This is a genomic window from Enterobacter cloacae complex sp. S2, from assembly GCF_015159675.1.
Taxonomy (GTDB): Bacteria; Pseudomonadota; Gammaproteobacteria; order Enterobacterales; family Enterobacteriaceae; genus Enterobacter; species Enterobacter intestinihominis.
Map to the genome: position 1 here is coordinate 1 of NZ_JADDTS010000019.1, position 95440 is coordinate 95440.

Sequence of the window (95440 nt, forward strand, 5' to 3'; positions counted from 1 at the left end):
ACCATATATAATTCGCCTATAATTATCAACTGCATCACTAGGGTCTATTGAAAGTGAGAATACAGCGCCATCACCTATGCCATCATAGTCATTGGTCATGCGCCCTGAAAATCTAAATGCAGATCCAGCAGTAACTCCTGTAGTATATCTGAGGGTTTCTGTATACCCTCCATCTGAGGTTGAATATACTTCAAAAGAGGCTGGCTTTAGTAATGGATTACCGTAATTCTCGAAGACAGCGAATCCAGTGAAAAACTTCAATAAACTCTTAGTTGTGACCAATCTACTAAATGTTTTATTAAAGCCTATCCCAGAAATGTCGACCCCTGCTGATGTCGTTCTCAAGGGGGTTTCTGAAGGCCCGGTCAATAATCTTACAGGAGCTGCGCCACCGCCAAGCCAATTATCAATCGTATTTAGGGGGTCCTTATAGGTCTGTATGGCATTTAGGCAACCTAAAGGATATTGAACCCTACCAGATACGCCTCCTACGCCTCCAAACAGGATCGGTTCAGTTCTTAATATCTCACCTTTATCGGCGTGATTTACAAGCTCTTTCACCAAGCCTTGGTACTTTACTTCTTTTGCAAGTGTGGTTGTGAATCCATTATCCCAGCAGAATGCTGCGAAATCTCCATTGCCTGTTTTCCCGAATATCCTGGCGGCAGCTACAATCTGATCAACATCAAAACAATATGACCCATGAATACCTTCCACCGGATTTGTTTCGAATTGAGAGAAAGTTTGCACAACAGGAATGATACGCGCAGAACCCGTTACCATCATGCAGCCGCCTAAATCAGTCCTCATTTTTCCAAGGTCTTTATCAACCCTTTCTTGAAGAGACCCTGAGGCATAGTACATGCTGTAACTATCTACAAGAAAAACATCATAGTTTCTTGAGAATTTATATTCCCAAGGCGTATTGACCCACATGTAATTTACTGAAAATAGCTTCTTGTTCGTTAGTCCTCTCAAGGTTGAAATCATTTGGTCCTGGTCGGCAACGCTGATTCCTCTACTGGCTGGTTCGTCAACTACGCTATATCCAATGCAGTTTGAAAAACTGTCACACCTCCCAACAATCTCTGATACTGTTCCCTGTCCATGGCTAGATTCAATATTCGTGTTGATAACCACATTCAATCCAGCGGATAGGCAGTTATTCAGTAGCTTAGGCATAGTTCCGTCTATGTCGACAGTGCCATTATTATCAAAATAGCAGTAATGAATGACGGTGTTAAATCCCAAGGATTTTATTCTCAACATTTCGCAAAAGTCGTATGCTGTACCTACGTATATACCACGGAAAAATGCATTATTAGGCATAGCATAAGTTGAGGTAACAACAGCATTTGGTATGCTTGTTCTTTGCAGATTGAGGGTTAGTTCTCCAACATACCTTTGACCTTTAGTGTTTATTATTTTAGTGACTTTATACTGCTTGCCCTTGATACCTTTTACTTCTTTTCCAGTATCAAATGCAGCCTGGATAGCGTCTGACCAGTCATCAGCAACTACAAGGTTGGCGAAATCTTCGATGTAAGCATATACGTCAGTTCGCTTGTTAAGCTTGTCTACATCGGTCTGTTTCGCAGCCCCATTTACTAAATCAACACCGCCTGGAGCAGCTAGAGCAGTGCGCAACGAGGCATCACCAACACCGACCCATGCACCTGGAGAAACGCCACCAGAGCTATCAGGGGTTGAGTTAGCAGGTACGGTTTTTGGAAGTACGCCATCCCAGCGATAATACTCACCATCTCCATCTGGTAACATCCAGCGAAGTGCCTGATCAGCTCGAGTTATGCTTTCTCCAGACTGAAAGGAATCCATCAACTCCCAGCCCATGGAGGATAACTTTTCCTGATAGCGCTTCTCCATTCCATGCCATGTTAATCGCTCAACACCGAATCGGTCTTTCCACTGCTCATTGTCCTGATCGTTAGAAAGATGATCAAAGTTTTCAGCGTTATCGTATAAATCTTTTGCAGCAGCAGACCCCAGCGGATTGCCGGTGTTATAAGTCGTCATATGGGCCTCATAAACGAAAAATCCGCCGAAGCGGGTTGTTTTGATATGGATTAAGCTACATTGCCGGGGTAGGAGGCATTGTCATACTGATAGAATGAGTCGCGATATTCTTTGGCTGTGACCTGGCACGTTCCGTCAGATTGCGGCGCAATCTCTGAGATTAACGCGCTATACCCAACGCGTGATGACTCGCAGAAAATAAGGCGTGGAGGTTCAATTGCCGGGTCATTAAGGATAATACCGCTGAACTCAGGCTGTTCAGGAACTGTTAATTCATAATCGCTGACCTTTGTAACAACCAACAAACCAGAAGCTGAACCATCCTGATATCGTATCAGTGCCCGAGGATTGCTGAAATCCCAGTTAATCTTTTCAGAAACGGAGATTGTTGTCACTCCTCCAGAACTGGATATGTCTTCTATCAGCGTGCTGATAGTCTTGCTTCCAGGTATATCGTCAGTGAACACGATGCGGTCACCGACGTTGTAGCAAAGAGCGTCAAGCTCTGTGGTAGTGGTATGTGTAAGTCTCTGCTGCCTGTATTTCATCAGGCGACGCATACCTATCTGATAAGCACGGTCCTGATCCAAAACTCCGTCTAAGGTATAGTCCTCAATTTTTACAGGAGTTGGATTACCAGGAGTCCTGCACTGCACAGTCTCCTCAGCCCATGTTGTGCCGTTGATGTAAGTCACATCAACACCATCATAATCATCTGCTGATGGTGCAACAAAGGCCGTCTGTAGAGGTTCTGTCATCTCCTGTGGGCTGATTATTCCTGTCCACGTTTTAACGCCCTCCCTTGCTACAGATGCAAGCCCATCTGTAAGGAGAAAATAGCTTTTCCCTGCATTAGTAACCTTCTGAAGCATTTCCAGTGCAGAGACAGAATCCGTAGTGGCATAGTCGAAGAACTCGCTGTCAGGAGTCCAATATGTCGCTTCTAGCGAGTCAATGGCCTCATGGTCCATTGCCAGTCCAAGCTCGTCACCAATGTGATAGAGGGCACCAGATATGGTCCTAGTTCCTCCGGAATCATAAATACGTGTAGCAACAATGTTTACCCGGCGATCAGACTGCGCAGCTAGCTTACCTCCAGTTTCCACTGTCACCGCCATTGTCGTAACGCCAGAATACGATGATGGGCGTGACAACAAACGTCCTCGCAATGACTGCCAGTACATGTTATCTCGGGAGTTACCTTCACCCTGCTCATTCGTCCTTCTGCAACGCACTTCAACCAGCCCAGGTGATCCCAGCGTTACCCGCTCAGTAAATCCAAGCCCGTTAATATTTTTCATGTTGTACGAGCCTGTTTTGCTTGTCCATCCAGAACCAGAGCCATAGACTCGGTACTGAATTTCCCACGTTACAGTTCTGTTCTTTTTGCTTCCACTGTCCTTGTAACCGCAGATTCCGTTTGGGAAGAAGAAATTAACCTCGAACATATCGACGGTTTCATTCTCTGGACAAGCAAGAAACGGACCCATCCATGAGTCATTTTCATTCAGACTGTTTGCATCAAAATCAAGAACAGTACGAGGAGAGAATCCAGGCCATGACGGGTCTTCCTCTCCATCTACCATACGCTCTAACGTCACTGTCCCAGCATCGACATCGAGTATTTTGTATTCACTTCCAGCATGCGAAAGGGAAAGACGTACGTATCCCTCAGGAATACCAGTAAATGCTGTTCCTGTTGCGCTATCGTAAGCCAGAGTGATTGATGCCGTAATGACATCCTCTCCTGGTGGCTCAGAATGAGGTATGTATTCAGAGATGAAAAGTTGATAGTCGACACTGTTGTACCAGAGCGTTACAGGCATGCCTACGTAGGGTGCAATCTCTTCAAGAGCATCACTGGTAATTCTGCTGTAAGGACCATCATTCGTTACGACATATGAATCTGGAACTATTACTTCAACAATTGCACCAACAACCCACGAATCAGGTAGAGTGTCGGTTGTGGTTCCCTCTTCATTGCTAAGTCCATTAAAAGTAATAGTTGTTCCAGAAACAGTCTTCCACCAGCAACGCATGAATCAACAGCCAGCGCTCCCGCTGGCTGTTTTCTTTCAGCCCTCTCCCTCCCGTGCTAATGTAGCAAGCTACGTATTGGCTAATCACAGGTGAAATCGTTATGTCTGATGACGTGACCGGGACGACAACCCATCAGCAGCTAATCAGCTTATTAACCGAGCAGGAGGCGCACTTTCGTGTGGTGGCGCATGAGGCCGTAGGGAAATGCGAAGCGGTCAGTGAAATTCGCGGGACCGATCTCCGCCAGGGTGCAAAAGCGCTGGTCTGTAAGGTAAAAGGCAACGGCGTTAAGAAACATATTCTGGCAATCCTCGCCGCCGATCGGCAGGCCGATCTGAGCCTGCTGGCCAGCCATTTCGGAGGGCTTAAGGCATCTCTCGCCAGTCCGGCCGAAGTGGATGCGCTTACCGGCTGCGTTTTCGGCGCCATTCCCCCCTTCAGCTTTCACCCGGATCTGACGCTGGTCGCCGATCCGTTGCTGTTTGAGCGCTTTGACGAGATCGCCTTTAACGCTGGTCTGCTGGAAAAATCGGTGATTATGGATACCCAGGACTATCTGCGTATCGCCCGTCCTGAACTGGTGTCGTTCCGTAAACAATAAATACAGAGGCTGGCTAACGGTCAGCCGTTTTCCAGCAGCAGCACGGAAGCAATCAAAATAATCGCGATGATAAAAAACGATGAGGAGATAATCAGCGTTTCGACAAACATAGGATCGTTCATGATGCCCTCTGCTTTGCCCATTTCCTTTTTTTTTACTCCCGCAAAATGACAGTTAAATGACAATGACGCGTCCGCGAAATGACAATTTTTCGCTGAAACGATTCGCTGTTAACTCCCCTCCCCTGTATAAAGTCACTGTTTAAATACTTTATTTGTTACCGGTATCACGAAAAGAAATTTACGTAACCCCGATGCCAGATCTCGCAATTGTTAACCTTTTCATGATGGTTAACCTTGTTTACGGAGCACCTCATAAATAAACCTTACACTGGCAAGGTGAATACAATGACCGAGATAATTACCCGTAAAGAAAAAATCAGTTATGGGTTAGGCGATATGGCGAGCCATATTGGGCTGGATAACGTCATTATTTTTCTGACGTTTTACTATACGGACGTGGTGGGGTTACCTGCCGCATTCGTGGGCACTATGTTTCTTCTGGCGAGAACCGCCGATGCCATAATTGATCCGGCGATGGGCTATATCGCAGACAGGACGCGTACCCGCTGGGGAAAATTCCGCCCCTGGATGCTGTGGCTGGCGCTGCCCTTTGGCGCAAGCTGTCTGCTGACCTACGCCGTGCCGGCGTCGCTCGACCTGCACGGTAAAATGATTTTCGCCACCGTCAGCTATACCCTGATGATGCTGATGTATACCGCAATCAATATTCCCTATTGCTCCATGGGCGCGGTAATTACGCCCGACAACGATGCGCGAATTTCCCTTCAGTCTTATCGCTTTTTCCTTGCCACGCTGGGTGGCGCGTTGTCGACATTCTTTATGATGCCGCTGGCAGAGTTTTTAGGCGGCGACGATAAATTACTGGGCTACCGCTGGGCGATGGCCATTATGGCGACCGTCGCGGTCATCATGTTCTGGATCTGCTTCGCGAATACACGTGAACGTATTAAGGCTCCCGCCACCCACAATAATTATCTTGCGGAACTACGGGATTTATTACGAAACGACCAATGGCGAGTTGTCGCCGTCCTGGTATTAACCAATATTGGTTTTGGCGTTATTCGCCTTGGTGCAATGATGTATTTCGTCACTTATTATCTCGGTAGCGCAAGCTATTTTATGTGGATGCTCGGCGCGCATATTCTCGGGAAAGCCGCAGGCAGCGCGCTGGCCAAACGTCTGACGCAGAACGTCAGCAAAGTGCAGATGTTTGGATATTGTTCCGTACTGGCGGGGGTACTCAGCATCGCCCTGTTCTTTGCGCCTAAGTCGGTGCTTATTCTGGTGCCCATGACGTTTATCGTCTCCACCCTTTACCAGGCCACCACCACGCTAATGTGGGTGATGATGGCGGATGTCGCCGATTACGGCGAATGGAAACAGGGCAAACGCATGGACGGCGTGATCTTCTCCACCTTCCTCGCCGTACTCAAGCTGGGGATGGCGATCAGCGGCGCGATTGTTGGCTGGACGCTGGGCTTAAGCGGCTATGTTGCCAATGCCCCGGAACAAACTACCACGGCCATGTACTGCATCATCGCCCTCTTCACCGTCGTACCTGGCATCTTGTCGCTCTGCGCGTTTGCCACGCTGCGCTGGTACAAGCTCGACGACAGCACAATGCAATCCATCCATCTCGCCAAACACCCTGTTTAGAAGGACGCTTTATCCATGAGTGAGCTGATTCAACATTCCAACTGTATCGAATGGCGTTTTGAACGCCAGATCCTGCGCATCGAACCCTGGGGAGAAAACAGTCTTCGCGTCAGGGCCACCTGCTCCCCGGCATTTGATGACGCCTTACAGGCACTGTTACCCGCCGCCCCTTGCCAGGCCGAGATTGTCGCCGAAGCGGAAAGCCTGACGCTGCGCAACGGCAATATTACCGCGACCCTGAACCTTAAAGGTCAGTTGGCCTTCTACAATCAGCGCGGCGAACTGCTGCTGGAGGAGATGTGGCGCCAGCGTTCAACGGTGGGTATCGGTGCTAGCGAGAAGAGTCAGGATAAATATGTCAGCGCCCTGAAGCTGGATGGCCGCGAATTTAAACCGCTGATGGGCGGCAAATATCAGCTCACCGTCCGGTTTGAATCGCGTCCGGATGAACGCATCTATGGCATGGGTCAGTATCAACAGCCGTGGCTGGATCTGAAAGGCTGTACGCTGGAGCTGGCTCAGCGCAACTCCCAGGCCAGCGTGCCCTTTATGCAGTCCAGCCTTGGCTATGGCCTGCTGTGGAACAACCCGGCGATTGGTGAAGCCAGCTTTGCAAAAAATCAGACGGAATGGCGCGCCCGCGTCACAGGAGAGATGGACTACTGGATCACCGCCGCTGACACGGTGGCGGATATCACCCGCCAGTATGTGAAAGCCACCGGTACTCCGCCCCCCGCCCCGGCGTTTATCAGTGGACTGTGGCAGTGCAAATTGCGATACCGCACCCAGCAGGAGGTGCTTGAGGTTGCGCGGGAGTATCGCCGCCGTAATCTGCCGCTGTCGGTGATGGTCATCGACTTTTTCCACTGGCCGAATCAGGGCACCTGGTGCTTCGACCCCGTAGACTGGCCCGATCCTGAAGGCATGGTCGACGAGCTGCGCGAAATGGGTATTGCGCTGATGGTGTCGGTGTGGCCAACGGTAGAGGCGCGCAGCCCCCTCTACCCGCTGATGAAAGCCAAAGGCTGGCTAGTCAGCAGTGAGCGCGGCGTGCAGGTCAACCTCGATTTTATGGGCAATACCACCTTCTTTGATGCGACCCATCCAGAGGCGCGGAAATTCGTCTGGGATACGGTGAAGAAAAATTACTACGACATGGGCATTAAGCTGTTCTGGCTGGACGAAGCGGAGCCGGAATACCGCGCCTATGATTTTGACAACTATCGCTACCACGCCGGTCCGGTACTGGAAGTGGGCAATCGCTACCCGCGTGACTTTGCGCAGGGCTTTTACGATGGGCTCCAGGCAAACGCCGAAACCGACATTGTTAACCTGGTACGCTGCGCCTGGGCTGGCAGCCAACGCTTCGGCGTGCTGGCGTGGTCGGGTGATGTCCACTCCTCGTTCCATGCTTTTCGCAATCAACTCGCCGCAGGACTGAATATGGGGCTGGCGGGGATCCCATGGTGGACGACCGATATCGGCGGCTTCCAGGGAGGGAACGTTAACGACCCGGCATTCCATGAATTGCTGATCCGTTGGTTCCAGTGGGCGGTGTTTACACCGGTACTGCGCATGCACGGCTATCGCGAACCGCAGATCCAACCTCCGGAGCGCTACCGTGACGGTATTCCTCAGTGTAACAGCGGTTCGCCTAATGAGCTGTGGAGTTACGGAGAAGAGAATTACGCCATCATGCAGCACTGGCTTACCGTGCGCGAAACCCTGCGCCCATATATTGACGCGCTGTACCAGCAGGCGCATCTGCACGGAGACCCGCTCATGCGTCCGCTGTTCTGGCACTATCCGAAGGATAAGCAGAGCTGGGCGTGTGAAGATCAGTATCTGTTTGGTGAAGATCTTCTGGTGGCGCCGGTTATGCAGGCCGGTCAGCGTGAGCGCGATGTCTGGCTGCCGACGGGCAATAGCTGGATCGCCCTCAACGGTGAGCGCTACGCCGGTGGGGAGCATATCCGGGTGCCTGCGGCGCTGGAAACCATCCCGGTGTTTATCCGCGAAGGGAGTCCGCTTATCCAGCAACTGGTGGACTGACGTCAGGCAAGTGCCCAAAAATAGACAATTTTTTCAGTAAAGCCTGCCTGCCGTCGCGTTTGCGCGTAAAGTAAGCAGGCTTACTATTTTTGGCAAGGATCCCGTCATGTTCGACCCTACACTACTCATACTTCTGGCCCTGGCTGCTCTGGGTTTTGTCAGCCACAATACCACCGTCGCGATTTCCATTCTGGTCCTGATCATCGTTCGCGTCACACCGTTGAACACCTTCTTCCCGTGGATAGAAAAACAGGGGCTTACCATCGGGATCATTATTTTGACCATCGGTGTGATGGCCCCGATTGCCAGCGGAACGCTACCGGCCTCAACGCTGCTGCACTCCTTTGTGAACTGGAAATCGCTGGTGGCGATTGCAGTGGGCGTTTTTGTCTCATGGCTTGGCGGGCGCGGCGTGACGCTGATGAGCAGCCAGCCTTCTCTGGTGGCCGGGCTGCTGGTGGGCACCGTGTTAGGCGTGGCGCTGTTTCGTGGCGTGCCGGTTGGCCCGCTGATTGCTGCCGGACTGGTTTCGCTGTTTATCGGGAAGTCGTAGTCAGGCTGGCGATATAGCGGGCGGGCGTCTGTCCCAGTCCTTTCTTGAACATGGTGATAAAGGCGGTGGTGGAGTCATACCCCAGCGCCTGCGCCGCCTGCTGGACCGACTTTCCGCCGATCAAAAACTGCAATGCGACAATCAGCTGGAGCTGGTGTCGCCAGCGGCGAAAGCTTAAGCCGGTCTCTTTCACCACCAGCCGCGCCAGATTGCGCTCGCTCATGGCAAAGTGGCTGGCCCACTGCGCCAGCGTCTGCCAGGCGGCAGGTTCGTTTGCCATGGTCTCACTCATCAGACGAATTTTCGGATGCGGAGATACCGGCAGCTGGAGATGCTCCTGCGGTTGCAGGGGCAGTTCATCAAACAGGACGTCAACCAGCCTTCCGGTAGCGGGAAGAGGCAGTTCCTCCTGTGACCTGTCCGCGAGCGCCAGCACCAGCTCCCGCACCAGGGGCGATATTTTCAACCTACAGGTACGCGTCGGCAATTCGAGCGCGCCGGGTTCAATAAACAGCAGGCAGAGCTGCGCGCCGGGCGTCGCCTTGTTGCTGTGCGGCGTTTGACCCGGTATCCACACCGCATACTGGGGCGGCACCATCAGCATCGCGTTCTCTACTTCACAGGTGATCGCTCCTCCCAGCGCCATAATCAGCTGCCCTTTGCGGTGCTGATGCAGCGGAATGTACTGTTCTTGTGCCACCACGCGGATGCGAAAGGCCACCGCCGCGTCGTGCTGGCTATCGGGATCGTAGCCGTCGAGTCCCAGTCCATACATAAAGTTGTCCGATATTAGCGATAAACTGTCATTTTAGCCTGATTTCAACCACGACTTAAATCGGTATGGTATGCGCTCGCCTGAACGTAAGAGACAATAATGACTACTGCTATTCAACCTTCCGGGAAACAGGGCGCGCTGCTGGTTGCAGGCATCCTGATGATCGCCACGACGCTGCGCGTCACCTTTACCGGGGTCGCCCCCCTGCTCGACACCATCCGACAGGACTATGGCTTAAGCACGGCGCAAACCGGCCTGCTCACAACGCTGCCTCTGCTGGCCTTCGCCTTTATCTCTCCCCTTGCCGCAGGCGTCGCCCGGCGCCTGGGCATGGAGCGCAGCCTTTTTATCGCTCTGCTGCTGATTTGCATCGGGATTGGCGTACGTTCGCTGCCGTCGGCCTCGCTGCTGTTTATCGGTACGGCGATCGTGGGCTGTGGGATTGCGCTGGGCAATGTCCTGTTACCCGGATTAATCAAACGTGATTTTCCGGGCCAGGTCGCAAAACTGACGGGGGCTTATTCGCTGACGATGGGGGCCGCCGCTGCCGCAGGGTCGGCGCTGATCGTCCCGCTGTCGCTGGGGAATGCTGGCTGGCACGGGGCGCTGTTGATGCTGATGTTCTTCCCGCTGGTGGCGCTGCTGCTGTGGTTACCGCAATGGCGCCAGAGGCCGGCCGCCACCCTGACCGGCGCGGGCGCGTTGCACAATCGGGCAATCTGGCGCTCGGCACTCGCCTGGCAGGTGACGCTTTTTCTGGGCATTAACTCGCTGATTTACTACGTCATTATCGGCTGGTTACCCGCGATTTTACTTAGCCACGGCTACAGCGAAACGCAGGCTGGCTCCATGCACGGACTTCTCCAGCTGGCAACCGCTGTTCCCGGTCTCGCCATTCCGCTGATCCTGCACCGTCTTAACGATCAGCGTGGCATAGCCGGGCTTGTCGCTCTGATGTGCGCCGTCAGTGCGGCCGGGTTCTGGTTCGCGCCGGGGCTGGCCGTCGTCTGGACGCTGGTGTTTGGCTTTGGATCCGGCGCCACCATGATCCTCGGCCTGACGTTTATCGGACTGCGGGCCAGCTCGGCTCATCAGGCCGCCGCGCTCTCCGGCATGGCACAGTCGATTGGCTATCTTCTGGCGGCCTGTGGCCCACCGCTGATGGGGAAAATTCACGATACCGCCGGAGACTGGCGCATTCCGCTGCTGGCCTGCGCGCTGGCTGCGGTAGTGATGGCCCTGTGCGGCATGCTGGCCGGGCGTGACCGGGAGATCACACCCCGCTGACATTCAAGGCAGACCTGACGGTCTGCTTTTTTTATCCCTGCGCCGCCCGCAGCATGGCCTGTACCAGCACCACCGGGCGCCCTTGAAGCGCAGCCCGCTCATGCTGGAACAGGGTGATGACAAAGAAAGGATGGGTCATCAGCTCTGCCGCGCGGATCTCGCCCTGCTCGTCCCAGCCCGTTACGCGCATGTCGCCCCGCTCAAGCTGGCTGGCAAACTCAGACGAGACGCCGTAATTGCAGTGATAACCTTCATGAATTTCCGGCTTGCCGTACGCTTTGGCAATCAGCGTGTTGTTCCGCAGCTCAATCGCGTCGGTTTTTTCCACCAGCGAGCAGGCCAGCGGCGCAATCACCATCCTCCCCTCGGTATCGGTTTCGGCATGGCCTGCATCGTGCCAGCCCAGCACATTACGGGCATACTCAATCAGCGCATGCTGGAACCCGCCGCAGGTGCCGAGAAAAGGGATGCTGTTATCACGCGCGTAACGCGCGGCAATAAACGCCGCCTCGGTGTTTTTATACGGGCTTGCCGGTACCAGCCAGATGGCATCGTACCCGACCAGGTCTTCGGGGTTGGTCAGCTCAGGCGTGGCGAGCCAGTCATAATCAGCGGTGAGATCCAGAACCGCAGCGGCGTCGTCAATCGCCAGCGGGATCGCCTGGTGCGCAATAACATCGGGATTGTAATCACCAACCAGCGCAATGCGCAGCGTCGTTTTAACCGGGGAGAGTTCCATGAGAGATTCCTTATGCCGGAGGATTTTCAGATAACATAAGGAACCTCAGACTACCGATCTTTTGCAATTATCACAATACCTTAAATTGGGTGGTTAAACGCCGGGTGCTATAGTGTTCTTGCCGAACGTCGCACGGTAGGAGGAAAACGGATGATTCAATGTAAGCGCGTATATGAACAGGCAACGTCAGACGATGGTTACCGGGTGCTGGTAGACAGACTCTGGCCGCGAGGGATAAAAAAGACCGACCTCGCCTGTGATGAGTGGTGTAAAGCGCTAACGCCGTCCAGCGAGCTGCGGAAAGCCTTTCACAGTGAAACGATAGATTTCACCGCGTTCAGTGAAGCCTATCGTAAAGAGCTGGCGCAGCATCAGGATGAAGGCAAACGCCTGGCGGCCCTCGCCCGACAGCAGACCGTGACGCTACTCTATGGGGCGAAAAATACGGAGCAGAATCACGCGCGGGTACTGGCGGACTGGCTGCGTAAACTGTGATTAACCGATTGCCAGCTCATCCACGTTGTGTGGCATCTCGTCGGGAGTAAGCGGCATCAAATGTTCCGGGCGAACAAACGCAAAACCGTGCTGATTATCAAAGGCGTAAACATCACCGGTGACCAGCCACAGCGCACGCGCTGATGTATCAGGTAAATGCGTCATGACGCCGTTAACCGGGTTCACAAAACGCTGGCCCGGCTGACAAAGGCCAAACAGCTCTACGGATTTACCGATATTTCGACGGCCCGCCGTCGTACGCGCACCCACAATTATCGCCATGCTGCCCGGTTTTAACTGAAACATACTTCTTCTCGCAAACGTACCGCCAGAAACTGGCTAAGAATAATCCTAAAGAGAAGTGTATCGCAGTTTTATTGCCGTTGTCATCTGGTCGGTTGCGGGTGATCGCGGCGATAGAGATCCCATTCATCGATCACTTCCCCGCCTGGCAATTTGCACTCGGTACGTACGCCCTGCGGGCTTTGTACAGGGATTTGCTCTCCCCCTTTCTCCAGACAGTACACTGACGCCGGATTTGCCATACCAATAGCGTGCGGCGGTTGAGGCGCATCAGGAGGGGTGGTCTTTGTTGAGCATGCGGCCAGCGGTAAAACCAGCGCCAGGAGAAGATATTTCATTATCATGATCCTTCAGGGTGTTGAAAACGTCAGAGTAACGGGTCATCGCCGTTTTCTCCATGATTTCTCCATTAAACCTGCACGATTCATCCCTATAGTGGTGTCTGTTCTCACTCTGACCAGAGAACATCATTCCGTAATCAAGATGTTTTGCCCCGATCTCAACATCGGGGCTTTTTTTTAGCCTCTCCTTCATCCGCTTCCAGAAGAATCTATAAAATTAATCCAGTTCATGTTTTACTATGACCGGAGTCTATATTTTCAGCATAACATGCAGATACAGAGGTCTTCTGCATGGGAGTCAACCTGCCTCATGTCAGATATCATTCTTGCCCGTGTTTCAGAAACCCTCTCCACCGAGCAATCTCTCGACAGTCTGGTGCGTCAGCTACTGGAAATGCTGGAAATTGTGACGGATATGGAATCAACCTACCTGACCAAAATCGATATCAACGCGCGTTTGCAGCACATTTTATATGCCCGTAACAGCAAGCAAATGCAGATCCCGGAAGGGTTCAGCGTGCCCTGGGACGAAACGCTCTGTAAGCGCGCCATGGATAGCGACACCTTGTTCAGTAACGAGGTGCCCGACCGCTGGCCGGAGTGTGAAGCGGCAAAAGCACTGGGTATTACAACCTATATGAGCGTGCCGGTTCACCTGGCTGACGGTTCTCTGTACGGCACGCTTTGCGCTGCCAGCACCGCACAGAAACAGTTCAGCGAACGTGGCGAGCAGGTGATCAGGCTCTTTGCCGGGTTAATTGGTCAGTACATTCAGAAAGAGTCGCTTGTGCTTCAGCTTCGTGAAGCAAATGCGGCGCTCATTGCCCACTCTTACACCGACGCCCTTACCGGCCTGCCGAACCGTCGCGCCATTTTTGAAAACCTTACCACCCTGTTCTCACTGGCGCGCCATCTTAACCGCAACGTCATGATTGCCTTTATTGATCTCGATGATTTCAAGCGAATCAATGATCAGTACGGTCATGAAGCGGGCGATCGGTTCCTCGTTCAGGTCGGCAATCGACTGACTCACCAGCAAACGCAGGACGAAATTATCGGCCGGCTCGGCGGCGATGAATTTCTGGTTGCCAGCCTGAGTCACAGCGATGATGGCGACGCCAGCACAGAGGTCAACGCTATCAAAACCCGCCTCAACGGCCGTATCGCGGGTGAATATGGGTTAGGTAATGTCACTATTCTCTATCCCGGTGCAAGCTATGGCATCGTTATTGTTGATCCTCACTGCACAGATGAAGATAGTGCCCTGCGCACCGCAGACCTCGCGATGTATCAGGATAAAAAAGGAAAAAACAAAACAGGCTTTGTCGCGTTAGATTAAAACCGTACACTCTACGGCCTTATACAAACTCAAACAGGTGATGGCATGAGAATAGGGATCCTCTTTCCGGTGGTTATTTTTATCACGGCAGTAGTGTTTTTAGGCTGGTTTTTCCTTGGCGGTTACGCCGCGCCGGGGGCATAAATGAGAAAAACGACCCTCATCATGCTGATTGTCGCCATCGTGGCCGTCGCCGGTACGCAGTTTGGCTGGTGGTAACGCCCAAAGTAAAAAGGCCGCCCTCAGGCAGCCTTTTTTAACACAGGTCAGATTTAGCTTTTGATTTTTCTGTAGATAAACAGAACAACCAGCGCGCCAATCACCGCGACGACAAAGCTGCCGAAGTTGAAGCCATCAACTCTGCCAAAGCCGAACAGGGTACTGATCCAGCCACCGACGACTGCACCTACAATCCCCAGAACGATCGTGACGATGAAACCGCCGCCATCTTTGCCCGGCATAATCCACTTCGCCAGGATCCCCGCAATCAGCCCAAAGATAATCCAGGATAAAATTCCCATAGCTTTCCTCTCTGTATGGTTTTTGTCATTAAATCAACGACACAGAAAAGGATAGCACAGGATCTGAGAAAGGAAATTTGTGATAAGAATCACACGGTTCGTTTGAGTAAAATCTGAGCAATAAAAATTGCCGTTCCACACTCATCGTGGGGTTGCATCTTTTACTGAGAAAGATTATCTTTCTCATTACTGAATAGTTGAGCAAATCACTCAGGTATTCAGTACGACATTGCTCACATTGCTTCCAGTATTTCTTGCCCACTTTTTAGTGGGCTTTTTTTTGCCTCACCCCACCAAAATCTGGCGTTTTTTCCCAGGAGGTGAACCGCTATTCTCTGTGGCTACTGAACAGCAAAGTGAATCTGATAACATGAACGTATCGAGCAAGTTCGTCATCTGCCTTAATCTTGTTTCTGCCAGTACGCTACTGTTACTGCTCTCGACACGGTTTGAGTGGTTCTGAGATGTAATGAGTCGGCATGGTGGCTTTCCTTTCAATCACGTGCGGGCTCAACGCGCATACTTGTAGCTTTAATGACCTGTGTTAAGATCCCTGCACCTCAGGACGTGGCGGGACAGCAGGAAAATGAACAAGGCCATTGCCGTTGCTATCATCTCAACCTTTATGGTCGTCCTGTCGCTGTATGCGGTTAACGCCATAATCGTTGAGCAGCAAAAGGACCGGCAGAGGGAGATCTCCCACACGCTCTTACGCTATTCCGAAGACTTGACGCAAAATATCGCCAGTACGCTTAAAAATACCTCCGCGAAGGGATGCGATAGCGCCAGCCTGAACGTCTACCGTACTTTAAAGATGCAGAGTCTCTATTTCGCCGATGTGGGGTTTATTGAAAATGGGAAAATCACCTGCACCGCATTTTGGGGCAAGCTGGCAAATCCCATCGCCCTTCCCTCTGAGCTTCACAACACCCTGAACGGATTCAGTCTGGCGCAATTTTCACAGAAAGATTTTTTTGTAGGCAATGCGACAATTTATAACCATCTTATTATCTTCACATCACGTTCAGCCTACGATAAATTCTCTCCGGTCACCGCCAACTATTCACTTCGTTCTACCACGAAAGATTTCGACCGAACCTTTTTTACCGTTACGTCACCTACAGAAAACCTTAGCCGCTTGTCGTCACTGTTATTCACGCAGACCGTGACGCAGTGCAGCACGCGCTGGGATTTGTGCGTTACCGTCACCCACCACAATGCCGGACTGGCATCGCTCTCCCGCGTAGTGATGGTGCTCCTGTGCCTGTTTTTATACTTTATCTGGGTATCCCTGACGCTGTTTTCTCTTCGACTTTATGAAGATCGACTTTCTCTTGAGCGAACGCTGGTCAAGGCGGTGATAGCGAATACTATCAGCGTTCATTTTCAGCCCATAATTCGGGTTGCTGATAAGAAAATCGTCGGGGTTGAAGTGTTATCAAGATGGCAGGATAACAATCACAAAGAGGTTTCTCCTGAGCTGTTTATCCCGTTAATTAAAAAAATTGGTCTGTATAACGTTTATTATCAGAACATGATAAAGAAATCCCTGGCGGAAATTGCCGCTCTGGCGGCCGAACATCAGTTAATGATTTCACTGAACGTTGGCCGGACGGAAATTGAAGACGGCAAATTTCTGGCGGTATTACGTCATGCATGCTTAGAGAACGCTATTCCCTTATCGTTAATCAAAGTTGAGTTATCCGAGAATGGCGTTTCCACCTCGGCCATCCTCGAAGAGTTTTGTGAGGATCTTAAATCGGCAGGCGTCAAAATTTCAATAGACGATTTTGGCGTGCAAAACTCTAATCTGGCAAGGCTGTCCAATCTCAAATATGACGAAATCAAAGTGGATAAGTCGTTAGTGGATGGCATCAACGAGCATTATAAACAGGATATCCTGGTGATCTTTAGCGACGCGCTCGCTAAACTGCACAAAACCCTGGTGTTTGAGGGAGTCGAAAGCGAAACGCAATATCAGTTCATCGCGCAGAGATACCCCGATGCCCTCGTGCAAGGCTGGTACTTTTCAAAATCACTAACCCGGCACGACCTCGCCAGCCTGCTGGCTTGCTCAGCGCGATGAAGCGTTATTCATTGCCCCATTGATTCAGGAAGTTCGCAATATCGTCAATGCGCGCTTCATCTATCTCCGCCTGGACAGCCATCTCCCGCTGCGCCTCTTCACTGATTTCCTCATTGTTGTATAAGCGAGTGAGCAGCAGCTGAAAATAGTGTGCCAGTGGCGTACGCTCCGCCTCTTCTGGCGGTTTTGCCGTTTCAGTCGCATACTCGTCGACGATGTCATAATACTTGAGCGGGATATCATGGGTCATAGCGTTGTTTTCCGTCTTGTGTGCATAAAAAACGGGAACCCTCAGGCTCCCGTTGTTATTTAACCCAGCGAGTGGATTACATGTTCGCGATAATCGCGTCGCCAAACTCTGAGCATTTCAGCAGTTTAGCGCCTTCCATCAGACGTTCAAAGTCATAGGTGACGGTTTTCGCGTTAATCGCGCCTTCCATACCCTTAACAATCAGGTCTGCGGCTTCGAACCATTCCATATGACGCAGCATCATCTCTGCGGACAGAATGATAGAGCCTGGGTTGACTTTGTCCTGGCCTGCATATTTCGGTGCAGTACCGTGAGTTGCTTCGAACAGGGCGCACTCGTCACCGATGTTCGCGCCCGGGGCGATACCGATACCACCGACCTGCGCTGCCAGCGCATCGGAGATGTAGTCACCGTTCAGGTTCATACAGGCGATCACGTCATATTCAGCAGGACGCAGCAGGATCTGTTGCAGGAACGCATCGGCGATCACATCTTTAATGATGATCTCTTTACCGGTGTTCGGGTTTTTAATTTTCTGCCATGGGCCGCCGTCGATCAGTTCACCGCCGAACTCTTCGGTCGCCAGCTGGTAGCCCCAGTCTTTGAACGCGCCTTCGGTGAACTTCATGATATTGCCTTTGTGAACCAGGGTCACAGAGTCACGATCATTGGTGATAGCGTATTCGATGGCGGCACGCACCAGACGCTTGGTCCCTTCTTCGGAGCACGGCTTGATGCCGATGCCGCAATGCTCAGGGAAGCGAATTTTCTTCACGCCCATCTCTTCGCGCAGGAATTTAATCACTTTTTCTGCATCAGCAGAATCCGCTTTCCATTCGATACCGGCGTAGATGTCTTCAGAGTTTTCACGGAAGATGACCATGTCGGTCAGTTCCGGGTGCTTAACCGGGCTTGGAGTGCCCTGGTAGTAACGCACCGGACGCAGACACACATACAGATCCAGTTCCTGACGCAGCGCCACGTTCAGGGAGCGAATGCCGCCGCCAACTGGCGTGGTCAGAGGACCTTTGATAGCAACGCGATAGTCGCGGATCAGGTCCAGCGTTTCGGCTGGCAGCCAGACGTCCTGGCCATAAACTTGAGTCGATTTTTCACCGGTGTAAATTTCCATCCAGGAAATTTTACGCTCGCCTTTGTAGGCTTTCTCAACAGCGGCATCAACCACTTTCAGCATTGCCGGGGTAACGTCTACGCCGATACCGTCACCTTCGATGAACGGGATAATCGGGTTGTGAGGAACGTTAATCTTGCCGTTTTGCAGGGTGATCTTTTTACCTTCCGCCGGAACAACTACTTTGCTTTCCATTAACCTCTCCTTCGAGCGCTTCTGGTTGTTACTGATCTTATGTTAATAAATTGTAATGAGCCTTCCGATAGTACCTGATTGTCCGACGCCATGAAAGGTCTTCGTTATTAGGCTATAATGCGGCAATTGATAACGCCTGAAAATACCATGACGAAAACTTCTTTTAGAAAACACCGGGTTGAGCGATTCAGCTCACGACAAGCCACCAGAAGAACGCCAGAACCCCAGCCAACGCGGGTCATACTGTTCAATAAACCCTATGATGTATTGCCGCAGTTTACCGACGAGGCCGGGCGCAGCACGCTGAAGGATTTTATCCCCGTTCAGGGGGTCTACGCGGCCGGGCGTCTGGATCGCGACAGCGAGGGGCTGCTGGTGCTTACCAATGACGGCGTGCTCCAGGCCAGGCTTACTCAGCCGGGCAAACGTACCGGAAAAATTTACTATGTGCAGGTTGAAGGCGAGCCGGACGACGCGTCGCTGGCAAAGCTGCGCAACGGCGTAACGCTGAACGATGGTCCTACCCTGCCAGCTGGTATTGAGCGCGTGAATGAACCCGAGTGGCTGTGGCCGCGCAACCCGCCGATTCGTGAGCGCAAATCGATTCCCACCAGCTGGCTTAAAATCACCCTTTATGAAGGCCGCAACCGACAGGTCAGGCGCATGACTGCGCATGTGGGCTTCCCTACCCTGCGACTCATTCGCTACGCCATGGGCAGCTACACGCTGGACTCGCTGGCTAACGGGGAATGGCGGGATGTTACCCCTAAGGAGAACTGATGTTTAAACCCCATGTTACGGTCGCCTGCGTGGTCCACGCGCAGGGGAAATTCCTGGTGGTGGAAGAGACCATCAACGGCAAAGCGCTTTGGAATCAGCCAGCCGGGCATCTTGAAGCCAACGAAACCTTATTGCAGGCAGCGAAACGCGAGCTCTGGGAAGAGACGGGTATCCGCGCCGAACCGCAGCACTTTATCCGTATGCATCAGTGGATAGCGCCTGACCAGACACCTTTCCTGCGCTTTTTATTCGCCGTTGAGCTTAACGAAACGTGCGCCACTGAACCGCACGACGACGATATCGATCGCTGCCTGTGGATGACCGCAGACGAGATCCTGAACGCGCCAAACCTGCGCTCGCCGCTGGTTGCGGAAAGCATCCGCTGCTGGCAGTCTGCGGCTCGCCTGCCGCTGGATGTCATTGCAGAATTTAACTGGCCGTTTACAGAGGGTGTCAATGGTGGGGGGGCGTGATAGAATACGCCGCCTTGAAGTTCAATGTCGTGAGTATTCCATGTCAGATAACAGCCAGAAAAAAGTGATCGTCGGCATGTCCGGCGGTGTCGATTCCTCCGTTTCCGCCTACCTGTTGCAGCAACAGGGCTATAAGGTTGAGGGCCTGTTCATGAAGAACTGGGAGGAAGACGATGGCGAGGAATACTGCACTGCCGCTGCGGATCTCGCCGATGCGCAGGCCGTGTGCGATAAGCTCGGCATCGAACTGCACACCGTTAACTTTGCCGCAGAATACTGGGACAACGTTTTTGAACTCTTCCTCGAAGAGTACAAAGCGGGCCGCACGCCAAACCCGGATATCCTGTGTAACAAAGAGATCAAATTCAAAGCCTTCCTGGAATTCGCCGCGGAAGATCTGGGCGCAGACTACATTGCGACCGGCCACTACGTGCGTCGCGCGGATGTGAATGGTAAAAGCCAGCTGCTGCGCGGTCTGGATGGCAATAAAGATCAGAGCTACTTCCTCTACACGCTGAGCCATGAACAGATTGCCCAAAGTCTGTTCCCGGTCGGCGAGCTGGAAAAGCCGGAAGTGCGTAAGATTGCTGAAGATCTGGATCTGATCACCGCGAAGAAAAAAGACTCCACCGGTATCTGTTTTATCGGCGAGCGTAAATTCCGCGAGTTCCTGGGGCGCTACCTGCCTGCACAGCCGGGCAATATCGTCACCGTTGACGGTGATGAGATTGGTCAGCACCAGGGGCTGATGTACCACACTCTCGGCCAGCGTAAAGGTCTGGGTATCGGCGGCACCAAAGAGGGCAGCGAAGATCCGTGGTACGTGGTCGACAAAGATGTCGAAAACAATATTCTGGTGGTGGCTCAGGGTCACGACCATCCGCGCCTGATGTCCGTTGGACTTATCGCGCAACAGCTGCACTGGGTCGATCGCGAGCCGCTGAAAGGCACGCTGCGCTGCACTGTGAAAACGCGCTACCGCCAGACGGACATCCCTTGCACCGTCACCGCACTGGATGACGATCGCATTGACGTGCGTTTCGACGAACCGGTTTCCGCCGTTACCCCTGGCCAGTCAGCTGTTTTCTACAGCGGCGAAATTTGCCTCGGCGGTGGGATCATTGAACAGCGCCTGCCGCTGCCTGCTGTTTAAACCGTTTGCACACATAAAGGAGACCGTGTGGCGAAGAACTATTACGACATCACCCTGGCGCTGGCGGGAATTTGCCAGTCAGCCCGTCTGGTGCAACAGCTGGCGCATCAGGGTCATTGCGATGCTGATGCCCTGCACGTTTCACTCAACAGCGTTATCGATCTTAACCCAGGTTCCACGCTGGGCGTCTTTGGCGGCAGTGAAACCAATCTTCGTCTCGGTCTTGAAACCCTGCTCGGCGTGCTCAACGCCAGCAACCGTCAGGGGTTGAACGCGGAACTGACCCGCTACACCTTAAGCCTGATGGTGCTGGAACGTAAGCTGAACGCGGCGAAAGGCGCAATGAATACCCTGGGCGATCGCATCGCCGGGCTACAGCGCCAGCTCGACCACTTTGACCTCCAGTCTGAGACCCTGCTGAGCGCGATGGCCGGTATCTACGTCGACGTAATTAGCCCGCTCGGCCCGCGTATTCAGGTCACCGGTTCGCCTGCCGTATTGCAAAGCCCACAGGTACAGGCGAAGGTACGCGCTTCGCTGCTGGCAGGCATCCGTGCCGCCGTGCTGTGGCAACAGGTCGGCGGTGGCCGCCTACAGCTCATGTTTTCTCGTCATCGCCTGACGACTCAGGCAAAACAAATTCTTGCTCATTGTTAACCTCCCGGAGTTGCGAATTATGGAATTATCCTCACTGACCGCCGTATCCCCTGTCGATGGACGCTACGGCGATAAAGTCAGCGCGCTGCGCGGGATCTTCAGCGAATATGGCCTGCTGAAGTTCCGTGTTCAGGTTGAAGTGCGCTGGCTGCAAAAGCTGGCCGCCCAGACAGCAATCAAGGAAGTTCCTGCTTTTGACGCAAAGGCAAACGATTACCTTGATAAAATCGTTGCTGAGTTCAGCGAAGAAGATGCCGCGCGTATTAAAACCATCGAACGCACCACCAACCACGACGTGAAAGCGGTTGAATACTTCCTGAAAGAGAAAGTGGCAAGCGTCCCTGCCCTGCACGCGGTATCTGAATTTATTCACTTCGCCTGTACCTCTGAAGATATTAACAACCTGTCTCACGCGCTGATGCTCTCTACCGCACGCAAAGAGGTGGTACTCCCTTACTGGCGTAAAATCATCGATGCGGTGAAAGCGCTGTCCGTGGAATACCGCGATATTCCGCTGTTGTCCCGTACTCACGGCCAGCCAGCAACCCCATCCACCATGGGTAAAGAGATGGCGAACGTGGCGTACCGCATGGAACGCCAGTATCGTCAGCTGGAGCAGGTTGAGATCCTCGGCAAAATCAACGGCGCGGTGGGTAACTACAACGCCCACATTGCGGCGTACCCGGAAGTGGACTGGCACCAGTTCAGTGAAGAGTTCGTGACGTCTCTGGGGATCCAGTGGAACCCGTACACCACCCAGATTGAGCCGCACGACTACATCGCTGAGCTGTTTGACTGCATTGCGCGCTTCAACACCATCCTGATCGACTTCGATCGTGACGTCTGGGGCTACATCGCCCTGAACCACTTCAAGCAGAAGACCATCGCCGGGGAAATCGGTTCGTCCACCATGCCGCACAAAGTGAACCCAATCGACTTCGAAAATTCCGAAGGTAACCTGGGCCTGGCGAATGCCGTGTTGCAGCATATGGCGAGTAAGCTGCCGGTCTCCCGCTGGCAGCGCGACCTGACTGACTCCACGGTGCTGCGTAACCTGGGCGTGGGTATTGGCTACGCGCTGATCGCCTACCAGTCCACCCTGAAGGGTGTGAGCAAGCTGGAGGTGAACCGCGACCGTCTGCTGGACGAGCTGGATCACAACTGGGAAGTGCTGGCGGAGCCGATTCAGACGGTGATGCGTCGTTATGGCATCGAAAAACCGTACGAGAAACTCAAAGAGCTGACCCGCGGTAAACGCGTTGATGCTGAGGGTATGAAACAGTTTATCGATGGTCTGGCGCTGCCCGAAGAAGAAAAAGCGCGCCTGAAAGAGATGACCCCGGCAAACTATATTGGCCGCGCCATTACTATGGTTGACGAGCTGAAGTAATCACCCTCCCCCTTTCCACCCGGAAAGGGGGCTGCTTTTCATCATCGTGTCGACGTTCACACCCCGTTACAGGCTCTGCCGGGATTACAACCTGTTGTCAGGCTGGTTGTTATTTTTCGCCGTGGAATAACTTTCCGGAATATATCGTTTTAAGCCGAACGGGCATAGCCTGAACTGGCACGGGGTCTCAACCGTGCATGGCCGATCCATCTCCTGCCGGTTACCTGGACACGCGTTTTTCTGTTTGAACCCCATCCAGCCTATTGATGTATAGGGCATTGCCTGCGCTATCCATACCCTACGCCGCCGATCGTTAATCAGGATACCCTGGTTTGAGGTGGTGATGATTTCACCGGCACGAACGTAATAATCCCCTTTTAGCCAAAGGATATAATTCAGGCCATATTGTGTTTCAACTTTGCAAAAGATGGTTCCACTTTCCGGGCTCGCAATAGTCTCAACAACCTTCCATTCCATAGAATCCTCTTTACTCGCTATATTGCTGTTTTGTTGTGTAAAAATGCTGATTTTCTGGCACATCTTATGCAAATCTAATTTCGCACCATAAAATAAGCGTAGACAAAGACAGACATAGTGAGAACATCCTTACAAAAAAAAGGGCAATCTTTACAAAACTGGCGTGCCCGTTCTGTCAAAAAAGCGACTCGCCTTCAACCGTTCATAAACGGATGGATGTTTTATCCGGATTGCGGAAGCGTGCGAAAACAAGTCAGTTTATATTACCCGCGCCTTCTGGGGGCGTATAAGGCTTATGTGAGGTGGGTGGGCGATATGAAACAGGATCAGGTCAACATACTTAATAATCAGATGCCTGGGGTATTACCACCTGTCTTTGGAAGCATGAAAAAAATCATTTAATTTCATAACGCTGGTGTCAACCTGGATAATCAGCGTTAAACTATTCATACCATTTATAAAGGGAGAAATGATGATGCGCGTACTGGTTGTTGAGGATAACGCATTGCTACGTCATCACCTGAAAGTTCAACTTCAGGAGATGGGTCATCAGGTGGACGATGCTGAAGACGCAAAAGAGGCCGATTATTATCTCAATGAACACCTGCCGGACATCGCCATTGTCGATTTAGGGCTGCCGGATGAAGACGGATTATCTCTTATCCGCCGCTGGCGTAGCCATGACGTTTCCCTGCCGGTACTGGTGCTGACTGCTCGCGAGGGCTGGCAGGACAAGGTTGAAGTGTTGAGCGCAGGCGCAGATGACTACGTGACCAAACCCTTCCATATTGAAGAAGTCGCCGCGCGTATGCAGGCGCTGCTGCGCCGCAACAGCGGGCTGGCGTCACAGGTGATCTCTCTGCCGCCGTTCCAGGTGGATCTCTCCCGCCGCGAATTTTCAATAAATGATGAAGTAATCAAGCTGACCGCATTCGAATACACCATCATGGAAACGCTGATCCGTAACAACGGTAAAGTGGTGAGCAAAGATTCCCTGATGCTTCAGCTTTATCCGGATGCCGAACTGCGCGAAAGCCACACCATTGACGTGCTGATGGGCCGCCTGCGCAAAAAAATTCAGGCACAGTACCCGCACGACGTGATTACCACCGTGCGTGGTCAGGGCTACCTGTTCGAATTACGCTAAATGAAAGGGATTTTGCGCCATATTTTACCCCTTTCACTGCGGGTTCGCTTTCTGCTGGCAACCGCCGCCGTCGTGCTCGTGCTGTCCCTCTCTTACGGAATGGTGGCGTTGGTCGGGTACAGCGTAAGCTTCGATAAAACCACCTTCCGCCTGCTTCGCGGCGAAAGTAATCTGTTCTATACCCTGGCGAAATGGGAGAACAACCAAATCACCGTCGAGATGCCGGAAAACCTGAACCAGCAGAGCCCGACGCTGGCGCTGATCTACGATGAAAAAGGAAAACTGCTGTGGGCGCAGCGTGATGTTCCTTGGCTGAAAAAACGCATCCGTCCGGAATGGCTGAAAACCAACGGATTTCACGAAATAGAAGCCGACCTCAACTCGACCAGCTTCCTGCTGCGAGACGATCTGGCGTTACAGAACAAGCTCAATGAAATCCGTGCCGAAGATGACGACACGGAGATGACCCACTCGGTGGCCATCAACCTTTATCCCGCTACCCTGAACATGCCGCAGCTGACCATTGTGGTGATCGATACCATACCGGTTGAGCTAAAACGCTCGTATATGGTCTGGAACTGGTTCGTGTACGTTCTGGCTGCCAACCTGCTGCTGGTGATCCCTCTCCTGTGGGTTGCTGCGTGGTGGAGCCTCCGCCCGATTGAATCCCTTGCCAAAGAGGTGCGCGAGCTGGAGGAACATCACCGCGAGAAGCTTAACCCTGAAACTACGCGCGAACTGACCAGCCTGGTGCGCAACCTCAACCGCCTGCTGAAAAGCGAACGTGAACGTTACGACAAGTATCGCACGACGCTCACCGATCTTACGCACAGCCTGAAAACCCCGCTGGCAGTGATGCAAAGTACACTGCGTTCAATGCGCAGTTCGAAAATGAGCGTGGATGACGCCGAGCCGGTAATGCTGGAGCAAATCAGCCGTATTTCACAGCAGATTGGTTATTACCTGCACCGCGCGAGCATGCGTTCCGAAAGCGCCTTATTGAGCCGTGAACTGCACCCGGTAGCCCCGCTGCTGGATAACCTCACCTCTGCGCTGAACAAGGTTTACCAGCGTAAAGGGGTAAACATCAGTCTGGATATCTCACCGGAAATAAGCTTTGTTGGCGAGAAGAATGACTTTATGGAAGTGATGGGAAATCTGCTCGATAACGCCTGCAAATATTGTCTGGAGTTTGTCGAGGTGTCCGCGCGCGTAACGGATAACGAACTGCATATTATCGTTGAGGATGATGGTCCTGGCATTCCCCATAATAAACGCGAAGTGGTATTCGATCGCGGTCAGCGCGCCGATACGCTGCGCCCGGGCCAGGGTGTCGGATTATCCGTCGCCCGGGAAATTGTCGATCAGTACGAGGGCAAGATTGAAACCGGCGAAAGCCTGCTGGGCGGTGCCCGTATGGAAGCCATTTTTGGCCGCCAACAGCCCGTATTGAACGATAGTTAACCCGAAATGTGAAAAATACGCGGATCTCGCAGTCAGGGGTCGGTGCTTCCGTTATAATCCGTCTCAGTAAGAGCCTGCGGAATACAAAAATATGGATTATCAATTAACGCTTAACTGGCCCGAATTTATTGAACGTTACTGGCAAAAACGCCCGGTCGTTCTTAAACGCGGGATCAGCAATTTTATCGACCCTATATCTCCTGACGAACTCGCTGGTCTGGCGATGGAAAACGAGGTAGACAGCCGTCTGGTGAGCCATCAGGACGGGAAATGGCAGGTCAGCCACGGTCCCTTTGAAAGCTACGATCACCTGGGCGAAAGCAACTGGTCTTTACTGGTGCAGGCGGTCAACAACTGGCACGAACCCACCGCAGCCTTGATGCGTCCCTTCCGCGCCCTCCCAGACTGGCGAATGGACGATCTGATGATCTCCTTCTCTGTTCCCGGTGGCGGCGTGGGTCCGCATCTTGATCAGTACGACGTGTTTATCATTCAGGGTACCGGTCGCCGTCGCTGGCGAGTGGGCGAAAAAGTGCCAATGAAGCAGCACTGCCCGCACCCGGATCTGCTTCAGGTTGATCCGTTTGAAGGGATCATTGATGAAGAGCTGGAGCCAGGCGACATTCTGTATATCCCGCCAGGCTTCCCGCATGAAGGTTATTCCCTGGAAAACTCGCTAAACTATTCGGTTGGTTTCCGCGCGCCAAGCGGCCGCGAGATGATCAGCGGATTCGCTGACTATGTTTTACAGCGCGAGCTGGGCAGCCATCGTTACAGCGATCCGGATGTTCCGGCGCGTGAGCACCCGGCCGATATTCTGCCAGAGGAGCTGGATAAGCTGCGCGGTATGATGCTGGATCTGATCAACGAACCGGAGCACTTCAGACAGTGGTTTGGCGAGTTTATCAGCCAGTCGCGTCACGAACTGGACGTCGCACCGCCAGAGCCGCCGTATCAGGCAGATGAAATTTATGATGCCCTCCAGCAGGGCGATAAGCTGGTTCGTTTGGGCGGATTACGTGTATTGCGCATTGGCGAAGAGGTATTCGTCAACGGCGAGCGCCTGGACTCTCCACACCGTCCGGCACTGGAAGCGATTGCCAGCCATATGGTGCTGTCTGCGGATACCTTTGGCGACGCGCTGGACGATCCCTCCTTCCTCGCCATGCTGGCCGCGCTGGTTAACAGCGGGTACTGGTTTTTTGAGGACTGAGCCGCTTTAATGCCCGGTGGCGCTGCGCTTACCGGGCCTACGATCGAAATGTAGGCCGGGTAAGGCGTAGCCGCCACCCGGCTTTGTTTTACTTCCGCTCCCCCGCCGCAAAATCCTCAATCTCACCCGCCCAGTCTGCCGGATATAACCCTTCCCGCACGTCCCGATGAAACGTTGAATAGGGCCAGTCGACGACCTTCCCGACATAGCCATGCTTCAGCGGATTGATGTAGACGTAATCCATATGCCGCCGATAATCCTGCTCATTGCGAATGGTGTGCTCCCAGAAACGCGGTTGCCAGACGTGGCGCATCTCAATGTTGCGGCTAAACATTTTTTTGATGTCGCGCCAGCGCGCTGAAAAGTCACTGTCCCCTTCCGGTAAGGTCCAGATACAGTGCATATGTTCAGGCAGGATAACCCAGGCGTTAATGGTGAAGGGCTTCGCATGCTTAACCGTGGCGGTAGCGGAACGCAGGCTGTCGATGTAGCGGGTAAGTAAATCGCTCTGGCGGTTTTGCAGATTGACGGTGAAAAACCAAGTCCCACCGGGGATGTAGTGGCGGCGGTAGTTTGACATTTGAACTCCCTGTTCATGTGCCGGGTGGCGGCTACGCCTTACCCGGCCTACAAAAGCCGTTCCTGTAGGCCCGGTAAGCGAAGCGCCACCGGGCAGTTTCTTACCGCTTCGCGGTTAACTCCGCTATCCGCACGATCACCTGCACCGCTTTCTCCATCCCTTCCAGCGTCACGAACTCATGCTTGCCGTGGTAGTTATATCCGCCGGTAAACAGGTTCGGGCACGGCAGGCCCATAAACGACAGCTGTGAACCATCGGTACCGCCACGGATCGGTTTCATCACCGGCTCGATGTAACAATCGCGCATCGCCTGCTGGGCGATATCAAGAATGTGCGGATGCTCCATCACCTTCTCGCGCATATTGTAATAGCTGTCTTCGATGATGAGTTCAATATAGCAATCCGGATGTAGCCCCTTGCCGACCTTTTTCGCGATCTCCATCATCTTACGCTTGCGCGCTTCAAAGGCTTTGCGGTCAAAATCGCGGACGATATAGTGCATCTGCGCGCTGTCCACGTTCCCCTTGATGCTGGTCAGATGATAAAAACCCTCATACCCTTCCGTCATCTCCGGGCTCTCTTCGGCAGGAACTTCCGCATGAATACGCGCAGCCAGCGACAGCGCATTCACCATCACCCCTTTCGCAGAGCCCGGGTGCACGTTATTCCCGACGATTTTGATCGTCACCGATGCCGCGTTAAAGTTTTCATACTCAAGTTCACCCACGCCGCCACCGTCGACGGTGTAGGCCCACTGAGCGTTAAACGCCTCGACGTCAAAATGTTTCGCGCCTTTTCCTACCTCTTCATCCGGCGTGAAGGCCACGCGGATATCGCCATGTGGGATATTTTTGCCCTTCAGCACCGCCAGCGCCGTCATGATCTCGGCGATACCCGCTTTGTCATCGGCCCCCAGCAAGGTTTTGCCGTCGGTGGTGATTAACGTCTGCCCCAGCAGCTGATGCAGTACCGGGAACATCACCGGCGACAGCACTTCGTCGCCAATGCCCAGCGCAATATCTCCGCCGCGGTAGTTTTCAACAATCTGCGGATTAACGTGTTTACCGCTAAAATCAGGTGAGGTATCGACATGAGAAATAAAGCCAATCGCCGGGATATCTCCCTCAACGTTGGCCGGCAGCGTTCCCATCACGGTCCCCTTTTCACTGAGCGTGACATCAACCAGCCCCATGGCCTCCAGCTGCTCTTTCAGCAGATTTAGCAGCTTCCACTGGCCTTCGGTGCTTGGCACCTGTCGGACCCCCGGCTTAGATTGGGTATCCAGCGAAACGTAATGTAAGAAACGCTCAAGTAGTTTATCCATGCAGTCACCCTCACTTTTTGTGACAACATTATCATTAAGCAGCAAAACGCAAATATTGCGTCAGGTCACTTTTATCCCGCAAACGAGAACTTTTTACGTTTATATCGTTCTGCGTTAATAAATGTAGCTTATGAATAAGTGAGAAGGATTGGCGATTCAATGGGTTTGCCGTAGAATGTCCGCCCTCATTACGAGTCACCAAGGTGGTTACACACAAACCCCGCTTCAGTCTGCTGCCTGAGGCGTCTATATGGGACAGCGCGAAAATTGAATACACAACCCCGTTCCCTTTCACCGCTGGTGCAACTGGAACGAATTCGTAAAAGTTTCGATGGCAAAGATGTCATTTCCGATCTTAATCTGACCATCAATGACGGTGAGTTTCTCACGCTGCTTGGCCCCTCCGGCTGCGGCAAAACCACCGTCCTGCGCCTTATTGCCGGGCTGGAAAGCGTCGATAACGGCCATATCCATCTTGAGAACCAGGACATTACCCAGGTCCCTGCCGAAGATCGCCACGTCAATACCGTCTTTCAGAGCTATGCCCTGTTCCCGCACATGACCGTGTTTGAGAACGTGGCGTTTGGCCTGCGGATGCAAAAAACACCCGCCAGCGAGATCCCGCCGCGCGTTACCGAAGCCCTGCGCATGGTGCAGCTGGAGGCATTCGCCCAGCGCAAGCCGCATCAACTTTCTGGTGGTCAGCAGCAGCGTGTGGCTATTGCCCGCGCCGTGGTCAACAAACCACGCCTGCTCCTGCTGGATGAATCCCTCTCCGCGCTGGACTACAAGCTGCGCAAGCAGATGCAGAACGAGCTGAAAGCGCTTCAGCGTAAGCTCGGCATCACGTTCGTGTTTGTCACTCACGATCAGGAAGAAGCCCTGACTATGTCAGACCGTATCGTGGTGATGCGTGAGGGCAAGATTGAGCAGGACGGCACGCCGCGTGAAATTTATGAGGAGCCGAAAAACCTGTTCGTCGCCAGCTTCATTGGCGAAATCAATATTTTCAACGCCACGGTGATTGAGCGGCTGGACGAGCAGCGCGTGCGCGCCAACGTGGAAGGCCGCGAATGCAACATCACGGTGAACTTTGCCGTGGAAAAGGGACAAAGGCTCAACGTTCTGCTCCGCCCGGAAGATCTTCGCGTCGATGAGATCCACGACACGGCTGATGCCGAAGGTCTGATCGGTTACGTTCGCGAACGCAACTACAAAGGGATGACCCTCGAATCCGTTGTGGAACTGGAAAACGGCAAAATGGTGATGGTTAGTGAGTTCTTCAACGAGGACGATCCGGACTTCGACCACTCGCTGGATCAGAAGATGGTCATCAACTGGGTAGAAAGCTGGGAGGTTGTACTGGCTGATGAAGAACACAAGTAAGTTCCAGAATGTGGTGATTGCCACGATCGTCGGTTGGCTTGTGTTGTTTGTCTTTCTTCCCAACCTGATGATCATCGTAACCAGCTTCCTGACCCGCGACGACGCGAACTTCGTCGCGATGGTCTTTACGCTGGACAACTACGCACGCCTGCTCGATCCGCTCTACTTTGACGTGCTGCTGCACTCGCTCAATATGGCGCTGATTGCCACCGTTGCCTGTCTGGTGCTGGGGTATCCGTTCGCGTGGTTCCTGGCTCGCCTGCCGCAAAAAGTGCGTCCGCTGCTGCTGTTTTTACTGATTGTGCCATTCTGGACCAACTCGTTAATCCGCATATATGGGCTGAAAATCTTCCTCAGCACCAAAGGTTATCTTAACGAGTTTCTGCTGTGGCTTGGGGTTATTGATACGCCGATCCGCATTATGTTCACTCCGAGCGCGGTGATCGTCGGCCTGGTCTATATCCTGCTGCCGTTTATGGTGATGCCGCTTTACTCAAGCATTGAAAAGCTTGATAAACCACTTCTGGAAGCCGCGAGAGACCTGGGGGCCAGCAAGCTGCAAACCTTTATCCGCATCATTATCCCGCTGACCATGCCGGGCATTATTGCCGGATGTCTGCTGGTCATGCTGCCTGCGATGGGCCTGTTCTACGTGTCGGACCTGATGGGCGGGGCGAAAAACCTGCTGATCGGCAACGTGATCAAGAGCCAGTTCCTGAACATCCGCGACTGGCCGTTCGGCTCGGCCACCAGCATTACGCTGACGGTGGTAATGGGGCTGATGCTGCTGGTTTACTGGCGTGCCTCACGCCTGCTGAATAAGAAGGTGGAGCTGGAATGATCGGTCGACTGCTTCGCGGCGGTTTTATGACCGCCATTTATGCGTATCTTTATATTCCGATAATCATTTTGATCGTGAACTCCTTTAACAGTTCACGCTTCGGGATCAACTGGCAAGGGTTTACCACCAAATGGTATGGCCTGCTGATGAACAATGACAGCCTGCTACAGGCCGCTCAGCACTCGCTGACGATGGCGGTATTCTCTGCCACCTTCGCGACGCTGATTGGCTCGCTGACCGCCGTGGCGCTGTACCGCTACCGTTTTCGCGGTAAGCCGTTCGTCAGCGGTATGCTGTTTGTGGTGATGATGTCCCCGGACATCATGATGGCCATTTCACTGCTGGTGCTGTTTATGCTGCTGGGCGTCCAGCTCGGTTTCTGGTCGCTGCTGTTTTCGCATATCACCTTCTGCCTGCCGTTTGTGGTGGTAACCGTCTACGCGCGACTGAAAGGATTCGACGTACGCATGCTGGAAGCGGCGAGGGATCTGGGAGCCAGCGAGATGACCATTCTGCGCAAAATCATCCTGCCGCTGGCGATGCCTGCCGTGGCGGCCGGATGGCTGCTCAGCTTTACCCTGTCGATGGACGACGTGGTCGTGTCCTCCTTCGTCACCGGGCCGAGCTACGAAATTCTGCCGTTGAAGATCTACTCAATGGTGAAAGTCGGTGTTTCACCCGAAGTGAACGCGCTGGCGACTATTCTGTTGGTGTTATCGCTGGTTCTGGTGATTGCCAGCCAGGTTATTGCTCGTGATAAAACAAAATCTCAGGGGACACAGAAATGAAAAAAATGCTTGCCGCTGCGGCACTGGTGCTCGGAATGGGTGCCGCGCATGCTGATGACAGCAAAACGCTCTATTTCTACAACTGGACCGAGTATGTGCCGCCGGGCCTGCTGGAGCAGTTCACCAAAGAGACGGGCATCAAGGTGATCTATTCGACCTACGAGTCGAATGAAACCATGTACGCCAAGCTCAAAACCTATAAAGATGGCGCGTATGACCTGGTGGTGCCCTCGACCTATTTCGTCGACAAGATGCGCAAAGAAGGCATGATCCAGAAGATCGATAAAACGAAGCTAACCAATTTTTCAAACCTCGATCCTGAGATGCTAAACAAGCCATTCGACCCGAACAACGATTATTCCATTCCGTACATCTGGGGCGCGACGGCAATTGGCGTCAACAGCGATGCCGTTGATCCAAAAACGGTTTCATCCTGGGCTGACCTGTGGAAGCCGGAATACAAAAGCAGCCTGCTGTTAACCGATGATGCGCGCGAAGTGTTCCAGATTGCGCTGCGTAAACTCGGCTACTCCGGCAACACCACCGATCCGAAAGAGATCGAAGCGGCGTATAACGAACTGAAAAAGCTGATGCCAAACGTGGCAGCGTTCAACTCGGATAACCCGGCTAACCCGTATATGGAAGGTGAAGTGAATCTGGGGATGGTCTGGAACGGCTCTGCGTTTGTGGCGCGTCAGGCCGGTACGCCGCTGGAGGTGGTCTGGCCGAAAGAGGGCGGCATCTTCTGGATGGACAGCCTCGCGATCCCGGCTAATGCGAAAAACGTCGATGGCGCCCTGAAGCTGATTAACTTCCTGCTGCGCCCGGATGTGGCAAAACAGGTGGCGGAAACTATTGGTTACCCGACACCAAACCTGGCCGCGCGGAAGCTGTTAAGTCCTGAAGTGGCGAATGATAAATCGCTTTATCCGGACGCTGAAACCATCAGCAAAGGGGAATGGCAGAACGACGTCGGTGACGCGAGCCGCCTGTATGAAGAGTATTATCAGAAGCTAAAAGCAGGCCGTTAATGCACAACGGGCGACGCAAGGTCGCCCGTTACCCTTACAGCCCCTTCAGGAGTTTATCAACAAAGGCTGGCACCACCTCGCTGGCCAGACCGTAATGCTTCTCTTCAAACTCACTCCCGACCTGGCTTGGCTCAAGATTAAGCTCCACCGTATGGGCACCTTGCAGTCGCGCTTCGTGAACAAACCCCGCCGCCGGATAGACATGTCCTGAGGTACCAATGGCGATAAAGACGTCCGCCATGGCCAGGGCGCTGTAGATCTCATCCATTCCCAGCGGCATTTCGCCAAACCAGACCACATGGGGACGCAGACGCGAAGGGAACTGACAGCAGTGGCAGCGGTCTTCGTCCAGCACGTCCTCTTTCCACTCCAGCACCTGCCCACTCCATGCGCACCGCACCTTGAGCAGTTCGCCGTGCATGTGAATGATGTTGTGGTTTCCGGCTCTTTCATGAAGATTGTCGATGTTTTGCGTCACCAGCAGAAAACGATCCCCCAGCGCCTCCTCCAGCTTTGCCAGCGCCAGGTGCGCCGCGTTTGGCGCAATCTCCGGCTGCTGAAGCTGGCGACGACGGGCGTTGTAAAACGCCTGAACCAGCGCCGGATCGCGGGCGAAACCTTCCGGCGTCGCCACATCTTCTACTCGGTGTTCTTCCCACAGCCCGTCCGCCGCGCGGAAGGTCTGAATACCGGATTCGGCGGAGATCCCCGCCCCGGTCAACACCACCACTCTGGGTTTATCCATCGCTTCTGGCATCATCCTGTCTCTGAAAAAGATCCGCTGACGCAGGCGTTCACGTAAGCGGCGTTTATTTTTGCGAAAACGGCTGAGTCGACCCTGGCGACGCGACAGCATAGTAACCTCGTAAACTAATCGGTGAGATGAAGGAATGCGGCTCCGCGCATGCCTCCTGCGTCCCCGTGTCGCGCACGCTCAATGCGCGGCACGCGGGCGACCGGCAATAAATGTCGGGGCAAACGCCCGGACAGTTGTTCCGTAATCGCAGTGAAATTTGACAGCCCTCCCCCGATCACCAGCAGATCCGGGTCGACGATGGTCAGGATATTCCCCAGACACACCGCCAGCAAATCAAGATAGCGCTCAACGTGCTCACGCGCCTGCGCGTCTCCCTGCTCCCACAGCGTAATGATTTGAGGGGCCTCAAGTTTCTGATGATAGAAGTGTTCATAAAGCCATGCAAACCCGCGCCCTGAAAGGTAACTCTCAATGCAGCCGTGCTGACCACAGCCGCAGCGGGTAAGCGGGAAATCACGACCAACGACGTCCAGCGCATCCACCGGCAGACGGATATGACCAAATTCTCCGGTAATGTAGCTGCGCCCGGTTATGGGCTTACCGTTAATGACAATCCCGCCACCGACGCCCGTTCCGAGGATCAGCCCCATCACCAACGGATAGCGACGAAACTCGTCGTCCCAGGCCTCTGAGAGAGCAAAACAGTTGGCATCGTTGTCTAAGCGCACGTCGCGCTCAAGGAGAGCAGAAAGATCGGCACGCAGGGGTTTGCCGCTGGCAGCAGGAACGTTGGCGGCATACAGCGTGCCGTCGTCGGTTTCGGGCATACCCGGTATACCAATGCCGATGCTGCCTTTTACGCCAAAGCGTTCATCCGCCTGCGCCACCAGCGCGGCAATGGCGGTTAAAAATTCATCGTAGCTATCGCGCGGCGTAGGCACGCGGGTTTCCCATTGTAGCTTAAGGTCTTTATCGAACACGCCGAGCGCAATCTTGGTGCCGCCAATATCAAATCCGTAATACATGATGCATTCCTCTGTTTGATTCAGCGGCCAAAAGACCGCTAAACCATGACGAAATTACTGGCCACTTAATACCCTCGCCGGATCAATTCGGCTTGCGCGACGCGCCGGATACCAGCTTGCCAGCAGACTCAGTAAAAGTGCTGTAACCAGCACATAAATGACGTCCAGCCAGTGCAGTTCAGACGGCAGGAAGTCAATAAAATAGATATCGCCTGACAGGAATTGATGGCCGATAAGCGCCTCAATCCCGTTGATAATCGGCGTCAGCTGAAGAGACACCACCACGCCGATGACCACGCCGCAGAGGCTACCAAACAGCCCCGCCAGCAAACCGTACCAGACGAAGATGGCGCGAATAAGACCGTCTTTCGCCCCTAAGGTACGCAGCACGGCAATGTCGCCGCTCTTGTCCTTAACGGCCATGACCAGCGTAGAGACGATATTAAAGCACGCCACGCCAATCACCAGCACCATCGCCAGATACATAATCGCGCGGATCATCTGGATATCACGGTACATATACCCGTAAGTGCCGATCCAGCTTTTGATGTAGACATAGTTATTGGTCACGCTGCCAGCGTCACGCACCAGTGTATTGGCGTTGAAAACGTCGTTAACCTTAATGGCAATGCCCGTCACGCTGTCGCTCATATCCAGATACTGGCGCGCATCTTCCAGCGGCACCATCGCGAAGCTGTGATCGAGCTGGCCGCTCAGCTGCAAAATACCGGTGACGTGCAGACGCACGCGCTTAGGCTGCTGCAATTTGTGATCAGCGCTGGCGTTCGGGATCATGATCGAGACCCAGTCGCCCTGCTTCACCTTCAGTGCATCGGCAACGCCTTTGCCCATGATGATCTGCTGTTCGCCAGCCTTAAAGTTTGCCCATGCACCATTTTGCACATAGCGAGGCAGCGCGCTCAGACGCTCCTCCTGACGTGGATTCACCCCTTTCACCTGAATGGCGCGCAGGTTTACCCCGCTCTCTACCAGCCCGGTAAAGTTGATGTAAGGTGCAGCCGCCGCAATGCCGGGTACCTTTTCCACTTTGTTCAGGGCATCACGCCAGCTGGACCACGGCTGGTTAACCGGCTCGATTTCACCGTGGGGTACAACGGCCAGAATGCGGTTATTCAGTTCGCGCTCAAAGCCATTCATGGCGCTTAAGCCCACGATTAGAACCGCCACGCCCAGGGCGATACCGATGGTGGAGATCACGGAGATAAGGGAAACCATCCCGCTCCGGCGACGACCGCGGCTAAAGCGTAACCCAATGAGTAACGATAACGGTAAAGCCATTACTCCGCTCCCATCAGCGTCAGTTCTGCATTCAGACGACCGTCGCGCATTTCCAGCTGACGGCCCATCCGCTTAGCCAGCTGCAAATCGTGCGTGACCACCAGAAACGCGGTTCCCTGCGCGGCGTTCAGTTCGCCGAGAAGCTGGAAAATGCTGTCTGCGTTACGCGCATCGAGATTACCTGTCGGCTCATCCGCCAGCACCAGGCGCGGGTTGTTGACCAGCGCACGGGCGATGGCCACACGCTGACGCTCGCCGCCGGAAAGCTCAGAAGGACGGTGATTCCCGCGATGACCCAGCCCTACCGCGTTTAGCATGTCGCTGGCGCGGGCATTAATTTCCGCGGGTTTCTTTTTACCAATCAGCAGCGGCATTGCGACGTTTTCCAGCGCCGTAAAGTCCGGCAGCAGATGGTGGAACTGATAGATAAAACCCAGCTCACGGTTACGCAGCTCGGCTTTCGCCGTAGACGACATTTTACTCAGCGGCTGCCCGGAAAAGATCACATCGCCTTCGGTTGGCGTGTCCAGCCCGCCCAGCAGGTGCAGCAGCGTACTTTTGCCGGAGCCGGAGCTGCCGACAATCGCCATCATCTCGCCTTCGCCCACGCTAAAACTCACATTGTGCAACACGTCGGTCTGCACAGTGCCTTCCTGATAGCGTTTGGACAGGTTGTCGCACTGCAACAGGATCTTATTCATAACGTAAAGCCTCAGCGGGTTGAGTGGCGGCAGCCCGCCAGGAAGGATAAAGCGTAGAGAGCAGCGCAATAGCCATCGCGGCCAGCGCAATACCGACCACCTGGAGCGGCTCGATAGCCACCGGCAGCGCCGCACCATCAAGCAGCGCGCCGATAATCGGCATGAGATTGTTGAGCTGGCTGGCGAGCAGCGCACCCAGCGCCGCGCCGAGCAGCGCGCCGATGATGCCAGCGCTGGCGCCCTGAACCATAAATACCGCCATGATCTGGCGCGGCGTCAGCCCCTGGGTTTGCAGAATGGCGACTTCGCCTTGCTTCTCCATCACCATCAGCCCGAGCGAGGTGATGATATTAAACGCGGCAACGGCCACGATCAGGCTCAGCAGCAGCCCCATCATGTTTTTCTCCATGCGCACGGCCTGGAACAGTTCGCCTTTGCGGTCGCGCCAGTCCTGCCATTTCGTTCCTTCCGGTAGCGTCTGCTGGCTAAGGGTATCCACCTTCAGCGGCGCATCAAGCCACAGACGCCAGCCGGTGATATTTCCCGCCGGGTAGCGCATCAGACGCGAGGCGTCCTGAATGTTAACCAGCATCTGGTAACCATCGACTTCGCTGTTCGCCGCAAACGTGCCAATCACGTTGAACAGGCGCTGGCTTGGCAGACGCCCCATCGGCGTAAACTGACTGGCTGAGGGCACCATCACGCGCAGTTGATCGCCACGGTTGACCCCGAGCTGCCCGGCAAGCTGCTCACCGAGGATGACGTTGTATTTACCCGCTTCCAGGTCGGTTTGTTTCACATTGACCAGGAACGGCGTCAGCGGATCTTTTTGCGCCGGATCGATACCCAGCATCACCCCGACCGCCACGCTGCGGGCGCTTTGCAGCACCACATCGCCCGTCGTGAGGGGCGCAACGCGCGTGACACCCTGTAACTTCACCGCGCTTTCCGGCAGCTGTTGCGGGTTAACGGAGCCCTGAGTGGAAGAGAGAACGGCCTGCGGCATCAGCCCCAGGATATTGTTTTGCAGCTCGCGCTCGAAGCCGTTCATGACGGAAAGCACCGTCACCAGAGCCATCACGCCAAGCGTAATGCCAATAGTCGAAAGCCAGGAGACAAAGCGACCGAAGCGGTCCGCGGCGCGCCCACGCATGTAACGTAAGCCTATGAAGAGTGCGACAGGTTGATACATGAAATCCGTCTGTTTGCTGATAGCAGACCCACGAGTATATAAGCGAATCCGCTAAGCGTAAATGACTGAAACCGTAAGATTCGGTAATCATTTTTCCGAAAAATTCAGATAAATCATCATGCTACTGACTGAACTTCCGCCATACAGCCTCCACCTTTTCCGAAAATCGTCCTGATACAGACTGTTACCCGTTACATCGGGGTTTCATTTTACAACAATCGACCTTTCGTTTATGGCAACAAGGTCGTCACGCACAATGAAACAAAAAGCATTATGGATTAACCAGATAAAAGGGCTGTGCATCTGCCTGGTGGTGATTTACCACTCGGTGATCACCTTTTATCCTCACCTGGACGGGCTACAGCATCCGTTATCGGGCCTGCTCGCCAAATGCTGGGTCTACTTTAATCTTTACCTCGCCCCGTTCCGTATGCCGGTGTTTTTCTTCATCTCCGGCTATTTGATTCGTCGATATATTGACGAGGTGAACTGGCGCACCAGTCTCGACAAGCGGATCTGGAGCATTGTCTGGGTGCTGGCCCTGTGGGGCGTCCTGCAATGGCAGGCGCTGACCCATCTTAATGCCTGGCTCGCCCCCGAACGTGAACTGGCGACAGCATCCAATGCGGCCTACGCCGATTCCGTTTCAGGGTTTGTACTGGGAATGCTCACGGCCAGCACCAGCCTGTGGTACTTGTACGCCTTAGTGGTCTACTTCACGCTCTGTAAACTGCTGAGCCGCTGGAAACTGCCGATGCTGGGGCTTCTGGCGCTGGCAAGCATCGCCATTAACTTCCTGCCTTTACCATGGTGGGGAATGAACAGCGTGGTGCGCAACATGATCTACTACAGCCTCGGCGCATGGTACGGCGCGCAGTTGATGACGTGGATGAAAGGGATGAATTTACGCCGCAGCTGGCTGGTACTTATCGCCTCTGGCGCGGTGTCGGTAGTGCTGTGGTTCGCTAATGTTCCTCTGCCGCTCTCACTGCTGTCGATCGTGGTCATCATGAAGCTCTTTTACAGCTTCGAGCAGCGTTATGCCGTTCATCCCAATAATCTGCTGAACGTCATCGGTTCAAACACCATCGCGATTTATACCACCCACCGCATTTTAATTGAGGCGTTTAGCCTGCTCCTGATTCGCGAAATGAATGCGGCGTACTGGCCGATCTGGGCGGAGTTAACGCTGATTCTGGTCTATCCGTTCGTCAGCCTGCTCGTCTGCACGCTGGTTGGACTGGGCGCACGTAAGCTCTCGACCGCCCTCTTTGGCGACCTTTTCTTCTCCCCTCCCGCACGGCTTACGCCACAGCTCGCCAGCCGCTAACCTACCCTGCCCCCATCCGGGGGCACTTTTCCTCTTGTGCGGTTACGATTTGCTTATGCAAAACGATCGAGGATAATAAAGACATTGCGTATCAGTGATATGCCCCAATACTGTTGGTATATCCCCAAGAGACCCTGACATAGCCATGCCTGAACACTATCGTTTTTCCTTGCCTGTTAAAGCAGGTGACCAACGCCAGCTGGGCGAACTGACAGGCGCGGCCTGCGCCACGCTGGTGGCGGAAATTGCCGAGCGCCATCCGGGGCCGGTGGTGCTGGTTGCCCCGGACATGCAAAACGCCCTGCGCCTGCACGACGAAATTCGTCAGTTCACCGACAGTCTGGTATTCAGCCTGGCCGACTGGGAAACGCTTCCCTACGACAGTTTCTCTCCGCACCAGGAGATCATCTCCTCACGCCTGTCGACGCTGTATCAGCTCCCCACCATGCAGCGCGGCGTGCTGATTGTGCCGGTGAATACCCTGATGCAGCGCGTCTGTCCGCACAGCTATTTGCACGGCCATGCGCTGGTGATGAAAAAAGGCCAGCGCCTGTCGCGCGATGCACTGCGCGTGCAGCTTGATGGAGCCGGTTACCGTCATGTCGATCAGGTGATGGAGCACGGCGAATACGCGACGCGCGGTGCGCTGCTGGATCTCTATCCAATGGGCAGCGACCAGCCGTATCGTCTGGATTTCTTCGATGATGAGATCGACAGCCTGCGCGTGTTCGACGCCGACACCCAGCGCACGCTGGAGGAAGTGGACTCCATTAATCTGCTGCCCGCCCATGAGTTCCCGACGGATAAAACCGCCATCGAACTGTTCCGCAGCCAGTGGCGCGACAGGTTCGACGTGAAACGTGATGCCGAACATATCTACCAGCAGGTCAGCAAAGGCACCCTTCCGGCCGGGATCGAGTACTGGCAGCCCCTGTTCTTTAACGAACCGCTGCCGGCGCTGTTCAGCTACTTCCCGGCCAATACGCTGATTGTTAACACCGGGGATATCGACGCCAGCGCCAGCCGCTTTGAAAGCGAAACGCGCGCCCGCTTTGAAAACCGGGGCGTTGACCCGATGCGTCCGCTGCTGCCGCCGGAAATGCTGTGGCTGCGTACCGACGAGCTCAACGCCGAGCTAAAACGCTGGCCGCGTATGCAGCTCAAAACCGATTCGCTTGCCGATAAGGCGGCGAACACCAATCTCGCGTTCCGGACGCTGCCCGATCTGGCCGTCCAGGCGCAGCAGAAATCCCCGCTCGATAACCTGCGCAAGTTTCTTGATTCCTTCACCGGGCCAGTGGTGTTCTCCGTTGAGAGTGAGGGTCGTCGTGAAGCGCTGGGCGAACTACTAGGACGGATCAAAGTTGCGCCGAAGCGCATTCATCGCCTGAGCGAAGCGACCGGAAATGGTCGTTACCTGATGATCGGCTCCGCCGAACACGGATTTATTGATACGCTCAATAACCTGGCCTTGATTTGTGAAAGCGACCTGCTGGGCGAGCGCGTGGCGCGCCGTCGTCAGGACAGCCGTCGCACCATCAACCCGGACACCCTGATCCGCAACCTGGCCGAACTGCACCCCGGTCAGCCGATCGTTCACCTGGAACACGGTGTGGGTCGCTATCAGGGAATGACCACCCTCGAAGCAGGCGGCATCAAAGGTGAATACCTGATGCTGACCTACGCGAACGACGCCAAACTGTACGTGCCAGTGTCGTCCCTGCACCTTATCAGCCGCTACGCCGGTGGCGCGGAAGATAACGCGCCGCTGCATAAGCTGGGCGGCGACGCCTGGTCACGCGCGCGGCAGAAGGCGGCGGAAAAAGTGCGCGACGTGGCCGCCGAGCTGCTGGACATTTACGCCCAGCGTGCGGCCAAAGAGGGTTATGCGTTTAAGCATGATAAAGAGCAGTACCAGCTGTTCTGCGACAGCTTCCCGTTTGAAACTACGCCGGATCAGGCTCAGGCCATAAATGCCGTGCTGAGCGACATGTGCCAGCCGCTGGCGATGGATCGCTTAGTCTGCGGCGACGTGGGCTTCGGTAAAACCGAGGTAGCAATGCGTGCCGCTTTCCTGGCGGTGGAAAACAACAAGCAGGTGGCGGTGCTGGTGCCGACTACCCTCCTCGCCCAGCAGCACTTCGACAACTTCCGCGACCGCTTCGCCAACTGGCCGGTACGCATTGAGATGCTGTCGCGTTTCCGCAGCGCCAAAGAGCAGACGCAAATCCTGGAACAGGCAAGCGAAGGCAAAATTGACATTCTGATCGGCACCCACAAGCTGCTGCAAAGCGACGTGAAGTGGAAAGATCTGGGGCTGCTGATCGTCGATGAAGAGCACCGCTTTGGGGTGCGCCACAAAGAGCGCATCAAAGCGATGCGCGCCGACGTCGACATTCTGACCCTGACCGCCACGCCGATCCCGCGCACCCTGAATATGGCGATGAGCGGCATGCGCGATCTGTCGATTATTGCCACCCCGCCGGCGCGCCGTCTGGCGGTGAAAACCTTTGTTCGCGAGTACGACAATCTGGTGGTTCGCGAGGCGATCCTGCGTGAAGTGCTGCGCGGCGGCCAGGTATATTACCTGTATAACGACGTTGAAAACATTCAGAAAGCCGCCGACAGGCTGGCAGAGCTGGTGCCGGAAGCGCGCATCGCCATTGGTCACGGCCAGATGCGCGAGCGCGAGCTGGAGCGGGTGATGAACGACTTCCACCATCAGCGTTTCAACGTGCTGGTATGTACCACCATCATTGAGACCGGGATCGACATTCCGACGGCGAACACCATCATCATCGAACGCGCGGATCACTTCGGCCTGGCCCAACTGCATCAGCTGCGCGGGCGCGTCGGGCGTTCGCACCATCAGGCCTACGCGTGGCTGCTGACGCCGCATCCGAAGGCGATGACCACCGACGCGCAAAAGCGTCTGGAAGCTATCGCCTCGCTGGAAGATCTGGGTGCTGGTTTTGCGCTGGCGACGCACGACCTGGAGATCCGCGGCGCCGGTGAGTTGTTGGGTGAAGACCAGAGCGGCTCCATGGAAACCATCGGTTTCTCTCTGTATATGGAGCTGCTGGAAAATGCCGTCGACGCGCTTAAAGCCGGACGTGAACCGTCTCTGGAAGATCTCACCAGCCAGCAGACCGAAGTGGAACTGCGCATGCCTTCCCTGTTGCCGGATGATTTTATTCCTGACGTGAATACCCGTCTGTCGTTCTACAAACGCATTGCCAGCGCGAAACGTGAAGGCGAGCTGGAAGAGATTAAAGTCGAACTGATTGACCGTTTTGGGATATTGCCCGATGCGGCGCGCAACCTGCTGGATATTGCCCGCCTGCGTCAGCAGGCGCAAAAGCTGGGCATTCGTAAGCTTGAAGGCAACGAGAAAGGCGGCGTAATTGAGTTTGCCGAGAAGAACCACGTCGATCCGATGTGGCTGATTGGCCTTCTGCAAAAACAGCCGCAGCATTTCCGTCTTGATGGCCCGACGCGTCTGAAATTTACTCAGGATCTGACGGAACGTAAAATCCGCATGGACTGGGTGCGTAACTTTATGCGTCAGTTGGAAGAGAACGCCATCGCATAACGGTTTCCCCCGCCAGCGCCCGGCTGGTGGGGGACAATTTACAAACTCTTTGCACTTCGCCCGATCTTCCCGACCATACATTCGCCATAATTATCATTAACGCCTTATAAAACAATAACCTTATCATTTGTATGGATTATGATAATGATGATTTCTTCGCGTTTTACCCGCTGGTTAACTCTGGTTGCGCTGGCCGCGACGGTTGCCGTCGCGCTCCCTGCTCGCGCCAATACCTGGCCTCTTCCGCCCGCCGGCAGCAACGTCGTAGGTGAAAACCGCTTTCACGTGGTTGAAAACGATGGCGGTTCGCTGGAAGCGATTGCTAAAAAATATAACGTCGGGTTCCTGGCGCTGTTGCAGGCCAACCCGGGCCTAGATCCCTATGTGCCCCGGGCGGGCAGCGTACTGACGATTCCGCTGCAAACCATCCTGCCGGACGCGCCGCGTCAGGGCATTGTAATTAACCTCGCCGAACTGCGTCTGTATTACTACCCGCCGGGCAAGAACGAAGTGACCGTTTACCCTATCGGTATTGGTCAACTGGGGGGCGATACGCTGACCCCTACCATGGTCACCACCGTCTCTGATAAGCGCGCTAATCCAACCTGGACCCCGACGGCAAACATTCGCGCCCGTTATAAAGCTCAAGGTATCGACCTGCCTGCCGTGGTGCCTGCTGGCCCGGATAACCCGATGGGGCACCATGCCATTCGCCTGGCGGCCTACGGTGGGGTTTATCTTCTGCACGGAACGAATGCGGATTTTGGGATCGGGATGCGCGTCAGCTCCGGCTGCATTCGCCTGCGCGATGACGACATCAAAACGCTCTACCGCGTGATCGCCCCTGGCACGAAAGTGAATATCATCAATACGCCGATTAAAGTGTCTGAAGAGCCGGGTGGCGTCCGTCTGGTTGAGATCCACCAGCCGCTATCGAAAAACATTAATGACGATCCGCAGACGCTGCCGATTAATCTGAATGCCTCGATGGTGAGCTTTAAAACGAATGCAAACACCGATGGCGCAGTGATGGAGCGGGCGATGGAAGCGCGCTCCGGGATGCCAACCGATGTCACGCGGCATCATGAGGTTGCTCAGCAGTCAATGTAAACGGTAATAACGACAAACGCCCTGCATTAGCAGGGCGTTTTTTTTTGCAGTGGCATAACGGAGGGTTGCGTTACGCTTATTTGTAGATAACTGCGGTACCGTGCAGGGTGTTAGGACCGGTCACAGAGGTGATGCGGAATGATTTCGCACCCATTTCGTCAGCTTTTTGTGCCAGCTGATCTTCCAGAGAGCCGAGGTTAGTCCCGGCAGTGGCAGAGATGGTACCGACTTTCTGCTGGTCTGCTGGAGTGGATTGCACTTCAACAGCAGCGAAGCTTGCGAAAGAGAGTGAACTCAGAACGGCGGCAGCGATGAGGGTTTTAACGTTTTTCATGATTTTATACCTTTGGGCAGATGATGTAGTGGTCGTTAGTTATTTAGTTAACGATCGATAGGTAAATGATAGATGTGATCCAGGTCACACGTCAACCCATTTTTATAATGGTCGTTAAATTAATTTCATTTTCCTTATATTTCATAAATATAAAATTAAATTATTTTTAAGAAATCACCGCTGGTCGTCGCAGACGTTTATTTTTATAATGACTATTCAACAAAACAACAGAGGACCAACGGCACATGACAACCGATGTCACGCGTTGTGCAAAGAAAAGCCGTGGCCGACCAAAAGTGTTCGACAGGGATGCGGCGCTCGATAAGGCCATGACGCTCTTCTGGCAGCATGGGTATGAAGCCACGTCGCTCTCCGACCTGGTGGAAGCAACGGGCGCGAAAGCCCCTACCCTGTACGCAGAGTTCACCAACAAAGAAGGCTTATTCCGGGCCGTTCTGGACAGATACATCTCGCGCTTCGCGGCAAAACACGAAGCCCAGCTATTCTGTGAAGAAAAAACGGTTGAGCAGGCATTGCAGGATTATTTCTGCGCAGTCGCAACCTGCTTTACCAGTAAAGACACGCCCGCGGGCTGTTTTATGATCAACACCTCCGCGACCCTCGCGGCATCGTCGAAAGAGATTGCCAACACGGTCAAATCGCGCCATGCGATGCAGGAGGAGACGCTCAGCACGTTTCTGGCTCAACGCCAGCAGCGCGGTGAAATTCCGGCGCATTGCCGTCCGCAGGAGCTGGCCCAGTATCTGAGCTGTATTCTACAGGGGATGTCCATCAGCGCCCGTGAAGGCGCGACGCTGGAAAAACTGCAGGGGATTACGCAAACAACGCTGCGCCTGTGGCCTGAACTTCTTAAACTCTGACGCAAAAAAAAGCTCCTCAGCCTGAGCGCATGAGGAGCTAAGTTCAGAGAACATCTTTTTTACACTTTGTTATTCAGTATCAGCTGACCATTGCTGTCGAGAGGGATCTGCGTACCAGGATCTTTATCCATGCGGATTTTGCCCTGCTGATCGCCAATTTTGTAGGTTACGTCGTAGCCCAACATTTTTTCAGACTTGTCATACACGGTTTTACAGCGCTGCTGCGTTGTGGTGTAGGTATCATTTTCCTGCATCGCGCCCTGCACCTGGTTACCGGCATAACCGCCACCCAGCGCACCAACTACCGTCGCGACATCCTTACCACGGCCACCACCAAACTGATGACCAATCACCCCACCAGCAACCGCGCCCAGCACGGAGCCAGCGATACGGTTTTCATCCTGAACCGGACGACGATGGGTGACAGAAACATTACGGCACTCCTGACGAGGCGTCTTGACCGTCTCTTTAATCGGTGTAGCGGAAACCACCTGCGCATACTGCGGGCCACGATCAAGTACGTTCAGACTGGCAACGGCAGCCACACCTAACGCAGCTGCGACGCCAATCCCTATACCCGCCAACATTGATTTATTCACGGGACTTCCTCCTTTGTTGCAATTGGTAGCAATTTTGCAGCGCAATAAACACTTCGCCAATAAGATAAAGGATCAAAAAACCGCGGGATGAGCTGGGATAGCGTCTGTTTAAGAGAACTCTTAAGCATCAGGAGCGAAATGCACAGCATGATGTGCTAAGAATTCCCTCCGGAGAGCCCGGAGGGAGGGAGAAATTAGTGCAGCTTCAGGCGTGGGCGGATAACGCGGTTGATGCGGCCGACCAGCATCATCAGGCCGGTTTTGAAGTAGCCGTGCAGCGCAATCTGGTGCATACGGTACAGAGAAATGTACACGAAGCGGGCGATGCGCCCTTCCACCATCATGGAGCCGCGCATCAGGTTGCCCATCAGGCTGCCCACGGTGGAAAAGTTTGAGAGCGATACCAGAGAGCCGTGGTCTTTGTAGACATAGGCTTTCATCGGTTTGCCTTTCATCTGCGCCAGGATGTTATGCAGCACGAGGCTTGCCATCTGGTGCGCGGCCTGAGCGCGAGGAGGCACAAACCCGCCTTCCGGACGCGCGCAGGAGGCACAGTCGCCGATAGCGAAGATGTCCGGATCGCGCGTGGTTTGCAGCGTCGGCTCTGTCACCAGCTGGTTAATACGGTTTGTCTCCAGCCCACCGATATCTTTCATGAAATCAGGCGCTTTGATCCCCGCAGCCCAGACCATCAGGTCGGCCTGGATGTATTCGCCGTCTTTGGTATGCAGTCCGCCCTCATCCGCGCTGGTCACCATGGTCTGGGTCAGCACGCGCACGCCCAGTTTGGTCAGCTCGTTGTGCGCCGCGCCAGAAATACGCGGCGGCAGCGCAGGCAGAATACGTTCACCTGCTTCCACCAGCGTCACATTCAGCGCTTCATTAGTCAGCCCTTTGTAGCCATAGCTGTGCAGCTGTTTGACCGCATTGTGCAACTCCGCCGATAATTCAACGCCCGTTGCGCCGCCGCCCACGATAGCAATGTTAACCTTGCCGTTAGCACCCATGTTGTTGGTGTACTTCAGGAACAGGTTAAGCATCTCCTGATGGAAACGACGCGCCTGATGCGGGTTATCCAGGAAGATACAGTGCTCTTTTACGCCTGGGGTGTTGAAATCATTGGACGTACTGCCCAGGGCCATCACCAGCGTGTCATAGGCCAGCTTGCGCTCAGGAACCAGCAGCTCGCCTTTATCATCACGCAGCTCAGCCAGCGTGATGGTTTTATTTTCACGGTTGATGTCCACCACCGAACCCAGCTGGAACTGGAAGTGGTGGTTACGCGCATGCGCCAGATAGCTGAGCGCATCCACGCCCTCATCCAGCGACCCGGTCGCCACTTCGTGCAGTAACGGCTTCCACAGATGGCTGTGGTTACGATCCACCAGCGTGATTTTGGCTTTCTTACCGCGACCCAGTTTCTTACCCAGCTGCGTCGCCAGCTCCAGCCCGCCAGCTCCACCGCCGACAATCACTATCTTTTTCAATGGCGTAGTCAACGTGACCCCCTCAAATTATTAACCAATTGTTAATTAAAAGTTATATAAATAACCCTTAATTAACAACAGGTTACTGCGCTGAAACCATTCAGATTCATTGAGAATAGCACGTCAGGCGCATTGGTCATACCAAAATTGATATGTATCAAGTTTTGATGGTTTAAAAGTAGACAACTCTGACAAAAAAGAGGCCCGGCACGCTTTCACGTACCGGGCCTTTGTCAGGTTCAGGGAGTTCAGCCCAGCGTTTTAAAGGCCTTAATACGCTGCAAGTGCGGGGAAATATTTTTGAACTTGTGGGTCTGCTCTTCGTCCCAGACAATTTCGTAGTAATGATGCAGAAGTTCGGCAGCGCGGGAGCTGTCCAGCGCTTCATCGTTGCGGGAGAGGATCGCCAGACACCGGTCGCGGTTCTTTTCGCGGAAATTGCTCACGCATTTTGTTGCGATATCGGCGTACTCTTCCGGACGGTCAATCTTGCCTTCCATGTTTTCGTTTGGAAACAGGTTAGGATTAAAAATGACCTGACGGATATCGCACAAAAAACCGATGCGCTCTGCCCAGTATCCCCCCAACCCCACGCCGCAAATCAGCGGGCGATCGTCGATATTGAGCTGCAACATTTTGTCCACTTCTTTAAGCAGATGCTGCATGTCATGTTTCGGATGACGCGTGCTGTAACTGATCAGCCGGACATCCGGATCGATAAACTGCAATTGCAGCACTTTCTCATGGTTACCAGGACTGTTTGAGTCAAAACCGTGTAAATAAATGATCATCGTCTCACCACGCTACGCCTTCCGGGATGAATTAAAGGGCTGCTTTATGTGCCTGCCAGCGCTCGTTCAGGGCTTCAAGCCGGGCGTTTACCGATTTCCAGCGCGCCGAGTCCATCAGCTCCTGACGACTAAATGAACCTTTATGATACAATTGTGTAACACGTTCAGCATTGATCGGCGACAGGTTATCCAGCACGCTCACCGCCCCTTTACGATTATTGCAGACGAGGATCATATCGCAACCTGCATCCAGCGAAGCCTGCCCACGTTCGGCATAGCTTCCCATGATCGCCGCCCCTTCCATGGATAAATCGTCAGAGAAAATAACGCCATTGAAGCCCAACTCCTGACGCAGCACGGTTTTAAGCCAGTGCGGAGAGCCGCTGGCCGGACGCGGATCAACGTCACTGTAGATGACGTGCGCAGGCATAATAGCGTCCAGCTTGTTATCGGTAATCAGCGAGCGGAAAACAGACATATCTTTAGCGCGAATGTCTGCTTCCGGGCGCGGATCGCGCGGGGTTTCTTTATGGGAATCCGCCGTCACCGCCCCGTGGCCCGGGAAATGCTTGCCGGTGGTTTTCATGCCCGCATCGTGCATACCGTCAATGAAGCGCGTCGCCATTGCCAGCGCGATACGTGGATCGTCATGATACGAACGCTCACCAATTGCCGCGCTAATGTGTCCTACGTCCAGCACCGGGGCGAAGCTGATATCGATATCCATGGCGATCATCTCGCTGGCCATCAGCCAGCCTGCGTCCTGCGCCAGTTGACCGCCCTCTTCAGCACCCAGCAGCGCAGCAAAAGATTGTGCGGCGGGTAAACGGGTAAACCCTTCGCGGAAACGCTGCACGCGTCCACCTTCCTGGTCGACGGCCACCACCAGGCGATTGCGTGACGCCGCGCGGATCTGGCGAACCAGCTCGCGCAACTGCGCCGGATCGTGATAATTGCGGGTGAAAAGAATCAGCCCCCCTACCAGCGGGTGCGCCAGAATTTCGCGCTCTTCCGCATCAAGCTCAAACCCTTCAACATCCAACATTACTGGACCCACACCAACCTCTCTTATCCTTTCGTTTGTAACTGACGCCAGGCATCATTTGCCAGCGCAATAAATTGTTCGTCATCTGTCTGCTGAAGGCGCATTTCAAACCATCCCGCCATCAGCATCAGCACCCACGGACGCCAGCGCGCGACCTGCCGCGCAAGGGTGAGTACATTTATGTTGGCGTTTCGGGCATAGGCGGTTATCAGCTGCACGCGCGAAGCCTCATCAGGCATCCAGACCGCAGCGAGTTCAAGCGCCACGTCACCGTCCCCGGCATATTCCCAGTCGATAAGTTTCTCGCCCGCCGTGGTATGAACGATATTCCCCGCATGGACATCCATATGCAGCGGCGCCAGACGTAACGCCTTCGGCTCTCCCGCTTTACGCAGCCGCTTAAGCTGCGCCAGCCAGAAGGGCGTGCGTCGTCCAGGCGCAGCCTGCTGCCAATAGCTATCCAGTAATGGAAGTAACGTCACCCGCCAGCCCAGACGCGGCTGTCGATGCAGATGATACAGCATGGCTGCCAGCGTGGGCGTATCGGGAAGCTCGCTTTTGATCTCACCCGCAATAAACGCCACCGTCATCCAGTCCCTGATAAAGAGATGAGGTTTCGGGGCAAGGTCGGCGGGAAGGCGCTTCAGGGCGCGGAACTGGCGACGAAAATGGGCGGCAGGCGCGGCGGCATCGTGATGCTGACGTAAAACCAGCCGATGGTCGCCACGCTCAATAATGCAACTCGCGCCGCCAAGCCCGACGGGGGCTTGCGGCGCGATAACACGGTACTGGGGGAAATAACGCGTCAGGACATCATGACGCGTGCGCTTATTGTTGCGTAACGGCACCTTTACCTGACCAGATAATTTCGCCGGTTTGAACCAGCATTAACTGCATCTGCAACGACGGCGTGTTCACGTTGCCTGTCGCGTTAGAATAAAGGACATACTGCGCGCCAACGTTGCGGGCGATACCAATCGCTTTACTGCGCGAACCCAGGCTGTCCTGAGGCGACAGACCAAGCTGTTGCTTGGCGACCGCGAGCTGCTGGGCTGAGACCAGCGTAAATTTACCGTTGTTTGCCAGCGCGTTGCGCAGAGTTTCCGTCGCTTCTCCCGCATTCAAGGAACCGTTTGTACGGTTGTTCACGCTGTCCACCAGCAGCACACTGCCAGGCGTAACGCCCTGTGCCTGCAACATTTTGCCCACCATCGGCTGCATCGCGCCGTTCCAGTCATAGTGCCGCACTCGCGGCGCAGGCTGCGCGGTATCGTCCGGATGTTCGATCGGGCCAGGCTGCGCCGGAATAGTCGGTACAGACGGCACGGTTGGAACAGGTTGCGCCGGTGTTGTTGGCTGTTCCGTTCCCGGCTTCGCCTGATCCACCGGTGCAGGTTCTTCCGTTCGCGTCACACAGCCTGCCAGAAAGAGTGCGAACGCACTCAGGAGCGCATAACGGCTCATTGTTTTAATCAAGGTTCACTCCTTACAAATAAAGATAAAGTCTCACCTTATGTGCACCCAGATAGCTGGCGCTGCCGTAGAGCGTGACCGACGATCTTGCCGGGACCGTCACGCTACGCGGCGCCTCAAGCGGGTGCATCTCAAGACCTCTCACGTCATACCAGTAGAAGCGATAATGCACCGTCACTGGCTCTTGCCTTTCGTTATAGAGCGTAGAGGAGGCAGAAGACTGGATTTCGCTTATGGTCAACGAAGGATTTTCCGCCGTGATGCCCGCAGCAAGCACTGAGGACTCCATCACCAGCGTCTGTTCTTCACTGACCGGGATGGCGGGACGCGCGCTGCACCCAACCATAACCAGCGTCACGATCAGCGCTGCAATACGCCCAGTTAACATATTAAAGACCTTTATGTGCCAGCATCGGTCCCAGTGGACGTCCACCCAGAAGATGCATATGAATATGATAGACTTCCTGGCCGCCATGGCGATTACAGTTCATGATCAAACGGTATCCATCTTCAGCAATCCCTTCCTGCTCAGCAATTTTCGCGGCCACCGTAAGCATACGGCCCAGCGCAACTTCATGCTCGGTTTTAACGTCATTGACGGTCGGAATCAGAATATTGGGAATAATAAGGATGTGCGTCGGCGCCTGGGGAGAAATGTCGCGGAAAGCCGTGACCAGTTCATCCTGATAGACAATATCCGACGGAATTTCGCGGCGGATAATTTTACTGAAAATCGTTTCTTCAGCCATGACCTTTTCCTTTTAAGTTTAATCTGGCGTCGTGCGTCCGTTGTTAACACACATTGTCTGTTTTACTGTGTGACACAACACAAGAGTATGAGCGAGTTTCTCCTGTCCTTTCAACCTTCTCCCGTGATTTCTTTCCTGATTATCGCCCATCTGGGTGAAGAGGCATCGCTTTAGGACATTTCTTTTCTGAAACCTGATTTCAGTTCATCCCGAAACATCTGTTTACAGCGTTAATCACAATGCGTATATTTCGCATTTGCATTTTCATGCGCATTTTTAACATAGAAAACGACGTCAGCCCGTACTAGCGGGACTGTCGCGCACTACCTTCACCATTCACTAAGGGTTTGATGATGTCTTTCATTAATCACACCAGGGATGGGCAACGTCAGCCTGCCGCAACACCTTCGTTGCTGGCCGCCTGCATTGCTATGGCATTGACGCCAACCACCGCTTTCGCTGCTTCAACAGCCGAAGATACCGTCGTCGTTGATGGGGGTTTTGATAACACACAGGATCTTTCTGCCAGCCAGGATCAGGATTACAGCGTAAAAACCACCACCACCGGCACCAAACTGTTGCTGGTTCCCCGCGACATCCCACAGTCCGTCAGCGTTATCAGCCAGCAACGTATGGCTGACCAGAATCTGCAATCCATCGGCCAGGTGCTGACGAACACCACGGGCATTACGGCGCAAGTGCAGGACAGCGACCGTACCGTATTTTACTCACGCGGATTTTTCGTCAGCAACTACGCCTATGACGACCTTCCAACGTCCATCAGTGAAGTGTGGAACTTTGGTGATACCGCCGCCGATACCGCAATTTATGACCGCATTGAAGTGGTCCGCGGCGCCACAGGCCTGATGTCCGGGACGGGCAACCCGGCGGCGTACGTTAATATGGTGCGCAAGCATGCGGACAGCCAGGAATTTAAAGGCAACGTTTCCGCCAGCTACGGCAGCTGGGACAAGCAGCGTTACGTGCTGGATCTCCAGGCGCCGCTAGTGGAATCAGGTAAGGTACGGGGTCGTCTGATCACGGGTTATCAGGACAACGACAGCTTCGTGGATAACTACCACTACCGGAAGAAATTCCTCTACGGCGTGATGGATGCAGATGTTACCGACAGCACGACCCTCTCTGTAGGGTATGAGTATCAGGAAAGCCATACCGCCGACCCAACCTGGGGCGGGCTGCCGACCTGGTACAGCGACGGAAGTAAGACCAACTACAATCGCAGCCAGACCGTCGCGCCTGACTGGGCCTATTCAGATAAAGACAGCACCCGCATCTTCGCTAACCTGACCCAGCGTTTCGATAATGGCTGGGAAGCGCACATCAACGGCATGCATGCTGAAACCAACTTTGACTCTAAGCTGATGTATATGTCCGGTTATCCGGATAAAGAGACCGGCGCGGGCCTGGTGGGTTACGGCGGCTGGAACCGCGGGGAACGTAAACAGGATGCGGTCGATGCCTTCCTGCGCGGCGGCTTCGATCTCTTTGGCCGTCAGCACGAGATGATGTTCGGCGGCAGCTTTAGCCGTCAGCGTAACCATTACGACAACACCATGCCGGATGCAGTATACGGCATGGTTGATGTCGGCAACTTTAAGAACTGGAACGGGAACATTGCCGATCCGCAGTGGACGCCGTGGAAACTCTACAGCAAGGATGATATTCGCCAGTCTTCAGCCTATTCCTCTGCGCGTTTCTCACTCGCCGATCCGTTGCACCTGATCCTGGGGGCGCGTTACACCCAATACAACATTCGCTATAACCCCGCTGGTTCGCCGAATACACGTCTGGAAAGCACCAAAGATGATGTCACGCCGTATGCTGGCCTGGTGTATGACATCAATGAGGACTGGTCGACCTACGTCAGCTATACCTCTATCTTCCAGCCGCAGGATAAGCGCAATGCCAGTGGACGTTATCTCGACCCTACCACGGGTAAAAGCTACGAAGCCGGGGTGAAGGCAGACTGGTTTAATACCCGCCTCACCACCTCGTTGGCGATTTTCCGCATTGAGCAGGATAACGTGGCCAGCAACACGTATACCTACATGCCGAGCGGTGAGTCGATTTATGAATCGCTGGACGGGGTGGTCAGTAAAGGGGTCGAGTTTGAGCTCAATGGTGCACTGACCGATAACTGGCAGCTGACCTTTGGCGCGACGCGTTACATTGCAGAAGATAAGAATGGCAACGCCGTCAGCTCCGATCAGCCGCGCACAACCATGAAGCTGTTCACCCGTTATCAACTGCCAATGCTGCCGGTACTGACCGTGGGCGGTGGCGTAAACTGGCAGAACAAAGTGTGGACGGACGTGGAAGGCGGTCCGGCAGGACGTTCCCGCGCGGAGCAAGGCAGTTATGGGCTGGTGAACCTGTTCAGTCGCTATCAGGTCACCAAAGACTTTGCTGTTCAGGCTAACGTCAACAACCTGTTCGACAAAGAGTATTACGACTACGTCGGATCGTATGTAGTGTATGGCGCGCCACTGAACGTTTCGGTGAGCGCGAGCTACGATTTCTGAGTATTAAGCCCGGTGGCGCTGCGCTTACCGGGCCTACTCATCACGTAGGCCGGGTTAGGCGCAGCCGCCACCCGGCCCCCCAAACCGAGTAATAAAAAAGGCAGCCATTCGGCTGCCTTAGTCTCCCCAGATCACAGCTTAGTTGTTGCGGATGTACTCATCCATTTCGGTTTTCAGGTTATCGGATTTCGTTCCGAAGATTGCCTGAACACCAGAACCTGCAACAACGACGCCTGCTGCGCCCAGTTTTTTCAGACCCGGCTGGTCGACTTTCGCAACGTCGGCAACGCTCACACGCAGACGAGTGATACACGCGTCCAGGTTAGTGATGTTCTCTTTACCGCCGAAAGCAGCAACCAGAGCAGGTGCCATTTCGCTGGTCACACCGGCTTTGCTGTCTTCCGTTGCATCTTCACGACCCGGCGTTTTCAGGTCCAGTGCTTTGATCAGCACGCGGAAGACGGTGTAGTACACCACTGCGTAGCCCGCACCCACGATAGGGAACAGCCACAGCTTGCTGCTGTTACCGGACAGAACGATGAAGTCGATCAGGCCGTGAGAGAAGGACGTACCGTCACGCATACCCAGCAGGATACAGATTGGGAATGCCAGACCTGCCAGTACCGCGTGGATGATGTACAGGATCGGCGCAACGAACATGAAGGAGAACTCGATCGGCTCGGTGATACCGGTCAGGAACGAGGTCAGCGCTGCGGAGATCATGATACCGCCCACTTTTGCACGGTTCTCTGGTTTAGCAGAGTGCCAGATAGCAATTGCAGCGGCCGGCAGACCGTACATTTTGAACAGGAAGCCACCAGACAGTTTACCTGCCGTTGGGTCGCCCGCCATGTAGCGTGGGATGTCGCCGTGGAACACCTGACCTGCTGCGTTGGTGTATTCACCAATCTGCATCTGGAATGGAACGTTCCAGATGTGGTGCAGACCAAATGGTACCAGGCAGCGCTCAATGAAGCCGTAGATACCGAACGCCACAACCGGGTTCTGGTAAGCTGCCCACTGAGAGAAGGTCTGGATTGCCGTACCGATTGGTGGCCAGATGAAGGACAGGACGACACCGGTGAAAATCGCGGCCAGACCAGAAATGATCGGCACAAAACGTTTACCCGCGAAGAAGCCCAGATACTCAGGCAGCTTGATGCGATAGAAGCGGTTAAACATATACGCTGCAATCGCACCGGAGATGATACCACCGAGAACACCGGTGTCCGCCAGGTGCTTAGCGGCAATCTCTTCAGCAGGCAAATGCAGTACCAGCGGCGCAACCACAGCCATGGTTTTCACCATGATGCCGTAAGCAACAACGGACGCCAGAGCGGAAACACCGTCGTTATTGGTGAAGCCCAGAGCAACACCGATAGCGAAGATCAGCGGCATGTTAGCAAAAACAGAACCGCCTGCTTCGGCCATCACGTGGGAAACTACGGCTGGCAGCCAGCTGAAGTTTGCAGAACCGACACCCAGCAGGATACCTGCGATAGGCAGTACGGATACTGGCAGCATCAGCGATTTACCGACCTTTTGCAGGTTAGCAAATGCATTCTTAAACATAATTGAGAGTGCTCCTGAGTATTTGTGCTTTTTTTTACGTTTTCACGCATTGGCCCGGGGGGAGTACCGCGCCGTGGACAGGACATCTAAGCGCCCTTTATTTATTACACAGAGTAAAATAATTCCCTCTGAGTTTGTTTGACGGCTATCACGTTTCAGTTCAAGACGGCCAAAAAACTTGCAGATATTTACATAAAGCATGTCTGGATGTGTCTAAAAACGCCATCACCGCCCCGAATGAGGCGGTGAACTTTACTCGCTTTACTTATTAATTACGAGCCTAAAAATAACAGGTGTATCAGACAGATTGTAGGCGGGCGGGGTCAATATGGAACAGGCTGGCGAAGTTTTCCGTTGTCACGCGAGCCAGTTCTTCAATACTGACACCTTTCAGAACGGCCATATACTCAGCGACATCCCGGGTCATCGCTGGCTGGTTCTCTTTGCCACGATGAGGCACCGGCGCCAGGTACGGGGAATCGGTTTCAACCAGAATACGATCCAGCGGAACATAGCGCGCCGCATCACGCAGTTGCTCAGCATTACGGAACGTGACAATCCCCGAGAACGAGATATAAAAGCCCAAATCAAGCAGCTTACCCGCCGTTTCTCTGTCTTCTGTAAAACAGTGTAGTACGCCACCGCAATCCGTCACCTTTTCTTCCCGCAGGATATCCAGCGTGTCGGCGCGCGCATCTCGGGTGTGAACGATAACCGGCTTATTCAGTTCCCGGCCAATGCGGATGTGGTTACGGAAGGATTCCTGCTGGCGAGGTTTCGTTTCCGGAGTGTAGAAATAGTCCAGGCCGGTCTCGCCCATCGCCACTACGCCCTCTTCTGCGGCAAGACGGCGTAAATCCTCAACGTCGTACGCTTCATCCTGATTCAGCGGATGCACGCCGCAGGAGAAGACGACATTATCGCGCTCGCCTACCAGTTCACGCATGGAGCGGTAACCCGGCAACGTGGTTGCCACGGCCAGGCAAAATTTCACATCGCGCGCGGCGGCTTTCGCCAGCACGTCGTCCACATTTTTATGCAGGGATTGATAATCCAGGCCATCGAGATGGCAGTGTGAGTCGACTAAAAACATAATGTCTCTCTCAGAGGTGGGAAACCGGCGGTATGACGCCCGGTTGTAGGTAGTGTTCGATACGCAGTAACTGGTCAGTCAGTAAAAGCTCGCGATTGAGACCGGTTACTGTCAAAAGTTGTTCACGACTCTGGCAGATATCATGAAGGATAGCGTGCAGCGACTGCCCTGACAGGCGATTCGCCAGCGTGGTGACCAGCGCCCACACGTCAGGGTTAGTCAGAAGCGTAGCCCCCTGCTGAATTTTGAGCGCATCCAGCAGCAGCGCGGCCAGCCAGTGCAGCCGTTCCGGAGCCTGATCGCTGTTCAGCGCTGGCAGCACGCTCAGCCAGTCATGGCTGTCGAGGGCTGATTCAACCGCACGACACAGCGTTTCACGCTGGGACCACACCTCGGGCTGTAATAAGGCCAGCGCAGCCGCAGGCGCACCGCTGCACAGGCGCAACGCTGAGAGCGCCGCGTCTTGTGACACCGTCACTTCCCGCTCAAGCCAGGCGAGTGCCCAGGATTCCTGAGGGACAGCAAGGTGGTGAAGACGGCAGCGACTGCGCAGCGTCGCCAGCAAGCGTTCCGGCTCGCGGCAGGAGAGGAAAAACCAGGTGTTTTCTGGCGGCTCTTCCAGGGTTTTTAACAGCGCGTTGGCTGCGGCTTCCGTGAGCAGCGCGGCATCTTTCAGCCACACCACTTTCGCCCCCCCCAGACGCGCATATTCGTACAGTTTCTCACTGACCTCACGCACCGCGTCGATACCGAGCGTATTTTTGCCCTTCTCAGGTTCGAGGGTGTAATAGTCAGGATGCGTGCCCGCCTGCATGAGCTGGCAACCCCGGCACTTACCGCAGCTTTTATGTCCTTCCGGCTGTTGGCACATCAGAAAGCGGGTGATGGCGTAAATCAACGCATCATCACCCATTCCCGGCAGCGCCTGGATCAGTAACGCATGATGCCCCCGACCAACCTGATAGCTGCCGATCAGCTGTTCAAAGTGTGGGCGCAACCATGGATACCATTTCATGCCTGCTGCTCCTGTAGCCACTGCGTAACGGTCTGCTGAATATCACATGTAACGTCTTCAAGGGATTGCGTCGCATCGATGGTACGAATGGTCTTGTCCTGCCCGGCCAGTTCCAGATAACGCGCACGGGTGCGGTTAAAGAAATCAAAAGACTCCTGTTCAATGCGGTCCAGTTCGCCGCGGGCACGGGCGCGCTTCAGGCCCACCTCAGGGGTTACGTCCAGATACAGCGTCAGGTCAGGACGGAAATCGCCCAGAACCGCGTCGCAAAGCGTAGCCAGCATGGCCTGATCGATACCCCGTCCACCGCCCTGATACGCCTGGGTTGAGAGATCGTGGCGATCGCCAATCACCCATTTCCCTTCTGCCAGAGCGGGTTTGATCACCGTCTCCACCAGCTGAACGCGCGCCGCATAGAACATCAGCACTTCCGCTTTGTCGGTAATAACTTCATCGCCAACGGATTTGATATCCAGAACCAGGCTGCGCAGTTTTTCCGCCAGCTGCGTACCGCCCGGCTCGCGGGTGAAGACCATGTCGGCGACGCCAAGAGATTTCAGCGTATCCACCACCACGTTACGGGCGGTGGTTTTGCCCGCCCCTTCGAGTCCCTCAATGACAATGTATTTACTGCGCATTTTTTTCCTTAAGTGCCTTCAGATAGTCCTGAACGGAGCGATTGTGACTGGCCAGGTTGGTATTGAACGTATGCCCCCCTTTTCCGTCAGCCACAAAATAGAGATACGGCGTTTTGGCCGGGTGCGCGGCGGCCTTCAACGATGCTTCACTCGGCGTCGCAATCGGTCCAGGCGGCAGGCCGCTAATCACGTAGGTATTATACGCCGTTGGCGTTTCCAGATCTTTTCTGGAAATCCTGCCGTTGTAGTTTTCGCCCATGCCGTAGATGACGGTAGGATCGGTTTGCAAACGCATGCCGATGCGCAGACGGTTAATAAACACCGAGGCAACCTGGTCACGTTCGGCAGCAACGGCCGTCTCTTTCTCGATGATCGAGGCCATCGTCATGAACTGGTTTTGATCTTTATAAGGCAGGCCCTCTGCTCGCCCTTTCCACGCAGCGTCTACCGCCGCGACCATTTTGTTGTGCGCGCGCTTCAGAATTGCCACATCCGTCGTGCCTGCCGTATACATCCACGTATCGGGCCAGAACCAGCCTTCCACCCACTCGGGATGTTCGAATTTTAAGGCGTCTGCCACGGTCTGGTAGCGGTCATCTTTCAGCGTATGCTTGATGTACGGCGCGTCACGCAGTTGCCTGAGATAATCGCTCAGACGCATACCTTCCACAAAACGCAATGGGAACTGGGCTTCTTTACCACTCTCCAGCAGTTGCAGCATCTCGCGCACGGTCATGCCAGGGGTGAAACGATAGGTACCGGCCTTGAAATGGGACAGGTCCGGCTGAATACGCAGCAGCCACTGGAATACGCGTGGACGATTGATAATTTTGTCGTCATACAGCTGCTGACCAAGCGCCTGCCGCCCGGTCCCCGCTTTCAGGGTAAAAATCGTCTCGTCTTTAATCAGGATCTGACTTTCAGCCAGCTGACGGACTTTCCACACTCCCGCTCCGCCAGCGATTCCGAACGCAACGATAAGAAGGAGGACAAAGCGTAACATTTTCTTCATGACTACCTGGTTTGCTCACATAACGGGGCCAGAAACTGGAACAGCTCGCGGGATGACCAGCACTTGCGGTCATAAGCGCGAACGGGGACAACGGGCATCAGCGCATTGCAGATAACAACTTCTTCGGCAGCCAGCAGCGCCTCTTCCTTAGCGTTAACTTCGACAACGCGAAAGCCTGCGCGTGCCAGCTGTTGCAAACAAAATTGCCGCATAATGCCGTTGACTCCGGCCTGCTCCAGCGAAGGCGTGAATACGTCACTGCCCTTCCGCCAGAGTAAATTAGCCGCACAGCATTCCGTAATGTACCCTTCGCTGTCAAGAACCAGCGCCTCCCCGGCCTCCGTCTGCTCAAGATGAGTACGAATAAGCACCTGTTCAAGACGGTTAAGATGTTTTATGCCAGCGAGCATCGGGTTTCGCCCCAGACGTACCGGGCTAAGCGCCAGGACTACGCCCTCTTCACGCCAGTGCGCGTAATGGGAAGGATAATCTGAAACGGAAAGGATCCGCGCAGGATGCTGGCAGGCAGAACCGCTATAGCCCCGACCACCGCTGCCGCGGCTGATAATGACTTTCAGGACGCCGCTTGCTTTCTCTGACGCCAGCCGACGCATTTCACTTTCAAGAATGTCCCACTGCGAGAAGGGGATCAGTAATGCTTCGCAGGCTTTTTGTAAACGAAGGATATGGGCCCCGAGCAGGCACACGCCACCGTCGAGAATACGCGCGGTCGTGAAACAGCCATCGCCAAACTGGGTCGCCCTGTCGCTTGCCGGCAGCATTTCTTGCTCAAGGCCATTAATTAAAAACATAGTGGCTCCTTATGCATGGAGGCTCAGTCTGGCAGGATGTGGGTAGCCGGACAAGGGGATATCACCTAATAAAAAAGGCCCGGCAAGCGGACCTTTATTATCGTCAGCGACTAACCAGACTCAGACCTTTTTGAAGATCAGAGAACCGTTAGTCCCACCGAAGCCGAAGGAGTTACACAGGGTGTACTCCATACCGCTAACCTGGCGCGCTTCGTGGGGAACGAAGTCCAGATCGCAACCTTCATCTGGATTATCCAGGTTGATGGTTGGCGGTACAGCCTGATCGCGCAGCGCGAGAATAGAGTAGATTGATTCTACTGCACCCGCCGCACCCAGGAGGTGACCGGTCATGGATTTCGTGGAGCTCACCAGTACACGGCTGGCAGATTCGCCGAAGATAGACTTAACCGCCTGCGCTTCTGCTTTATCGCCCGCAGGGGTAGATGTCCCGTGCGCGTTAACGTAGCCAATCTGTGCCGGCGTAATGCCCGCATCACGGATGGCGTTTTCCATCGCCAGCGCAGCACCTGCGCCGTTCTCTGGAGGAGACGTCATGTGGTAAGCATCGCTGCTCATGCCAAAGCCAACAACTTCAGCATAAATTTTCGCGCCACGTTTTTTCGCGTGTTCGTACTCTTCCAGTACGATCATGCCTGCACCGTCACCCAGCACGAAACCGTCACGGTCTTTATCCCACGGACGGCTCGCCGCCTGAGGATTATCGTTTCGGGTAGAGAGCGCTCGCGCTGCACCGAAGCCACCGACGCCCAGCGGGGTACTGGCTTTTTCAGCACCGCCCGCAACCATAGCATCTGCATCGCCGTACGCGATGATACGCGCGGCCTGGCCGATGTTATGCACGCCAGACGTACAGGCTGTCGCGATTGAGATGCTTGGGCCACGCAGGCCGAACATAATGGTCAGGTGACCTGCCACCATGTTTACAATCGTAGACGGAACGAAGAACGGGCTGATTTTACGCGGGCCGCCATTCACCAGAGATGTATGGTTTTCCTCGATCAGGCCAAGACCGCCAATCCCGGAGCCGATAGCAGCGCCGATACGGGTAGCGTTCTCTTCCGTAATCTCAAGGCCAGAATCCTGCATGGCCTGAACGCCAGCGACAATTCCATATTGAATGAAGGCATCCATCTTGCGCTGTTCTTTGCGCGAGATGATCTCTTCACAGTTAAAATCCTTTACTAAGCCAGCAAATTTCGTTGCATAGGCGCTAGTATCGAAATGGTCGATTAGGCTGATGCCGCTCTGACCGGCAAGGAGAGCTTTCCAGGTGGACTCTACGGTATTGCCGACAGGAGACAACATGCCAAGTCCGGTCACAACTACACGACGCTTAGACACGTTTGTCCTCCAGGGAGGGATAAAAAAAGAGATTCGTGGGACTACAAAAGATAAAACTCAGGCGGTCGAATGACCGCCTGGAGATGTTCACTTACGCCTGGTGACCGTTGATGTAATCAATGGCAGCCTGAACGGTGGTGATTTTCTCAGCTTCTTCGTCCGGAATCTCAGTATCAAACTCTTCTTCCAGAGCCATTACCAGCTCAACGGTGTCAAGAGAATCTGCGCCCAGGTCTTCAACAAAGGAAGCGGAGTTCACAACTTCTTCCTGCTTAACGCCCAGCTGTTCGCCGATAATTTTCTTAACGCGTTCTTCGATAGTGCTCATACTCTTAAATTTCCTATCAAAACTCGCTTTCGCGATGGTTTTCGTAGTGTATAAAATGTTGAAAAATTTGCAACTAAATCCCGGCAGGTCTTACCACGATTTTACGTTATTTTGAGGCCATTTGCCCAAATAACGCAAATATTTTCGATCGTGATTAAACCATGTACATCCCGCCGTTGACGTGGAGGGTTTCACCAGTGATGTAACCCGCTTCGTCAGAGGCTAAAAATGCAACCGCGCTGGCGATTTCTTTAGGGTCGCCAAGACGACCCGCTGGAACTGCCGCCAGCGTACCCGCACGCTGATCATCGGTCAGCGCACGCGTCATGTCCGTTTCAATAAAGCCCGGAGCAACAACGTTTACAGTAATTCCGCGGGACGCGACTTCGCGCGCCAGCGACTTACTGAAACCGATCAGACCTGCTTTCGCCGCAGCGTAGTTAGCCTGACCAGCATTTCCCATGGTACCAACCACAGAACCTACAGTGATAATACGTCCATGACGCTTTTTCATCATAGCGCGCATTACCGCTTTTGACAGACGGAATACCGATGACAGGTTGGTTTCGATAATATCGTTCCACTCATCATCTTTCATTCGCATCAACAGGTTGTCGCGAGTGATCCCGGCATTATTGACCAGAATATCCACTTCGCCAAACTCTGCGCGAATATTTTCCAGAACAGATTCGATAGATGCTGGTTCAGTCACATTCAGTACCAGACCTTTGCCGTTCGCACCCAGATACTCGCTGATGGCCTGTGCGCCATTCTCGCTGGTCGCAGTCCCGATCACCGTCGCGCCGCGCGCAACCAGTGTTTCAGCAATAGCACGCCCGATACCGCGGCTTGCGCCGGTCACCAGGGCAATTTTTCCTTCAAAACTCATGGTATTCCTCTTTTATTGCGAGAGTGCCGCTTTCATTGCTTCCGGCTCGTTAATCGCCGAGGCAGTCAGGGTGTCTACAATACGTTTTGTCAGACCGGTAAGTACCTTACCTGGACCGACTTCATACAGATGTTCAACGCCCTGAGACGCCATAAATTCAACGGTTTTGGTCCACTGAACTGGGCTGTAGAGCTGGCGAACCAGCGCGTTACGGATAGCCTCCGGCGCGGTTTCGCACTTCACATCAACGTTATTCACAACGGAAATCGTCGGTGCGTTAAAGGTCATTTTTTCCAGCTCAACTGCCAGCTTATCGGCAGCGGGCTTCATCAGCGCACAGTGAGACGGCACGCTCACCGGCAGCGGCAGTGCACGTTTTGCACCCGCAGCTTTACAGGCAGCGCCTGCACGCTCAACCGCTTCTTTATGACCCGCGATAACTACCTGGCCTGGCGAGTTAAAGTTTACCGGAGAAACGACCTGACCTTCAGCAGATTCTTCACAGGCTTTAGCAATAGAAGCATCATCCAGACCGATGATGGCAAACATGCCGCCCGTGCCTTCTGGCACCGCTTCCTGCATAAACTTACCACGCAATTCAACCAGACGGACCGCGTCAGCGAAGGCAATCACCCCTGCGCAGACCAGCGCAGAGTATTCACCCAGGCTATGACCCGCCATCAGCGCCGGCGTTTTGCCGCCCTGCTGCTGCCATACGCGCCACAATGCGACGGAGGCTGCCAGCAGTGCCGGTTGAGTCTGCCAGGTTTTGTTCAGCTCTTCAGCTGGGCCCTGCTGGGTCAGCGCCCACAGATCATAACCCAGCGCGTCAGAAGCTTCACGGAAAGTCTCTTCAATAACCGGATAGTTTGCTGCCATTTCAGACAACATCCCAACAGTTTGTGAGCCCTGTCCCGGGAACACAAAAGCAAATTGCGTCATTTTTTAATCCTTATCCTAGAAACGAACCAGCGCGGAACCCCAGGTGAACCCGCCACCAAAGGCTTCAAGCAAGACCAGTTGGCCCCGTTTAATTCGTCCATCGCGTACCGCTTCGTCAAATGCGCACGGTACAGATGCCGCAGAGGTGTTGCCGTGGCGATCAAGCGTCACCACAACGTTATCCATAGACATGCCCAACTTCTTCGCCGTCGCGCTGATAATACGCAGGTTAGCCTGATGCGGTACCAGCCAGTCGAGTGCGGCGCGATCCAGATTGTTCGCTTCCAGCGTCTCATCAACAATGTGAGCGAGTTCGGTCACGGCCACCTTGAACACTTCATTACCCGCCATTGTCAGGTAAATCGAACTGTCCGGATTAACGCGATCGGCGTTAGGCAGCGTTAACAGCTCGCCGTAGCGACCGTCAGCGTGCAGGTGCGTGGAGATGATGCCTGGTTCTTCGGACTGCCCCAGCAGCACCGCGCCCGCGCCATCGCCAAAAATAATGATTGTGCCGCGATCGGTTGGATCGCAGGTACGCGCCAGCACATCAGCACCGATCACCAGCGCATATTTTACGGCACCCGATTTAACATACTGATCGGCGATGCTCAGCGCATAGGTGAAACCCGCGCACGCCGCTGCAACATCAAATGCCGGGCAGCCTTTGATGCCGAGCATGTTCTGCACCTGGCACGCTGCGCTTGGGAAGGCATGCGTGGCAGATGTTGTCGCCACCACAATAAGCCCGATCTGTTCTTTATCAATGCCAGCCATCTCAAGTGCTCGCTGAGCGGCTTCGTAGCCCATGGTGGACACAGTTTCGTCTGGCGCGGCGATACGACGTTCACGGATACCTGTGCGCGTGACAATCCACTCGTCAGACGTATCTACCATTTTTTCAAGATCGGCGTTGGTACGCACTTGTTTTGGCAGGTAGCTGCCGGTACCTAAAATCTTCGTATACATGTACGCTCAGTCACTTTTAGCTAATACAGATCCCAGGCGAGCGGCAATCCTCTGAGGGACTTGTCGCTGCACCGCCTGCACTGCCTGTTCAATCGCGACGGTAAATGCTCGCTGATTGGCGGCGCCATGACTCTTAATCACGATGCCGCGCAATCCTAACAGACAGGCGCCATTATACTGGTCGGGGTTGAGGTGACTGAATCGCCGCGTCAGGCTTTTTTGTAACCAACGCTTTAATAAAATCAGCCACCAGGACCTTTTTTTACCTTCTCCCTGCGATTTCAGCAGAGAAAGGAACATTCGTACGACCCCTTCCATGGTCTTCAACGTCACGTTTCCGGTGAAGCCATCACACACTAATACATCCGTTTTGCCCGTCAGCAACTCATTGGCTTCGAGATAACCAATATAGTTGATGGAGGGAACCTGTTTGAGTATTTCCGCAGCGTCGCGGATACTGTCCAGGCCTTTGGTCTCTTCTTCACCAATATTCAATAACGCAACGCGGGGATTGGTAATCCCGACCACGTCTTCTGCCAGCACCGACCCCATCACGGCAAACTGAGCCAGCATTGTACTATCACAATCTACGTTAGCGCCCAGATCGAGCACCACCGTTTTGCCCTTCTGCTGATGCGGTAACACCGTCACCAGCGCCGGACGCTCAATGCCCTCAATCGGCTTGAGCAATAATTTCGACAGCCCCATCAGCGCGCCAGTATTTCCCGCGCTGACGCAAGCCTGCGCTCGCCCTTCTTTCACCAGCTCCAGCGCCATTCGCATAGAGCTGCCGCGGCTATTACGAATAGCCTGCGATGGCCGGGCATCACTGGCAATAACTGACTGCGCAGGAATAATCTGCAGACGCGAACGTTGTTCAAAGTCAGCTTTTGCAAGTAATGGCGTGATTGTGTCGGGATTACCGACTAAAAGAAGTGTGAGTTGCGAATTAGAATTCAGTGCCTGCAATGCTGCAGGCACTGTCACGGTAGGGCCAAAATCTCCCCCCATGACATCTAACGCCAGGGTTAGACGTGTCAAGGTATCGTCGCAGCCTGGTTCGGTAAACTCCCCGTTTTCACGGGGAAGTTCCTCACTAAGCCTAATCACGCTGACGCGTGATTACTTAGTGATAACCTTGCGGCCGCGGTAGAAACCGTCAGCGGTGATGTGGTGACGCAGGTGTTTCTCACCAGAAGTCTTGTCTACAGACAGGCTGGTAACTGCGGTCAGCGCGTCATGGGAACGACGCATGCCACGTTTGGAACGGGTTGGTTTATTCTGTTGTACGGCCATGGACCTTACTCCTCAATTACTTACGCTTTAAGCTGGCTAATACGGCAAATGGATTTGGTTTTTGCGCTTCATCAGGCAGTTCCCCAAAGACCATGTCCGCCTCGGACACTTCACAGTGTTCAGAATCATGCACCGGAACGACTGGCAGGGAGAGGATGACTTCATCTTCAACCAGCGCCAGAAGATCGATTTCACCGAATTCGTTAACCTCAATCGGTTCATACGCTTCCGGGAGTGCTTCAGCCTGTTCGTCAGAACGAACCGGACTGAAACAATACGTTGTGTGAACATGCTGTACAAACGGTTTCCCGCAGCGCTGACATTTGAGCGTTACCGTCACCTTTGCATCACCGGTTAAAACGGCGAGGCGCTGGTTGTCGATAGCGAACGACATGGAGCACTCTACATCACTGTCCACACTGACTACGGATTCGGCAATACGCTCAGCCTGATCGGAAGAATAGATTCCTTCGTAATCGAGGCGTTTTTGAGCCGTACGAACCGGATCAAGAGTCAGGGGTAATTTTACCTTTTGCATAGGGCGCGCATATTAACTTTGTAACGTCATAGAGTCAAAGAAAAAGGCAACCAGAGCTGCCTTTTGCCAATTATTCGCACACATTGCGGCCTGTAGTTTAAAATGGCTGGCATCGATACGCTATATCTGGTGATAAAAATATGCCAAATCTCGTCCTTGCTTCCACTTCACCTTATCGCCGAATGCTGCTGGAAAAGCTCGGGATCCCGTTTGAATGCGCCGCGCCGGAGGTGGATGAAACGCCACAGCCGGGCGAGTCACCGCGTCATCTGGTGACCCGTCTCGCGAAAGAGAAAGCACAGTCGCTGGCCGTACGTTACCCCGCTCATCTGATTATAGGCTCCGATCAGGTTTGTGTGCTGGACGGCGAAATCACCGGTAAACCGCATACGGAAGAAAACGCCTACCAGCAGCTTTTGCGTGCGCGAGGCAGTATCGTGACCTTTTATACCGGCCTGGCGCTTTATAATTCGGCCTCCGGTCATCTGCAAACCGAGTGTGAGCCATTTGATGTGCACTTCCGTCATCTCAGCGAGGAGGAGATTATGGATTACGTACGTCGGGAACGTCCTCTGAACTGCGCAGGGAGTTTCAAAAGTGAAGGGCTGGGAATTGCACTGTTCGACAAGCTGGACGGGCGGGATCCCAACACGCTGGTGGGGTTGCCGCTGATTGCGCTGTGCCAGATGTTAAGGCGAGAAGAGTGTAATCCGCTGACGATGTGATTTTTGCCCAGCGGCGCTTCGCTTGCATGGGCCTACGGATTTCGTAGGCCGGGTAAGCGCAGCGCCACCCGGCACATAATCAACCGCGCAGAACTTTCAGGCAGCGTTTCAACTGATCATCCAGCGGCGCTTCAATACGGATAACTTCACCGGTATTAGGATGGGTAAACTTCAGCGCTGCCGCATGCAGGAACAGACGCGACAGCCCCGTACCCGCCAACTGCTTATCAAACTCGCGATCGCCATAGCGATCGTCGAACGCAATCGGATGGCCTGCGAACTGGGTATGGACGCGAATCTGGTGAGTACGCCCCGTCACCGGACTACAGCGCACCAGCGTGGCGAATTCGTAGCGCTCTTCTACTTTAAATCGCGTCTCAGACGGTTTCCCTTCCTGATTAACACGAACAATGCGCTCACCGCTTTGCAGAATATTTTTCAGCAGCGGCGCCTGCACCACTTTCACGTGGGACTGCCACTGGCCGCGCACCAGCGCCAGATAATCTTTCTGCATCCCTTTTTCGCGCAGCTGTTCATGCAGGGAACGCAGTGCAGAACGTTTTTTCGCCACCAGCAGCACGCCTGAGGTATCACGGTCAAGACGGTGAACCAGTTCGAGGAAACGCGCTTCCGGGCGCAGCGCACGTAAACCTTCGATCACGCCGAAGCTCAGACCGCTCCCCCCGTGTACCGCCGTTCCGGACGGTTTATTCAGCACCAGAATGTGGTCGTCCTCATAAAGGATAACGTCACTCAGGGCCGCGACTTTTTGCAGCTTCGGAGAAACGACCTCTTCTTCACGCTCTGCAACACGTACCGGTGGAATGCGGACTTCATCGCCCGCCTCGAGCTTGTACTCGGGCTTCACACGTTTTTTGTTCACCCGCACCTCACCCTTACGCAAGATGCGATAAATCATACTTTTTGGCACACCCTTCAATTGGGTGCGCAAAAAATTATCGATACGTTGCCCCGCCTCGTCGTCGGCGATGGCAACCATTTTTACGGCTGGAGTCTCTGTTTTCATGGTTGGCGATTCTAAATAGCGTCTGACATTAGCGCCACTCATTTTTCTATGCTTATATTTACTTTTATCCGGACCACTCTCCTTTCGCGCAATCGATTTGGTGGTTATTAAACCAATCACCCCGTTGAAGTGAAGAAACTGTGAGTAACCGGGTGATAATTGGTAAAAGTCATCTTGCTATAACCCGGCGAGCAGTGGAATAATGAATCCGTTTTCCGCGTTAAATCCGGGTTTTGTAAGGATGTCGACGGAATGACCAATTTTGTCTGACCGATCATCCACGCAGCAATGGCGTAAGACGTATTGATCTTTCAGGCAGTTAGCGGGCTGCGGGTTGCAGTACTTCCCGGTATAAGGATTGTTCTCTGGAGAGTTTTCCCAGGCAATTCCCCTGATAATTGCGCTGTGTTTCCCTATGAAATACAGGCAACCGACACTCTGCGCCTCTTAAGCGAGCGACAACCGTGAGGTTGGCGACGTGAATAGACACGAGGCCATCGGTTCATACCCCGGAAAGCGTCACCTTGCCCGCAGCTTTGTCGTCAATGTAAGAATAACGAGTAAGTTACGATGAAAAGAATGTTAATCAACGCAACTCAGCAAGAAGAGTTGCGTGTCGCCCTTGTGGATGGGCAGCGCCTGTACGATCTGGATATCGAAAGTCCTGGACACGAACAGAAAAAAGCGAACATTTACAAAGGCAAAATCACCCGCATTGAACCAAGCCTTGAAGCTGCATTTGTCGATTACGGTGCTGAGCGTCACGGTTTCCTTCCTCTCAAAGAAATCGCCCGCGAATATTTTCCTGCAAACTACAACTCCCATGGCCGTCCGAACATCAAAGATGTTCTGCGTGAAGGTCAGGAAGTTATCGTCCAGATCGATAAAGAAGAGCGTGGCAACAAAGGCGCCGCGCTGACCACCTTTATCAGTCTGGCAGGAAGCTATCTGGTATTGATGCCAAACAACCCGCGTGCGGGTGGCATCTCTCGCCGTATCGAAGGCGATGACCGTACCGAGCTGAAAGAAGCACTGGCAAGTCTTGAACTGCCAGACGGCATGGGCCTTATCGTGCGCACCGCAGGCGTTGGCAAATCTGCCGAAGCGTTGCAGTGGGACCTGAGCTTCCGCCTGAAACACTGGGAAGCCATCAAGAAAGCGGCAGAAAGCCGTGCTGCGCCGTTCCTGATCCACCAGGAAAGCAACGTCATCGTGCGTGCCTTCCGTGATTATCTGCGTCAGGACATCGGTGAAATTCTGATTGATAACCCGAAAGTGCTTGAGCTGGCTCGCCAGCACATCGCCGCGCTGGGTCGCCCGGATTTCACCAGCAAAATTAAACTGTACACCGGTGAAATCCCGCTGTTCAGCCATTATCAGATTGAATCCCAGATCGAGTCTGCCTTCCAGCGTGAAGTGCGTCTGCCGTCCGGCGGTTCTATCGTTATCGATACCACCGAAGCGTTGACCGCCATCGACATCAACTCCGCGCGAGCAACCCGCGGCGGCGACATCGAAGAGACCGCCTTCAACACCAACCTTGAAGCCGCTGATGAAATCGCCCGCCAGCTCCGCCTGCGCGACCTGGGTGGTCTGATCGTTATCGACTTCATCGACATGACCCCGGTTCGCCACCAGCGTGCGGTTGAAAACCGTCTGCGTGAAGCGGTGCGCCAGGATCGCGCGCGTATCCAGATCAGCCATATTTCTCGCTTTGGCCTGCTGGAGATGTCCCGTCAGCGCCTCAGCCCGTCTCTGGGTGAGTCCAGCCATCACGTCTGCCCGCGCTGTTCCGGTACAGGTACCGTTCGTGACAATGAATCTCTCTCCCTCTCTATTCTGCGTCTGATTGAAGAAGAAGCGCTGAAAGAGAACACCAAAGAGGTTCACGCTATTGTTCCGGTGCCGATTGCCTCCTACCTGCTGAACGAAAAACGTGCAGCGGTGAGCGCAATCGAAGCGCGTCAGGGCGGCGTTCGCTGCATCATCGTGCCAAACGACGAGATGCAAACCCCGCACTATCACGTGCTGCGCGTGCGCAAAGGCGAAGAGACAAGCACCCTCAGCTACCTGCTGCCGAAGCTGCATGAAGAAGAAATGGCGCTGCCGTCTGATGAAGAGCCTGCCGAGCGTAAACTGCCTGAGCAGCCAGCTTTAGCGACCTTCATCATGCCGGAAGCACCGCCAGAAGCGACGCTGGAAAAACCAGCGGAAAAACCTGCTGTGCAGAAAGTGGCTCCTGCCGCGCCAAAAGCGCAGCCTGAGCAGCCTGGTCTCCTGAGCCGCATCATCGGTGCGCTGAAAAAAATGTTTGCCGCCGAAGAAGTTCAGCCTGAGGAGCCGAAAGAAGCGCCAAAAGAAGCGAAACCAGAGCGTCAGCAGGACCGTCGTAAGCGTCAGAACAACCGTCGTGACCGCAACGACCGTGGCGATCGTAATGAGCGCCGTGATAATCGTTCCGATAACAACGAAGGTCGTGAACAGCGCGAGGACAACCGTCGCAACCGTCGCGAGAAGCAACAGCAGAACGTTGAAGATCGTGAGATTCGCCAGCAGGCGGGCGATGAGTCCGAGAAGAGCAAACAGCGTGACGAGCAGCAGCCTCGCCGCGAGCGTAACCGTCGTCGTAACGATGACAAACGCCAGGCTCAGCAGGAAGTCAAAAACCTGAATCGCGAAGCGCCTGTAGAACAGCAGGACACTGAGCAGGAAGAGCGTACTCAGGTTATGCCGCGTCGTAAGCAGCGCCAGCTGACCCAGAAAGTACGTGTGGGTGTTGTTCAGGCCGAAGAAAACGACGTTATCGCGGTTGAAGCGGCTGAAAGCACAACGGGCACTCAGGTTGCGAAAGTTGACCTGCCAGCCGTAGTGGAAAATCAGGTTGAGCAGGACGAAAGCAGCGAAAACCGTGATAACGCAGGTATGCCGCGTCGCTCCCGCCGTTCTCCACGCCATCTGCGCGTGAGCGGTCAGCGTCGCCGTCGTTATCGTGACGAGCGTTACCCGACCCAGTCTCCAATGCCAATGACCGTGGCGTGCGCGTCACCTGAGATGGCATCCGGTAAAGTCTGGATCCGTTATCCGGTTGCACGTCCGGAGCAGGCTGTTGAAGAACAGGCTGTTACCGAAGAGGTGATTGCACCGGTCGTCGCGGTGGAAGACGTCGTGACTGAAGCGGCAACCGTGGTCGAACCGCAGGTTGTTGAAACAGCGCCGCCGCAGGCTGTGGAAGTGGAAACGACCCATCCTGAAGTGATTGCTGCGCCGGTTGATGCCGCACCGCAGATCATTGCCGAAGAAGATACCGTGGTGGCTGAAGAAGTCGCGGAAGACGCTAAGCCTGTATCCGCAGCAGAAGAGCCCGCAGACGTTGCCGTCGAAACGGTGACGGAAGAGGTTGTTCAGGACGTCGAGATTCAGGTTGAACCTGTTGTCGAAGAGGTCAAAGCGCCTGAAGTGAAATCTGAGCCGGTTGAGATCGTTGAAGCTGTAGCGCCTGCTCACATTGCTACCGCGCCAATGACTCGTGCCCCGGCACCTGAGTACGTGCCTGAAGCACCACGCCATAGTGACTGGGTTCGTCCGGAATTCAACTTCGAAGGTAAAGGTGCTGCCGGTGGTCACAGTGCGACGCACATGGCTACTGCCCCAGCTACTCGTCCTCAGCCTGTTGAATAACGCACGCTAAGACTGAAAGCCGACCTTCGGGTCGGCTTTTTTATGGCTGTTGCAGGGGCTTTCTCATCCCGGTGACCTCCGGCATTATCTGCCGCATCAGCTCCAGAAAACGCCGCAAGCGCGCCGGATAATAGCGTGACCAGGGATAAACCAGATGTACCGGTAGCGCTGCTGGCTGCCACTCTGGCAGTAAATGCACCAGTCGCCCTTCCCGAATATCATCCTGTACCGTCCAGCTGGATACCACCGCCACGCCTAGCCCGGTGAGTGCCGTATTGCGCGCTACATACAGGCTGTCGGTACTCAGGCGTGGCGTAATGGTAACTCTCGCCTGGGTGGGTGTTGCCTCGTGGAAGAGCTCCACATGGCGTTGATAAAAAGAGCTGATGGCAATCCAGGGGAGATGTTGCAGATCGTCCGGCGTGTTAACCGCGGGAAAACGGGCCAGGAGTGCCGGTGACGCTACCACCGAGCGCGGCACTTCAGCCAGTAGCACAGACACGGTTGCCGGATCGACTTCCACGCCCACCCGAATAGCACAGTCAAGGTTGTCGCCTAGGAAATCAACCGAGCGATCGTTAAGCATCCATTCGATTGAGAGTAGCGGATAGCGCTGCAAAAATTCGGTTAACGGTTTTAGTAGCTGATCCTGGCCAAACGCGTGAGGGGCGCGCACCCTCAGCACCCCGACCGGTTCATCTTCCGTCTGCCCCACCTCGTCTTCCAGCGCCAGCCAGCTGTCAATCACCCGTCTGGCATGCTGATAGCAGCGTTCACCGTCATCGGTCAGCCGTGTCGTATGGGTTGTGCGCAGCATCAGGCGCACGCCCAGCATGGTCTCGAGCGACTGCAACCGTCGGCTCACCGTGGCCTGGGTTGTTGCCAGCTGACGTGCCGCCGCAGAAAGGGACCCCGCCTCCACAATGCGAACAAAGGTTCGCATCAGTTCTACACGATCTATACGCTCAGTCCGTTTCATATCATTTGCACCTATACGCTACACGTATAAGCGTTTTACCACCGCGCCCGCTACCGTCGCAAGGCGTACTGATAAAAAATAGCCGCACACGACGAATGAGGAACATCTTATGAACACAACCGCCACCCGGGCCGTAAGCCGCTGGGTAATCTTAATGCTGGCGCTCGGTGCGGGCTTCAGCGTGGCATCCATCTATTATGCCCAGCCTCTGCTGCCGCTGATGGGCTCAGACCTGCACCTGAGCATCGAAGGCATGGGCATGGTCCCGACGCTCACCCAGGCGGGTTATGCCTTAGGCATCCTGTTTCTGCTCCCGCTCGGCGATCGTTATGACCGCAGAACGTTGATCCTGATAAAAAGTGCAGCTCTGGCGCTGTTCCTGCTGGGTTGTAGCCTGACTGGACAACTGCATTCCCTGCTGCTCACCAGCCTGCTGATTGGCATGGCCGCCACCATGGCGCAGGATATTGTCCCGGCCGCAGCGATCCTCGCGCCGGAAGGCAAACAGGGAAAAACGGTCGGCACGGTGATGACCGGCCTGCTGCTGGGGATTTTGCTCTCCAGAACCGTGAGCGGCGTGGTGGGTGAAGCCTTTGGCTGGCGAGTGATGTATCAGCTGGCCGCCGCAAGCATTGCCTTTATCGGCGTGGTGATGTGGGCCGTACTTCCCCGCTTCGCCGTTCATTCCACGCTGAGCTACCCGGCACTGATGCGCTCCATGGAACACCTCTGGCGTCGCTACCCGGAGCTGCGTCGGGCTGCGCTGGCTCAGGGTTTTCTGTCGATTGCCTTTAGTGCATTCTGGTCGACGCTGGCGGTCATGCTGCTGGAACGGTATCACCTTGGCAGCGCCGTGGCGGGTGGTTTTGGTATTGCCGGAGCCGCAGGCGCGCTGGCCGCACCGCTGGCAGGCGGTCTGGCCGATAAGCTGGGCGCCGGTAAAGTGACCCAACTGGGTGCCGCGCTGGTGACCCTCTCGTTTGCCCTGATGTTCCTGATGCCAGCCCTGGGTGTACACGGCCAGTTGCTCCTGATTGCCCTCTCCGCGGTCGGTTTTGATCTCGGTTTGCAGTCCAGCCTCGTGGCGCACCAGAACCTGGTCTACAGCCTTGAGCCGCAGGCCCGCGGACGCCTGAACGCCCTGCTGTTTACCGTCATTTTCATCGGAATGGCGCTGGGTTCGGCATTAGGCAGCAATATCTATACGCTGGCAGGCTGGTCTGGCGTGGTGGCTCTGGCAACCCTGTGTGGTGCCATTGCGCTGGCTATCAGAGTGATTGAAAGCGCCCGGGTGGTGTCCGCACAGGCAGAACGTGTGTAAAAAAAATGCCCAACCCGGACGGGTTGGGCAGTCAAAACATGCCCAGTTTCAAGACATGTCAAACAGGTCAGAGTCTTATTTGTTCATCTGGAACAAAGACATACCCTGCATATCGCTAAAGGCTTTATACGAGGCCTGCAACGCCGCCTGCTGCATGGTGTAGGACGAAATCACCGAGTTCCAGTCCACGTCAACCAGGTTACTCATCTGCTGCGTCTGACCCAGCGCGCGGTCTTCACCCAGAGCGTCCAGCTTGCCCAGCTCATCCAGCTTGATGCCGAGGTCGGCGCGCACGGTCAGCACGTTGTTGAGGGAGTTGCTCAGGCCACGGTTGGCTTTATCAATAGCCGCCGTAAATGCTTCAGCCTTCGTTTCGTCATCGCCAATCGGCTTATTCAGCGCTTCAATTGCGGAGTCGAGGATCTTGAACAAATTCGTTTCCGGCGTACTACCATCTGGCTCTGGCTTCGCATTGCTGGTGAAGCTATCGAAAACTTCAGTGCCCGTATGGCTGATTTGCATCGTGCGCGCAGAGTCAACCTGCTGGCTGATTGGCGTTCCGCCGCCCTTATAATCACCCGTAGCCTGGTCGAAAGCCGCCGCTTCGGTTTTGTAACCGGAAAAAATATAGCGACCGTTACCGTCCGTGCTGTTAGCCAGGTTCATGAGCTGATCGCGAATACCTTGCAGGTTCGTTGCCAGCGAAGCGCGGTCATCGTCACTTAACGTACCGTTGCCCGCATTGACAATCTTTTCCTGAGCAGCCTGGATAGCGGTTGTCACTTGCGATAACACGTTTTCTTCCAGCGAGACTTTCGTCGTAGCGAAGGAGCGCGCCAGCGCATACTGGCTATTTTGCGTTTGGGCCTGAGAGAGCACAACGGCCTGCGAAGCGGCAATCGGATCGTCAGACGGACGGTTGATACGCTTCCCCGTAGACATCTGCTCGCCGTAGCTGAGCCAGAGGCTTTGGGAGTTCGTCACGCCGCGCATGCTTTGCTCATACATCATTTGAGTACTAATACGCATTTTTTATGCCTCAGCCTTAGCGGATATTGATCAATGCATCAAACAGCGTGCTCGCCGTTTGCAGCACCTGCGCATTCGCCAGATAGTACTGCTGATAGCGTTGCAGGTTGCCATACTCTTCATCCAGGTTAACCCCGGAGATTGACTGCTGTTGTTTGGTCAGCTGCGTAACAACGTTAACTTTGGTTTCGCTGCTGGTTTTCAGCGACGCCGTGGTGCTGCCCACCGTACTGACCAGCGCGGCATAAGCATCGTTAAAGGTTTTGTTCCCCCCCACCAGCTTGGCGCTCTGCAAATCCAGCAGCTTTTGGCCATTGGTATTGTCGCTTTCTCCGCTTCCTTGCGCGGAAGCCATCGCCAGTTTGGATTCGTCGCTGATCGCAACGTCCATATTCACGATAACGTCATTCACCGGCTTCACGATAAAGCTGTCTTTATTATTGGCCGAGCCGCTAATGTTGACGTTGAGGCCATCAAACGACAGATTACCGCTGGTATCCGGCATAGCCGTGAAGCTGGTGTTGTCTGACAGACGGGTGATGGTCCAGTCAGTACCGTTATACTCAACTTTGTAGTTTGTCGCCTGGACCTTGGTACTGTCCGTCATCGTTGCCGTCACGGACGCGCTTCCGGTGTTCTTACCGTTACTCAGCACTGCCGGGGAGCCAAAATCAAACAGCTTGCCGCCTGGGTCCCCGTTGGCATCAAAGCCCGCCTGGTGCTGGGTATTCATGGCATCCGCAAACGCCAGCGCCATCTGGTTAAGCGTATTTCGCGCCTGATCCAGATCCTGAGAACGGAACGTTAACAGCCCCCCAAGCGACCCCGTGGTGATCTGTTTTTCTGAGATCTCCACGTTGCCTGCTGCGGCATCCACATACGCAATCGTTGTACGTGCAGGGTCCGCGCTGGATTTCACCGCAGCCAACTGGCTGGCGTTGCTGCCCTGTACCAGGGTGTAGCCGTTGGCGATAGAGATGTTGTAGGTGCCGCTGTCCTGTACGGTCACGTCCACACCGACAATTTTGTTCAGCTCACTCACCAGCTGATCGCGCTGATCGAGCAGTTCGTTCGGGGATGCGCCCGCCCCTACGCCAGTCAGCCGGGAAATCTGATCGTTAAGGTTGGCAATCTGCTTCGCATAGTTATTGATCTGATCGACGCTGGTAGAAATCGCCGTATTGACCTGCGCATCCTGATCGCGGAGATATTGATCGTTAGTTTTGAACTGGTTTACCAGACCATCTGCCTTCCCGAGTACCGTCTGGCGTGCAGCCGGATCTTCTGCGTTACTCACCAGCGTTTGCAGGCTTTTAAAGAAATCCTGGAGGTTGGCAGAAAGCGAGTTCGTGGTATCCGACAGCACGTCGTCAATTTTCGACATCTGCTGGTAGCGCGTGGTCAGGCCGCTGCTCTGGTTCTGCGCCGCGCGCAGCTGGTTGGTAATAAACGCATCATATTCACGCTGAACGCCGGAGACATAGACCCCGTTACCCACCCAGCCGCCGCCGGTCAGGGTGCTGTTTGATGCGCCCAGAATGGTAGTCTGGCGGGTATAACCTGCCACGTTGTAGCTTGAAATATTATTACTGACGGTATTGAGTGCCGACTGCGCAGCACTGAGGCCACTCATGGCGCTGTTAATCAAACTGGACATGGGGGTTCCTTTTATACGTTCAGACACGAGTCCTGATGAAGGTTATCGGCAACCTCCACCGGGACTTGAGAACTTTCAGAACAGATTTTCGAGATCTGTGCTATACGCTTTGCTGACCTTCTCAGACATGGATTTCAGCTGCTGGATCATGCTGGTCAGCTTGCGTGCATAGTTTGGATCGGTCGCGTAGCCGGCATTCTGCAATGCCTGAGCGCCCTGCTCTGGCGTGGTGGCCTGGGTCACGGCGGTGTAGCGCGGATTCCGGCTCAACAGCCCGACATAATCCGACAACGCTTCCAGATACGAGCTGTAGACGCGGAATTTGGCTTTCACCTTCACTGCCGCACCGTTCTCATATTCGGTGGTGGTAATTTCCGTGGTCGGCCCCTTCCAGCTGGAGGTGGCCTTCACGCCAAAGATGTTGAAGCTCGGCTCGCCGTTCTCCCTGCGGATCTGACGTTGCCCCCAGCCCGACTCCAGCGCCGCCTGCGCCAGAATCAGATGGTGTGGCACGCCGCTTTCTTCACTGGCAAGACGTGCCGGCAGGGAGAGCTGCGCCAGGAAGTCTTTGCTGTCGCCGGAGAGCGGCTCGTCACGCGCTTCTGTCGGCTTCGGCATCGCCTTACGCACCATCTGGGTCAGCGCCTGATTTTGATAACTGGTCACCTTTTCCAGATCAAACTTCAGCGGCACCTGCGGCGGAGCCTCTTCAGGTGGCAGCCCCTGAGCGGCTGCGGTCTGTTTCACAATCATGTCCGCCAGGCCGAGCCCCTTTCCGGCGGTCATTTGCTGGGCAATCTGCTGATCGTACATGCTGGTGTAAAGCCGTGTGGAATCGCTGCTGAACATGCCATCTTTCGGCAGGGTTTCACGCATGCTTTTCAACATCATCTGCACGAACATGCCTTCCACCTGACGGGCAACCGGGCGGATATTCGCCGCCGGATCATTGCCCGCTTTGGTTTTCAGCTCGTTGAGCGACTGGGCATCCCAGGCGGCACTGGTCAACAGTTTGCTATCGGTCAGCATTTAGATGATTTCCAGTTTAGCGCGCAGGCAGCCTGCACTTTGCATGGATTGCAGAATGGACATCAGATCCATTGGCGTTGCACCCAGCGCGTTCAGGGCACGCACCACGCTGTTCAGGTTGGCGCTGGAGCGCACGCTCTGCAACGATCCGCCGCTCTGTCGTAAATCAATCTGCGTTTGCGGGGTCACTACCGTCTGACCGCCACCAAACGGGGTATCCGGCTGGCTGACGTTGGCCGAGCGGTTAACCGTGACGGAGAGATTGCCCTGAGCCACGGCGCAGCTGTCCAGCGTCACTTCGCGGTTCATCACCACCGATCCGGTACGGGAGTTGATAATGACTTTTGCATCCTGCACCGACACGTTCACTTCCATATTCTGGATATCGGCCAGCATCCGCACCTGGTTGCTGCTACCGGTTGACGTGCGGATCTGCACGGTGCGGGCATCCAGCGCGGTGGCACTGCCGTAACCCCGGCTGCGGTTGATGGTGTCAGCAATCTGCTGCGCCATCGTGAAGTCTTCGTTATTCAGTTGCAGGTTAATGGTGTTGCCGGTGCCGAACTGGGTCGGCAGCTCACGTTCGATGATCGCGCCGTTGGTAATACGTCCCCCGTTCAGCTGGTTCACCTGCACGCTGCTGCCGCCCGCCGACGCACCTGCCCCGCCAACCAGAATGTTGCCCTGCGCCAGAGCATACACCTGGCTGTCGACGCCTTTCAGCGGCGTCATCAACAACGTACCGCCGCGCAGGCTTTTGGCGTTACCCATCGACGAGACAACCACGTCGATGGTTTGCCCCTGACGCGCAAAGGCCGGATAAGACGCGGTCACCATCACCGCCGCCACGTTTTTCAGCTGCATGTTGGTCCCCGCCGGTACGGTAATACCGAGCTGAGAGAGCATGTTGTTCAGGCTCTGGGTGGTGAACGGCGTCTGGGTCGTCTGGTCACCCGTCCCATCCAGCCCCACCACCAGGCCGTAGCCAATCAGGGAGTTTTCGCGCACGCCCTGCACGCTGGTGAGATCGCGAATGCGATCGGCCTGCGCAACGGTAGCGACCAGCGACAGCGCCACGGCGAAGAGAAATTTATACATAGGTCACCTCGCTTACATCGGCGATAAGTTAAGGAAGAAGCGTTGCAGCCAGCCCATATTTTGCGCTTCGTTGATGTAGCCGTTGCCGACGTACTCAATGCGCGCATCCGCCACCTGTGTGGACGGTACGGTGTTGGTGCCGCTGATGGTGCGAGGGTTAACCACACCGGAGAAGCGAATGAATTCCGTACCCTGGTTAATGGCGATCTGTTTTTCGCCCACCACGTGCAGGTTGCCGTTCACCAGAACCTGGTCAACCGTTACCGTCAGCGTTCCGCTGAAGGTATTGCTGGCGTTCGCGCCACCTTTACCGTTAAAGGTGTTGCCGCCGGAGGCTTCCACATCCGCACGGGCGTTGCCGAACAGCCCTTGCAGATAGCGCGGTACGGTGTCGAAGCCAAAATTGGTTTTGCCGTCGCGGCTGGCGTTCGCCGACGAGCTCTTGCTCGCGCTGACGTTTTCCTGCAACACAATGGTCAGCGTATCGCCGACGTTACGCGGACGACGGTCTTCAAACAGCGGCTGATAACCGTAGTTAATCGGCTGCGCGGTCTGGAAAATAGAGCCGTTCACCACCGGCGAAGGGCCGGGAACGGGTTGGGCGGTAGTCGCACCCTGTACCAATGGTTTAGACGGGATCCAGGCACACCCGCTGAGGGTGACAGCCAGAACAGTCAGGATCGGATAACGAAACGCCGCGTTTTTTTGCATTGCCTTCATCTTCGAAAACAGGGAGCCGGTGCGACGTTTACCGCACCGGGCTACACCTTAGAGTTGCGTCAGTTTTTGCAGCATCTGGTCGGTCGTCGACACTGCTTTACTGTTAATTTCATAGGCGCGCTGGACCTGGATCATATTCACCAGTTCTTCCGCCACGTTAACGTTCGAGGTTTCCACATACCCCTGGTACAGCAGCCCCGCACCGTTCAGGCCGGGGGTACTTTCATTTGGCGTGCCGGAAGACTGCGTTTCGGTGTAGAGGTTCTCACCGATGCTTTCCAGTCCGGTATCGTTCATGAAGGTCGTCAGGTTGAGCTGACCAACCTGAACCGGCGCGGCCTGACCTTGCTGAGTGACGCTGACGATACCGTCACGGCCAATGGTGATGCTCAGCGCGTTCGCCGGGATGGTGATCGCAGGCTGAACCTGGAAGCCGCCCGCCGTCACCAGCTGACCATTCTGATCCACCTGGAACGAACCATCGCGGGTATAGGCGGAGGTCCCGTCAGGCAGTTGCACCTGGAAGAAACCCTGACCTTTGATGGCAACGTCTTTGCTGTTGTTGGTCTGGGACAAGTTGCCCTGGCTGTGCAGACGCTCGGTGGCGACCGGGCGTACGCCGGTACCAATTTGCAGACCGGACGGCAGCGTGGTTTGCTCAGAAGACTGCGCCCCTGGCTGACGAATCGTTTGATAAAGCAAATCTTCGAAAACCGCACGCTGGCGCTTGAAACCATTGGTGCTGACGTTTGCCAGGTTGTTGGCAATTACATCCATATTGGTTTGCTGTGCGTCCAGACCGGTTTTCGCGATCCATAAAGAACTGATCATAGGGAGTCCTGTTAACTCATAGCCAGAAGTTGGTTAGCCTTGCCTGCGTTTTCATCGACGCTGCTGATGATTTTCATCTGCATTTCGAAGCGGCGGGCGCTGGCGATCATGTCGGTCATGGCTTCGACCGGTTTGACGTTACTGCCTTCCAGCACGCCGGACATCACGCGGATGGTCGGGTCGGCCTGTAACGTGGCGCCACGCGTGGCCTGCGCCGCCTGGGTCAGACGGAACATCCCGTCATCACCACGCTGCACTTCGTTGCCTTCCGCTTTCACCAGCTTCAGACGACCGACAGGCGCAACGGTGTTCGCCGGGTCGCCCGGATTCAACGCCGAGATCGTCCCGTCTGCCGCAATGGTCAGCTCTGACCCTTCCGGCACCGTCAGCGGACCGGCTTCGCCCATCACCGGATGCCCCTGAATCGTCAACTGTCCGGTGGCGCTCACCTGAATGTTACCGTTGCGGGTATACCCTTCTGCGCCGTCAGCCGTTTGCACCGCCAGCCAGCCGTCCTGCTGAAGGGCAACGTCCAGCGGACGCGCGGTGTAATCCATCTGGCCTGGCGTCATGTCGGCGCCCGGCGTGGAGGCGGTGACCAGCGTACGCGTGGGCAATGACAGCCCTTCTACCGGCACCGCACGCAGCGCGTTGAGCTGTGCACGAAAACCAGGCGTGGAGGCGTTCGCCAGGTTGCTGGCGGTAACAGCCTGCTGATTGAGCGTCTGGCTTGCAGCCCCCATCGCTGTATATATTGCGTGATCCATTGCGCTTTCCCGTCAGCCGCTTAACGCAGGTTAACCAGCGTGTTGAGGATCTGATCCTGGGTTTTGATGGTCTGCGCGTTGGACTGGTAGTTACGTTGCGCGACAATCATGTTCACCAGCTCTTTACTCAGATCGACGTTGGAGGCTTCCAGCGCGCCGTTGGTCAGCGTGCCGAAGTTACCGGAACCCGCGGTACCCAACAGGGCAACACCGGAAGACTGCGTGGCAGACCAGACGTTATCCCCTTCGGACTTCAGGCCTTCGTTGTTGGCAAAGTTTGCCAGCACGATCTGGCCCAGCACCTGGGTCTGTTCGTTGGAGTAGTTACCGACAACGGTGCCGTCATCGTTGATCTGGTAGCTCACCAGATCGCCCGGCTTATAGCCGTTCTGGCTCGTCGCCACGATGTTGTTCGCACCGGTGTTCTGCTGCATGGAGTTCGCGAAACTCATTTTGAAGGTTGCCGCCGTTGCACCAGTGATCTCCCCGGTCTTGATATCGACTTCCCCACCGCCGGTCAACACACCGCTCTCATTAAAGACCAATGTGGTTGCCAGTTTCGCTGCATCTCCCGCTACGCTGCCGTCCTGCGAATACACCTTCCAGGAGTTAGCTGGAGTAGCGTCTTTGACATAGAACAGGTTCATGTTGTGCGCATTACCCTGGCTGTCAAACACCGTCACGGTGCCTTTCTTGTTGTAAGAGTCAGGGTTGGCCGGGTCGAATGCGACGGTTGGCGCGGTATCGGTGGAGTTCAGGTTGATCTGCTGAGAGGCCGTGGTGGTGGACTTCGCCGCCATCAGTGTCGTTGGGATGGTGATCGCCTGCGGATTCGCACCGGTTTGCACCGTCGGCGGCGTGCCGGCAACCGGATAACCGGTTAACTGTAGCCCCTGCATGTTCACCAGGTTACGGTTTTCATCCAGCTTAAACTGGCCGTTGCGGCTGTAGAACACGGAACCGTTGGCATCCACCATACGGAAGAAACCGTTCTGGCTGATGGCGACATCCAGACCACGACCGGTGTTGGTGGTCGTCCCGTCAGTGAAGTCCTGGGTGATACCCGCAACCTTCACGCCCAGGCCCACTTTAGAGCCTGCAAACATATCTGCAAAAGACGCAGAACCGGATTTAAAACCATAGGTCGCGGAGTTGGCGATGTTGTTGCCAATGACGTCCAGGTTGGTGGCCGCAGCATTCAGGCCGCTGACCGCTTGAGAAAAGGCCATGACTTACTCCTGATAAGTATGAAGGCTTAGATAATCTGCCGAACTTCGTCGAGTGTGGTGGTACCGGAGGTACCCAAATCCAGTTTGTTGCCATCGCTACCTTTGATGACGCCCTGAACCAGGGCAAACTGTAGCGGCTGAGCCACCAGCTGCGTGGTGCCGTTGCTGGCGCTAATCGCAACCTGATACGAGCCGTTAGGCGCTTTAGTGCCGTCGGTCAGGCTGCCATCCCAGGTAAAGGTATGAACGCCCGCTTTAAGCTCGCCAATCTCAATCGTGCGCACCACGTTGCCGCTGGCGTCTTTGATGGTGGCGGTGACTTTGTCGGCTGGCTGCTGCAACTCAACGCCAAACGGCGTCGTGGTGGTGGTGGACGTGCCATCGGTGGTGCTGGTGCCCGCCAGAATCGTGGTCCCCGGGATCATCACCCCGTGACCGATCAGGTTGGCGGCCTGCAAGGACTGGCTGTTATCGATTTGACCGGAGACCGAGCCGAGCGTGGTGTTCAGTTTCTCAATGCCGCTGACGGTACTGATCTGCGCAAGCTGCGTGGTCAGTTCGTTATTCTGCATCGGATTGGTCGGGTCCTGATTTTTCAGCTGTGCCACCAGCAGGGTCAGAAAGCTGCTCTGTAAATCGGAGGCATTGCTCCCGGTGAGGGAGCTGGAACCGGTTGCACTACTGGTGCTGTTGACGCCGGTATTTGTCGGGTCATTCACGTTTACGGCGATGGACATGCGTGTCTCCTTTACTGGCCGAGAGTGAGTGTTTTGAGCATCATGCTCTTCACGGTATTAAGCACTTCGACGTTTGCCTGGTAGCTGCGTGACGCGGACATGGAGTTCACCATCTCCCCGACCACATCCACGTTCGGCATTTTCACGTAGCCGCTGGCATCCGCGAGCGGGTTGCCTGGCTCGTAAACCAGCTTGTCGGGCGCCTGGCTCTCAACCACGTCCGCCACTTTCACGCCGCCCGTTGCCGCACCCGGTGCAGCATCAACCTGGAAGACGACCTGTTTAGCGCGATACGGTTGTCCGTCAGGTCCTGTCACGCTGTCGGCGTTGGCCAGGTTACTGGCTGCCACGCTCAGTCGTTTGGACTGCGCCGTTAATGCCGAACCGGCGATATCAAAAATATTCAGCAAGGCCATTTACTAATTGCCCCCCTGCAGGACGGTCATCATGCCTTTGATTTGCCCGCCGAGTAGCGTCAGGCCTGTCTGGTATTGCAGGCTGTTATCGGCAAACTGTGTGCGCTCCCGGTCCATGTCGACGGTATTGCCGTCAAGCGAGGGCTGATCGGGGACACGATAAAGTAAGTCAGTTGTTGGCGCGGTCATCGCCTGAGCGGGAATATGCCGTGAGGATGTCAGGGCAAGTGAGACACCCGTCCCTTCGGCACGTCCACGCTCCATCACTTTTTTGAGTTCACTGGAAAAATCAATATCGCGCGCCTGATACCCGGGGGTGTCCGCGTTGGCGATATTGGCGGCTAAAATTTCCTGCCGCTGGGCGCGTAAGTTGAGCGCTTCCTGCTGAAAACGTAACGCGGCGTCGAGTTTATCGAGCATGTCTCCTCCGCTGATGAGAAAATTTCAGTTCACAGCTTAAATCTCACCCCGTCTCCCCTATCGACGGAATAAGCGCAAAATGCGTCGCTATTTGTTGCGTTGATGGAAAACCACTGCGGGTAGAATTTGCTTAATTCTGGACATGGTGGAACGTGCGATGCGGACTTTTAAACGTGGCCTTGCGGCGACCCTGCTGCTTTTGAGCCCTCTTGTGCAGGCTGAGGGGTTAGAGAACCAGCTCAATGCATTCTTTGCGCAGAAGCTGGCCGGTTTCAGCGATGACGTACGCGTGACCGTACGCACCCCGCCTAACCTTTACCCTTCCTGCGAAGCCCCGTCATTTAGCGTGACCGGCAGCACCCGATTATGGGGCAACGTGAATGTGCTGGCGCGTTGCGCCAACGAAAAACGTTATTTACAGGTTGCGGTTCAGGCGACAGGCAATTATGTTGTCGCCGCCGTTCCCATTCCCCGGGGCAGCCTGCTGCAACCAGACAGCGTAACGCTGAAGCGAGGCCGTCTGGATCAGCTTCCACCGCGGACGATGCTGGATATTAACCAGGCTCAGGAGGCAGTCAGCCTGCGCGATGTCGCCCCTGGACAGGCGATACAGCTCTCTATGCTGCGCCAGGCGTGGCGGGTGAAGGCGGGACAACAGGTGATGGTGGTCGCCAATGGCGAAGGCTTTAGTATCAACAGTGAAGGAAAAGCGCTGAATAATGCCGCAGTAGCACAAAATGCCCGGGTCAGAATGTCCTCAGGCCAGGTGGTCAGCGGCACGGTCGGTCCTGATGGGAATATTCTGATTAACCTGTAATCTTTTTAAAGATTTCGCGGCGACTGCCGATAAATATTCAACAAATGATGATGTCAGGCGCAAACGCCGCGAACCCTCGATGAGGACAACACTATGAGCATTGATCGTACATCAGCCCTGAAGCCGGTTAGCACTGTACAACCTCGCGAAACGAATGAGGCTGCCCCGCAAAAAACGCGTCTGGAAAAAACCTCGACGGCTAACAGCACCAGCGTCACGCTGAGCGATGCGCAGTCGAAGCTGATGCAGCCAGGCAGCAGCGATATCAACATGGAACGAGTTGAAGCGCTGAAAACGGCTATCCGTAACGGCGAACTGAAAATGGATACCAGCAAAATCGCTGATGCGCTGATTCAGGACGCACAGAGTTTCCTCCAGAGTAACTAACCGTATGAGTCGACTGTCAGAAATACTGGATCAGATGACGGTGGTCCTGAACGACCTGAAAACGGTGATGGACGCAGAACAGCACCACCTCTCTTCTGGTCAAATCAACGGCAGCGCGTTGCAACGCATTACTGAAGATAAAAGCTCGCTGCTGGCGACCCTGGATTATCTGGAAAAACAGCGACGCGCTGAGCAAGACACGAAACGCAGCGCCAATGATGAGATCAACGAACGCTGGCAGACCATTACAGAAAAAACCCAGCATCTTCGCGATCTCAACCAGCATAACGGCTGGCTGCTGGAAGGTCAGATTATCCGTAATCAGCAGGCGCTTGAGGTGTTAAAGCCCTATAAAGAGCCGGGGCTGTACGGTGCGGATGGTCAAACGGCCACGGCACGTATCACGGGCGGGAAAAAGATTTCGATTTGACGCACTAGCGGCATGTCATGAAGCGGGGAGCACCTTCTGGTGACTCCCCTTTTGGCGTTTATACCGTGCGGCGGGTAAACTCTTTCACCTTGAAGCCAAGCACCGCCAGCGTGGCAAAGTACGCCACCACCCCGACCACCACCACGGCCATCAGACGCATCAGGCGGTAAGGCATGGTGCCCTGCGCCCATTCAGGCATGACATACAACATGCCAACCAGCGCGGCCGCCATCACTACTACCGCGATCGCCAGACGCAGCAGGAAGCTTGCCCAGCCCGGCTGCGGGGTGAAGATATCCTGCTTACGCAGCTGCCAGTACAGCAGCCCGGCGTTGAGACAGGCCGCCAGACCAATCGACAGTGACAGACCCGCGTGTTTCAGCGGACCAATAAACGCCAGGTTCATCAGCTGCGTCATGATCAGCGTCACAATGGCAATCTTAACCGGCGTTTTGATGTCCTGACGTGAATAGAAGCCGGGCGCAAGCACCTTCACGACAATCAGCCCCATCAGCCCCACCGAGTAGGCTACGAGCGCACGCTGGGTCATGGAGGCATCAAAGGCGGTGAATTTTCCATACTGGAACAACGACACCGTCAGCGGTTTCGCCAGGATCCCCAGCGCCACCGCGCTTGGCAGCGCCAGCAGAAAACAGAGACGCAGACCCCAGTCCATCAGGCGGCAGTATTCATCGTGGTTGCCGCTGGCGAAACTTTTCGACAGCGACGGCAGCAGAATAGTCCCCAGCGCCACGCCCAGCACCCCGGATGGAAACTCCATCAGCCGGTCGGCGTAGTACATCCAGGACACCGAGCCCGACACCAGGAAAGAGGCGAAGATGGTATTGATGATGAGCGAGATCTGGCTGACGGACACGCCGAGTATTGCCGGTCCCATCTGTTTGATAACGCGCATTGCGCCCGCATCTTTGAAATTAATGCGCGGCAGAACCAGCATGCCGATCTTTTTCAGGTGCGGAAGCTGGTAAGCAAGCTGTAACACCCCGCCGACGGTCACGGCCCAGGCCAACGCCAGCACCGGTGGGTTAAAATGCGGCGCGGCGAACAGCGCAAAGCCAATCATGCTGACGTTAAGGAACGTGGGGGCAAAGGCCGGCACGGAGAAGCGGTTCCAGGTATTCAGGATGGCACCCACCAGCGACGCCAGCGAAATCAGCAGAATATAGGGGAAGGTTATCCGCAGCAGTTGCGTCGTCAGGGCAAATTTATCCGCCGTGTCGGCAAAGCCCGGCGCCGTTACCATGATTACCCAGGGCGCTGCCAGCATCCCCAGTACGGTCACGATCGCCAGCGCCAGCGTCAGTAAACCGGAAACGTAAGCCACAAAGACGCGGGTGGCATCTTCGCCCTGCTTGCTTTTATATTCCGCGAGGATCGGGACAAATGCCTGTGAGAAAGCCCCTTCGGCAAAAATACGGCGCAGCAGGTTCGGCAGCTTGAACGCAACGAAAAAGGCGTCAGTCGCCATCCCTGCGCCAAAAACCCTTGCCACAATGGCATCGCGAGCAAAGCCAAGCACGCGGGAAAACATGGTCATCGAGCTGACGGCCGCCAGCGATTTTAATAAGTTCATTAACGTGAAGTTCCACAACCCTACGGATTTCCAGGACGGATAAGCGAAAGCGCCACCCGGCAAAGCCAACAAGCGGCGCTTAGTCTAACCGGATTTCAACGAATTACTATCGGCAGATGTTACAGCGAGTTATTCCGACATCGCTTCGCGCCAGAGTCGTTCCACGATGCGCTGCGCCAGAATGGCCTGCTCCCCGGACGTTTCAGGAACCGTCTGATTCTGCACGCAGGTAATGAAGTGACGCGCGCAGCCCACAAAGCCACGCTGCTCCAGGGTGCTCTGCCAGCCGGGAACGGGTAACGCGAGCACGCCATTGCCCTTCTCTTCCCGCCACTCTCGCATATCGGTGACGTCATACAGCGCGCCATCCGTAACGGCCTGCACGGACTCGCGTTGGCTGCCCGCACGACGATGCATGCTGGTCGTCACCTGTAAATGCTCAACGGCAAAATGATGTTCGGCGTAAACCATTTCACCCTGCTCGTTGGTCAGCAGCGTGCCGCTTTGCAGCTGGGCTTTTCCGTTACTCAGCCACAGGGCCGTATCCACGACGTGGAGATAATCATCCAGCAGCGTGAACCGCAGATCGTTCGGCCCTACGCTGTCGGTACGGTGCTTATCCATACGCAGAGAGGCAAACGAGCCGGACTGCGCTTTAAGCTGCTGATAGAGCGGCGCAAAACGGCGGTTGAAGCCGACCATCAGCGTCAGCTTTTTACGCGCGGCCAGCTCAATCAGTCGTTCAGCATCCTGCACATTTTCCGCCAGCGGCTTATCAACGCAGACGTGAACGCCTGCGTTCAGCAACTCGCTCACCACCTGGAAGTGCGTCGCGGTTGAGGTATGCACAAATACCGCATCACATTCACGGGCTAAATCCTGGAGTGAGCCAGCATAAGGGATGCGCCAGGTTTTGCAGATGCGCTCTGCTTTCTCGCGGGTGGGCGACCACGCCCCTTGCAGCGTCCAGTCTGACGCGGCGCCTAAAACGGGCAGCCATGCTTTTTGCGCAATCCCGCCCAGCCCCACCACTCCAATGCGTAATGTAGTCACGGTTAATCTCCCAGGTGTGCGAGTAAAGCATCCAGACGCTGCTTCAGCCCGGCAACCTCGTCTTCCAGGGCTGCCACGCGCGCGGTCAGGCTGTCGTTTGATGCTGGCGTGTCGGATTCGACGGCCAGCGTAGAGGACTCCACGTCGCCGCTAAACAGGTGCATGTAGCGGCTTTCACGCTTGCCCGGCTCGCGGGCCAGACGCACCACGTAAGGACCGTCCTCGCGTGAGGCTAATCCCTCCAGCGTCTGTTCAACGTCCTGCATATCCTGAAACTCATGCATGCGGGAGGCGCGTGTTCGCAGTTCACCCGGCGTCTGCGCCCCGCGCAGCAGCAGCGTGGTGATAACCGCCACTTCTGCGGCGCTGAGTTTTAAATCGCCAAATTCGGAATTACAAAAGCGCTGTTCATATTTAGTGACGCGATTACCGAAGCCGCTGACGGTGCGCAGGTAGTGGCGCTTCACCAGCTCATCAAGGATATCCTGCACCTCGTGCTCGCCAAGGTTCATCACCGGCTCACGGTTCGTCTTTTGGTTGCAGGCCATCGTGACGGCATTCACGGAAAGAGGATACTGTTCCGGCGTCGTAACCTGCTTTTCCAGCAGGCAGCCAATCACGCGCGCTTCGGCGCCATTTAACTGATATTTCATCTTTTCTCCTTAACGACCCGCGGTCCACTCCTGCGTGGTGAGCGCGGTGAGGACATGGTCCCGCCACTCGCCGTCAATCAGCAGATAATCTTTGGCATAGCCCTCTTTCTCAAACCCCAGGCGGGCCAGCAGATCGCCGCTGCGCTTATTGTGCGGCATGTAGTTCGCCATAATGCGATGGATATGTTGCGTACGCTGCATGTAGCGAATCGCCGCCGTCAGCGCCTCAAACATGAGCCCCTGCCCCTGCCATTTCTGGCCGATGGAATACCCGAGATAGCAGGCGTGAAACGACCCGCGTACTACGTTTGAAAAATTGGCAATGCCAACGATCTCTTTCTCTTCCGGATCGAGAAGCGCGAAATAAAACGCACTTCCCTGTTTGTGAAATTCCGCAATCATACTGAGGCGCGCCTGCCAGCCAGAGGGGTAGCAATGGCTCTCGTCCCGAACGGGTTCCCAGGGTTTTAAAAACTGGCGATTCTCGGCGTAATAATCCGCCAGACGCCAGGCATCACGCTCATGCACCAGACGAACGACCAGCCTGTCCGTCGTCAGACGCACTTTTGGCACATTACTGCGATAGCCAAACATCGATACCACTCCTTCCCGTCGCTTCTGCTCTGCCTGTTAGCTTTACTATACCTGCGCCTGTGCCTTCTGTGAAAACAGTGACATACCATTTTTATCGCTTTTCACATTTTTCGATGAGAACTCTCTATCAAAGCACCTTTTTGATAAAAAAATATTGTCGCCAGCAGGTATGTGAAAAAGCGCGGCGACACCGCAGAATATTAGCGTGCTCACCTTTTATTTTCCCTGGAGGGAAAATGTCCCGCGTATCACAGGCCAGGAGCCTGGGTAAATATTTCCTGCTCGTCGATAACATGCTGGTCGTGCTCGGCTTTTTTGTCGTTTTTCCACTTATATCGATTCGTTTTGTCGATCAAATGGGCTGGGCGGCGCTGATGGTCGGGATCGCGCTGGGCTTACGCCAGTTTGTACAACAGGGTCTTGGCGTTTTTGGCGGGGCAATAGCCGACCGCTTTGGTGCGAAACCGATGATCGTCACCGGCATGCTGTTACGTGCGGCGGGATTCGCCACGATGGCAATCGCTCATGACCCCTGGCTGCTGTGGTTCTCCTGTTTCCTTTCCGGGATTGGCGGCACCCTTTTCGACCCACCGCGTACCGCGCTGGTAGTCAAGCTGATCCGCCCACAACACCGGGGTCGTTTCTTCTCAATTTTGATGATGCAGGACAGCGCTGGCGCGGTGGTGGGTGCCCTGCTGGGAAGCTGGCTGCTGCAATACGATTTCCGCCTGGTCTGCGCCACCGGCGCGGTGCTGTTTATTCTCTGCGCGCTGTTTAACGGTCTGTTTCTGCCTGCATGGAAGCTGTCGACGGTAAAAGCGCCGGTGCGGGAAGGGCTTGACCGCGTGCTGAGCGATAAACGCTTCGTCACCTATGTTTTAACGTTGACCGGCTACTACATGCTCGCCGTGCAGGTCATGCTGATGCTGCCGATTATGGTTAACGATATTGCCGGCACGCCGGCGGCGGTAAAATGGATGTATGCCATTGAGGCCTGCCTTTCTCTGACTCTGCTCTATCCGATTGCCCGGTGGAGCGAGCGCCGTTTCCGGCTTGAGCACCGTCTGATGGCCGGGCTGTTGCTGATGACGCTGAGCATGATGCCCATCGGCCTGGTGAACTCACTCCAGCAGCTGTTTATGCTGATTTGCACCTTCTATATTGGCTCAATCATTGCCGAGCCGGCCCGTGAAACCCTGAGCGCGTCACTTGCCGACGCCCGGGCCCGTGGCAGCTACATGGGCTTCAGCCGTCTCGGACTGGCGCTTGGCGGCGCGCTGGGTTACACCGGTGGCGGCTGGCTGTTTGATGCCGGAAAAGCGCTCCATCAGCCGGAGCTGCCGTGGGTCATGCTCGGTATGGTCGGCTTTATGACGCTGATTGCCCTCTGGTGGCAGTTCAGTGATAAACGCAGCACCCGCGGGATGCTGGAGCCTGGCGCCTGACCTTCTGGGGGAGGATATTTACCTCCCTTCACTATCAGTTTTTTCTGCTGGTTTCTCCAGGATCACCCTGACATACTGGCGTATCAGGACAGATGCGCCGATTTTATGTTGAGGAACACCATGAAAAAGATCGTTATTGCCGCTGCGTTAATTGTCAGTGGGCTGCTGGTGGGATGTAACCAGCTTACGCAGTACACCGTCAGTGAGCAGGAAATTAATCAGGCGCTGGAAAAACATAATAACTTTTCAAAAGATATCGGCGTGCCCGGCCTTGCGGATGCACATATCGTCCTGACGAATCTCGCCAGCCAGATTGGACGCGAGGAGCCTAACAAAGTCACCCTGTCCGGCGATGCCAGCCTGGACATGACCTCGCTCTTCGGCAATCAGAAAGCGGATATCAAACTGAAGCTCAAGGCGCTGCCGGTCTTTAATAAAGAGAAAGGGGCAATTTTCCTGCAAGAGATGGAAATCGTCGATGCGGTCATCACGCCGGATAAAATGAAACCGGTGCTGCAAACGCTGATGCCTTATCTCAACCAGTCGTTACAGAACTATTTCAACCAGCAGCCCGCCTACGTTCTGAGCGAAGACAAGAGTAAGGGCGAATCTCTGGCGAAAAAATATGCCAAAGGGATAGAGGTGAAACCGGGTGAAATCATCATTCCTTTCACCGACTAAATACTCCGGGCGCTCAGGCGCCCGTTTTTTTTAACGGAATAGTGTGCAAACGAAAACGTTTCCGCTTATGATTTGTGTCCGGCAAAAACAGCCATCTTATGACTGATCCCTTTCAAGCCGGAGCTTCCATGACTGTACAATCCCAGGTTCTCAAAATCCGCCGCCCAGACGACTGGCATATCCATCTTCGTGATGGCGACATGCTGAAAACCGTCGTGCCGTATACCAGCGAAATTTATGGCCGTGCGATTGTTATGCCTAACCTGGTTCCGCCAGTCACCACCGTCGAGGCCGCGATCGCCTATCGCCAGCGTATCCTTGACGCCGTTCCGGCCGGGCACGATTTTACTCCGTTGATGACCTGCTATCTGACGGACTCGCTGGACCCCAATGAGGTTGAGCGTGGGTTTAACGAGGGTGTGTTCACCGCCGCGAAGCTCTACCCGGCAAACGCCACCACCAACTCCAGCCATGGGGTGACGAGCATCGACGCCATCATGCCCGTTCTGGAGCGAATGCAAAAACTGGGAATGCCACTGCTGGTGCACGGGGAAGTGACCCACGCTGACATTGATATTTTCGATCGCGAAGCGCGTTTTATCGAAACGGTCATGGAGCCGCTGCGCCAGCGTCTTCCTGGGCTGAAGGTAGTGTTTGAACACATTACGACCAAAGATGCCGCAGAGTATGTCCGGGATGGAAACGAATTGATTGCCGCCACCATCACCCCGCAGCACCTGATGTTTAACCGTAACCACATGCTGGTGGGTGGCGTTCGCCCACATCTGTATTGTCTGCCGATCCTCAAGCGCAATATCCACCAGCAGGCGCTACGTGAGCTGGTCGCCAGCGGCTTCCCGCGTGCGTTCCTCGGCACGGATTCCGCCCCGCATGCCCGTCACCGAAAAGAGGCGAGCTGCGGCTGTGCAGGCTGCTTTAACGCCCCGACCGCCCTGGCAAGTTACGCAACCGTCTTTGACGAGATGAATGCGTTAGGCCATTTCGAAGCCTTCTGCTCCCTTAACGGCCCGCGTTTCTACGGTCTGCCGGTTAATGACACGTTCATTGAGCTGGAGCGCAAAGAAAGCCAGGTTGAAGCGTCGATTGCGCTCACCGACGATACGCTGATCCCCTTCCTGGCCGGTGAAACCGTAAGCTGGACGGTAAAAAAAAGCTAAAAAATTGTCATCCCCCTGTTGTCAAACCGCCAATATAACTGTATAAATAAACAGTATATTACACAGGGGGCATTTATGCGTATTGAAGTCACCATTGCCAAAACCACCGTCCTGCCTGCTGGCGCACTCGACGCTCTGGCGGGTGAGCTATCCCGACGTATTAACAGCACTTTTCCTGAAAACGATGGCGCCATAACGGTACGTTATGCGACAGCAAACCATCTTTCCGTCATTGGCGGCGCGAAAGAAGACAAAGACCGCATCAGCGAAATTTTGCAGGAAACATGGGAAAGCGCCGACGACTGGTTTATCACTGATTAAAATTTGCTCCCTCATTGTGTTTTTTTGCCGGGTCGCCCCGGCTTTTTTTCGTTTCGTCTCCTGAAAGTTCAAAATATTTCAGTATCTTCTTAGAAAATCGTGAACAAGATGACGTTTTATTGTTCGAACAATCCTAAAAAGCAGAAAAATGTGTTGCTACCCGTTTATTTTTTCCTGCGGAACCCTTATTAATTGATATACTGAAAAAGCTTTCAGAAAAACATGCATTGAACCTCAAAGTCGTTGTCTTCTAACACGCATTAAGGGGGTTATAATGGAAAAGAATAATGAAGTCATCCAGACCCATCCACTCGTTGGCTGGGATATCAGCACCGTAGACAGCTACGATGCGCTGATGCTGCGTTTGCACTACCAGACCCCGAATCAGCTAAACCGTGACGAAGCGGAAGTTGGACAGACGCTGTGGCTTACAACAGACGTCGCCCGTCAGTTTATTTCTATTTTGGAAGCAGGCATCGCAAAAATAGAATCTGGCGACTACCAGGAAAATGAGTATAAACGGCATTGACCTTATGCCCCTTTTCCCTCAACAGGCACCCTCGCGGTGCCTTATTTATTTCGCTCTTGTATAAGCCCACATAGTTAATTACTCTGCTAACAAAGCGTTAGTAAAGAGAAGCCTATGAAATACGATTTGATCATTATCGGAAGCGGCTCCGTTGGATCTGCAGCCGGTTATTACGCTACGCAGGCGGGTCTGAATGTGCTGATGATTGACGCCCACCTTCCCCCTCATTCTGAAGGAAGCCATCACGGCGATACCCGTCTTATCCGTCACGCTTACGGCGAAGGTGAGCGCTATGTACCGCTGGTGCTTCGGGCTCAGACGCTGTGGGATGAGCTGGCCGCACTCACCGAAGAACGCATTTTTGAGCGCACCGGGGTTATTAATCTGGGGCCCGCCAACTCCACGTTTCTGGCGACGGTCGAGGAGAGCGCGAAAGCCTACCGCCTGGACGTAGAGCGTCTGGATGCGAACGGCATTATGGCGCGCTGGCCGGAAATTTCTGTTCCTGAAGACTACATTGGATTGTTTGAAGCCAATTCCGGGGTACTGCACAGCGAAACGGCCATTAAGACCTGGATTGATCTCGCCGCCAAAGCGGGCTGCGCACAGTTGTTTAACTGTCCGGTCACGGGTATCACCCACCATGCCGGGGGTTCAACCGTCACCACGTCTGAAGGTGAATATACCGCCACGCGCCTGCTGGTGAGTGCAGGAACGTGGGTGACGAAACTGCTGCCGGATCTGCCCATCCAGCCGGTACGCAAAGTCTTCTCCTGGTTCCAGTCTGACGGGCGTTACAGCAGCCAGAACAAATTCCCGGCGTTCACGGGCGAGTTACCTAATGGCGACCAGTACTACGGTTTCCCCTCGGAAAAAGACGCGCTCAAGATTGGCAAACATAACGGCGGACAGGTCATTTCCTCTGCGGAAGAACGCAAGCCGTACGGAGCCTATCCGCAGGATGGTTCCGAAGCCTTCACGTTCCTGCGTAATATTCTGCCGGGCGTAGGCGGGTTGCTTTATGGCGCAGCGTGCACCTACGACAATACGCCAGATGAAGACTTCATCATCGACACCTTGCCTGGGCACGACAACACCCTGATCGTAACCGGGCTCAGCGGTCACGGGTTTAAATTTGCCTCTGTGTTAGGTGAAATCGCCGCCCAGTTTGCTCAGGGGATTGCGCCTTCGTTTGATCTCAAACCCTTCGCGCTCTCGCGCTTTAGCCGATAATACCGCTACAGGCTCCGAATAACCGGAGCCTGATTTGCGAGAGGATCATGATGCGCAGACTGGTGAATTACCTTATCAATAACATCCGCGAGCATTTCATGCTCTACATTGTCCTTTGGTCGCTGCTGGCGATTGTTGACGTCATCTTTATTGTATTCTTCTGAAAACCATCACTGACGTTTATTGACACTCCTTTAAACTTATTTAACTTATAGTTTTTATAAAAAGTCATCTCAAATTTATTGAACGAAGCGATTGAAATACATTGCGGAAACACATTCAAATTCGCTGAAATAAAATAA

General features: G+C 54.7%; 98 protein-coding genes and 1 pseudogene. 41 read left to right on the top strand and 58 right to left on the bottom strand.

Features of this window, described 5'->3' with window-relative positions; genetic code table 11:
- Together IPZ49_RS23110 and IPZ49_RS10140 are read right to left on the bottom strand one after the other, a co-directional pair.
- The coding region (locus tag IPZ49_RS23110) for a hypothetical protein (RefSeq protein ID WP_227754077.1) at positions 1-2034 on the bottom strand (2034 nt) is incomplete at its 3' end.
- 50 nt (positions 2035-2084) lie between these two features.
- Positions 2085-4055 (bottom strand): annotated as a pseudogene (locus IPZ49_RS10140) (host specificity factor TipJ family phage tail protein); the annotation flags it as partial.
- A gap of 119 nt (positions 4056-4174) precedes the next feature.
- On the opposite strand from IPZ49_RS10140, the gene IPZ49_RS10145 reads away from it, so the two are divergent.
- Complete coding sequence (locus tag IPZ49_RS10145) at positions 4175-4675, top strand: YbaK/prolyl-tRNA synthetase associated domain-containing protein (RefSeq protein WP_023299826.1); 501 nt, start codon at positions 4175-4177, stop codon at positions 4673-4675.
- A gap of 20 nt (positions 4676-4695) precedes the next feature.
- Here IPZ49_RS10145 and yoaI read toward each other — a convergent pair whose 3' ends face one another.
- Positions 4696-4797, bottom strand: coding sequence for a small membrane protein YoaI (gene yoaI, locus IPZ49_RS23115; protein WP_017384693.1), 102 nt, complete (start codon positions 4795-4797; stop codon positions 4696-4698).
- 285 nt (positions 4798-5082) lie between these two features.
- Between yoaI and IPZ49_RS10150 the strand changes: the two genes are divergently transcribed.
- The 3 genes from IPZ49_RS10150 to IPZ49_RS10160 all read left to right on the top strand — a co-directional run bounded on the left by IPZ49_RS10150 (position 5083) and on the right by IPZ49_RS10160 (position 9019).
- Positions 5083-6414: a glycoside-pentoside-hexuronide (GPH):cation symporter gene (locus IPZ49_RS10150; protein WP_023305891.1), complete on the top strand. Its 1332-nt coding sequence runs from the start codon at positions 5083-5085 to the stop codon at positions 6412-6414.
- A 15-nt stretch (positions 6415-6429) separates the two neighbouring features.
- On the top strand, positions 6430-8466 hold the full coding sequence (locus IPZ49_RS10155) for a TIM-barrel domain-containing protein (protein WP_058647130.1): 2037 nt from the start codon (positions 6430-6432) through the stop codon (positions 8464-8466).
- Between the two features lie 106 nt (positions 8467-8572).
- Positions 8573-9019: a DUF441 domain-containing protein gene (locus IPZ49_RS10160; RefSeq protein ID WP_003857881.1), complete on the top strand. Its 447-nt coding sequence runs from the start codon at positions 8573-8575 to the stop codon at positions 9017-9019.
- Here IPZ49_RS10160 and IPZ49_RS10165 read toward each other — a convergent pair.
- Positions 9003-9794, bottom strand: coding sequence for a helix-turn-helix transcriptional regulator (locus IPZ49_RS10165; protein WP_058647129.1), 792 nt, complete (start codon positions 9792-9794; stop codon positions 9003-9005). The genes IPZ49_RS10160 and IPZ49_RS10165 overlap by 17 nt on opposite strands.
- A gap of 99 nt (positions 9795-9893) precedes the next feature.
- Here IPZ49_RS10165 and IPZ49_RS10170 point away from each other — a divergent pair, with 99 nt between their 5' ends.
- Positions 9894-11081, top strand: coding sequence for a CynX/NimT family MFS transporter (locus tag IPZ49_RS10170; protein ID WP_023299822.1), 1188 nt, complete (start codon positions 9894-9896; stop codon positions 11079-11081).
- Positions 11082-11112: 31 nt separating this feature from the next.
- On the opposite strand, the gene IPZ49_RS10175 is transcribed toward IPZ49_RS10170, so the two are convergent.
- Positions 11113-11820, bottom strand: coding sequence for a CTP synthase (locus IPZ49_RS10175; protein ID WP_063146092.1), 708 nt, complete (start codon positions 11818-11820; stop codon positions 11113-11115).
- 150 nt (positions 11821-11970) lie between these two features.
- On the opposite strand from IPZ49_RS10175, the gene IPZ49_RS10180 reads away from it, so the two are divergent.
- Positions 11971-12315, top strand: coding sequence for a DUF488 domain-containing protein (locus IPZ49_RS10180; RefSeq protein WP_045621401.1), 345 nt, complete (start codon positions 11971-11973; stop codon positions 12313-12315).
- Here IPZ49_RS10180 and IPZ49_RS10185 read toward each other — a convergent pair whose 3' ends face one another.
- Entirely contained in the window at positions 12316-12621 is a 306-nt protein-coding gene (locus tag IPZ49_RS10185; protein WP_023299820.1) for a hypothetical protein, read from the bottom strand.
- Between the two features lie 80 nt (positions 12622-12701).
- A complete protein-coding gene (locus IPZ49_RS10190; protein ID WP_015570791.1) occupies positions 12702-12956 on the bottom strand; it encodes a DUF333 domain-containing protein in 255 nt (84 codons plus the stop codon).
- A gap of 313 nt (positions 12957-13269) precedes the next feature.
- On the opposite strand from IPZ49_RS10190, the gene IPZ49_RS10195 reads away from it, so the two are divergent.
- The 3 genes from IPZ49_RS10195 to yoaJ are packed head-to-tail and all read left to right on the top strand — an operon-like array spanning position 13270 to position 14517.
- Positions 13270-14298 carry a sensor domain-containing diguanylate cyclase gene (locus tag IPZ49_RS10195; RefSeq protein ID WP_063146094.1) on the top strand — a complete coding sequence of 343 codons (1029 nt, stop codon included), beginning with the start codon at positions 13270-13272 and terminating at the stop codon, positions 14296-14298.
- Between the two features lie 45 nt (positions 14299-14343).
- Complete coding sequence (locus IPZ49_RS10200; protein ID WP_015570793.1) at positions 14344-14442, top strand: YoaK family small membrane protein; 99 nt, start codon at positions 14344-14346, stop codon at positions 14440-14442.
- Complete coding sequence (yoaJ, locus tag IPZ49_RS23450; RefSeq protein ID WP_071841870.1) at positions 14443-14517, top strand: protein YoaJ; 75 nt, start codon at positions 14443-14445, stop codon at positions 14515-14517.
- Positions 14518-14570: 53 nt separating this feature from the next.
- On the opposite strand, the gene IPZ49_RS10210 is transcribed toward yoaJ, so the two are convergent.
- Positions 14571-14819 carry a GlsB/YeaQ/YmgE family stress response membrane protein gene (locus IPZ49_RS10210; RefSeq protein WP_022647775.1) on the bottom strand — a complete coding sequence of 83 codons (249 nt, stop codon included), beginning with the start codon at positions 14817-14819 and terminating at the stop codon, positions 14571-14573.
- Positions 14820-15189: 370 nt separating this feature from the next.
- On the opposite strand from IPZ49_RS10210, the gene yncL reads away from it, so the two are divergent.
- On the top strand, positions 15190-15282 hold the full coding sequence (yncL, locus tag IPZ49_RS10215; RefSeq protein ID WP_071524166.1) for a stress response membrane protein YncL: 93 nt from the start codon (positions 15190-15192) through the stop codon (positions 15280-15282).
- A gap of 123 nt (positions 15283-15405) precedes the next feature.
- On the top strand, positions 15406-16905 hold the full coding sequence (locus IPZ49_RS10220) for a cyclic diguanylate phosphodiesterase (protein WP_063146095.1): 1500 nt from the start codon (positions 15406-15408) through the stop codon (positions 16903-16905).
- Positions 16906-16909: 4 nt separating this feature from the next.
- Here IPZ49_RS10220 and IPZ49_RS10225 read toward each other — a convergent pair whose 3' ends face one another.
- Positions 16910-17155: a DUF2543 family protein gene (locus tag IPZ49_RS10225; protein ID WP_022647773.1), complete on the bottom strand. Its 246-nt coding sequence runs from the start codon at positions 17153-17155 to the stop codon at positions 16910-16912.
- 76 nt (positions 17156-17231) lie between these two features.
- Entirely contained in the window at positions 17232-18482 is a 1251-nt protein-coding gene (gene icd, locus IPZ49_RS10230) for an NADP-dependent isocitrate dehydrogenase (protein ID WP_003857898.1), read from the bottom strand.
- Between the two features lie 117 nt (positions 18483-18599).
- Here icd and rluE point away from each other — a divergent pair, with 117 nt between their 5' ends.
- From rluE to purB, 5 genes are read left to right on the top strand one after another with little or no spacing between them, the layout of a single operon-like run.
- A complete protein-coding gene (gene rluE / locus IPZ49_RS10235) occupies positions 18600-19262 on the top strand; it encodes a 23S rRNA pseudouridine(2457) synthase RluE (protein WP_022650805.1) in 663 nt (220 codons plus the stop codon).
- On the top strand, positions 19262-19735 hold the full coding sequence (locus IPZ49_RS10240; protein ID WP_063146096.1) for an NUDIX hydrolase: 474 nt from the start codon (positions 19262-19264) through the stop codon (positions 19733-19735). Before rluE ends, IPZ49_RS10240 begins: the two co-directional genes overlap by 1 nt.
- Positions 19736-19775: 40 nt before the next feature.
- A complete protein-coding gene (mnmA, locus tag IPZ49_RS10245; RefSeq protein ID WP_063146097.1) occupies positions 19776-20888 on the top strand; it encodes a tRNA 2-thiouridine(34) synthase MnmA in 1113 nt (370 codons plus the stop codon).
- 27 nt (positions 20889-20915) lie between these two features.
- The gene (gene hflD, locus IPZ49_RS10250; RefSeq protein WP_006809213.1) at positions 20916-21545 is read left to right on the top strand and encodes a high frequency lysogenization protein HflD; all 630 of its coding nucleotides are present in this window, start codon (positions 20916-20918) and stop codon (positions 21543-21545) included.
- A 19-nt stretch (positions 21546-21564) separates the two neighbouring features.
- Positions 21565-22935, top strand: coding sequence for an adenylosuccinate lyase (purB, locus tag IPZ49_RS10255; protein ID WP_023305884.1), 1371 nt, complete (start codon positions 21565-21567; stop codon positions 22933-22935).
- 84 nt (positions 22936-23019) lie between these two features.
- Here purB and IPZ49_RS10260 read toward each other — a convergent pair whose 3' ends face one another.
- On the bottom strand, positions 23020-23412 hold the full coding sequence (locus tag IPZ49_RS10260; RefSeq protein ID WP_022647769.1) for a hypothetical protein: 393 nt from the start codon (positions 23410-23412) through the stop codon (positions 23020-23022).
- Between the two features lie 475 nt (positions 23413-23887).
- Here IPZ49_RS10260 and phoP point away from each other — a divergent pair, with 475 nt between their 5' ends.
- The 3 genes from phoP (at position 23888) to IPZ49_RS10275 (ending at position 27236) form a co-directional block, all read left to right on the top strand.
- Positions 23888-24559, top strand: coding sequence for a two-component system response regulator PhoP (gene phoP / locus IPZ49_RS10265; protein ID WP_026094318.1), 672 nt, complete (start codon positions 23888-23890; stop codon positions 24557-24559).
- Positions 24560-26023, top strand: a complete 1464-nt coding sequence (phoQ, locus tag IPZ49_RS10270; RefSeq protein WP_063146098.1) for a two-component system sensor histidine kinase PhoQ — start codon at positions 24560-24562, stop codon at positions 26021-26023. It abuts the gene before it with no gap.
- 91 nt (positions 26024-26114) lie between these two features.
- Positions 26115-27236, top strand: coding sequence for a cupin domain-containing protein (locus IPZ49_RS10275; RefSeq protein WP_022647767.1), 1122 nt, complete (start codon positions 26115-26117; stop codon positions 27234-27236).
- Between the two features lie 88 nt (positions 27237-27324).
- On the opposite strand, the gene IPZ49_RS10280 is transcribed toward IPZ49_RS10275, so the two are convergent.
- Together IPZ49_RS10280 and pepT are read right to left on the bottom strand one after the other, a co-directional pair.
- Entirely contained in the window at positions 27325-27816 is a 492-nt protein-coding gene (locus IPZ49_RS10280; RefSeq protein ID WP_023305882.1) for a transposase, read from the bottom strand.
- Positions 27817-27916: 100 nt separating this feature from the next.
- A complete protein-coding gene (gene pepT / locus IPZ49_RS10285) occupies positions 27917-29140 on the bottom strand; it encodes a peptidase T (protein ID WP_063146099.1) in 1224 nt (407 codons plus the stop codon).
- A gap of 237 nt (positions 29141-29377) precedes the next feature.
- On the opposite strand from pepT, the gene potA reads away from it, so the two are divergent.
- From potA to potD, 4 genes are read left to right on the top strand one after another with little or no spacing between them, the layout of a single operon-like run.
- Positions 29378-30526 carry a spermidine/putrescine ABC transporter ATP-binding protein PotA gene (gene potA / locus IPZ49_RS10290; protein WP_163385517.1) on the top strand — a complete coding sequence of 383 codons (1149 nt, stop codon included), beginning with the start codon at positions 29378-29380 and terminating at the stop codon, positions 30524-30526.
- Positions 30510-31367, top strand: coding sequence for a spermidine/putrescine ABC transporter permease PotB (potB, locus tag IPZ49_RS10295; protein ID WP_022647763.1), 858 nt, complete (start codon positions 30510-30512; stop codon positions 31365-31367). The genes potA and potB overlap by 17 nt, the downstream gene beginning before the upstream one ends.
- Entirely contained in the window at positions 31364-32155 is a 792-nt protein-coding gene (potC, locus tag IPZ49_RS10300; protein ID WP_063146100.1) for a spermidine/putrescine ABC transporter permease PotC, read from the top strand. The genes potB and potC overlap by 4 nt, the downstream gene beginning before the upstream one ends.
- Complete coding sequence (gene potD, locus IPZ49_RS10305; RefSeq protein ID WP_022647761.1) at positions 32152-33186, top strand: spermidine/putrescine ABC transporter substrate-binding protein PotD; 1035 nt, start codon at positions 32152-32154, stop codon at positions 33184-33186. The genes potC and potD overlap by 4 nt, the downstream gene beginning before the upstream one ends.
- Positions 33187-33220: 34 nt before the next feature.
- Here the strand turns inward: potD and cobB are convergent, their stop codons facing one another.
- Genes cobB through lolC form a run of 5 tightly spaced genes read right to left on the bottom strand, consistent with a single transcriptional unit; the run spans position 33221 to position 38160 of the window.
- Positions 33221-34042, bottom strand: coding sequence for a Sir2 family NAD+-dependent deacetylase (gene cobB / locus IPZ49_RS10310; RefSeq protein WP_022647760.1), 822 nt, complete (start codon positions 34040-34042; stop codon positions 33221-33223).
- Between the two features lie 14 nt (positions 34043-34056).
- Complete coding sequence (gene nagK, locus IPZ49_RS10315) at positions 34057-34968, bottom strand: N-acetylglucosamine kinase (protein WP_038415849.1); 912 nt, start codon at positions 34966-34968, stop codon at positions 34057-34059.
- A 54-nt stretch (positions 34969-35022) separates the two neighbouring features.
- Positions 35023-36267: a lipoprotein-releasing ABC transporter permease subunit LolE gene (lolE, locus tag IPZ49_RS10320; protein WP_058676831.1), complete on the bottom strand. Its 1245-nt coding sequence runs from the start codon at positions 36265-36267 to the stop codon at positions 35023-35025.
- A complete protein-coding gene (gene lolD / locus IPZ49_RS10325) occupies positions 36267-36968 on the bottom strand; it encodes a lipoprotein-releasing ABC transporter ATP-binding protein LolD (protein WP_022647757.1) in 702 nt (233 codons plus the stop codon). Before lolD ends, lolE begins: the two co-directional genes overlap by 1 nt.
- On the bottom strand, positions 36961-38160 hold the full coding sequence (lolC, locus tag IPZ49_RS10330) for a lipoprotein-releasing ABC transporter permease subunit LolC (protein ID WP_017384712.1): 1200 nt from the start codon (positions 38158-38160) through the stop codon (positions 36961-36963). The genes lolD and lolC overlap by 8 nt, the downstream gene beginning before the upstream one ends.
- Before the next feature lie 256 nt (positions 38161-38416).
- On the opposite strand from lolC, the gene IPZ49_RS10335 reads away from it, so the two are divergent.
- The 3 genes from IPZ49_RS10335 to IPZ49_RS10345 all read left to right on the top strand — a co-directional run bounded on the left by IPZ49_RS10335 (position 38417) and on the right by IPZ49_RS10345 (position 44192).
- A complete protein-coding gene (locus tag IPZ49_RS10335) occupies positions 38417-39490 on the top strand; it encodes an acyltransferase family protein (RefSeq protein ID WP_022647756.1) in 1074 nt (357 codons plus the stop codon).
- 145 nt (positions 39491-39635) lie between these two features.
- Entirely contained in the window at positions 39636-43082 is a 3447-nt protein-coding gene (gene mfd / locus IPZ49_RS10340; protein ID WP_023305875.1) for a transcription-repair coupling factor, read from the top strand.
- 144 nt (positions 43083-43226) lie between these two features.
- Positions 43227-44192 carry a L,D-transpeptidase family protein gene (locus IPZ49_RS10345; protein WP_063146101.1) on the top strand — a complete coding sequence of 322 codons (966 nt, stop codon included), beginning with the start codon at positions 43227-43229 and terminating at the stop codon, positions 44190-44192.
- Between the two features lie 76 nt (positions 44193-44268).
- Here the strand turns inward: IPZ49_RS10345 and bhsA are convergent, their stop codons facing one another.
- The gene (gene bhsA, locus IPZ49_RS10350; RefSeq protein ID WP_006809234.1) at positions 44269-44526 is read right to left on the bottom strand and encodes a multiple stress resistance protein BhsA; all 258 of its coding nucleotides are present in this window, start codon (positions 44524-44526) and stop codon (positions 44269-44271) included.
- A gap of 245 nt (positions 44527-44771) precedes the next feature.
- Between bhsA and comR the strand changes: the two genes are divergently transcribed.
- On the top strand, positions 44772-45407 hold the full coding sequence (comR, locus tag IPZ49_RS10355; protein WP_022647753.1) for a TetR family copper-responsive transcriptional repressor ComR: 636 nt from the start codon (positions 44772-44774) through the stop codon (positions 45405-45407).
- A gap of 59 nt (positions 45408-45466) precedes the next feature.
- Here comR and IPZ49_RS10360 read toward each other — a convergent pair whose 3' ends face one another.
- The 8 genes from IPZ49_RS10360 to hinT all read right to left on the bottom strand — a co-directional run bounded on the left by IPZ49_RS10360 (position 45467) and on the right by hinT (position 51551).
- On the bottom strand, positions 45467-46006 hold the full coding sequence (locus IPZ49_RS10360) for a glycine zipper 2TM domain-containing protein (RefSeq protein WP_017384715.1): 540 nt from the start codon (positions 46004-46006) through the stop codon (positions 45467-45469).
- 194 nt (positions 46007-46200) lie between these two features.
- Positions 46201-47505 carry an NAD(P)/FAD-dependent oxidoreductase gene (locus IPZ49_RS10365; RefSeq protein WP_017693633.1) on the bottom strand — a complete coding sequence of 435 codons (1305 nt, stop codon included), beginning with the start codon at positions 47503-47505 and terminating at the stop codon, positions 46201-46203.
- A 236-nt stretch (positions 47506-47741) separates the two neighbouring features.
- Entirely contained in the window at positions 47742-48284 is a 543-nt protein-coding gene (ycfP, locus tag IPZ49_RS10370) for an alpha/beta hydrolase YcfP (RefSeq protein ID WP_022647750.1), read from the bottom strand.
- 31 nt (positions 48285-48315) lie between these two features.
- Positions 48316-49341, bottom strand: a complete 1026-nt coding sequence (gene nagZ / locus IPZ49_RS10375) for a beta-N-acetylhexosaminidase (protein WP_063146102.1) — start codon at positions 49339-49341, stop codon at positions 48316-48318.
- Between the two features lie 11 nt (positions 49342-49352).
- Complete coding sequence (gene thiK / locus IPZ49_RS10380; protein ID WP_063146103.1) at positions 49353-50177, bottom strand: thiamine kinase; 825 nt, start codon at positions 50175-50177, stop codon at positions 49353-49355.
- Positions 50158-50802: a penicillin-binding protein activator LpoB gene (gene lpoB / locus IPZ49_RS10385; RefSeq protein ID WP_085929697.1), complete on the bottom strand. Its 645-nt coding sequence runs from the start codon at positions 50800-50802 to the stop codon at positions 50158-50160. Before lpoB ends, thiK begins: the two co-directional genes overlap by 20 nt.
- 13 nt (positions 50803-50815) lie before the next feature.
- On the bottom strand, positions 50816-51190 hold the full coding sequence (locus tag IPZ49_RS10390) for a YcfL family protein (RefSeq protein ID WP_022647747.1): 375 nt from the start codon (positions 51188-51190) through the stop codon (positions 50816-50818).
- Between the two features lies 1 nt (position 51191).
- Complete coding sequence (gene hinT, locus IPZ49_RS10395; protein ID WP_006809243.1) at positions 51192-51551, bottom strand: purine nucleoside phosphoramidase; 360 nt, start codon at positions 51549-51551, stop codon at positions 51192-51194.
- A 353-nt stretch (positions 51552-51904) separates the two neighbouring features.
- Here hinT and fhuE point away from each other — a divergent pair, with 353 nt between their 5' ends.
- Positions 51905-54094 carry a ferric-rhodotorulic acid/ferric-coprogen receptor FhuE gene (fhuE, locus tag IPZ49_RS10400; RefSeq protein ID WP_063146104.1) on the top strand — a complete coding sequence of 730 codons (2190 nt, stop codon included), beginning with the start codon at positions 51905-51907 and terminating at the stop codon, positions 54092-54094.
- A gap of 138 nt (positions 54095-54232) precedes the next feature.
- Here the strand turns inward: fhuE and ptsG are convergent, their stop codons facing one another.
- The 14 genes from ptsG to yceD form a co-directional block, all read right to left on the bottom strand.
- Positions 54233-55666 (bottom strand): PTS glucose transporter subunit IIBC, encoded by a 1434-nt coding sequence (ptsG, locus tag IPZ49_RS10405; RefSeq protein WP_006809245.1) that lies wholly within the window; start codon positions 55664-55666, stop codon positions 54233-54235.
- A gap of 298 nt (positions 55667-55964) precedes the next feature.
- Positions 55965-56759 carry a metal-dependent hydrolase gene (locus IPZ49_RS10410; protein WP_063146105.1) on the bottom strand — a complete coding sequence of 265 codons (795 nt, stop codon included), beginning with the start codon at positions 56757-56759 and terminating at the stop codon, positions 55965-55967.
- A 10-nt stretch (positions 56760-56769) separates the two neighbouring features.
- Positions 56770-57774, bottom strand: coding sequence for a DNA polymerase III subunit delta' (gene holB / locus IPZ49_RS10415; RefSeq protein ID WP_022647744.1), 1005 nt, complete (start codon positions 57772-57774; stop codon positions 56770-56772).
- On the bottom strand, positions 57771-58412 hold the full coding sequence (gene tmk, locus IPZ49_RS10420) for a dTMP kinase (protein WP_063146106.1): 642 nt from the start codon (positions 58410-58412) through the stop codon (positions 57771-57773). Before tmk ends, holB begins: the two co-directional genes overlap by 4 nt.
- Entirely contained in the window at positions 58402-59424 is a 1023-nt protein-coding gene (gene yceG, locus IPZ49_RS10425; RefSeq protein WP_023305870.1) for a cell division protein YceG, read from the bottom strand. Before yceG ends, tmk begins: the two co-directional genes overlap by 11 nt.
- A gap of 2 nt (positions 59425-59426) precedes the next feature.
- A complete protein-coding gene (gene pabC / locus IPZ49_RS10430) occupies positions 59427-60236 on the bottom strand; it encodes an aminodeoxychorismate lyase (protein ID WP_023299796.1) in 810 nt (269 codons plus the stop codon).
- A gap of 120 nt (positions 60237-60356) precedes the next feature.
- The gene (fabF, locus tag IPZ49_RS10435; protein ID WP_022647740.1) at positions 60357-61598 is read right to left on the bottom strand and encodes a beta-ketoacyl-ACP synthase II; all 1242 of its coding nucleotides are present in this window, start codon (positions 61596-61598) and stop codon (positions 60357-60359) included.
- A 91-nt stretch (positions 61599-61689) separates the two neighbouring features.
- Positions 61690-61926: an acyl carrier protein gene (acpP, locus tag IPZ49_RS10440; protein ID WP_003857954.1), complete on the bottom strand. Its 237-nt coding sequence runs from the start codon at positions 61924-61926 to the stop codon at positions 61690-61692.
- Between the two features lie 154 nt (positions 61927-62080).
- Entirely contained in the window at positions 62081-62815 is a 735-nt protein-coding gene (gene fabG / locus IPZ49_RS10445) for a 3-oxoacyl-ACP reductase FabG (protein WP_022647739.1), read from the bottom strand.
- A gap of 12 nt (positions 62816-62827) precedes the next feature.
- On the bottom strand, positions 62828-63757 hold the full coding sequence (fabD, locus tag IPZ49_RS10450; protein WP_063146107.1) for an ACP S-malonyltransferase: 930 nt from the start codon (positions 63755-63757) through the stop codon (positions 62828-62830).
- 15 nt (positions 63758-63772) lie between these two features.
- Complete coding sequence (locus IPZ49_RS10455; RefSeq protein WP_003857960.1) at positions 63773-64726, bottom strand: beta-ketoacyl-ACP synthase III; 954 nt, start codon at positions 64724-64726, stop codon at positions 63773-63775.
- Positions 64727-64732: 6 nt separating this feature from the next.
- Positions 64733-65767 (bottom strand): phosphate acyltransferase PlsX, encoded by a 1035-nt coding sequence (gene plsX / locus IPZ49_RS10460; RefSeq protein WP_152811225.1) that lies wholly within the window; start codon positions 65765-65767, stop codon positions 64733-64735.
- Positions 65768-65848: 81 nt separating this feature from the next.
- Entirely contained in the window at positions 65849-66022 is a 174-nt protein-coding gene (rpmF, locus tag IPZ49_RS10465) for a 50S ribosomal protein L32 (RefSeq protein ID WP_003857964.1), read from the bottom strand.
- A 16-nt stretch (positions 66023-66038) separates the two neighbouring features.
- Complete coding sequence (gene yceD / locus IPZ49_RS10470) at positions 66039-66560, bottom strand: 23S rRNA accumulation protein YceD (RefSeq protein WP_063146108.1); 522 nt, start codon at positions 66558-66560, stop codon at positions 66039-66041.
- Positions 66561-66700: 140 nt separating this feature from the next.
- On the opposite strand from yceD, the gene IPZ49_RS10475 reads away from it, so the two are divergent.
- Positions 66701-67285, top strand: a complete 585-nt coding sequence (locus IPZ49_RS10475) for a nucleoside triphosphate pyrophosphatase (protein ID WP_063146109.1) — start codon at positions 66701-66703, stop codon at positions 67283-67285.
- A 79-nt stretch (positions 67286-67364) separates the two neighbouring features.
- Here the strand turns inward: IPZ49_RS10475 and rluC are convergent, their stop codons facing one another.
- Positions 67365-68312, bottom strand: a complete 948-nt coding sequence (gene rluC / locus IPZ49_RS10480; protein WP_041907418.1) for a 23S rRNA pseudouridine(955/2504/2580) synthase RluC — start codon at positions 68310-68312, stop codon at positions 67365-67367.
- Positions 68313-68882: 570 nt separating this feature from the next.
- Between rluC and rne the strand changes: the two genes are divergently transcribed.
- Positions 68883-71990: a ribonuclease E gene (rne, locus tag IPZ49_RS10485; protein ID WP_023305866.1), complete on the top strand. Its 3108-nt coding sequence runs from the start codon at positions 68883-68885 to the stop codon at positions 71988-71990.
- Between the two features lie 40 nt (positions 71991-72030).
- On the opposite strand, the gene IPZ49_RS10490 is transcribed toward rne, so the two are convergent.
- Positions 72031-72969, bottom strand: a complete 939-nt coding sequence (locus tag IPZ49_RS10490; protein WP_063146110.1) for a LysR family transcriptional regulator — start codon at positions 72967-72969, stop codon at positions 72031-72033.
- Positions 72970-73078: 109 nt separating this feature from the next.
- Between IPZ49_RS10490 and IPZ49_RS10495 the strand changes: the two genes are divergently transcribed.
- Positions 73079-74290 (top strand): MFS transporter, encoded by a 1212-nt coding sequence (locus IPZ49_RS10495; RefSeq protein WP_063146111.1) that lies wholly within the window; start codon positions 73079-73081, stop codon positions 74288-74290.
- A gap of 75 nt (positions 74291-74365) precedes the next feature.
- Here IPZ49_RS10495 and flgL read toward each other — a convergent pair whose 3' ends face one another.
- From flgL to flgB, 11 genes are all read right to left on the bottom strand, one after another.
- Positions 74366-75319 carry a flagellar hook-associated protein FlgL gene (gene flgL, locus IPZ49_RS10500; RefSeq protein WP_063146112.1) on the bottom strand — a complete coding sequence of 318 codons (954 nt, stop codon included), beginning with the start codon at positions 75317-75319 and terminating at the stop codon, positions 74366-74368.
- 16 nt (positions 75320-75335) lie between these two features.
- A complete protein-coding gene (flgK, locus tag IPZ49_RS10505) occupies positions 75336-76976 on the bottom strand; it encodes a flagellar hook-associated protein FlgK (RefSeq protein ID WP_063146113.1) in 1641 nt (546 codons plus the stop codon).
- A gap of 75 nt (positions 76977-77051) precedes the next feature.
- A complete protein-coding gene (flgJ, locus tag IPZ49_RS10510) occupies positions 77052-78005 on the bottom strand; it encodes a flagellar assembly peptidoglycan hydrolase FlgJ (protein WP_063146114.1) in 954 nt (317 codons plus the stop codon).
- On the bottom strand, positions 78006-79103 hold the full coding sequence (locus tag IPZ49_RS10515) for a flagellar basal body P-ring protein FlgI (RefSeq protein WP_022647728.1): 1098 nt from the start codon (positions 79101-79103) through the stop codon (positions 78006-78008).
- A 12-nt stretch (positions 79104-79115) separates the two neighbouring features.
- Positions 79116-79814, bottom strand: coding sequence for a flagellar basal body L-ring protein FlgH (gene flgH, locus IPZ49_RS10520; protein ID WP_023299788.1), 699 nt, complete (start codon positions 79812-79814; stop codon positions 79116-79118).
- Between the two features lie 57 nt (positions 79815-79871).
- Positions 79872-80654: a flagellar basal-body rod protein FlgG gene (flgG, locus tag IPZ49_RS10525; RefSeq protein ID WP_000625853.1), complete on the bottom strand. Its 783-nt coding sequence runs from the start codon at positions 80652-80654 to the stop codon at positions 79872-79874.
- An 11-nt stretch (positions 80655-80665) separates the two neighbouring features.
- Positions 80666-81421, bottom strand: coding sequence for a flagellar basal body rod protein FlgF (locus IPZ49_RS10530; RefSeq protein ID WP_022647727.1), 756 nt, complete (start codon positions 81419-81421; stop codon positions 80666-80668).
- 20 nt (positions 81422-81441) lie between these two features.
- The gene (gene flgE / locus IPZ49_RS10535) at positions 81442-82650 is read right to left on the bottom strand and encodes a flagellar hook protein FlgE (protein ID WP_022647726.1); all 1209 of its coding nucleotides are present in this window, start codon (positions 82648-82650) and stop codon (positions 81442-81444) included.
- A gap of 26 nt (positions 82651-82676) precedes the next feature.
- On the bottom strand, positions 82677-83387 hold the full coding sequence (gene flgD / locus IPZ49_RS10540) for a flagellar hook assembly protein FlgD (protein ID WP_003857994.1): 711 nt from the start codon (positions 83385-83387) through the stop codon (positions 82677-82679).
- A gap of 11 nt (positions 83388-83398) precedes the next feature.
- Positions 83399-83803, bottom strand: coding sequence for a flagellar basal body rod protein FlgC (gene flgC / locus IPZ49_RS10545; RefSeq protein ID WP_063146115.1), 405 nt, complete (start codon positions 83801-83803; stop codon positions 83399-83401).
- Positions 83804-83806: 3 nt separating this feature from the next.
- The gene (gene flgB, locus IPZ49_RS10550) at positions 83807-84223 is read right to left on the bottom strand and encodes a flagellar basal body rod protein FlgB (RefSeq protein WP_045622629.1); all 417 of its coding nucleotides are present in this window, start codon (positions 84221-84223) and stop codon (positions 83807-83809) included.
- Positions 84224-84380: 157 nt separating this feature from the next.
- Here flgB and flgA point away from each other — a divergent pair, with 157 nt between their 5' ends.
- The 3 genes from flgA to flgN all read left to right on the top strand — a co-directional run bounded on the left by flgA (position 84381) and on the right by flgN (position 85857).
- Positions 84381-85040: a flagellar basal body P-ring formation chaperone FlgA gene (flgA, locus tag IPZ49_RS10555; protein ID WP_022647723.1), complete on the top strand. Its 660-nt coding sequence runs from the start codon at positions 84381-84383 to the stop codon at positions 85038-85040.
- A 93-nt stretch (positions 85041-85133) separates the two neighbouring features.
- On the top strand, positions 85134-85427 hold the full coding sequence (flgM, locus tag IPZ49_RS10560; protein ID WP_003858002.1) for a flagellar biosynthesis anti-sigma factor FlgM: 294 nt from the start codon (positions 85134-85136) through the stop codon (positions 85425-85427).
- A 4-nt stretch (positions 85428-85431) separates the two neighbouring features.
- Positions 85432-85857 (top strand): flagella biosynthesis chaperone FlgN, encoded by a 426-nt coding sequence (gene flgN, locus IPZ49_RS10565; RefSeq protein WP_022647721.1) that lies wholly within the window; start codon positions 85432-85434, stop codon positions 85855-85857.
- Positions 85858-85915: 58 nt separating this feature from the next.
- On the opposite strand, the gene murJ is transcribed toward flgN, so the two are convergent.
- The 4 genes from murJ to rimJ form a co-directional block, all read right to left on the bottom strand.
- Positions 85916-87451 (bottom strand): murein biosynthesis integral membrane protein MurJ, encoded by a 1536-nt coding sequence (murJ, locus tag IPZ49_RS10570; protein WP_063146116.1) that lies wholly within the window; start codon positions 87449-87451, stop codon positions 85916-85918.
- Between the two features lie 129 nt (positions 87452-87580).
- Positions 87581-88504 (bottom strand): Gfo/Idh/MocA family protein, encoded by a 924-nt coding sequence (locus tag IPZ49_RS10575; protein WP_023305857.1) that lies wholly within the window; start codon positions 88502-88504, stop codon positions 87581-87583.
- A gap of 2 nt (positions 88505-88506) precedes the next feature.
- Positions 88507-89157, bottom strand: coding sequence for a YceH family protein (locus IPZ49_RS10580; RefSeq protein WP_022647719.1), 651 nt, complete (start codon positions 89155-89157; stop codon positions 88507-88509).
- 9 nt (positions 89158-89166) lie between these two features.
- Positions 89167-89751, bottom strand: a complete 585-nt coding sequence (rimJ, locus tag IPZ49_RS10585; RefSeq protein ID WP_003858007.1) for a ribosomal protein S5-alanine N-acetyltransferase — start codon at positions 89749-89751, stop codon at positions 89167-89169.
- Between the two features lie 236 nt (positions 89752-89987).
- Here rimJ and mdtH point away from each other — a divergent pair, with 236 nt between their 5' ends.
- The 7 genes from mdtH (at position 89988) to IPZ49_RS10620 (ending at position 95302) form a co-directional block, all read left to right on the top strand.
- A complete protein-coding gene (mdtH, locus tag IPZ49_RS10590) occupies positions 89988-91196 on the top strand; it encodes a multidrug efflux MFS transporter MdtH (protein ID WP_063146117.1) in 1209 nt (402 codons plus the stop codon).
- Positions 91197-91316: 120 nt separating this feature from the next.
- Complete coding sequence (locus IPZ49_RS10595) at positions 91317-91877, top strand: lipoprotein (protein ID WP_022647717.1); 561 nt, start codon at positions 91317-91319, stop codon at positions 91875-91877.
- 128 nt (positions 91878-92005) lie between these two features.
- Positions 92006-93055, top strand: a complete 1050-nt coding sequence (gene pyrC, locus IPZ49_RS10600) for a dihydroorotase (protein ID WP_063146118.1) — start codon at positions 92006-92008, stop codon at positions 93053-93055.
- A 75-nt stretch (positions 93056-93130) separates the two neighbouring features.
- Positions 93131-93376: a DNA damage-inducible protein I gene (gene dinI / locus IPZ49_RS10605; protein ID WP_022647715.1), complete on the top strand. Its 246-nt coding sequence runs from the start codon at positions 93131-93133 to the stop codon at positions 93374-93376.
- 274 nt (positions 93377-93650) lie between these two features.
- Positions 93651-93905 (top strand): biofilm formation regulator BssS, encoded by a 255-nt coding sequence (gene bssS / locus IPZ49_RS10610; protein ID WP_023299782.1) that lies wholly within the window; start codon positions 93651-93653, stop codon positions 93903-93905.
- 114 nt (positions 93906-94019) lie between these two features.
- Entirely contained in the window at positions 94020-95138 is a 1119-nt protein-coding gene (gene solA, locus IPZ49_RS10615) for an N-methyl-L-tryptophan oxidase (protein WP_063146119.1), read from the top strand.
- Between the two features lie 50 nt (positions 95139-95188).
- Entirely contained in the window at positions 95189-95302 is a 114-nt protein-coding gene (locus IPZ49_RS10620; protein WP_022647713.1) for a YceO family protein, read from the top strand.
- The last annotated feature ends 138 nt before the right edge of the window (positions 95303-95440 follow it).

What these genes read in the sequence shown, in the direction of transcription:
- IPZ49_RS10145 (WP_023299826.1), top strand. Translation starts at nt 4,175, where the DNA reads ATGTCTGATGACGTGACCGGGACGACAACCCATCAGCAGCTAATCAGC.
- yoaI (WP_017384693.1), bottom strand. Translation starts at nt 4,797, where the DNA reads ATGAACGATCCTATGTTTGTCGAAACGCTGATTATCTCCTCATCGTTT.
- IPZ49_RS10150 (WP_023305891.1), top strand. Translation starts at nt 5,083, where the DNA reads ATGACCGAGATAATTACCCGTAAAGAAAAAATCAGTTATGGGTTAGGC.
- IPZ49_RS10155 (WP_058647130.1), top strand. Translation starts at nt 6,430, where the DNA reads ATGAGTGAGCTGATTCAACATTCCAACTGTATCGAATGGCGTTTTGAA.
- IPZ49_RS10160 (WP_003857881.1), top strand. Translation starts at nt 8,573, where the DNA reads ATGTTCGACCCTACACTACTCATACTTCTGGCCCTGGCTGCTCTGGGT.
- IPZ49_RS10165 (WP_058647129.1), bottom strand. Translation starts at nt 9,794, where the DNA reads ATGTATGGACTGGGACTCGACGGCTACGATCCCGATAGCCAGCACGAC.
- IPZ49_RS10170 (WP_023299822.1), top strand. Translation starts at nt 9,894, where the DNA reads ATGACTACTGCTATTCAACCTTCCGGGAAACAGGGCGCGCTGCTGGTT.
- IPZ49_RS10175 (WP_063146092.1), bottom strand. Translation starts at nt 11,820, where the DNA reads ATGGAACTCTCCCCGGTTAAAACGACGCTGCGCATTGCGCTGGTTGGT.
- IPZ49_RS10180 (WP_045621401.1), top strand. Translation starts at nt 11,971, where the DNA reads ATGATTCAATGTAAGCGCGTATATGAACAGGCAACGTCAGACGATGGT.
- IPZ49_RS10185 (WP_023299820.1), bottom strand. Translation starts at nt 12,621, where the DNA reads ATGTTTCAGTTAAAACCGGGCAGCATGGCGATAATTGTGGGTGCGCGT.
- IPZ49_RS10190 (WP_015570791.1), bottom strand. Translation starts at nt 12,956, where the DNA reads ATGAAATATCTTCTCCTGGCGCTGGTTTTACCGCTGGCCGCATGCTCA.
- IPZ49_RS10195 (WP_063146094.1), top strand. Translation starts at nt 13,270, where the DNA reads ATGTCAGATATCATTCTTGCCCGTGTTTCAGAAACCCTCTCCACCGAG.
- IPZ49_RS10200 (WP_015570793.1), top strand. Translation starts at nt 14,344, where the DNA reads ATGAGAATAGGGATCCTCTTTCCGGTGGTTATTTTTATCACGGCAGTA.
- IPZ49_RS10210 (WP_022647775.1), bottom strand. Translation starts at nt 14,819, where the DNA reads ATGGGAATTTTATCCTGGATTATCTTTGGGCTGATTGCGGGGATCCTG.
- yncL (WP_071524166.1), top strand. Translation starts at nt 15,190, where the DNA reads ATGAACGTATCGAGCAAGTTCGTCATCTGCCTTAATCTTGTTTCTGCC.
- IPZ49_RS10220 (WP_063146095.1), top strand. Translation starts at nt 15,406, where the DNA reads ATGAACAAGGCCATTGCCGTTGCTATCATCTCAACCTTTATGGTCGTC.
- IPZ49_RS10225 (WP_022647773.1), bottom strand. Translation starts at nt 17,155, where the DNA reads ATGACCCATGATATCCCGCTCAAGTATTATGACATCGTCGACGAGTAT.
- icd (WP_003857898.1), bottom strand. Translation starts at nt 18,482, where the DNA reads ATGGAAAGCAAAGTAGTTGTTCCGGCGGAAGGTAAAAAGATCACCCTG.
- rluE (WP_022650805.1), top strand. Translation starts at nt 18,600, where the DNA reads ATGCGGCAATTGATAACGCCTGAAAATACCATGACGAAAACTTCTTTT.
- IPZ49_RS10240 (WP_063146096.1), top strand. Translation starts at nt 19,262, where the DNA reads ATGTTTAAACCCCATGTTACGGTCGCCTGCGTGGTCCACGCGCAGGGG.
- mnmA (WP_063146097.1), top strand. Translation starts at nt 19,776, where the DNA reads ATGTCAGATAACAGCCAGAAAAAAGTGATCGTCGGCATGTCCGGCGGT.
- purB (WP_023305884.1), top strand. Translation starts at nt 21,565, where the DNA reads ATGGAATTATCCTCACTGACCGCCGTATCCCCTGTCGATGGACGCTAC.
- IPZ49_RS10260 (WP_022647769.1), bottom strand. Translation starts at nt 23,412, where the DNA reads ATGGAATGGAAGGTTGTTGAGACTATTGCGAGCCCGGAAAGTGGAACC.
- phoP (WP_026094318.1), top strand. Translation starts at nt 23,888, where the DNA reads ATGCGCGTACTGGTTGTTGAGGATAACGCATTGCTACGTCATCACCTG.
- phoQ (WP_063146098.1), top strand. Translation starts at nt 24,560, where the DNA reads ATGAAAGGGATTTTGCGCCATATTTTACCCCTTTCACTGCGGGTTCGC.
- IPZ49_RS10275 (WP_022647767.1), top strand. Translation starts at nt 26,115, where the DNA reads ATGGATTATCAATTAACGCTTAACTGGCCCGAATTTATTGAACGTTAC.
- IPZ49_RS10280 (WP_023305882.1), bottom strand. Translation starts at nt 27,816, where the DNA reads ATGTCAAACTACCGCCGCCACTACATCCCCGGTGGGACTTGGTTTTTC.
- pepT (WP_063146099.1), bottom strand. Translation starts at nt 29,140, where the DNA reads ATGGATAAACTACTTGAGCGTTTCTTACATTACGTTTCGCTGGATACC.
- potB (WP_022647763.1), top strand. Translation starts at nt 30,510, where the DNA reads ATGAAGAACACAAGTAAGTTCCAGAATGTGGTGATTGCCACGATCGTC.
- potC (WP_063146100.1), top strand. Translation starts at nt 31,364, where the DNA reads ATGATCGGTCGACTGCTTCGCGGCGGTTTTATGACCGCCATTTATGCG.
- potD (WP_022647761.1), top strand. Translation starts at nt 32,152, where the DNA reads ATGAAAAAAATGCTTGCCGCTGCGGCACTGGTGCTCGGAATGGGTGCC.
- cobB (WP_022647760.1), bottom strand. Translation starts at nt 34,042, where the DNA reads ATGCTGTCGCGTCGCCAGGGTCGACTCAGCCGTTTTCGCAAAAATAAA.
- nagK (WP_038415849.1), bottom strand. Translation starts at nt 34,968, where the DNA reads ATGTATTACGGATTTGATATTGGCGGCACCAAGATTGCGCTCGGCGTG.
- lolE (WP_058676831.1), bottom strand. Translation starts at nt 36,267, where the DNA reads ATGGCTTTACCGTTATCGTTACTCATTGGGTTACGCTTTAGCCGCGGT.
- lolD (WP_022647757.1), bottom strand. Translation starts at nt 36,968, where the DNA reads ATGAATAAGATCCTGTTGCAGTGCGACAACCTGTCCAAACGCTATCAG.
- lolC (WP_017384712.1), bottom strand. Translation starts at nt 38,160, where the DNA reads ATGTATCAACCTGTCGCACTCTTCATAGGCTTACGTTACATGCGTGGG.
- IPZ49_RS10335 (WP_022647756.1), top strand. Translation starts at nt 38,417, where the DNA reads ATGAAACAAAAAGCATTATGGATTAACCAGATAAAAGGGCTGTGCATC.
- mfd (WP_023305875.1), top strand. Translation starts at nt 39,636, where the DNA reads ATGCCTGAACACTATCGTTTTTCCTTGCCTGTTAAAGCAGGTGACCAA.
- IPZ49_RS10345 (WP_063146101.1), top strand. Translation starts at nt 43,227, where the DNA reads ATGATGATTTCTTCGCGTTTTACCCGCTGGTTAACTCTGGTTGCGCTG.
- bhsA (WP_006809234.1), bottom strand. Translation starts at nt 44,526, where the DNA reads ATGAAAAACGTTAAAACCCTCATCGCTGCCGCCGTTCTGAGTTCACTC.
- comR (WP_022647753.1), top strand. Translation starts at nt 44,772, where the DNA reads ATGACAACCGATGTCACGCGTTGTGCAAAGAAAAGCCGTGGCCGACCA.
- ycfP (WP_022647750.1), bottom strand. Translation starts at nt 48,284, where the DNA reads ATGATCATTTATTTACACGGTTTTGACTCAAACAGTCCTGGTAACCAT.
- IPZ49_RS10390 (WP_022647747.1), bottom strand. Translation starts at nt 51,190, where the DNA reads ATGTTAACTGGGCGTATTGCAGCGCTGATCGTGACGCTGGTTATGGTT.
- hinT (WP_006809243.1), bottom strand. Translation starts at nt 51,551, where the DNA reads ATGGCTGAAGAAACGATTTTCAGTAAAATTATCCGCCGCGAAATTCCG.
- fhuE (WP_063146104.1), top strand. Translation starts at nt 51,905, where the DNA reads ATGTCTTTCATTAATCACACCAGGGATGGGCAACGTCAGCCTGCCGCA.
- ptsG (WP_006809245.1), bottom strand. Translation starts at nt 55,666, where the DNA reads ATGTTTAAGAATGCATTTGCTAACCTGCAAAAGGTCGGTAAATCGCTG.
- IPZ49_RS10410 (WP_063146105.1), bottom strand. Translation starts at nt 56,759, where the DNA reads ATGTTTTTAGTCGACTCACACTGCCATCTCGATGGCCTGGATTATCAA.
- holB (WP_022647744.1), bottom strand. Translation starts at nt 57,774, where the DNA reads ATGAAATGGTATCCATGGTTGCGCCCACACTTTGAACAGCTGATCGGC.
- tmk (WP_063146106.1), bottom strand. Translation starts at nt 58,412, where the DNA reads ATGCGCAGTAAATACATTGTCATTGAGGGACTCGAAGGGGCGGGCAAA.
- yceG (WP_023305870.1), bottom strand. Translation starts at nt 59,424, where the DNA reads ATGAAGAAAATGTTACGCTTTGTCCTCCTTCTTATCGTTGCGTTCGGA.
- pabC (WP_023299796.1), bottom strand. Translation starts at nt 60,236, where the DNA reads ATGTTTTTAATTAATGGCCTTGAGCAAGAAATGCTGCCGGCAAGCGAC.
- acpP (WP_003857954.1), bottom strand. Translation starts at nt 61,926, where the DNA reads ATGAGCACTATCGAAGAACGCGTTAAGAAAATTATCGGCGAACAGCTG.
- fabG (WP_022647739.1), bottom strand. Translation starts at nt 62,815, where the DNA reads ATGAGTTTTGAAGGAAAAATTGCCCTGGTGACCGGCGCAAGCCGCGGT.
- fabD (WP_063146107.1), bottom strand. Translation starts at nt 63,757, where the DNA reads ATGACGCAATTTGCTTTTGTGTTCCCGGGACAGGGCTCACAAACTGTT.
- IPZ49_RS10455 (WP_003857960.1), bottom strand. Translation starts at nt 64,726, where the DNA reads ATGTATACGAAGATTTTAGGTACCGGCAGCTACCTGCCAAAACAAGTG.
- rpmF (WP_003857964.1), bottom strand. Translation starts at nt 66,022, where the DNA reads ATGGCCGTACAACAGAATAAACCAACCCGTTCCAAACGTGGCATGCGT.
- yceD (WP_063146108.1), bottom strand. Translation starts at nt 66,560, where the DNA reads ATGCAAAAGGTAAAATTACCCCTGACTCTTGATCCGGTTCGTACGGCT.
- IPZ49_RS10475 (WP_063146109.1), top strand. Translation starts at nt 66,701, where the DNA reads ATGCCAAATCTCGTCCTTGCTTCCACTTCACCTTATCGCCGAATGCTG.
- rluC (WP_041907418.1), bottom strand. Translation starts at nt 68,312, where the DNA reads ATGAAAACAGAGACTCCAGCCGTAAAAATGGTTGCCATCGCCGACGAC.
- rne (WP_023305866.1), top strand. Translation starts at nt 68,883, where the DNA reads ATGAAAAGAATGTTAATCAACGCAACTCAGCAAGAAGAGTTGCGTGTC.
- IPZ49_RS10490 (WP_063146110.1), bottom strand. Translation starts at nt 72,969, where the DNA reads ATGAAACGGACTGAGCGTATAGATCGTGTAGAACTGATGCGAACCTTT.
- IPZ49_RS10495 (WP_063146111.1), top strand. Translation starts at nt 73,079, where the DNA reads ATGAACACAACCGCCACCCGGGCCGTAAGCCGCTGGGTAATCTTAATG.
- flgL (WP_063146112.1), bottom strand. Translation starts at nt 75,319, where the DNA reads ATGCGTATTAGTACTCAAATGATGTATGAGCAAAGCATGCGCGGCGTG.
- flgK (WP_063146113.1), bottom strand. Translation starts at nt 76,976, where the DNA reads ATGTCCAGTTTGATTAACAGCGCCATGAGTGGCCTCAGTGCTGCGCAG.
- flgJ (WP_063146114.1), bottom strand. Translation starts at nt 78,005, where the DNA reads ATGCTGACCGATAGCAAACTGTTGACCAGTGCCGCCTGGGATGCCCAG.
- IPZ49_RS10515 (WP_022647728.1), bottom strand. Translation starts at nt 79,103, where the DNA reads ATGTATAAATTTCTCTTCGCCGTGGCGCTGTCGCTGGTCGCTACCGTT.
- flgH (WP_023299788.1), bottom strand. Translation starts at nt 79,814, where the DNA reads ATGCAAAAAAACGCGGCGTTTCGTTATCCGATCCTGACTGTTCTGGCT.
- flgG (WP_000625853.1), bottom strand. Translation starts at nt 80,654, where the DNA reads ATGATCAGTTCTTTATGGATCGCGAAAACCGGTCTGGACGCACAGCAA.
- IPZ49_RS10530 (WP_022647727.1), bottom strand. Translation starts at nt 81,421, where the DNA reads ATGGATCACGCAATATATACAGCGATGGGGGCTGCAAGCCAGACGCTC.
- flgE (WP_022647726.1), bottom strand. Translation starts at nt 82,650, where the DNA reads ATGGCCTTTTCTCAAGCGGTCAGCGGCCTGAATGCTGCGGCCACCAAC.
- flgD (WP_003857994.1), bottom strand. Translation starts at nt 83,387, where the DNA reads ATGTCCATCGCCGTAAACGTGAATGACCCGACAAATACCGGCGTCAAC.
- flgC (WP_063146115.1), bottom strand. Translation starts at nt 83,803, where the DNA reads ATGGCCTTGCTGAATATTTTTGATATCGCCGGTTCGGCATTAACGGCG.
- flgB (WP_045622629.1), bottom strand. Translation starts at nt 84,223, where the DNA reads ATGCTCGATAAACTCGACGCCGCGTTACGTTTTCAGCAGGAAGCGCTC.
- flgA (WP_022647723.1), top strand. Translation starts at nt 84,381, where the DNA reads ATGCGGACTTTTAAACGTGGCCTTGCGGCGACCCTGCTGCTTTTGAGC.
- flgM (WP_003858002.1), top strand. Translation starts at nt 85,134, where the DNA reads ATGAGCATTGATCGTACATCAGCCCTGAAGCCGGTTAGCACTGTACAA.
- flgN (WP_022647721.1), top strand. Translation starts at nt 85,432, where the DNA reads ATGAGTCGACTGTCAGAAATACTGGATCAGATGACGGTGGTCCTGAAC.
- murJ (WP_063146116.1), bottom strand. Translation starts at nt 87,451, where the DNA reads ATGAACTTATTAAAATCGCTGGCGGCCGTCAGCTCGATGACCATGTTT.
- IPZ49_RS10580 (WP_022647719.1), bottom strand. Translation starts at nt 89,157, where the DNA reads ATGAAATATCAGTTAAATGGCGCCGAAGCGCGCGTGATTGGCTGCCTG.
- rimJ (WP_003858007.1), bottom strand. Translation starts at nt 89,751, where the DNA reads ATGTTTGGCTATCGCAGTAATGTGCCAAAAGTGCGTCTGACGACGGAC.
- mdtH (WP_063146117.1), top strand. Translation starts at nt 89,988, where the DNA reads ATGTCCCGCGTATCACAGGCCAGGAGCCTGGGTAAATATTTCCTGCTC.
- IPZ49_RS10595 (WP_022647717.1), top strand. Translation starts at nt 91,317, where the DNA reads ATGAAAAAGATCGTTATTGCCGCTGCGTTAATTGTCAGTGGGCTGCTG.
- pyrC (WP_063146118.1), top strand. Translation starts at nt 92,006, where the DNA reads ATGACTGTACAATCCCAGGTTCTCAAAATCCGCCGCCCAGACGACTGG.
- dinI (WP_022647715.1), top strand. Translation starts at nt 93,131, where the DNA reads ATGCGTATTGAAGTCACCATTGCCAAAACCACCGTCCTGCCTGCTGGC.
- bssS (WP_023299782.1), top strand. Translation starts at nt 93,651, where the DNA reads ATGGAAAAGAATAATGAAGTCATCCAGACCCATCCACTCGTTGGCTGG.
- solA (WP_063146119.1), top strand. Translation starts at nt 94,020, where the DNA reads ATGAAATACGATTTGATCATTATCGGAAGCGGCTCCGTTGGATCTGCA.
- IPZ49_RS10620 (WP_022647713.1), top strand. Translation starts at nt 95,189, where the DNA reads ATGCGCAGACTGGTGAATTACCTTATCAATAACATCCGCGAGCATTTC.